The organism is Pseudomonas sp. GW821-FHT11D10 (assembly GCF_058808435.1).
Genome location: NZ_JBXARR010000002.1, coordinates 342,017 through 453,097, shown reverse-complemented (window position 1 = coordinate 453,097; position 111,081 = coordinate 342,017). Strand labels below are relative to the sequence as shown.

The window sequence follows — 111,081 nt, the reverse complement described above, 5'->3', positions numbered from 1 at the left end:
CACCTGGAAGTGGTTGCCGAAGGGGTGGAAACCCGTGAGCAGCTGGATCTGTTGCGCGGGTTCGGCTGTGATCAGGTGCAGGGGTATCTGATCAGCAAGCCGTTGCCGTTGACGGAACTGGTTGATTACCTGGTGGCTGATGCCAGTCAGCCTCCGCTGGGAGTTGTGGTCTGAAGTACCAGTGGGCGGGAGCAGGGTTGCTCCCGCCGACCTGTCATTCCGGTTGAGCGATCTTGAAGCCTTGAGCTTGCGGCTCGAGCCGAATCATCCGCTTCATCTTCCATTCGAACGCCAGCGTCAGGCTCACCGCCGCACAGGCCAGTCCCAGCGCCAGACCCCACCACACGCCGGTCGGCCCCCAGTGCAGATGGAACGCCATCAGCCACGCCGCCGGCGCGCCGATCAGCCAGTAGCAACCGAGCCCGACCAGAAACGTGGTCTTGGCATCCTTGAGCCCGCGAATGCAGCCCATGGCAATCGTCTGCGTGCCGTCGAACAGTTCGAACCACGCCGCCACCGCCAGCAGGCTCACGGCCAGACGAATCACCTCGGCAAACGCCGGGTCGTTATGGTCGAGGAACAAACCGACCAGTTGATTCGGCAGCAGCCAGAACACCATCGCAAACGCCAGCATCACCACTGCACCGAAGACGATGCCGACCCGCCCGGACATCCGCGCATCGCTCAATTGCCCGGCGCCGTAGTGCTGGCCGACACGCATGGTGATCGCATACGACATACCCGCCGGAACCATGAACGCCACCGAGACGATTTGCAGGGCGATCTGGTGTGCCGCCAGTTGCGTGCTGCCCATGGTGCCCATGCACAGTGCCGCGAAGGCGAACAGCCCGACTTCCACCGCGTAGGTCCCGCCAATCGGCAGGCCCAGGCGCCAGAGTTCTTTGAGGTATTGCCGGTTCGGCCGCGACAGGCCTTCGCGCAATGGGTACGCGTCGTAGGCCGGATGCCGGCGAATATGCCAGGCCAGCGCCAATGCCATGCAGTTGGCGACAATCGCCGTGACCAGACCGATACCGGTCAGCCCCAGTTTCGGCAGGCCGAACATGCCGGTGATCAGCGCATAATTGAGCAGGAAGTTGGCCACCGTGCCGGCGAGGCTGATGACCATCACCGGTGTCGCCCGGCCGATGGCGCTGGTAAAACCGCGCAAGGCCATGAAGCTCAGGTAGCCGGGCAGGGCGAACGGCAGGGCGATCAGAAATTGCCCGGCGGCGTTGACGTTGGTCTCGGTCTGGCCGAACAGCAGCAACACCGGTTTCAGATTCCACAACAGCAACCCGGCACCCAACGCCATCAGCCACGCCAGCCACAGCCCGGCCTGAGTCAGGCGGGCGGCGCCGATGATGTCACCGGCACCCTGACGAATCGCCACCAGGGTGCCGACCGCCGCAATCACGCCAATGCAGAAGATCGACACGAACGAATAACTCGCCGCGCCCAGACCGCCACCGGCCAGCGCTTCGGGACTGAGGCGCGCCATCATCAGGGTGTCGGTCAGCACCATAAGCATATGCGCCAACTGCGAGGCGATCAACGGCCCCGCCAGCCGCAGGATGGCCCAGAGTTCGGTACGCACAGGTTGTTGCATGAGATGGGTGCCTGTTTATCGATTTGTAGGAAAAGTCCGTCGATTCTCGGCGCTCGAACCGCTTTGCACAAAGGGATAAAAAGGATGGGTGGCATGATTAAAACTCATCCTGCCGCGATTCTGCTAAGTTGGCGCAATCCCGCCATAGGAGCGCTGTGCATGTCCCGTCGTCTTCCGCCCTTGTATGCCCTGCGCGCATTCGAAGCGGCGGCACGCCACAGTTCGTTCACCCGGGCAGCCGAGGAGTTGTCGATCACTCAAAGTGCGGTGAGCCGACACATCCGTACGCTCGAGGAGCACTTCGCCTGCCGCTTGTTCCACCGCAGCGGGCGCAACCTGCAACTGACCGAGTCGGCGCGCCTGCTGCTGCCGGGCATCCGCGAGGGCTTCGCCGCTCTGGAGCGAGCCTGCAATACCTTGCGCGCCGAAGATGACATCCTGCGCATGAAGGCCCCGTCGACCCTGACCATGCGCTGGTTGCTGGCGCGGCTCAGTCGCTTCCGCCATTTGCAGCCAGGCAACGAGGTGCAACTGACCAGCGCGTGGATGGACGTGGACTCGGTGGACTTCAACAACGAACCCTTCGATTGCGCGGTGTTGCTAAGTGACGGGCATTTCCCGCCGGACTGGGAAGCCAGCCTGCTGTTTCCAGAGGAGCTGATTCCGGTCGGCGCGCCGAACCTGCTAAACGATCAACCGTGGGACGTAGCGCGGCTGGCCAGCGCCGAATTGCTGCACCCGACGCCGGACCGCCGCGACTGGCGCAGCTGGCTGGAACACATGGGGCTGTCGGATCAGGTGTCGCTCAAGGGCGGGCAGGTGTTCGATACCCTGGAACTCGGGATGATTGCGGCGGCTCGGGGCTATGGGGTTTCCATGGGCGATCTGCTGATGGTGGCCGAGGATGTCGCGCAAGGGCGCTTGAGTCTGCCGTGGCCGACGGCGGTCGCCAGCGGACTGAATTATTACCTGGTGTGGCCAAAGACCCGTCCGGGAGGTGAACGTTTGCGCCGCCTCAGCGACTTCCTGCAAGGCGAAGTCCGCGCCATGGCGCTGCCGGCGGTCACGCGCTTGAGCTGAAACGTTCGAGCCTGCACAATGCCGGCCTTTCGCTATACCCCTGCTGATCGCTCAAGTATTCGGTTTTACCGCCGAATACGTGCATGTGGAACCGTCGTGCCGGTCTCCACGATTCACCCCCACTATTAGAAAATTTCCGAGTCGGGATCAAGGAGGATCCCGTGGCTCGGCCAGGAGCTGTCCATGTCTCAACCTCGCGCTCGGATCGCCTCGCAGCTGGGCCTCGCGCTCGCCGTGATACTGGCGATAGTCATCAGCGGCAGTACGGTGTTCGCCCTGCGTTCGCTGGACACCGCCAACCTCGCCACCCGTGAAGAACACCTGGCCAGCGAGGCACGCCTGCTCGCCGATCAGCTGAGCACTTTTCACGGCACGCTGCGTGAAAGCACCCAGCGCCTGAGCGGGTTGTTCGAGAAGCGCTTCAGCGCGGGCCTGAGCATTCACCCGAGTGAGCCGGTCAATGTCGCGGGCACCCAGACCCCGGGCCTGCACCTGGGCAGTGAAGTGTTGAACAACAACTTCAAGGAAGTCGACGAGTTCAAACAGATGACGGCGGGCGTTGCCACGCTGTTCGTGCGCAGCGGCGAAGATTTCATTCGCGTCAGCACCTCCCTGAGCAAACAGGACGGCACCCGTGCCATCGGCACCGTGCTCGACCACGCCCACCCGGCCTATGCGAAGTTGATGGCGGGGCAGGGCTACGTCGGCCGCGCCTTGCTGTTCGATCGTTCCTACATGACTCAGTACACCCCGGTGCGTGACAGCAGCGGCAAGGTGATCGCGGTGTTGTTCGTCGGTTTCGATTACACCGACGCGCAGAACGCCCAGTTCGCCAACCTCAAGCGCTTCCGTATCGGCCAGACCGGCTCGCTGGCGTTGCTGGACGAAAAGAACCAGTGGCTGGTGGCGCCGGCTGGCGTACAGGCACTGGATCAAGCGGTTCCCGTAATCAACGGTCTGGCGAAAGCGCCGGGTAAAGGACAGTTCTGGAGCGACAAGTCCGAAGACTTCTACAGCATCGCCGTGCCGTTCGAAGGCGGCCCGTGGTCGGTGGTGGCGAGCATGCCGAAAGCCGAGATCCGTGCTGTGACCTGGAGCGTCGGCACTCAGTTGGCCATCGGCAGTCTGCTGGCGATGTTGCTGGCGGTCGGTTCCGTGGTCTGGTTGCTGCGCAGCAAGCTGGCGCCTTTGGGTGATCTGGTGCGTCAGGCCGAAGCCCTGGGTGCCGGTGATCTGAGCGTGCGTCTGAGCGTGTCGAGTAATGACGAAATCGGTCAACTGGCCCGCGCCTTCAACCAGATGAGCCAGGCCCTGTCGACCATGGTCGAACACATCCGCCGCGCCTCGGAAGAGGTCAACCGCCGTGCTCAAGCGCTGTCCGGTCTGTCTGGCGGCGCCTATGAAGGCATGGAGCAACAGTCTGGCGAAATCACCAGCATGGCCGGCGCCGTTGAAGAGTTCTCCGCCACGTCGCTGAACATTGCCGACAACATGGGCAACACCCAGCGTCTGGCCCAGGAAAACGCTCAGCAGACCCAGATCGGTCGCACGTCGATGGAAGAAGCGTCTTCCTCGCTGGAGCAGATTGCCGGCGCACTGAACACCACCGCGACCGTGATCAACACGCTCGGTCAGCGCTCGCAGGAAATCGGCGGCATCGTCAGCGTGATCACCTCGATTGCCGAACAGACCAACCTGCTGGCACTCAACGCCGCCATCGAAGCGGCCCGTGCCGGTGAGCAAGGTCGCGGGTTTGCCGTGGTGGCCGATGAAGTGCGCAATCTGGCGTCGCGTACTCGTCAGGCGACGGACGAAATCTCCGGGATGATCCACAGCATTCAGCAGGAAACCGGCAACGCCATCAGCACCATGGAACAAGGCAACGTGCTGATGCAGGAAGGCCTGTCGCGTAACGCCAACGTGGCGTCGGCGCTGGCGCGAATCGATGAGCAGAGCCGTTCGGCAGGCCAGCAGTTTGCGGCGATCACCACTGCGACCCAGGAGCAAAGCAGCACCGCGACGCTGTTGAGCAGCAACCTGCAGAGCATCGCGATGGCCAACAGCGAGCAGCGCGAAGTGGTGTCGAACCTGGCAATCACCGCCAAGGAACTGGAAGGCCTGGCAGCCGACCTGCGCCAGGAAGTCGACCGCTTCCGTTGAGGCGCCGTGCCCGCTTACTGGTAAGCGGAGAGGTCTTCGCTGGAGTCGACCTCTCCCCATTCTCCGCTGTAGGCCACGGCCGAGATCGGAACCCGACCCGCGTCGATGACACGTTGCAGGGTGTTGGTCATGTGCATCTTGTCGCGTTGTTCCGGGGTCAGTTCGGCTCGTAGCCGAACGACCTCTGCCCAGCCCTGCGGGGTGAGGCGCAGCAGCCCCATGTACTGACCCTGAACTTCGTCCACCGATTGCGGCTTGTTGCCGATTTCGGCCAGCGTGCCGGCGTCGGTCAGGCGGAACGTTTCGGCATCCAGCAACGGATCGCCGAAGCGCTGCGTCCACAGTGCCAGCCAATGGGGGTCGTAGGTGACGGCCAGCGATGCTTCGTTGGTCATCAACGACCGAACGGCGTCCGGGCTGTAGAAAATATCGGAATAACTCACGATGCACGGCTGGCCCTGCAGCCAGGATTCGGCGCACGCCAGCGACGACACCATGTTGGTGTCCGCCCAGCGCGGGTTGTGGAATTCGATCAGGCCACGCTCGGCCAGCAGCTCTCTTTTATAGCCGGTCACTACGGCGATTTCGCTGATGCCCGCCGCGCGCAAGGATTCCAGCTGCCATTCGAGCAGGGGTTTGCCTCGCAGCTCGACCAGGCACTTGGGGCGCTCATCCGTGAGGCTTTTCATGCGACTGCCACGTCCGGCAGCCAGAATAATGGCTTTCACAACACGTCTATCCCGTGAGTTATTGAAGGGGGGCGGGTTCGCCGAACAGCAGCCGGATACGTTCAAGGTCGTGGGCGGCAAAATCCGCTTCGCGTTCCGGGTGCCACATCCACCCTTCCCAAGGCAGCTGATGGTGGCGGATGGCTTCGATTTCACCGTCTTCGCTGCGTGCCATGACGTCGAAACCCTGCGGGCAACCGGCAAGAGCGAGGCCGTGATAGCTGTTCACCTCGGCGACGATCCGGCCGGACAGCTGATGCCGGGTTCGCACATGACCGGTCACCGGTTTCAACTCGCCGCCAGCCTCGTGCGCCAGCATCTGCATGCCGCGACAAATGCCCAGTACTGGCAACTGACGTTCGCGAGCGTGATCCAGTAACTCGCTCTCGGTACGGTCGCGGGCCGGGCACTGACCGATGTCATTGCCACCCGACAGCACAATGGCGTGTGGCGCGACGGCCGCCAGCCAGTGATCGAGCGGCAAGCCGTTGGGCACGGGTACCGGGATGAAACCGGCTGCCAGAAGGAACCCGATCAGGCGCTGGTCCAGCGCATCGCGGGTTTCTTCGCGCTCTGGATGGCTGTCCACCCTTTGACTGACCGCGACCACCTTCATGTCATCATCTCCACCCGGCGGCCCGGGCAATCCAGGTGCAGGAAATCCGCGGTCGACCAGCGACGGTAAAGCACTTCACCCGCACCAATGACGGCTGGCAAGCCCAGTTCGCCCGCGCGAATCGCCATGTGCGAATTGGCACCGCCCCAGGCGGTGATCAGGCCGGCAATCGGGTAGGCGAACAGCCAGTCGAAGCCCGGGTCGGCATTGGGAATGCAGACGATGGCCCCGGCGAGTTTGTCCCGGTCGTCGCACAGCACAACCGGCGCGGTCACGCGTTTCTGCGTGATGAAATTGGGCGCCGTTTCCGGCCACTCGAAGCTCCAGACATCTTCCGGCCGGGTGATCACTGGCGGCAGGGATAACTTTAGTGTCTCGGCGTAACGCGCCTTGCCCTGCTCGATGCTGCGCAGCAGCACTTCCTTGGGCTCCGCTGCTGCCACGTGCAGTTCGGTGAAAGCACGGATGTCGCAATAAGCAAGATCTTCACGCCCGATACCATGCTCGGCACCGACTTGCGCAATCAACGCCAGTGCGTCGGACAGGTTGCGGGTGAAGTGAAACTTCGCCAGTTCGCGAAGTTCGATGCCATTTTGCAGGAAGTCCAGCAAACCTACCGGATCAGGCTGCAAACCATGAGCTTCCAGCAGCTTCACGATCTCGCGCATCTGCGGCAGCGTCAGCGAAAACGGTTGAAGCGGTTCCGGAGCGGCGGGGCGCTGGGTCCAGTCGAAATAGAGTTCCGGCGCTTCGTCGTAGCGGGGAGAAAGGATGTCGTAGGTGCCCGGCCGCAGATGGCCGTAACGGGCGAGGAAGGTCGTCTTGTCGAGCGTCGCCCGGTCGCGCGCCAGCTGCCCGCTGACGGTTGAAACCCCTGCCATGAACGCATCGTAGTCGGCCTGCGAGAACACGCCCACGGACACCAGTGACCTGAGCATCTGCACGGCGACGAACCCCGCACGTGCCAGGCCGGCGAACGGCAGGGTGCCGTAGCGTTTTGCATCTTCCAGCAGCCAGTAAATGCGCTCCAGCGGGTCGGCGTCGGAGGCCAGCAGCTCTTCACGACGGGCATTGAGCACATCCAGCTTGTTGGCATCGCTGCGCCACAGACCGTCCTTGGGATGGACGATGCGGTTGGTCAGTTTGCGCAGGCTGGTGCTGATCGCTTCCAGCTCGTGGGGCTGAAAGCCTGCATCGGCGAGGCGTTCCAGCTGCTGCGAGAGGTCCAGGGTGTAGCACGAGAACACGATTTCGAACTCCACCTTGTCGTGGAGTGTCGGTTCGGCCAGCAATCTGTCGATGTAATAGTCGACCAGTCGTCCCGCCAGATCCTCATCGAGGTCCGCCGGAATGAACGAGTTGAACGACAGGCGCACATCGATATAGGGCAAGCCGAAAAAGTGCGGCATCAGCGGAAAGCTGCGCAGGTTGCGGTAGCCGTAGTTGTGCCGCTGGTAAGCCCAGATGGAATCGGTCACCAGATCCCGGTACAGCGAGAGCGCCAACGGTTTGGGCCGGATTCCGATGATCTCGGCCGGGTTCCAGTCAGGCATCACGCCATAGACCGTGCGCTGGCCGATCAGGAACGGATGCGGTCGCATGCCGCGCGCCACTTTGCGCTGAATGCTGTCCAGGCGGGCCGATTGCTCGGCATCGGTCTCCGGACGGGAAGGCAGGATCAGTGGCCTGGCCTGCAACAGCCAGAGCACTTCGCCTTCGATTTCCCGAGTGACGGCAAACTCGCAGTCGACAGGCCTGCCACCGAACAGCACCAGCAACTCTTCGAGCAAACCAACCACGGGTGCGAGGGACGCGGGCGCTGCAACCTTGCTCTGGGCGGCCTGCTGCCAGAGCCGCCCGCCCATGCCACCGGTCACCGAGGCCGTGTCGCTGCCTTCCGACCAGTTCACCACGCGATAGGGTGCGCAGGTGTTGGGGTCATGGGAAAACGCCACGCCGGAACGCAGCACATTCTCCAGCATGGGCTGGATCAGTATTTCGTCCGCCGGATACGCCTCGCCATAACTGGCGATGACCTGTTCCACCGCCGGGCTCAGCCCTGCATCGTCGACATTCGGGATCGACAGGAAGGCGCCCGCGAAGGACGCCTGGGCGCTGTCCTCACGCCCGCAACTGGAGCGTACGATCCACGGGGCGGCCGGCAGCCGCTCACCGATCGCCTGGACACAGGCTTGCCGGTCCCGTCGCCAGTCCGCCACAGTGAATGCCAGCAGCGGAGCAATGCGGGCCGAGGTGAGCCGTCCTTGCAGGCTGGACAGCGTCCCGGCCTTGGTAGAGAAATGCAGGGCCATCAGGCGTTATCTCAGCTGGGCGACCCAAATGTTCGTCGAGTACGGGATCTGGATCGAAGGCGTCTTCAAGCCTTTGAGGTAGTCGTCGATGGCGCTGATCACTTCATGGAAATTCGCACCGGCCTGGCGCTCCAGCGTCGCGTGGGAGCGCCAGGCTTCCAGGCACTCCTCGATGCTCTGCTCGTGAATGACGCGGGCATCCAGGTGCACGACCGGGCCGAACAGTTCGCTGGCGTCGATCACCGCCGTCTGGTCTTCGCGGCGGGTGCCGTAGCCATAACCGGGTACGCGTTCCTTGATGATCGCTTCAATCCGGGCCTGGATCGGGTCTTCGAGATTGCGGTGGTTCCACATGCAGGCGAACCAGCCCCGTGGCTTGAGAATGCGCGCGGTTTCCTTGAGGGCCTGCTGGCGGTCGCAGACGTTGAACGAGCTGCCGAAGGTGACCATGTCGAACGCCTGGGTCGCTTGCCCGGTCGCTTCGCCAGTGCCTTCGTGCCATTTGACATTGGCCAGCTCGGCAGTGCGTTTAATGCCGTTGGCGCGCATCGCGTCGTTGGGCTCCACGGCGGTGACGTCCAGTCCGCGAGCGGCCAGCATCAGCGTCAGGTGTGCAACACCGGCGCCGACGTCACAGAATTTGTCGCCCTGTTCTGCCCCAGCGATCGAGAGCATGGCGTCGATGGCAGCATCGGCATAGTCAGGGCGCTTCAGGTAAGCGTCGGCCAGGGTGGTGTAATCCCATTCGGTTTTCATGCCGGATTCCTTGTGTGAATTTTATTGAGTAGATCGTCTGCCAGGTCGTGCCTGGAGCGCAGCGGGTCGAATTCGACCAGCAAGTCCGCTGCCTGCGGTTCATCCACAGGCAGGTCGAGACCGGCAACGTTGTGCAGTTCACCGGCATGAAACCGACGGTAGATGCCCTTGGGATCCCGGCGACCGAGTTCCTCTACCGGTACTTTGAGGTAAACCTCGAAATAGCCGGGCAGGTGGGCACGGTTCCACGCATGAACTTCACGAAACAGCGAGATTGTCGCGATCACCACGGTGTGGCCTTGCGCGGCTATCATTCTGCAGAGGTGGGCGTATTGCATGGCCAGCGCGAGTCGCCCTTCGCGGCCATGGTTCTGCGAGTTGGCTGCGGTGGCGCCGAACACCTCGCGCAGCTCATCGCCGTCGAGCATCACGACTGATTGGCCGTTGCTGCGCAGGCGCGCCACGACTTCAACGGCCAGCGTTGACTTGCCGGCGCCTGAAAGGCCCGTAATCCAGATCACCTGCGCGCGAGGGTCACATTTCATAGCGTTCTGACCAGTGTTCGGTTTGGAGGCTTGGCGTGATGAACCGGCGGCCGGTTCAATACGCGGTATAAATGTTCAGTCACGCTCTTTGCTATTGCCGAAAGAGTCGATGGTTAGTTGGCAAAACATCGAATCGTGACCGTTTTCAATCAAGTCGTGAAACACATCCTGCGGTAATGGCAAGTTACTGTATTGACTCTCATAGAACTTCTTGTAAATGAAGTAGCAGTCTTCACAGGACATCAGGCTGAAACCGAGTGCCAACTCTTTGAGTTCGTCGCCGTTCTTGGCGATGGGCAACAAGTTGTTCATTTGCTGCAGCCAGACCTCGACAGTCGGATTGGACTCGTCGGTCGTCGGAACGTAATAGATCGGCAGCTTGCACGTGTTGAGCATGAACGAGACACCGCCGGTCGAGGCGTCGGTGATGATGGTGTCGCACTGTTGATAGAAAACCGTGCTGCTGGTGCCTGCCGTGTCGATGGTGATCCATTCATACGCCGAGAGCTGGCTGCACAGGTCCTTGAGGGTTGGATGCTGAAGGTCGGCCATGTACGGACGCAGGATGAACCGGGCGTGAGGGATCTGTGATTTGACCGCGTTGATCACGGTTTGCAGGTTCTCGTACAGGGAGGCGCCGCTTGGGCAGATTCCCAGTTGGGTCGGCAGCAGTCCGACAACGAAATCATTCGACGCTTTGTCCGACCCGGGGGCGGATTCAAAGAATTTCGGAACCTTGATGGGAAGAGTCGCGACCGGACTGGTCTTGCGCAGGTCGGCGCGCAAGGCTATGCCATCGGCAATCAGAGATTTCAACGCTTTTCTGTCCGGCCTGTAGCGCTGCAGACCGGTCCTGATCAGATCGAATCCGGATCGGGACGAAGAAATGACCACATCCCAATAGGACGTCAGTTCGGCGTAGTAATACTTGTCTTTGGTCGGCATTCCCACGTTGCCGTGGGTCATGAAAATACCGAAGTTTGAATCGTCGAGCAGTCGGCCAATCCAGGCATCGTTTGAAATGACGACTTGTGAGGCCAGTTTCGCGATGACTTCGACGTCCACCTGCTCAACCGGATAGTCAAGGATCTCTTCTGCCTCTTGCCTGCTCAGGCCGGTCTTGTCGGTCTGCAGCACGATGCAGTTGTAGGCGTGGCGCAGGGCATTGAGCGCCGGGATCAGGTATTCGAGGTAGGTTTTTCCGCCACGGGTGACATTGCTGATCAAATAAACGTTTTTCATTATTGATTTGTACTTATAAAGTTTGCCGTGGCAAAACAAAGCTGGATCGGCTGGATTGTGCGTAGACAATTAATTGATTGATATTGTCTTCGTGCGTTCGCCATTCAAAATCTGTCATCGGCAGTTGTTTCAGTCTGCCGTTTCAAGACGATTTTAATTGATCAAGTATATTGCGCCCGCTGGGCTGAAGAGATCTTTTCCATGATGTGTTGCCTCCATTTTATATTGCTTTAAAGTTTGAAATTTTTAACTAAAAGCTCTGGTGCCTGATGAAGAGCGCCGTCGTTATATCACATCTTGGCTAATGGCTATCAGTGCGTGCGGACTTTATTTTCAGCCGGCACAGATTGCTTTTAAGCAGCCTGTCCATCCCTTCATTGCGTCGCCGGACGATACTGAAGCGCTTCGGCCAGATGCTCACGGGAGATGGCATCAACCTTCTCTATATCGGCCAGTGTCCGTGCAACCTTGAGCAGCCGATGTGCCGAACGCAGCGACAGGGTCAACCGCTCACAAGCTGACTCCAGCCAGGTTTCATCGGCTTTGGATAACTTGCAGTGCTTCTTCAGCCCCGGCAAATCGAGAAACGCATTGGCACAGCCTTGGCGTTTTTGCTGACGCTCGCGGGCCTCGGCGACCCGCGTGGCCGCGCTGGCGCTATCCTCTCCCGGCTTCACCGCAGGGTTCAACGCTGTCGCCTCTCGTGCCACCGTCAGGTGCAAGTCGATCCGGTCCAGCAGCGGCCCCGAGAGCTTGTTGCGGTAGCGCTGCACCATGTCCGGGGTGCACGAGCAGCGCCCGGTCGGCTCGCCAAGATATCCACAGGGACAGGGGTTCATCGCCGCCACCAACTGGAATCTTGCGGGAAACCTTACCCGCTCCTTGGCCCTTGCGATCACGATGCAGCCGGATTCCAGCGGTTCGCGCAGAACCTCCAGCACCTTGCGATCAAACTCGGGCAGCTCATCGAGAAACAGCACGCCATGGTGGGCGAGGGTGATTTCACCGGGCTGAGGTTTTGAACTGCCACCGACCAGTGCCGGCCCGGAGGCCGAGTGATGTGGTTGGCGGAACGGGCGCTGCGGCCAGTGGGTCAACGGTGCGCCACTGGCAACCGATTGAATTGCTGCCACTTCCAGCGCCTCACTCTCGGCCAGGGGGGGCAACAACCCCGGCAATCGACTGGCCAGCAACGTCTTGCCCGTCCCCGGTGGCCCGCTGAACAGCAGGTTGTGGGCGCCAGCGGCGGCAATCAGCAGCGCCCGTTTGGCGGCCAGTTGGCCCTGTACTTCATTCAGGTCGGGATAGGGTTTGGCGGCATGGATCAGCCCATCCGAGACATAAGGCTCGACCGGTGTATGCCCATTGAAATGCGCCACGGCCTCCAGCAGATGATCCACCGCGATCACCCTCAGCCCCGACGCGAGACAAGCCTCCTCGGCATTCGCCCGCGGCACCACCAGCGTCCGCCCGGCCTTGCGCGCCGCCAGCGCCGCGGGCAACACCCCGCGCACCGCCCGCACGGCGCCGGATAACGCCAACTCACCCAGACATTCCACGTCATCCAGCGTCAACGTCGGCACCTGCACACTCGCCGACAGAATTCCCAGCGCAATCGCCAGATCGAACCGCCCGCCATCCTTGGGCAGATCCGCCGGCGCCAGATTCAGCGTGATCCGCCGCGCCGGAAACTGCAGCCCGGAATTGATGATCGCACTGCGCACCCGGTCCTTGCTCTCTTTCACCGCCGCTTCGGGCAGGCCGACCATGGTCAGCGAGGGCAAGCCGTTGGCCAGATGGACTTCGACGGTGACGGTGGGAGCATCTACGCCAATCTGGGCGCGGCTATGGACGATGGCGAGGGACATGGTCGTTCCTTGAGTTGAATCGAGGGGCCGCTTCCTGCGGGTTTTTTAAGGGTAGTTGAGCCGGGCTTCAGTGTATGAATTGAGGTTTACAAGACGTATCAAGACCTGACGGCAGTGTCACTGCTTCCCTGAATTGGAGCGTTGACTCACGGCCGGCATTGACGGATGATCCCGTTCGAGGACTGCAACTGCGCATTCGTCGGGACTGGGCACCAGCAAAAGCTCCCCCGCATTTTTGGCAGCAGAGAAAGCTGGTTTCTCTGAAGTAGTGACGACGGGATAGCCTGTCGGATTCTGAACCCATGGCTTTAAAACCGGGAGCTAAAGAATCGCTGCGACTACTCCTCAAAAAATATTTAAAAGGCGTCCTTAGGACGCCTTTTTTATTTCTTGTTGGATGATGCTCGTGGTATTTGCCCCACCAACGTGCCATGTGCGCGCTTTTGCGGGTACCAAGTCACCACGAAGTAACCAAATCCTGTGGCGCGCTCGTGTCGCGGTTCAAGAATCAGTGTTCCCATGGATGTTCTCAGTACCGCGACCCTGTTTCCGCATCGCTGTTCTTTGAACTCGCAATAGATTTGCGCTCCTGGGACGATCATTTTCGCGACAATCGCTGCTACCCCATCGACAGTCTGGCAACCATGCTTGAGCAAATCGGCTCTGTGCGCTTCCCATATGTGTACTACGCCAAAACCACTATTCGCTCGGCGGTGAATACCTATTCGCAAATAAATCTTCCCACCTGGCAAGCCGAATTTTGGCATGTCGGGGATCGCACCAAAGATGTAACCGCCATCTGGGTGCTGAACTAGCGTGTTTTCTTTTTGTGTGAGCAAATCAGACAAGAGGGAGTCCAGAACCAGAATGTCTGGCAATCAATGTGATCCTTCTGAAACTCGACGTGTTGGATCGATCAGCGTAGGTGATGGCTACGAGCGTAACTACAAGTAAAAAATCACGTAATCGGGCGCGGGAGCTGATTCTTGTAGGGCCATGCTTTAATGGTTGTAGGACGTCGGCGAAACGTTGCCGGAGGTCTTGAATAGCCGAATTGGATGCTCCAGTTTTGCCGCTCAATACAGCCTCTGGAGGCGAAAAATGAACCGCAATGGTATGCGCCCGATTCATCCCGGCGAAGTTCTGAACAAGGAATTCATGGAGCCGTTGGGCATGACTGTCATGGACTTGGCCATGCCCACAAACTGGCCTGAAACGGAGATCGAGAAGCTTGTGAAATGCCAGCTCAGGATCTGCGCCGATTTGGCAATCAGGCTGGCCATCCATCTCAACACCACACCTGAGTTCTGGATGAATCTTCAGTCGACTTACGATTTACGCAGGGCTCAGCTCCGGCATGCGGGCCTATAGCGATTGCAGCATCCGCGAAGCCCTCTTCCACCAAGTGCCCGGTTCTGGGCGCTTTAGCTTTTCCCGTTCTACCACCATCAACGGCACATCTTGCAACCGAATCCACGGCTGGTTATTCCAGTGCAGCAAACTCAACGACATCTCGGGCCAATTCAGCAGGCTTAGCTGTGGGCGTTCGTTTGTGGTGGGGTGCTGGGCGTCGCGCAGGGTGGGGATGACTTGATGGGTGAGCCATTCGCGTAGCGCTCGGTATTCGGGACAGTAGTGGTAGACGAGGAGGGCGTAGATGCCGGACTCGCTGATCAGGAGGGTGTTTTCGACCTGGTTGTGGATCAGGGTTTTGCGGGTTTGGTATTGGTCAGGGTCGAGTTTTCGCAGCATGCGTTCGTTGAGGTAAATGTGCAGCAGGCGGCTCAGATCGCGGGCAGAGAACCAGGGTTGGTTCTGGATGAGCAGGGCGTGGAGGCGGAGTTTGTGGCGGGTGAAAACGTGAGGAGTGAGGTACGTATCTTCGTTATTCATTGAAAAGCTCCTTTTGCTTTAGGGCTACCCACAATTGTCGCCAAACAATTGGGTGGCAGTCGTACGCGGGTTGGCGAACCGGAGCAAAAGGAACCCGGCAGACCCGAAGGTCTCCCACGCACAACCGCCATGACTCGATGTGGCGGTAAACATAGCCGCCATCATGGTTGTCGTGCGCCTTAAGCTTTCCGGGTCGCCAAACCCAGTGCTGAACATTCAGCATTGGGTGAGCTTAGGAATCAGGGCTTCACGACGCAATCGGACGGCGGGGTTGCAAACTGTAGGATTCTGCCGAGAGTCGATAGCGAATCCTGAATCGCGGGAAGGTCGTTCCGACCTTCATTCGCGGGCAAGCCCGCTCCCACAAAAGGCCGCATTCACAAAGAAACGAGGTTTTACTCAGCCGGCGGCGTCAGCTTCGCTTCCATCTCCGCCACCTTCGCCTCAAGGCTCTCGAGCCGGGCGCGAGTGCGCGCCAGCACTACCATCTGACTGTCAAACTCTTCGCGGCTTACCAGGTCCAGTTTGCTGAAGGCACTTTGCAACAGCATCTTGAACTGGCTTTCGATTTCGGCTTTTGGCAAGGGCGTGTCGCCGCTGAACAGGCGGGAGGCGGTGCCGCTCAGGGCGTCGAGGAAGTCTTTGGGCGCGAGCATGGGATATGTCCTGGAAACTATGGCCGGCAGTGTATCACGCAGTGTCTATAGTCATTGGCGCAGGCACGGATGCACGCTTTTCGCGCAACTGGATGCACGGCCACGCACCGTTGTTGTGCGTATCCCGAGTGCCATTTGGGTGATGGCATCTGCAGCAGCGGCCAAGGGATTGAAATCAGTGGTTTTTGGCGAGATGGCAAGCTTTCTGCTTAGTCACCTTCGACCCATGCACTGATGCAGTCGCTGTGACGAATGCAGTGCGGCAGACGGAGCGGGGAGTTTCGTCTGGAGCGGTTAGCTGGCGTCGACAACGAAGCGTTACAAAGCCAGGCACTGCGCTTAGACTTGAGTCGGGTTTGTTTTCCTGGGGCAAGTCCACCAATTCGGGAGAGAGTTTCATGAAGCTAGTCACTGCCATCATCAAGCCGTTCAAGTTGGACGACGTGCGCGAGTCGCTGTCCGAAATCGGCGTGCAGGGCATTACCGTTACTGAAGTCAAAGGCTTCGGTCGGCAGAAGGGTCACACCGAGCTGTATCGCGGCGCGGAGTATGTGGTCGATTTTCTGCCCAAGGTGAAAATCGACGTTGCCATCGACGACAAGGATCTGGATCGGGTTATCGAGGCGATAACCAAGGCTGCCAACACCGGCAAGATCGGTGACGGCAAGATCTTCGTGGTCAATCTGGAACAGGCGATCCGCATCCGTACCGGCGAAACCGATACCGACGCGATCTAAACGCCGCCACAAACCCAACGCCCCAGGAGAAAACAATATGACTCTGCGTAAATTCGCAGGGCTAGGAGCCCTGTTGTCTATCGTAATGCCCGGCCTGGCCATGGCGGCAGACGAAGTGGCAGCTCCAGTCCTGAACTCCGGCGACACCGCCTGGATGCTCACCTCCACAGCCCTCGTGCTGTTCATGACCATTCCCGGCCTCGCGCTGTTCTACGGCGGCATGGTCCGGTCGAAAAACATTCTTTCCGTGATGATGCAGTGCTTCGCCATTACCGGTCTGATCAGCGTCCTGTGGGTCATTTATGGCTACAGCATCGCGTTCGACACCACCGGCATGGAGCAGGGCGTCGTCAACTTCAACTCGTTCGTGGGCGGTTTCGGCAAGGCGTTCCTGGCCGGTGTCACGCCAGCGAGCTTGACCGGCCCGGCGGCGCTGTTCCCCGAGGCGGTCTTCATCACCTTCCAGATGACCTTCGCGATCATCACCCCGGCGCTGATCGTCGGTGCGTTCGCCGAGCGGATGAAGTTCTCCGCGATGCTGATCTTCATGGGCATCTGGTTCACCCTGGTCTATGCACCGATCGCGCACATGGTCTGGTCCGGCAACGGCGGCCTGATGTGGGACTGGGGCGTACTCGACTTCGCCGGCGGCACCGTGGTGCACATCAACGCCGGTGTGGCCGGTCTGATTGCCTGCCTGGTACTGGGTAAACGCAAAGGCTTCCCGACCACGCCGATGGCGCCACACAATCTGGGTTACACCCTGATGGGCGCGGCGATGCTGTGGGTTGGCTGGTTCGGCTTCAACGCCGGCTCCGCTGCAGCTGCCAACGGCACCGCCGGCATGGCAATGCTGGTGACTCAGATCGCCACCGCCGCTGCGGCACTGGGCTGGATGTTCGCCGAGTGGATCACCCACGGCAAACCAAGCGCACTGGGTATCGCATCCGGCGTCGTTGCAGGTCTGGTCGCGATCACTCCGGCCGCTGGCACCGTGGGCCCGATGGGCGCTCTGGTGATCGGTCTGGCGGCAGGCGTGGTGTGCTTCTTCTGCGCCACCACCCTGAAACGCAAACTCGGTTATGACGACTCCCTGGACGCCTTCGGCGTGCATGGTATCGGCGGTATCCTCGGCGCGATCCTGACCGGTGTGTTCGCCGCACCGTCGCTGGGTGGCTTCGGCACCGTCACCGACATCGCCGCACAAGTCTGGATTCAGTGCAAAGGCGTCGGCTTCACCGTGATTTACACCGCGATCGTCACCTTCATCATCCTCAAGGTGCTGGATGCCGTGATGGGTCTGCGCGTGACCGAGGAAGAAGAATCGGTCGGCCTGGATCTGGCACAACACAACGAGCGCGGCTACAACCTGTAAGCACGCGCCGCAAAAAACTTGCCCGGCTCGCCGGGCATTTTTTTGTCTGGAATTTGTCTTCCCTGATACAGCTGAAAGGATTTTTCGTACTGCTTTGGTCGTGTTTACGACGAGTGTTTTTCTGCGGCCAAAGGCTTACATCATTGAAGGAATATTAGGGCCTTTGTTTTTTTCCAGAGCGCGCTAGAATGCGCCCCGAACGTGCGGAGAACTGTATGTGGCAACAGACTCTGATAACCCTGCGGGCACGGCCCCGGGGCTTTCATCTGGTGACGGACGAGTTGCTCGCCGGCCTGCCCGAACTCAAGGCATGCCGGGTCGGTCTGTTGCATTTGTGGCTGCAGCATACCTCGGCGTCGTTGACCATCAACGAGAACGCCGATCCGGCGGTACGTCGCGACTTCGAACGATTTTTCAATCGTCTGATCCCACAAGGAGCAGACGGCTATGAGCATAACGACGAAGGCCTGGACGACCTCCCGGCGCACTTCAAGGCCAGCGTGCTGGGCTGTCAGATCAGTTTGCCGGTAACGGCGGGCCGACTGGCACTGGGCACCTGGCAAGGCGTTTACCTGGGCGAGCACCGTGATCATGGCGGTGCCCGCAAAGTCCTCGCCACCTTGCACGGTGAAGGGGCATAAACCGTTGGTCACCAATGGTTACCGATTTTTTTCCGGCGACTTTCGACAGTCGCCAAAGCTGGTCTATAACTAATCTGCTTTTCGCAAGTCATGAGGTAGAACATGAGCGACGATGATCTGGAAAACGACGACCTCGAAGTAGGCGACGAAGACGAGGCCGAAGACGGTCTGGAAGCAGCAGCGGAAGACGTTGCTGAAGACGATGGCGGTGACGATACGCCGGCCCCGGCTGCCAAAGGCAAGGCCAAGGCTGCGGTGTCGGTCGACGAGTTGCCGAGCATCGAAGCCAAGAACAAGGAGCGCGATGCCCTGGCCAAGGCCATGGAAGAGTTCCTTGCGCGCGGCGGCAAGGTGCAGGAAGTGGAGGCCAACGTGGTCGCCGATCCGCCCAAGAAGCCGGACAACAAGTACGGCAGCCGCCCTATCTGAGGCGTGTCGCTTGCTTGCTGAAAAAGCCCGCCGTCGCTGCGGGCTTTTTCATGGGTGAAAGAAAATCAGCTGCGGCTGTTCCAGCGGGCGAGCACCGCGGGCAGATCGTTCAGGCTGCGAATCTCGGCATCCGGCAGGCGCTCCGCTTCCCAGACCTTGCCGGCCGGGTTGAACCAGATCGCTCGCAATCCAGCCTGCTGCGCCCCGGCGATGTCATCCCCCGGATGATCGCCGATATGCACTGCCGCTTCGGCGCTCACGCCACCGCGCTGCAACGCTTCATGGAACAGTCGCGCATCCGGCTTGGCGATGCCGATGTCTTCGGCGCACAGCGCAAACTTGAAGTAGTCCGCCAGCCCGAGACGACGGACATCGGCGTTGCCGTTGGTGACCACGCCGAGGGCGTAGTGCTTGGCGAGGGTTTCCAGGATCGGCTCGACCTCCGGGAACACCTCGATCTGATGCCGCGCATGCAGAAACACTTCAAAACTCTTGTCTGCCAGATCCGACGCTTCGCCATGGGCGTACCCGGCTTCCTCCAGCGCATGGAACAGCACTCGCCGGCGCAGTGCGCTGATGCGGTGCTTCAAGCCCGGCTCACTGGCCAGCACCCGTTCGCGGATCGACCACAGATGCTCCACCGGCACCGCGCCCAGATTCGGCGCATGTTCGCTCAGCCATTCGCGCAAAACCGCTTCGGCGCTGACGATAACCGGGGCGGTGTCCCACAGCGTGTCGTCGAGGTCGAAGGTGATCAACTGGATGCTCATGAATCGTCGCCTTTCATGCGTTTGGCCCGTGGATGGGCGCTGTCGTAGACCGCCGCCAGGTGCTGGAAGTCCAGGTGGGTATAGATCTGGGTGGTCTTGATGTCCGAGTGGCCGAGCAGTTCCTGTACCGCGCGCAGGTCCTGAGAGGACTCGAGCAAATGGCTGGCGAAGGAGTGCCGCAGCATGTGCGGGTGCAGGTTCTGCCCCAGTTCGCGCTCGCCGGCCAGTTTGACCCGCACCTGAATTGCGCGCGGGCCAAGGCGTCGGCCCTGCTGGCTGACGAATACCGCATCGTCCGCCGGATTGGTCAGCGCCCGCAGCGGCAGCCATTGCTCCAGTGCTTCCCGGGCCTTTTTGCCGACCGGCAACAGGCGTGTCTTGCTGCCCTTGCCGAGTACCTGAACCATGCCGTCGGCCAGATCGAGCTGGTCGAGATTGAGTCCGGTCAGCTCCGACAGACGCAGCCCGGAGGAATAGAACAACTCCAGAATCGCCTGATCACGCCGCGCGAGGAAATCGTCCTCGACCGCACCTTCAAGCAGTTGCAGGGCGCGGTCGGTGTCGAGGGTTTTCGGCAGGCGGCGTTCGCCTTTGGGCGGTGCCAGGCCGGTGGCCGGATCGTGATCGCAGAGACCTTCACGATTCAGATAATGATAGAGCCCGCGAACCGCCGAGAGCAGGCGGGCCAGACTGCGCGAGGACTGACCTTGCGCATGCAGACGGGCGATCAGGCTGCGCAGGCGCTGGATGTCCAGCGCCTGCCAGCTGCCAATGTTCTGTTTGTTGCACCAGCCGAGAACTTTATCGAGGTCACGTCGGTAGGCCGACAGCGTGTGCGGCGACACCTGCCGCTCACTGCGCAGGTGTTCGCAGTAAGCGTCCAGTTGTCGTTCCATGCTCAGCGTACCGAGCGCAGGGAGCTGTTGACCCGTGGCAGCACGCGACCCATGACTTCGGCGATGTAGCTGAGGAACAGCGTGCCGACCGAGCTCCTGTAGTGCTGCGGATCACGGCTGGCGATGGCCAGGATTCCGTGGATGCCTTGATGGCTGACGGCAACCACGGCGGTGGAGCCGATCTGCTTGCGCTGTTCTTCGCCGAACAGGAAGTCCAGCTCATGTTCACGCAGGCTGCCGCTGACGCTCTTGCCTTCGGTGAGCAGGCCGCCGATGGCGGTTTGCGCGTCGGCGTGGGTCACCCAGCGACCGACCGGGGCCGGGTTGTCGCCGAGCAGGATCAGGCTGACGAAGGGTACCTGGAAATCCTGGCGCAGGCTGTCTTCGACGCTGATCACCACGTCTTCCAGAGTGGCAGCGTCCATCAGGGCGAGGATCAGGCGACGGGTCTTGTCGAACAGGCGATCGTTGTCCCGGGCGACATCCATCAAGTGCGAGAGGCGGTGACGCATCTCGATGTTGCGGTCGCGCAGGATGGCCATCTGGCGCTCGACCAGCGAGACGGTATCGCCGCGCTGATGGGGGATGCGCAGGGACGGCAGCAGTTCTTCATGCTCGACGAAAAAGTCCGGATGAGCCTCTAGGTACGCGGCAACCGCTGCCGCCTCCAGGCTCTCGGACGCTGATTCACCGGACTGTCGGGCGGGTACCTGAGGCTTATCGGTCATGGCTTCTGCTCACTCAAAGACGCACTTGTCCTTCGTATACGCGCACTGCCGGGCCGGTCATCAACACCGGTTGGCCGGGGCCTGCCCACTCAATGGACAGACGCCCGCCCGGCAGGTCGATCAGCAGTGGCGAATCCATCCACCCCTGACTGATCGCAGCTACAGCAGCAGCGCAGGCACCGGTGCCGCAGGCCTGGGTTTCCCCGGCGCCGCGTTCCCAGACGCGCAGTTGCGCGCGATGGCGGTCGATGACCTGGAGAAAACCGACGTTGACCCGCGCCGGGAAGCGCGGATGGTGTTCGATTTTCGGCCCCAGTTCATGCACCGGTGCAGTGTTGATATCGCTGACTCGCAGCACCGCATGGGGGTTGCCCATCGATACCGCTGCCAGATCGACCGGCGTACCGTCGACATCGACCTGATAACTCAGGGCCTGCTCCGGCGCCTGGAACGGAATGTCCGCTGGCACCAGGCGCGGGGCGCCCATGTTCACGCCGATCTGGCCGTCATTACGCACGTCCAGCTCGATGATGCCGCCCTTGGTCTCGACGCGGATCTGACGTTTGGCGGTCAGGCGCTTGTCGAGCACGAAGCGGGCGAAGCAGCGGGCACCGTTGCCGCACTGCTCCACTTCGGAACCGTCGGAGTTGAAGATCCGGTAACGGAAATCCACATCCGGATTGCTCGGCGCTTCAACGATCAGCAACTGGTCGAAACCGATGCCGGTGTGTCGGTCGCCCCACATTTTTGCGTGCTTGGGCTGAATATGCGCGTGCTGGCTGACCAGGTCGAGAACCATGAAGTCGTTGCCCAGGCCGTGCATCTTGGTAAAACGCAGCAGCATGGGGTTACTCCGGCAGCAGGCTTTCGCCGGCAAACAGCTCGGCCACGGTCTCGCGGCGACGCACTTCAAATGCCTGATCACCATCCACCAGCACTTCGGCGGCACGGCCGCGAGTGTTGTAGTTGGAGCTCATCACGAAACCGTAGGCACCGGCCGAATGCACGGCCAGCAGATCGCCTTCTTCCAGCGCCAGTTCGCGTTCCTTGGCGAGGAAATCGCCGGTTTCGCAGATCGGGCCGACCACGTCGTAGGTACGCGCAGCGGTCTCGCGTGGCTTGACCGGGGTCACGTCCATCCAGGCCTGGTACAGCGCCGGGCGGATCAGGTCGTTCATGGCCGCGTCGACGATGGCGAAGTCTTTGTGTTCGGTGTGCTTGAGGTACTCGACCTGAGTCAGCAGCACGCCGGCGTTGGCGACGATGAAGCGGCCCGGTTCGAACACCAGCGACAGATCGCGACCGACCAGACGCTCACGTACAGCCTTGATGTAATCGGCGGCCAACGGCGGCTCTTCATCGCGATAACGCACACCCAGGCCGCCACCGAGATCAATGTGACGCAGGTGGATGCCGCAATCGCCGAGGCGATCTACCAGATCGAGCAGGCGATCGAGGGCATCGAGGAACGGAGGCAGGGTGGTCAGTTGCGAACCGATATGGCAGTCGACGCCGACCACTTCCAGGTTCGGCAGGTGCGCGGCACGCACGTACACGTCTTCGGCGTCGGCGATGGCGATGCCGAACTTGTTCTCTTTGAGACCGGTGGAAATGTACGGGTGGGTGCCGGCATCGACGTCCGGGTTCACGCGCAGCGAGATCGGCGCGCGAACGCCCAGCTCGGCGGCGACCACTTGCAGGCGCTCCAGCTCGTCGGTGGATTCGACATTGAAGCAATGCACGCCGACTTCCAGCGCACGACGCATGTCGTCACGGGTCTTGCCGACGCCGGAGAACACGATCTTGTCCGGGCTGCCGCCGGCGGCCAGAACGCGTTCCAGCTCGCCACGGGAGACGATGTCGAAACCGGCGCCGATGCGGGCCAGGACATTCAGGACGCCGAGGTTGGAGTTGGCCTTGACCGCGAAGCAGACCAGGTGCGGCATGCCGGCCAGCGCATCGGCGTAGGCCAGGTACTGGGCCTCGATGTGCGCGCGGGAGTAGACGTAGGTGGGAGTGCCGAAGCGATCGGCGATGGCGGACAGCGCCACACCTTCCGCGAACAGTTCCCCGCCACGGTAGTTAAAAGCGTCCATGGCGATCCCTTAGTAAACGTCGTGCTTGTGTGCCTTGGAGACAGGCTGCTTTTGCGAAGACTGGGCTTGCTCGGCCGGGTCCTGATCTTCATCGGGCAGGTACAGCGGGCCTTTCTGACCGCAGGCCGAAACGAGACAGGCAACCGCGACGAGCGCAGCAAGGGAAGAGATCAGGCGCTTCATGGCGAAATCCTTGAAAATGCGTTAATTGCGCCGGAGTATACCGGCCACCCGGCAGCTTGCCTATGCGACGGAACTCCCGTCCGGCGGGGCTCGGGCTGCGGCGCGGAAACTTTTCCCGCGTGGCGGGTGGATATTTCGTCGCCGGGCAGGGCGCTTGGTCGTTATCCTTTGCAATCGGCTGGCAGCGTCCGTATCTTGCGGCGCTTGAGCCTGATCAGACATTTTTTGAGGTTGCCGCAATGAGTTTGTCCGAAGCCCGTTTCCACGATCTGGTCGATGAAACCCAGGAAAAACTGGAAGACATCTTCGACGACAGCGACCTGGACATCGACATGGAGAACTCGGCCGGTGTGCTGACCGTCAAGTTCGAGAACGGCACCCAGCTGATCTTCAGTCGTCAGGAACCGTTGCGTCAGCTGTGGCTGGCCGCGGTGTCCGGTGGTTTCCACTTCGACTACGACGAAGAAAGCGAACGCTGGATGTGCGACAAGAGCGAAGAACAGCTGGGCGAAATGCTCGAGCGCATCGTCAAGCAGCAGGCCGGCACCGAATTCGATTTCGAAGGCCTGTGATTTCGTGACTGATACTGCGCCCGTCCGTCCGCCGAAGCCGCTCTACAGCAACGTCAGCCCGGCCGTGCCTTCGCCGTGCACCGGCGTGTGCCGGCTGGATGAGCAGAAGGTCTGCCTCGGCTGCATGCGCCATGTCGAAGACATCCGCGAGTGGCGTTCGGCCGATGACGAGCGCCGCCGGGTGATTTGTGCGCAGGCGGCTCAGCGCCGGCAGCTCGCCGGAGCGTAGCTTGTATATTTTTTGAGCTGTGATAGTGTCCGGAAACGCCTCAACCCATCGAGGCCTGGTGAGAACCCCGTCTTTTTTGGCGGGGTTTTGCTTTTTTTGTGTGCAGAAGAAAGGAGTCTGCCCGGATCATGACCGCACCTTCCATCACCCTTACCCGTCTGGACGTGCAACGTCTGGAGCGCCTGATCGACAGCCTGGATGACACGCTGCCGGGCGTGATCGCGCTGCAAACCGAACTGGACCGCGCCGATACCCTGGTCGGTCACGATGAAGTGCCTGCCGATGTCGTGACGATGAATTCCCGCGTGCACTGCCGCGAAGAAAGCAGTGGCAAGGACTACCACCTGACTCTGGTCTATCCGAAGCACGCCAACGCCGACGAAGGCAAAGTCTCGATCCTCGCTCCGGTCGGCAGTGCGCTGCTGGGCTTGAAAGTCGGTCAGCACATCGACTGGCCGGCTCCGGGTGGCAAGACCCTGAAACTGACCCTGCTCGAAGTCGAATCGCAGCCGGCCAACGGCGGTGATTTCCCGGAATAACCCGCTTCAGACCTGCTCGAGCGCCTCGTTCAGAGAGCGTTCCAGGTCGGCCTTGTAACGCAGATACAGATTGCTCGAACTCTGCCCGTCACCGATCACGCCCGACAGGTCCAGGTCGGTGATGTAGCAGCGGTAGCGCTCGGTTTCCCGACGCTGCCCGACGATCTCCCGGGCGACCACGCTGAACAGCTGGTCGCCATGTTCCAGTTCGCTGAATTCCCGTTGATTGCAATACAGCGTGACCTGCACTTCGCCGGGCGCGGCTTTGCCGACGATCGCCTGCACGTCATAGAACGGTTTGTTGACCGGCGTCTGCGGCGCCGGGCGCATTTCGACCCGTCGCGCGCGTCCCGGCCCTGATGGCAATAACTGGTAATACAAGATTTCAAGGCTGGCGGCATGGCCCGCATCCATCGGCAGCAGCGCTTCGCGGCGGAACTGGATCGATTGCAGGAACCGCTGCAACGGCACCAACAGGCTTTGCTCGTCGTGATAGGGCAAGTGCTGTTGCCACAGCGCATTGAACTCGTCGAGCACGTACAGCTCGGCGGTTTGTTCGGAGATCCGGTAGAACACCTGAATGCATTCGGGCTGACCCATCGGCAGGATCAACGCCAGGTCGTGGTCTTCCAGCGCCATCGGGTCCAGGTGCAGCGGGCTGTAGCGCGGCTGTTCCTCGCCCAGGTAATCGAGCAGCGCCGGCAGGGTGGCGAGGGCGACATGGCTGACCTGACCCGGCACCAGTTCCAACACGTGGTAATGCTGCTGCACCTGAATCAGGTAGCGGTGATTGAGATCGCTGAGCAGCAGGGTCTGCGCGGTATCGACAATTTCTTCCACCCGGCGGGCAATGAATTGCGCACGGTTGTGGCAGAAACAACGCACCCGCAGCGATGGTTGTTGCGGCCCGCGCGGCAGGTTGTTGAGGTAATCGCGCAGGCAGTCCATCAGGGCATGCGGGCCGTCGAAGCGGTTGACCAGCACTTCGTTCCAGCTGTTGAGCGTGACCTGATCCAGGGTCAGCACCAGGTTCTCGCGTACGCCGGCGTAGCTCAGCGAATCGGTGCGCTCGGTGGTCATCAGGATGTTCAGGTCGCGGTGATGCTTGAGCGGGTCGACCCCGACATTCACCAGCATCAGCACTTCGCTCGGCACGGCGGCGCGCAGCAGTGGTTCTTCGGCAACGGTCGACAAGGGCAGGGCGATGCTTTGTTGCAGGCTGCCGAGCAGATTGAACAGCTCGAACTCGCTCATATCGCTGGTGCCGGGGTGCAGGGCCAGTCGGGTGCTGCTGTCGATCACGCCGTTGCGGTGGCACCAGGTCAGCAGCTCCAGCAACTCGCGGCTGCGCTTGATCGGCGCGAAGTGTTCCCACTCCAGCGCCGTCAGGCTGCCGTTGTACAGGCCCCACTGGGTTTGTCCCGGTTCCTTTTTGTTCGGTGATTGCACCAGGGTCAGGGTGTCTTCGGCCAGATCCGGGGCGATGCCGGGATTGATGAACTCGACCTTGTCGGCCTTGCGTTCGAACGCAGCATATAGCCGCCGGCCGAGGACGTTGAGGTCGCGCTTGTTGATCAGGCTGACAGTCTGTTCGGTGCGGGCGAACTGGGTGAGGAAGCGGTAGCTGTAATTCAGTTCGTTGACTAGCGCCCGGCGCTCGGCGCTGACCTGGCGGACTTTCCACTGGCTGCGGCTGTCGAGCAGCGCCAGTTGCCGCTGGTCCCAGTGCCATTCGCTGGCCAGCCTTTCCAGCAATGAGCGTTGCCAGCTCTGGGTGCGGGTGTTGCCGGTGAGCTTGCGGTTGACCTTGAGGTACAGCGCCCGGCGTACCAGCTCCAGGCGCTCCGGTTCGTTGCGCGCAGTAAGGTATTCCTCGATCCGCCGGTAAACCACCATGTACGGATCCAGCTCGTCGAGATCCAGCCGGTTGGCGAATACGGCCTGCTTGAAGCGCAGGCTCAGGCATTGCACTTGGGGGTGTTCACTGGCGTAGACCTCGGTCAGCAGCAGCTTGAGCACCGATTTGTAAGGTGACTCGATGCCCTTGAACAGTTGCCATAGCCCGGCGCCGACGAACTCGCCCGGCGGAATGTGCGCCATCGGCCCCAGGTCGAGGGTTTCATCGTTGCGGATGAAACGCTTGGAAATCAGGGTGTGGGTGTACGCGTCATAGGCGCGTTCTTCGTAGACCGGCACCAGCCACCAGATCGGCGTGCGCCCGGCGAGCCAGATCGCGGTGCGGTAGAACTCGTCCAGCAGCAGGTAGTGCTGGGTGGTGCCGCAATCTTCGGAGCTGAGCTGGGTGTCGCGCTCGCCTTTGACGAAGCGCACCGGGTCGATCAGGAAGAAGTGCGCCTCGGCCCCCTGGCTGGCAGCCCAGGTTTCGAGCAACTGGCATTTCTTGCGCAGCTCGGCCAGCTCACTGTCGCTCAGGTCGGGGGCGTGGCAGACCCACACGTCCATGTCGCTCTGGTCGGCCTGGGCCAGCGTGCCGAGGCTGCCCATCAGGAACAGCCCGTGAATCGGTCGTGGCGGGTTGCTGCCGTGACGCGGCTTGTAGGAGAACGAGCGGGTCAGGCGCTGGGCTTCGGCAAGCGCGTCGGCGTCCGGTTCGAAATTCGACAGCCCGGCCGGCGTGCTGCCCGAGACATAACCGGGCAACAGCGGATGATTGACGTGAAAAAACAGCGGCAGCAGCGTCAGCACACTTTGCTGACGCGTCGACAGGCCTTCCAGTGCCCGGTTCAGGCGGCCTTCATTGAGTTTCAGAAAACGTGCACGTAGCTGGCTGAGTACCTTGCGGTCGATGCCTTCGTCCAGGTCGGGGCGGATTTCATGGGTGCGGGTCATGTCGGCTCAAACCGGCGCGCAGGGCTCGGAGGCAAGGGGTCTCGGGTGTCCGGGAGTTTAGCGCCTGAGCGGCAGGAGTTTTAAGCTGAATTTGTTTTTTGACGTCAGATTTCTATCGCGCGGCGATGGGCGACGTTCATGGCTGGCCCGCGGAAATCCCGTGGCAGGGGTTTCCGTGGGCAAAGTCGGGAGGATCAGGCGGTTTGCTGCTCTTTGAGAATCGTCAGTACGGTTTGCACGTTCTGTGCGGCATCGCGACCGAGGCTGGTCAGGTAACCGCCATCAGGCTGATCTGTCAGTTCTTTTTCGAACAGGCGTTGTGCGGCGGCAATGTGCTTCGGGGCAGCGGTCTGATGAATTTTCAGACCTTCCTGGGAACTGTCCAGGTTGAAGAGTGCGAGGACTTCCAGTTCGGCAACCAACTCAGGGGTAAGCGACATAAGGACTCCAGACTTTCTAGGAATTGGACGACAGCGCCCCTAAGGTGAACCTGCCGGCGCGGCCTGTCCAGTGCGCGTGTCAGGGTTTTTGTCCCGGGGTGGATTCCAGTGTAGTCAGGGGGCGGCAGAAGGCTGCGCAGATGGGTGACAAATTGTGTGGGAGCAGGTCTGCTCCCACAGCGAGGGGCCGTTTACTGCTTTTCCGGTGGCAGTTCCGGCAGTGCGCGCAGCGCGGTTTCGTACCACTCGGTATCGAACGCGCGGTCTTCGTCGAGCATCGCGTCGATTTCACAGGCCAGCACGTGGGCCATCAGATTCAGGATGTCATCACGCTCGTAACCGACCAGCGTCAGCTTGTTGAAGGTTGCCTTGGCCGCTGGCGGGTTGTCGCTTTCGATCTGGTTCTCGATCGCTTCGATCAGCGTCGATTCGGTGAACTCTTCTTCATCATTGTCGATGTCAGTCGGCTCGCTCATGGCAGGCTCCTCAAGGAAAGGCGCCAGTTTACCCGCATTCAGCAGCGTGATGCTGCTGGCAGGATTCCCCGGAGCGATCTATAAACAGGCACTGCCCACCCCGCACGGCCTGGAGGCTATGTGATGTTCAAGCTCTATGGATTCTCCGTCAGCAACTACTACAACATGGTCAAACTGGCGCTGCTGGAAAAAGGCCTGCCGTTCGAAGAGGTCACGTTCTACCCGACCCCAACGCCAGAGTCCCTGGCCATCAGCCCCCGCGGCAAGGTGCCGGTGCTGGGGGCTGAAGGCGGGTACATCAACGAAACGATGGTGATGCTCGAATACCTCGAAAGCAGCCAGAAGGGTGTCCCGCTGTTGCCGACCGAGCCGTTTGCCCGGGCTCAGGTGCTGGCGGTGGCCAAGGAAATCGAGTTGTACATCGAGTTGCCGGCCCGTGCCTGTTACGGCGAAGCGTTTTTCGGTACGGCGCTGCCGGAGGCGATCAAGGAGAAAACCAAGGCTGAATTGCTGCTGGGCTTTGCGGCGCTGGGACGCCATGGCAAGTTCGCCCCGTATGTGGCGGGCGACAGCTTGAGCATTGCGGACTTGTACTTCCTCTACAGCGTGCCGCTGGCAGCTGCGGTGGGGCACAAACTGTTCGGTCTGGATTTGTTGGCGGAGATGCCGAAGGCCAAGGCGCTGCTGGAGCGACTTGGGCAAAATCCGCACGTGCAGAAGATCGCGGCGGACAAGGATGCGGCGATGCCGGCGTTTTTGGCGATGATCGCTGCCAAAAAGTAGAAAATTTGTTTTAGGCAATTCGCGGGCAAGTCGATAGCTCGACTTGCCCGCGATGCTTTTAGCGGCTGGCGATCAGCGCCTGACCGCGAACCACGGCAGCCTTGACCTGCGCCGGCGCAGTGCCGCCGATGTGGTCACGGGCATTCACCGAGCCTTCCAGAGTCAGCACGGCAAACACGTCCTGCTCGATCTGGTCGCTGAACTGACGCAGTTCTTCCAGGCTCATTTCCGCCAGATCCTTGCCGGTGTCGACGCCGTACTTCACGGCATGACCGACGATCTCGTGGCAATCACGGAACGGCAGGCCACGGCGTACCAGGTAGTCGGCCAGGTCAGTGGCGGTCGAGAACCCGCGCAGCGCCGCTTCACGCATGATCGCGTGCTTTGGCTTGATCGCCGGGATCATGTCGGCAAAGGCGCGCAGCGAGTCGCGCAGGGTGTCGGCGGCGTCGAACAGCGGTTCCTTGTCTTCCTGGTTGTCCTTGTTGTAGGCCAGCGGCTGGCCTTTCATCAGGGTCAGCAGGCCCATCAGGGCGCCGAACACGCGGCCGGTCTTGCCACGCACCAGCTCCGGCACGTCCGGGTTTTTCTTTTGCGGCATGATCGAGCTGCCGGTGCAGAAACGGTCCGGCAGATCGATGAACTGGAACTGCGCGCTGGTCCACAGCACCAGCTCTTCGGAGAAGCGCGACAGGTGCATCATCGCGATGCTCGCGGCCGAACAGAATTCGATGGCGAAGTCGCGGTCGGACACATTGTCCAGCGAGTTGCCGCCGACGGCATCGAAGCCCAGCAGTTGCGCGGTGTATTCGCGGTCGATCGGGTAAGTGGTGCCGGCCAGCGCGGCGCTGCCCAGCGGCATGCGGTTGGTGCGCTTGCGGCAGTCGACCAGACGCTCGTAGTCGCGGCTGAGCATTTCGAACCAGGCCAGCATGTGGTGCCCGAAGGTCACCGGCTGAGCGGTCTGCAGGTGGGTGAAGCCCGGCATGATGCTGGCGGCTTCACGCTCGGCCTGCTCCAGCAGGCCTTTTTGCAGGCGGGTGATTTCGCTCAGGATCAGGTCGATCTCGTCACGCAGCCACAGGCGGATGTCGGTGGCGACCTGGTCGTTGCGGCTGCGGCCGGTGTGCAGCTTCTTGCCGGTGACGCCGATGCGGTCGGTCAGACGTGCTTCGATGTTCATGTGCACGTCTTCGAGGTCGACGCGCCAGTCGAACTGGCCGGCCTCGATTTCGCCCTGGATGGTCTTCAGGCCATCGATGATGCTGTCGCGCTCGGCATCCGTCAGCACGCCGACCTTGGCCAGCATGGTGGCGTGGGCGATCGAGCCCATGATGTCGTGGCGATACAGGCGCTGGTCGAAAGTGACGGAGGCGGTGAAGCGGGCGACGAAGGCGTCGACGGGTTCACTGAAGCGGCCGCCCCAGGACTGATTGGTCTTGTCAGTGCTCATGAATTCGCTCGTATCGGCTTGAAGAAAGAAGGCGTGAAACGCTGGCGCGGATAATAACAGGGTTGCCAATCCTGTCGCTGACACTGGTCGATACGTTTTTTTCTCATGACCTGATCCATAGTCGCCGGTGTCGCCGGGGGATTTGCGCAAGGATATTTTCCGATTGAGCAATATCGGCCCGACGAGCGTCTACAGTAGGACATAGGGGTCGACGTGGCGGCGGATCGCGCAAAGGTCCGGCCACCGACTATAAGAAGAGAGAGGGGTGGGTGTATTGGCCATTGGCATACCCTGCGTAAAACGCAGTCGGCGACGGGCGTCAGGCGGTACGTTGCAGGTGTCGGCAAATATTGCCGGCCGACGTACGGCACTTTTTGGCGCTCGCGCTAGTCTTAGCGTGGATCGCGGTGACGGACGTCACTCCACTTGTCTACGCTATCCTTGTGCGAGACTCACGCAGGAATCCAGCGCAATATGAATGTCCTGATCGTTGATGACGAACCACTGGCCCGCGAGCGACTCAGCCGAATGGTGAGCGAGCTCGAGGGCTACACAGTCCTGGAGCCCAGCGCCACCAATGGCGAAGAGGCGTTGGCGCTGATCGACAGCCACAAGCCGGATATCGTGCTGCTCGATATCCGCATGCCGGGCCTCGATGGCCTGCAGGTGGCTGCCCGTCTGTGCGAACGCGAAACCCCGCCAGCCGTGGTGTTTTGCGCAGGTCCCGATGAATTTGCCGTGGAAGCCCTGCAGGCCAGCGCCGTGGGCTATGTGGTGAAACCCGTGCGAACCGAACATCTGCATGACGCCCTGAAACGGGCTGAACGTCCCAACCGGGCCCAGCTCTCGGCCCTGACCCGTCCTGCCGCCGAAAGCGGCAACGGCCCGCGCAGCCACATCAGCGCCCGCACTCGTAAAGGCATCGAACTGATCCCGCTGGATCAGGTGGTGTACTTCATAGCCGACCACAAATACGTGACCTTGCGCCACGAGGGTGGCGAAGTCCTTCTGGATGAGCCGCTCAAGGCGCTGGAAGACGAATTCGGCGAGCGCTTCGTTCGGATCCACCGCAACGCGCTTGTAGCCCGCGACCGCATCGAGCGACTGCAACGTACACCGCTGGGTCATTTCCAGTTGTTCCTCAAGGGGCTCAACGGTGACGCGCTGATCGTCAGCCGCCGGCATGTGGCGGGTGTGCGCAAAATGATGCAGGGGCTTTAGTCCGCAGGCTCCGGGCGGTTCTTCGTTCTTTTCACCAGGCATCGCAGGCCAGGGAGGCCACGCCGTTTCTGATTCAGGTCAAAGTGGATTTGGCTGAGCTGTTATTATCCGCCGTATCTATTCAGTACGGATTGATCCATGTCCTCTCGCGAAATCCGCATCGCCACCCGCAAAAGTGCTCTGGCCCTCTGGCAGGCCGAATACGTCAAAGCCCGTCTGGAAGCAGCCCACCCGGGCCTGCTGGTGACGCTGGTGCCCATGGTCAGTCGCGGCGACAAGCTGCTTGATTCGCCCCTGTCGAAAATCGGCGGCAAGGGCCTGTTCGTCAAGGAACTGGAAACCGCGCTGCTGGAAAACGAAGCCGACATCGCCGTGCATTCGATGAAAGACGTGCCGATGGATTTCCCCGAAGGCCTCGGTCTGTTCTGCATCTGCGAGCGCGAAGATCCGCGTGACGCGTTTGTCTCCAATACGTATTCCAGCCTCGATGCGTTGCCTGCCGGCAGCATCGTCGGCACTTCCAGCCTGCGTCGCCAGGCGCAGTTGCTGACGCGCCGTCCGGATCTCGAAATCCGTTTCCTGCGCGGCAACGTCAACACCCGTCTGGCCAAGCTCGACGCCGGCGAGTACGACGCGATCATCCTCGCGGCAGCCGGACTGATCCGTCTCGGTTTCGAAGACCGCATCACCTCGGCCATCAGCGTCGACGACAGCCTGCCGGCCGGTGGCCAGGGCGCCGTCGGTATCGAATGCCGCAGCGCCGACACCGAAATCCATGCCTTGCTCGCGCCCCTGCATCACGCCGACACCGCTGACCGTGTCACCGCCGAGCGTGCCCTCAACAAACATCTGAATGGCGGCTGCCAGGTGCCGATCGCCTGCTACGCCGTGCTTGAAGGCGATCAGTTGTGGCTGCGCGGTCTGGTGGGCGAACCGAGCGGCGGCAAGCTGCTTAGTGCACAGGCTCGCGCACCGCGTGCCGCAGCGCAGACGCTGGGCGTGCAAGTGGCCGAAGACCTGCTGAGCCAGGGCGCCGACGATATTCTCAAGGCAGTCTATGGCGAGGCAGGTCACGAGTGACCGCCTGGCGCCTTCTGCTGACGCGCCCGGCGGAGGACTGTTCGGCGCTCGCCGCCGTGCTGGCCGAACAAGGGTTTTTCAGCAGCTGTCTGCCGCTTTTGGAAATCGCGCCACTGCCGGTCTCTGACACAATGCGCCGCACAATCACGCAACTGCCGCGTTACAGCGCAGTGATCGTGGTCAGCAAACCGGCGGCGCGGATCGCGGTGGATTTGCTCGACGCTCTGGGCTTGGCGTCTCCGACGATGCCGTGGTTCAGCGTGGGTGCCGCGACCGCCGCTATCCTTCGGGATCGGGGGCTGGATGTGAGCTTCCCGGACGCGGGCGACGACAGCGAAGCCTTGCTGCAATTGCCGCGTCTGCTGGCGGCCGTGGCCGTGCCCGGCTCGCATGTCTTGATCCTGCGCGGGGAGGGCGGACGCGAGCTGCTGGCCGAGCGCCTGCGCGTGCTTGGTGCTAGTGTCGAATACTTGGAATTGTACCGTCGCGACCTGCCGGGCTATCCGCCGCAGGAGCTGCCCCGCAGGATTGCAGCGGAACGCCTGAACGGGCTGGTGGTCAGCAGTGGACAGGGTTTCGAGCACCTGCGCCAACTGGCCGGCGACAGCTGGCCTGCACTTGCGCAGTTGCCGTTGTTTGTTCCAAGCCCAAGGGTTGCCGAGCAGGCCAGTGCCGCCGGGGCCCGAACTGTTGTGGATTGTCGCGGCGCCAGTGCCGCGGCCTTGCTGACGGCGTTACGGGAGCATCCCGTGCCCGTTCTCTAATGCAAAGGATGGATACGTGAGCGAAACAGCCTTGCCTAAAGATGACGTTCAACCTGTGATCGATGCACCGGTTGATGCACCGCCACCGGCCGCGGAACCGCGCCGAGGCAACGGATTGGCCATTCTCGCGCTGCTGCTCGGCGCCGCCGGTGTTGCGGTGGGTGGCTGGGGTGTCTGGCAGGTGCGACACCTGCAGACCAGCACTCAGAATCAATTGAGTCAGGTTCAAGCGTTGAACGATCAGGCCCAGACCCTGAAGCTCAACGAGCAACGACTGACCGAGCGCCTCGGGCAATTGCCCGGTGCCGATGAGCTTGCCGATCGCCAGCGACTGGTGACACAACTTCAGGGCGATCAGCAACGCCTCAATCAACGTCTGGAAACCGTCCTCGGCGCCAGCCGCAAGGACTGGCGTCTGGCCGAGGCCGAGCACTTGCTGCGTCTGGCCAGCCTGCGTCTTTCCGCCTTGCAGGACATCAGCAGCGCCCAGGCGCTGGTGCAGGGTGCCGACGAAATCCTGCGCGAACAGAATGATCCCGGCTCGTTCGCCGCCCGCGAGCAAGTGGCGAAAACCCTGGTAGCGCTGCGCAGTACCGCGCAGCCGGATCGCACCGGGCTGTTCCTGCGACTGGGCGCCTTGCGTGATCAGGTCGTCGGCCTTACCGAACTGGCGCCGGAATACAAGGATCGCGGCGATTCACTGCTGGGCCTGACCTCCGATGGCGACGGCGCCAGTCGCTGGGCGCAGTGGTGGGATCAGATCTCGCGCTACATCCGCATCGATTTCAATGCTGACAAAAACGTGCGGCCGCTGCTTGCTGGCCAGAGCCTGAGCCAGGTGCGTCTGGCCCTGAGCCTTTCACTCGAGCAGGCGCAATGGGCTGCGCTCAACGGTCAGGCGCCGGTGTACACCCAGGCCTTGGCGGAGGCGCGTGACGTACTTACAGGCAACTTCAATCCGGATAACCCGCAGAGCAAAATCATGCTCGAGCAGGTCGCGGAATTGAGCAAGCAACCGGTTACCGTCAACACGCCGGATCTCGCCGGGACGTTGAACGCGGTGCAGGCTTATCTTGAGCGCCGCAACGTCAACGCCGAAGACTCGGTGAAACCCTTCGCCAAACCGGCCGCCAGCACCGCACAGGAGGCGACACCATGAAGCGCCTGTATGTGATCGTGTTTCTGGTGATCGCGGCAACGGCGGCGCTGGGCCTGGCGATTGCCGAGCATTCCGGTTACGTGCTGGTCGCCTACAAGAGCTTTCGTTATGAATCCAGCCTGTGGGCGACCCTGGCGGTGGTGGCGGTGCTGTGGCTGCTGGTGTGGGGCATCAAGGCGTTGGTCGAGCTGGTGCTGACCTCCGGCGGCGTGGTCAATCCCTGGTCGCGACGCAACCGCAGCCGTCGCGTGCAGGTAGCAATCGAGCATGGTCAGCTCGATCTGGCCGAAGGTCGCTGGGCCAGTGCCCAGCGTCATCTTTACCGGGCGGCTGAAGCCGAGCGCCAACCGTTGCTCTATTACCTGGGCGCCGCCCGCGCCGCCAACGAACAAGGCAACTACGAGGAAAGCGATCGCCTGCTGGAGCGCGCCCTCGAGCGTCAGCCGCAGGCCGAACTGGCGATCGCCCTCAGCCATGCGCAGTTGCAGACCGATCGTGGAGACACCGATGGGGCGCTGGTCACCTTGCAGGCCATGCACGAGCGCCATCCGCACAACGTCCAGACATTGCGCCAGTTGCAGCGACTGCATCAGCAGCGCGGTGACTGGTCTTCCGTGATCCGGCTGTTGCCGGAGCTGCGCAAGGACAAAGTCCTGCCACCGGCCGAACTGACCGAGCTCGAGCGTCGTGCCTGGGGGGAGAACCTGTCCCTCGCGGCCCAGCGTGAAGAGGATGGCGCAGTCGGTTTGCAGTCGCTCAACCGCGCCTGGCAGCAACTGACGTCTGCCCAGCGCCAGGAGCCTGCGCTGGTGCTGGCCTACGCCGAGCAACTGCGTCAGCTGGGTGCGCAGGTTGAAGCGGAAGAAGTGCTGCGCACGGCGCTCAAACGCAAGTACGACAGCCATCTGGCGCGCCTTTACGGTCTGGTGCGCGGCAGCGATCCGGCGCGTCAGTTGCAGACGGCCGAAGGCTGGCTCAAGGATCATCCGGGCGATGCCAGCCTGCTGCTGACGCTGGGACGTTTGTGCCTGCAAGCCAGTCTGTGGGGTAAGGCGCGGGACTATCTGGAAAGCAGCCTGCGAGTGCAGCGCAATCCGGAAGCGTGCGCCGAGTTGGCGCGCCTGTTGGCCCGGCTCGGTGACACCGAGCGCAGCAACCTGCTGTTCCAGGAAGGGCTGGGTATGTTGGATGAACGACTGCTGGCTTCGCCATTGCCCGTAGCCGTTCGGGCGTAATCAGAAGGGGGAGCATGCTCCTCCTTTTCTTTCCCGGTGACTGAATAGTTACCGGTCAATCCCCTCCCGAGCAAAGTCCTACATAGGGCTACACCGATTCCTTCGATGCCTGTCGGGATTTCCCTACACTTCTGCTGAAGTGTCGCCAGTGACCTGCCTTGAAAGCCCGAGGCCCTTTCCTCTACCGTAACTGCCTGTCTTTATTGTTACGGATAAGCCATGTCGTTGGCCTGCTCACGCTCCCTGTTCTTTATGGCTTTCACTGCGGGGATTCTGGCCCTGGGAGCTTCTTATTACCTCGAATACGCGGTCGGTCTGGTGCCTTGCAGTCTGTGTCTGGTCCAGCGTCTGTTCATGAGCGTCCTCACCCTTTGTTGTGGTGTGGCTGCGATCCATGGACCGCAACGTGCCGGTCTTTCGCTGTATTGGACGATGGCGTTGTTGACCAGCCTTGGCGGGACGACAGCGGCGTGGCGCCAAGTGCTGCTGCAAAGTGATTCCCTGCAGAGGCTGGCGCATTGCGCGCCCGGGCCGGAAGAAATGTTCAGCAGCCTGCCGTGGTTATGTGCACTGATGCGGATGTTCAATGACACGGCCGATTGCGCGGAATTGTCCTGGACGCTGTTCGACCTGAGCATTCCGGAGTGGAGTCTGCTGTTTTTCGTGGGGGTGTCGATCCTGGCTGTTTACCAGTTGCTGCGACAGGTCTGGATAGCGTTGCAGCAACCGCTCAGCGGCCAACCGTCGCACCCTGTGCTGGTCAGGGATTAAACACTTGTATGAACTTTCTCTCCTGCGTACCTTGAAGCCATAGGCGTGCGGGCATAATCTGGCCCGCACGTGTCATTGGAATTGTGTTGCTCGATGACGCTCTGCCTGGCCGCCTCTCAAAGCAATATTCACAAGAAGGGGCGCGGGTGTAGAGCAGCATGACCCACAAGGGAAGAGAGATCGCCATGCTCGAAAGTTGTCAGAATGCTCAGGAACGTTGGGGTGGAGTTCATCTGCTGATCGACCGCTGGCTGCAGGAGCGTGAGGAATTGATCGCTGCCTATGACAAGCTGGGCGCCAAACCTCAGGCACTGTCCGAGGATCGAAAGCCCTTGCAGGAATTCTGCGGCGTGCTGGTCGATTACGTCTCGGCCGGCCACTTCGAGATCTACGAACAGCTGACGGGCGAGGCCAAGGCCTTCAACGACAAGCGCGGCCTGGAACTGGCCGAGACGATCTATCCGCGGATCGATGTCATCACCGAAAAACTGCTCGCGTTCAACGACCTTTGTGATGAAGGCAAATGCGTTGCGGAGAAATTCAAGGAGCTGGGCGGCCTGCTCCACGAGCGCTTCGAACTGGAAGACTGCCTGATCGAAGTGCTGCATACCGCACACAAGGAAGAGGATTCGGTTCAGGCCTGAATCGGACCTCGCAAGACACAGAAACGGTGCGCCCACAGCGCACCGTTTTTTATTGGGCGATCAACTGGTCGCGCCGCGCAATTCCACTTCGAACACCAGCGGTGTGAATGGCGCGATCAAGTCGCCGGCACCGTCGGCGCCATAAGCCTGATCCGATGGAATCACCAGACGCCACTTCGCGCCGACCGGCATGTTCTGCAACGCGGTGCGCCAGCCGGCGATCACGCTGTCGAGATTGAACCACTGCGGCTGGCTGTTCTGATCGAACACGGTGCCGTCGGGCAGTCGGCCGATGTACAGCACCTGCACTTTTCCATCCGGGCCGGCCTTCGTGCCATTCCCCGGCGCCAGCTCGGTCAGCAGGATGCCGTCGGCCAACTCTTTCACACCTGGTTTGGATTTTTCGGCGGTGAGAAAACGTCGCTCGTTTTCCATCGCCGCTTCAGTCGAAGGCATCGCCGCCTGCTCGGCTGTCTGCGATTCGTGATCGGCGAGGATCTGCTCGATGCGTGCTTCGCTCAATGCCAGCGGCTTTCCTTGATAGGCCTGTTGCAGACCTTCGATCAACGCCTGGATTTGTAGCTGCGGCACTTCCTGACGCAGCCGTTCACCGAGGCTGGCGCCGAGGCTGTAAGCCAGATCATGGGCATCATTCGCGTTGGTTTTTTCGTCGGCCTGAGCCACGGAAAAAATCATGCAGAGGGATAAAAAAAGGTAGCGCGACATGGGCACTCTCCGTCCTGAATTGCGGTGGATTATGCCAGCGCGAACGTCTGCAACGGTGAACTGCTTTTGCCAATGCGCAGAAGTTTTTCGCAAGCCTGCAACCGAGTGCTTTCGATACTGTCAACATGCCCTAGCGGCGGTAGCAGCAGAGGTCTAGTATGAGCCGCACTCACGTCAGCCAGGAGGTAAACCATGTCGGCCACCAAGAAGCCTGTAAACACTCCGTTGCATTTACTCCAACAACTCTCGGGCAGCCTGCTCGAGCATCTGGAAAACGCTTGCTCCCAAGCCTTGGCTGATGCTGAAAAACTGCTCGCCAAACTGGAAAAGCAACGCGGCAAGGCGCAAGAAAAACTGCACAAATCCCGCACCAAATTGCAGGACGCAGCAGCAGCCGGTAAAGCCAAGGCGCAGACCAAGGCCAAGGCTGCCGTGAAGGAACTCGAAGACCTGCTCGATGCGCTGAAGGATCGTCAGTCCGATACCCGCAGCTACATTCTGCAACTCAAGCGCGATGCCCAGGAAAGCCTGAAACTGGCCCAGGGTGTCGGTCGTGTTCAAGAGGCTGTCGGCAAGGCGTTGTCCCTGCGTTCGGCCAAACCTGCAGCGGCGCCTGCGAAAAAAGCGGCCGCCAAACCTGCTGCAAAAGCCCCGGCAAAAGCGCCAGTGAAAGCCGCTGCAAAACCAGCCGCGAAGAAACCTGCAGCAGCCAGCGCTGCCAAACCTGCGGCTAAAACCACAGCGGCCAAACCGGCTGCTGCAAAACCAGCCGCCAAACCTGCGGCGAAAACCGCTGCTGCGAAAGCGGCTCCGGCAAGAACTGCCGCTGCAAAACCTGCTGCCAAGCCAGCCACCAAAGTGGCCGCTAAACCGGCAGCAAAACCAGCCGTTAAAGCCGCCGCTAAACCAGCTGCCAAAACTGCTGCTGCCAAGCCTGCGGCGAAAACCGCTGCCAAGCCGGTTGCTGCCAAACCTGCAGCCAAAGCGGCGGCGAAACCAGCGGCCAAGCCTGCGGTAAAAGCGGCGGCCAAACCTGCTGCAAAACCAGCGGCCAAACCGGCTGCCGCCGCGAAGCCTGCAACGACCGCCGCCAAGCCAGCGGCCGCTGCAAAACCGGCCGCCAAGCCAGCAGCGAAACCTGCTGCAAAACCTGCAGTGAAAAAACCTGCCGCTGCCAAGCCGGCTGCCGCCAAGCCAGCAGCAAAACCAGCTGCAGCAAAACCGGCCACTGCACCTGCTGCCAAACCTGCCGCACCGGCAACCCCGGCTCCGACCGCAGCACCGGCATCCGCCGCCCCTACCTCGACCACCGCAACCACGCCATCCCCGGCGCCGGTGTCGAGCGTCGCCAGCAACCCGTCCAGCGCTTCCTAAGCGCCGGTTGCCGCGACGCGCAGCACTTGCAGCGCGTCGCGGTTCAGGTTGGCCGCAGGGCCGGCCAGCACTTGCAGCCAGTCACTCGATTCCTTCGAATGACGCTTCCAGCCCTGCGCGGCGCCTTCCAGTCGTGACAGCAGCGCACGCTCCGCCTCCAGCTCCAATCCCTTGATCTGTTCGCGCATCCCCTTGAGCACCGGATCGGTGTCGGCCAGGGTTTTCCACTGCATGCGCAATGCGCGTAACGGCTGGACCACTTCCCGGTCCCAGGGCTCTGTCAGTTCCAGAAGCTGCCGCGCACGCGCCTCGTCACAAGTCGCATCGCGTTGTTCCAGCCATAAACCGCACAGCATCAGGCACACGTTGGCCTCCGCCGATTGCAGGCGCAGGCAGGCATCCTCCACGCCGGGACGGGCGTAGACGGCAAGGGCAAAGCTCCACAGGTCAGAGGACATCGTGCTACTCGCGCCAGTTGCGGGGGAAGCTGGTAGACTCCGCCGCCATTATGATCCGACTTCAGAACCTGACTTTACAGCGTGGCCCGCAACGTCTGCTAGAAGACGCCGAGCTGACCCTGCACGCCGGCCACAAAGCCGGCCTCATCGGTGCCAACGGCGCCGGCAAATCCAGCCTGTTCGCCTTGCTCCGCGGTGAGTTGCACCCGGACTCGGGCGACTGCCTGCTGCCGGCCGACTGGCGTATCGCCCACATGCGTCAGGAGGTCGACACGCTCGAACGCCTGGCGGTCGACTATGTGCTGGACGGCGACCTGCGCCTGCGCGAAGTGCAGCGTGAGCTCGCGGCAGCCGAAGAGGCCCACGACGGCACCGCGCTGGCCCGCCTGCATGCCGAACTCGACAGCGCCGACGGCTACACCGCCGATGCGCGGGCGCGCAAGCTGCTGGCCGGCCTCGGTTTCACCAACGAGCAGATGGATCGTCAGGTAGGAGATTTCTCCGGTGGCTGGCGGATGCGTCTGAACCTTGCGCAAGCTTTGATGTGCCCATCAGACCTGCTGCTGCTCGACGAACCGACCAACCACCTGGATCTCGACGCCATCATCTGGCTCGAAGAGTGGCTGAAAAGTTACCCCGGCACTTTGCTGCTGATTTCCCACGACCGGGATTTCCTCGATGAAGTGGTCGATCACGTGGCCCACGTCGATCAGCGCAAGCTGACGCTCTACCGTGGCGGCTACACCGCGTTCGAACGCGCCCGTGCCGAGCGTCTGGCCCAGCAGCAACAGGCCTACGAGAAGCAGCAGGCGCAGCGTGCGCACATGGAAAGCTACATCGCCCGGTTCAAGGCCCAGGCCACCAAGGCCCGTCAGGCCCAGAGCCGGATCAAGGCCCTCGAGCGCATGGAAGAGCTGTCGGCGGCCCACGTCGATTCGCCGTTCGACTTCGTGTTCCGCGAGTCGACCAAGATCTCCAGCCCGCTGATCGATCTGTCTGATGCGCGCCTGGGCTATGGCGAGAAAACCGTGCTGGAGAAGGTCAAGCTGCAACTGACCCCCGGCGCGCGGATCGGCTTGCTCGGCCCGAATGGCGCGGGTAAATCGACCCTGATCAAAAACCTTGCCGGTGAACTCGAACCATTGGCCGGGCGCCTGACTCGCGGCGAGAACACCGTGGTCGGTTACTTCGCTCAACATCAGCTCGACTCGCTGGACTCCAAGGCCAGCCCGTTGCTGCACTTGCAGCGTCTGGCACCGACCGAGCGCGAACAGACCCTGCGCGACTTCCTCGGTGGTTTCGACTTCCGTGGCGCACGGATCGACGAGCCGGTGCTGAATTTCTCCGGTGGCGAAAAGGCCCGTCTGGCCCTGGCGTTGATCGCCTGGGAACGGCCGAACCTGCTGCTGCTCGACGAACCGACCAACCACCTCGACCTGGAAATGCGCCTGGCGCTGACCATGGCGTTGCAGGAATTCAGCGGCGCGGTGCTGGTGGTTTCCCACGATCGGCACCTGCTCAAGAGCACCACCGACAACTTCTTCCTGGTCGCGGACGGCAAGGTCGAGGAGTTCGATGGCGACCTCGAGGACTACGCCCGTTGGCTGGTCGAGTACCGTCAGCGCAACGCCCCGGTCAGCAACACACCGGTCAATCCGGACAAGACTGACAAGAAGGCCCAGCGTCAGGCTGCCGCTGCGTTGCGTCAGCAACTGGCGCCGCACAAGCGCGAGGCTGACAAGCTCGAAGCCGAGCTCGGCAAGCTGCACGAGAAACTGGCGAAGGTTGATGCCAGCCTTGGCGACAGCGACATCTACGAGCCGGCGCGCAAGAACGAATTGCGTGACCTGCTGGCCGAACAGGCCAAGCTGAAAGTCCGCGAAGGCGAACTTGAAGAAGCGTGGATGGAAGCCCTGGAAACGCTGGAAAGCATGCAGGCGGAGCTGGAGGCGTTGTCCTGATGGACGCCTTCAAACTCCCATTGCCGGCGATGTGGGTCGAGCCGATCTGGCTCGGCGTGCAGATTCTGCTGATCTTGTTGGCCGGCTACTTCGCCCAGCGCGTTGTTGCCCGATTCCTGACCCGCCTGGGCGAGAAGTATCCGTTCCCGCCGCAGCTGCTGATGCCGCTGCGCGGCGGTCTGCGCTGGCTGATCATGGGCAGCGCGCTGATCTTCGTGCTGGAACGCCTCGGGGTCTCGGCCACGGTGCTGTGGACCGCGCTGTCGGGTTTCGTTGCGGTGGCGGCGGTGGCGTTCTTCGCGATGTGGAGCGTGCTGTCGAACCTGCTCTGCGCGATTCTGATCTTCACCGTCGGCCCGTTCCGTCTTGGCGATGTGGTCGAACTGGTCGACACCACCGACAAGCCCGGCGTCAAAGGCCGAGTGGTGGCGATCAACCTGCTTTACACCACGTTGATCGAGGCCGAAGAACTCGGCACCGGCAGCGCCATGGTGCAAGTGCCCAATAGCCTGTTCTTCCAGCGCTCGGTGCGCCGCTGGCGCGGCACGGATATCTTTCCTTCCAGCGGTTTCGAAAAGTGATCGGACGCCGGCCACGTTGGTCGGCGGTCGCAACATCCTGCAAAAAATCGGTAGTCATCCAGCCAAATCCGCATTAGCTTTGAGGATTGTCACGAGTCCGAGTCGAGGTGTGCGATGGAGCTTCAAACATGGCTGGCGTTTTTTGCCGCCTGCTGGGTGATCAGTCTTTCTCCGGGTGCCGGCGCCATTGCGTCGATGTCCAGCGGCCTGCAATACGGTTTCTGGCGCGGTTACTGGAATGCCCTGGGCCTGCAGATCGGCCTGGCTGTGCAGATTGCCATCGTCGGCGCTGGTGTCGGCGCGATCCTCACCGCTTCGGCCACGGCGTTCCATACGATCAAATGGTTCGGTGTCGCCTACCTGGTCTATCTCGCGATCAAACAATGGCGCGCACTGCCGATGGACATGAGTGACGACGCGGCGGTTCGGCCGATCGGCAAGCCGCTGGCACTGGTGTTCCGTGGCTTTTTGGTGAACATCAGCAACCCCAAGGCGCTGGTGTTCATGCTGGCGGTGCTGCCGCAGTTCATCAATCCGCATGCGCCGCTGTTGATCCAGTACGTGGTGATCGGCGTGACCATGATCGCGGTCGACCTGATCGTCATGGCCGGCTACACCGGTCTGGCTTCGAAGGTGTTGCGCCTGTTGCGTACACCGACCCAGCAGCGACGCATGAACCGCACGTTTGCCGGGCTGTTCATTGGCGCTGCGGCGTTCATGGCGACGTTGCGCAAAGCTGCCGCGTAAAGCGTACAGGCACAAAAAAGGCGACCTTCTCAGGTCGCCTTTTTCGTTTCCGGCAGTCGGTCAGTGAAGAATCACCGGCGCCGTATCACGCGGCAGATTGTTGCGCTGCTGCGGTTCGCGGGGTTGCTCGTAACCGTTGCCGCCGAGCTGCATGCTCAGTTGTCCGGCCACGTCTTCGCCCAGTGCCTTCGATACGTCACGCACCACCCGCGGGCGGTTGAGCGAGATCTTGATATCGCGGTGGTTCACCAGCTTGGTGTCCTGCGCCTCACCCATCGCTGTAAAGGCCGAAGTGATCTCGAAGGTCTTGGTGTTGATCAGGCTGAAATCCGCCACCAACGTCAGGCCCAGCACGGCGGAGTAGCTGTCGGTGTTCGCCAGCTCGTTCACGTCCTGGGTGAAGTCGATGTCCGACACGGTGCCGAACAGCACGTAGTCGGCACCCTTGAAGTTGCCGGCCTTGATCCGCTTGATCACGTCGTAGACGTCACCCTTGGAGGACGCGGTGTACGGCGTGCCCTGCACCAGCTGGAACATGCCGGTGCGCAGGATTTCACCTTTGATGTCGCCGGTGAATTTACGCAGTTCGGTCTGTTCGATGTAGCTGGTGGTGGCTTCGAGCTCGTTGTAGCTCGAAGAGCCGCTGGAGCTGTAGTAACCCTCGCGGTAATTGTTCTGGGCCGAAACGATGTGGATGTATTGCTCCACACGTTCCTGGTACGCCAGATCCGTTACCGCGACTTTCGGGGCCGCTTGCACGCTGAACGCGCAAGCCAGGGCCATCATGCCAATCCATGTGCGCATCGATTAACGCTCCGTGGTTTTGCGGATCTCTTTCTCGTCCATCCACTCGGCCAGACCGCTTTCAACGTCGATCAGTTGCAGGCTGAATTTGTAGAAGACGTCCTTGTAGTCGCTGCTGCGCTTGACGATCGAGCTGATCGAGCCTTCAAGACGGTATTTGGCGGCGATCATGTTGCCGGTCTTGGCCACGGTGCTCTTCTTGTACAGGCCGCTCTGGTTTTGCAGCTTGAGCTGGTCGACCTGGCTCTGCATCGCGGTGTTGTCGCTGGCGAAACGGGCGGTGCCGGACTTCATCAGCTGGGTCTTGATGCTGGTGGTGATTTCGCGGGTGTCGATGTATTCGCTGGTCTTGTTCTTCACGTCGTAGACCTGCACCACAGGGCGACCCTGCAGAATGCCGGACTGGGCCAGGGAACGGGTCATCGACTCGGCGATCATCTGCAGGTCGGTCGAACCGAACTCGTTGGTCACGGTTTCAACGGCCTTGGTGTCGCCGTAGCTGATGTTCTTGCTGCCCAGGGTCGGCGAAGTGTTGGCGCAACCGCTGGCCAGCAGGGCGAGGACGGCGATGAAGGAAAAGCGTGCAAACATGGGAATGCTCTCTGAATCGGGAATAGGGTGTCGGGCTTAAGGCGTCTTGAGTTCCAGACGGAAATCCACGGCTTTCGGCGTCGGGGCGATGCCCTGGATGAAGCTGGTCTGGGCGCCGTACATCATCTGGCTTTTCCAGACTTCTTCTTCGGCAATCGGGAAACCTTCCGCGCCGAGCCAGGCGAAACGGTAGTAGAACGTCTTGTTGCTGTTGAGGGTGTTGCTCAGCTGCACGTTGACGGTCATGAAGCCGTTTTCGCGGGCCACGCGCATCGCGCCGACCACGATGTGTTTCTGCGGGCCCATGGCCACGACCTTGCTCGCGGCACTGCCCGGCTCCGGTGGTGGCGGGGTGGCGCAACCGCTCGCCAAAAGGGCGAGGGCGGCGACGGCGATGAGTTTGAAGCGCATGCAAAGACTCCGTTCTTAAGGTTGTTTGAGGCTGGCCACGGCGGTGGCGCCAGCGCTCGGGGTCACGTGGGCGGCGAGGCCCGCGGCGAACACCTGATTGCCGACGGCGCGCAGGGTGATCACCTGGTAACGCTGATCGACGGTCACCTTGACCTGAGAGCCACCGACGGCGCTCGGCAGAGTAACCTGGTGCTCACCCTTTTTCAGGCGCAGGCGTACCACTTGAGTGGTGTCCGGCAGGGTGCGCCACGTACGGGTATCGGCACCTTCGAGCACAGCTGAAGAAATACCGACCGCCAGGCCGGCCAGCGGGTTGGTTTCGTTGATCTTCTTCTGCGCCACACCTTTGGTGATCGCGCGCACGGTGGTGCGCAGGATGATCCCCGGCATGTCATCGCGCAGGGCGCGGCGGGACATGGCGGTGGTGCTGTTCAGAGCGGTCAGGTCGATCTGTTGGCCATCGACACCGATCTGCGCGAATGGCGCGGTGGAAGTGTCAGGCTTGATCACCGGGAACGACAGCGGGGTGATCACAACGCTGTTGGAAATCGGCAGCGGCAGCGGGATGCGGATCGAATCGCGGGCCGGCGCCAGACCGCTTTGCACCACGATCAGGATGTCGCTGTCGTCGCTCTTGACCGGCTTGTCGAGATTGACCAGCGCCTGCTCCAGCAGCGGGGTGTTCGGGCGCAGCTCGGCAGCCTTGCGATAGCCCGGCGCAGCGAGGTCTTTTTCGCCCAGGGCTTCATAGACGAAACCGGCCAGGTAATGGCTGAACGCACTCTGGTAGCTGTTTTTCAGGCCGACCACTTCCGGCGCGTCGAGGCTGGCGACCGGGTAGCCCTGCAAGTCCTTGTATTCGGTCTTGATGCCTTCCTTCTCGGCTTCCTCTTCGCTCTTGAGGTATTCCTTGTCGCGCAGGTCGGCGATCACCGCTTCACGCTCGTGCGTCTTCTTGATCGCAGTGCGGGCGCCGTCGAAATCGTTGACCGCCAGCAGGTTCAGGGCCATCTGCGTGGTCAGCATGACTTTTTCGTAGTCGTAGCCTTCGTAGCGGCGCACCTTGTCGTTGACCAGGAAGCTGCCGAACTGGGCCAGGTACTTGTCGGTGTCGAGCTTGACCGAGTCTTCCCACTTGCCCACCACCTGGTCGGCGCTGGTCCAGGCATTCTGGCTGCCGGACAGATCGCCCTTGGCGCGCAGCAGTTCACCCTTCTCGAAGTAATAGAGCAGGTCCTTGTCCGGGCCGGTGTTGTTCTTTTCCAGCAGGGTCAGGGCGGCGTCGACGTTGCCGGTGGCCAGTTGCTGGTTGGTCTGGGCCAGTTCGGAATCGTAGTTGCGAAACGCCGAACAGCCGGACAGCAGGGTGACAGCGCTGAGCGCGATCAGAGTGGGAGCGCGGAATGCCATGGGGTACTTCTTCCATGAGTAGCGACAGCCTCGGGTGCGGGTCGGGCTGCTGGGACCGATCGACAGTGGCGCTGGCCTCCTGCCAATTCCTCATAAAAAGAGGAGCTTTAATGCCGCATCGCGATAGCGCGGGCGCGGCATTATAAGCGGGCGATGCTGGCTATGTAATAGCTTTTTAATTGCACCGGCTGGTCAGGTGCCATTACTTATTTCAGGCCGGATACCACGCGGCTTTCCGGCGATGTGGAGGCCTTGAAAGCACTGCCGTTGGCATAAATTCTATCGCCCAGAGCGCGGAGGCCGATGATCTGACGATCCTGATCGATGCGGATTTTCAGTGGTGCGACACCGGGTGCGGTAGGCAGATTGATCAAGTGTTCGCCTTTCTTCAGCCGCAGGCGCAGTACCTGGGTGAGGTTGGGCAGAGTGCGCCAGGTGCGGGTGTCGGCGTGCTCGAATCCGTCGTAATGGGTCACATAGGACGCCTTGGCCGGGTTGCGCCGATTGTCGGTGCCCTGGACGTCCGCCGCCAGAAACGCTCGATACGTGGTGCGCTGAATGATCCCTGGCATGTCGTCACGCAGAGTGCGCAAGGACATGTCGGTAATGTTGTTGACCGTGATCAGCTTCTTTGGACGACCGTCGAGGCTGATCTGATTGAAGGGTGGGGTGGACGTGTCGGGCACCATCACCGGAAACGACACATTGGCCACGATCACCTGGCCGTCCTCAAGCTTCACCGGATATGGCACGCGCACCGAGCTGCGAGCCGGTGCCAGTCCGCTTTGCACAATGATCAACACATCGCTTTCGCCCGCCTTGAGCCCGGGGCTGTCGAGGTCACGCAATGCTTGTTGGAAGAACGGCATGTCAGGCCGCAGTTCTACGGCCTGACGGTAACCGGGTGCGGCCAGATCCTTTTCACCCAGGGCTTCATAAGTGAAGCCGGCCAGATAGTGGCTGAACGCACTTTGATAGCCGTTCTTCAGAGCGATGACCGCCGGCGAGTCCAGCATCACCACCGGGTAACCTTGCAGATCCTTGTAATGCACGCGCGCGCCCTGGGCCTTGGCGGCATTTTCAATGCGCTCGTATTCCAGCTCCCGTTGCCGGGCGATGAGTGTTTCGCGCTCGTGGGTTTTCTTGATGTCCGCGCGGGCACCGTCAAAGTCATTCACGGCCAACTGGTTCAGGGCCATCTGCGTGGTCAGCATGACCTTTTCATAGTCGTAACCATCGTAGCGACGAATCTTGTCGTTGATGATGCTGCCCCATTGATTGCCAAAGGCGGCCAGCAACTTGTCGCCGGTGGTTTCTATGGTGTCCTGACGCTGGATCACCAACTGTTCGGCGCTGCGCCAGGCGACCTGACTCTGCGGCAACTCCCCGGCAGCGCTGAGTACCGCGCCTTTCTCGAAGTAATACAGCAGGTCTTTTTCTTCATCCGGGTTATGCGCCTCGATCAGGGCCAGCGCACCGTTGGTGTTGCCCGCTTTCAACTGATCGGTGGTCTGTTGCAGTTCCAGGTCGTAATTGCGGTAGGCCCCGCAACCGCTCAGCTGCAAGACGATGCTGAACAACAGGGAAAACAGCAGGCAATGGCGCATGGCGAGGGGTTCTTCCTTGAACAGAAGGGCGGCTGAAGTGGCGCATTATAGTGGGAGCTGATGGCTAATTGCCGGGCGGATTTTTCCACATGATCTGTGCATAAGTTGCACAGATCATGTGCCAATACTGCCGTGGTCAGGCCGTTTGCGGATTCCTAGACTTGGCCCGACTTACCCGCCTCTCTACAGGAACCGCACCATGATTCTCTCGCAAACGTATCGCTGCAGCTCACTGTTTAAAATCCTGTTCGCCAGTCTTGGCCTCGCCGCGGTCAGCAGTGCGATGGCCAGTTCTGCGGTGGATGCTCATCCAACCATTCGTGCAATATCCGGTGTGACGCCGATCGAACGCCTTGATCCGAAAACCACCGCGCTGGTGGTGATCGATTTCCAGAACGAGTACTTCAGCGGGCGTCTGCCGATTCCCGACGGCATCGCGGCCATGAACAAGGCCCGTGAGCTGATCCGCTTTGCCGATCAGGCGAAGATGCCGGTGTTCCAGGTCCAGCATGTCGCGCCCGCCGGTTCGCCGGTGTTTGCGCAGGGCGGCGAGACCGTGAAGTTTCATCCGCTGATGCAGCCGAGAGCGCAGGATCACGTGCTGCAAAAGTCCACGGTCAGCGTGTTCGCCAGCACCGACCTCGATCGGCAGCTCAAGCAGGCCGGCATCAAGACCGTGATTTTCGCCGGGCTGATGACCCACGCCTGCGTCGCCGGCGGCGCCCGGGACGCGGCGCCGTTGGGCTATCAGGTCGTGGTAGCATCCGACGCTTCGGCGACCCGGGCGATCACCCGCGTCAACGGCGACACCGTCGACAAGGACAGCCTGCACCGCGCGGCGCTGGCCGAAATCGAAGACACCTTCGGTGACGTCATGACCACGCAGCAGATCGTTCGCCTGCCACTCGACTGAGGGCTTCGATGAATCAGCTGTTGGCCATGCGCGCGTTCCGTTGCATCGTCGAGTGTCGCGGTTTCACTGCCGCCGCCGAGCGGCTCGACACCACGCATTCGACGATCTCCCGTCAGCTCCAGCAACTGGAGGCGGAGCTCGGCACGCGCCTGATCAACCGCAACACCCGGCGCTTCAGCCTGACCACGGCCGGGCAGCAGTATTACGCCGCGTGCGTGGACATTCTCGATCGCCTCGATCAGGCGACGCTGGCGGTCGGACAGGCCCACGAGACCCCCAGCGGATTGTTGCGCATCAGCGCGCCGGTGGTGATCGGCACGCTGGAACTGGCGAGCTGGCTGCCGGCGTTTCAGCAGCGCTACCCGGAGGTTGAGGTCGATCTGTCCTGCGATGACCGTTTTGTCGACCTGATCGCCGAAGGCTTCGACGTGGCGCTGCGTATCTGCGGGCCGCTGGCGGATTCATCCTTGGTGGCGCGGCTGCTGACAGTATCCGAGCTGGTGTTGGTGGCATCGCCGACCTACGTCGCGCGACACGGTCTGGTGCGCCAGGTCAGTGAGCTGGCCGACCACCAACTGCTCGCGTTCGCCGGCGGTGGCGACTGGTCGCTGACCGATGCGCGCGGGCTGACGACAGCGGTGCGCGCCCAAGGGCGGTTCAAGGCGGACTCGATCAGCTCGCTGCATGCGGCGGCGCTGGCCGGTGTCGGGATTGCCGCTTTCACCCGGGCCACGGTGCAGGACGATCTGTTGCGTGGCCGGCTGGTGCAGATCCTGCCCAACTACAGCCTCGGCCAGCGGCATTACTACGCGCTGTATCCCCATGCCCGGCATGTGGCGCTGAAGGTGCAGGTGTTCGTCGAATTCATGGCCGAACATTACCGCAAGGCGAGTGCACCCTTGCGCTAAAACCCGTCGGGCCGCCAAGAAAGCTTGAGGGAAACGCGCTCGACGTGAACAATATGTAACTTCGCATTTCCATTTGAGACTCATTCATGACTGCCGCGTCCCGATTTCTGGCCTGGCTGGTGTTCCCGTTGTGCGCCCTGAGCAGCTTCAATCTGCTGGCCGACACCGTGGAAGGCGCGCCGCAAGCGCTGCACCTGCTCGATTACATCAGCGCCGATTACCCGCCAACGGTAGAGGCAGGCAAGGTCATCGACGACGGCGAATACCGCGAACAGCTGGAATTCACCCAAGTGCTGCAAGGGCTGATCAGCGGCCTGCCGGCCAAACCGGATAAAGCGGCGCTGGAGCAGGGCGTGACTGCCTTGCACGCCGCGATCACAGCGAAACGGGACGGCGCGGACGTGGCCCGTCAGGCCCGGCAACTGGGGGCGAAACTGGCGGTGGCTTATGAAGTCAGCCAGGCCCCGATCATCACGCCTGACCCGACCCGTGGTGCGCCGCTGTATGCGCAAAACTGCTCGGTGTGTCACGGCGACGCGGGTGCCGGCGACGGCCCGGCAGGTCTCGGCATGACGCCGGCGCCGGCCAATCTGCGCGACGCTGCGCGGATGGATCACCTGAGCCTGTACGCGATCTACAGCACTCTCGGCCAGGGCGTCGAAGGCACTGACATGCCAGCCTTCGCCGATCAGCTGGATGACCGTCAGCGTTGGGATCTGGCGACCTATATCGCGCAGTTCAGCGCCGATTCGGCCACGGCCAAATCCGACAAGACTTACAACATCGCCGACCTGGCTCGCCAGACCCCGGCCGAAGTGCAGGCTGCCGAAGGCCCTGAAGCCGCCGCGATCTTCCGTGTACAACGGGCGCAGCCGCCGCAGGTCAAGCGTGGCCCCGCGCAGTTGCTCGACTACACCGCCGCGACGCTGGACAAGAGCCTGGCGGCGTACCGCGCCGGTGAGCACGATCAGGCCTATGACCTGTCGGTGGCGGCGTATCTGGAAGGCTTCGAGCTGGTCGAAAGCTCGCTGGACAACGTCGACGCCAACGTGCGCAAGGACACCGAAAAATCCCTGATGGCCTATCGGCAATCGCTGCAGGATGGCTTGCCGGTCGAGCAGGCCGAGCAGCGTCTGGACGCGGCCAAGGCCAAACTCAAGGAATCCGCCGGCCTGTTGGGCAGCGATGGTCTGAGCTGGTCGCTGAGCTACATCTCCGGTCTGTTGATTCTGCTGCGCGAAGGTCTGGAAGCGATTCTGGTGCTGGCGGCGATCCTCGCGTTCCTGCGCAACACCGGCCAGCAATCGGCAGTGCGCAGCGTCAACGTCGGTTGGGGTCTGGCGCTGCTGGCCGGCCTCGGCACCTGGGCACTGGCGGCGTATGTGATCGATGTCAGCGGTTCCCAGCGTGAACTGCTGGAGGGCGCCACGGCGCTGTTCGCCAGCGTCATGGTGTTGTGGCTCGGCGTGTGGATGCACGACCGTCGGCACGCGGCGGCCTGGCAGGATTACATCAAGCAAAGTCTGGTCGGTGGTGGCGGTCGATTCGGGTTTGCGATCCTGGCGTTCTTCTCGGTGTACCGCGAGCTGTTCGAAGTGATCCTGTTCTACGAAACCCTGTGGCTGCAGGCCGGCCCCGCCGGGCATAACGCGGTACTCGCCGGCGGTGCGACGGCGCTGGTGCTGCTGTTCGGTCTGGCGTGGGTGATTCTGCGCGGCTCAGCGAAACTGCCGCTGACGCTGTTCTTCAGCATCAACGCAGCGCTGCTGTGCGCGTTGTCGGTGGTGTTCGCCGGTCACGGCGTGAAGGCGTTGCAGGAAGCCGGGATCTTCGGCACCCGGCCGGTGGCGTTCTTCGATTTCGACTGGCTGGGGATTCATGCCGATGCGTACTCGCTGACGGCGCAGGCCGTGGCGATTGCGGCGATTATCGTGCTGTACGGCCGCAGTTGGGTGGCTGAAAAGCGCCGAGTGGCGGCTTGAGATGATGCGCGTATGGATCGATGCCGACGCCTGCCCGAAGATGGCCAAGGAGCTGGTGGTCAAGTTCGCCCTCAAGCGCCGCTTCGAAGTGGTGATGGTGGCGGGGCAGCCGCAGAGCAAACCGGCGCTGGCGATCGTCAAGCTGATCGTGGTGCCGAGCGGCCCGGATGCGGCGGATGATTATCTGGTGGAGCACGCGGTGCCGGGCGAACTGGTGATCTGCAGCGACATCCCGCTGGCCGACCGGCTGGTGAAGAAGGGTGTGGCGGCGCTGGACCCGCGAGGCAAGGAGTTCGACGCGCAGAACATGGGTGAACGGCTGGCGACACGCAACCTGTTCACCGACCTGCGTGAACAGGGCCAGGTCAGCGGCGGCCCGGCACCGTTCGGTGATCGCGAGAAGCAGGCGTTCGCCAATGCGCTGGACCGGATCCTGACACGGCTGGCGCGCCAGTCCTGAGTTGATTGATCGTTCCCACGCAGAGCGTGGGAACGATCACGGTCTCCGGTCAGACGTCGTTTTCGTGGGTCAGCTCTAGCACTCGATCCACCAGTTTGTTGATCCCCGAAGCCGCCTCACTGATCGTCTGCGCCAGCATGTACGCCGGGGTGGTCACCAGTTTGCGCGCCTTGTCTTCGATGATATCGGTCACCGCGCAGTCTTCGTGGGTGGCGCCCATCTTGTTCATGGCGGCGGCCGTGTCGGCGTCGTTGCCGATGGTGCAGGTCACGCCCGGGCCGTAGATCTTCGCGGCCAGCGCCGGCGAGATGCAGATCAGGCCCACCGGTTTGCCCGCTTCGGCAAAGGCTTCGGCCAGCGCCAGCACTTCCGGCTGCACGGTGCAGCCGGCGCCTTCGATGGCGAAGTTCGACAGGTTCTTCGCCGCACCGAAACCGCCGGGCACGATCAGCGCATCGAAGTCCTCGACATCGGCCTCACGCAGATCCTTGACGTTGCCCCGGGCGATGCGTGCCGATTCCACCAGCACGTTGCGCGATTCGGGCATTTCTTCACCGGTCAGGTGGTTGATCACGTGCAATTGCGCGATGTTCGGGGCGAAGCACTGCACCTGAGCGCCGCGCTGGTCGAGGCGCAACAGGGTGATGACGCTCTCGTGGATCTCGGCGCCGTCGTACACGCCGCAACCGGACAGGATCACTGCAACTTTTTTGCTCATGGGTTTCTCTCCAGATTCATGGCGTTAAATGTCCACTAATTTGTCGTTCGTTGCCATAGGGTGAAGCCGCGGCTACACCTAGGATCTGTCCACACGGATCTCGATCAGGGCGCGTCATGAACTTCATTCTGTATGCGGTGCCGTTTTTCTTCGTATTGATGGCGGCGGAGCTCATCGCCGACCGCTGGCGCGGGGTGAGCAACTATCGCCTGGCCGATGCGGTGAACAGCATCAGCACCGGTGTGTTGTCGACCACCACCGGGCTGTTGACCAAAGGCGTGGGCCTGGTGACCTATGCGTTTGCCCTGGAGCATCTGGCGCTGGTCAGGTTGTCTGCGGACAGCGTCTGGGTCTGGGTGTTTGCCTTTGTCTTCTATGACTTCTGCTATTACTGGCTGCATCGCATGGGCCATGAACGCAACATCCTCTGGGCCGCGCATTCGGTGCATCACCAAAGCGAGGACTACAACCTTTCCACAGCCTTGCGCCAGACCAGTACCGGGTTTCTGCTGGGCTGGATTTTCTACCTGCCGATGGCAGTGCTCGGGGTGCCGCTGCTGGTGTTCGTCAGTGTCGCGGCGCTGAATCTGCTCTACCAGTTCTGGGTCCACACCCGGCACATTCCCAAGCTCGGCTGGTTCGAGTGGTGCTTCGTCACGCCGTCCAATCATCGGGCCCACCATGCACAGAACGCTCTCTACATGGATCGCAACTACGGCGGGGTGTTCATTATTTGGGATCGTCTGTTCGGCTCGTTCCAGGAAGAGGACGACAACGAACCGGTAATTTTCGGTGTGACCACACCGCTGACGAGCTGGAATCCGTTGTGGGCCAACCTGCAGTTCTACGTGCAGCTATGGGATGACGCGCGCCGGGCCGAGCGCACGTGGGACAAGATCCGGATCTGGTTCATGCGCACTGGCTGGCGTCCGGCGGACGTCGCGGCGAAGTACCCGATGTGCAAGCCGGACCTGAGTCAGTTCCGCAAATTCGAGGTGCCGCTGGACAGCCGTCAGCAGTGGTACGTGGGGTTGCAGTTTGGCGTGTATGTAGCGTTGGGCAGTTATCTGCTGAATGTGGAACGCAGCCTGCCCACCGGTGCATTGCTGCTCGGCTGGGGCGCGGTGGCGTTTGGTTTGTTCGTGTTGGGCGTGGCCCTGGAGAATCGCCCGTGGGCGGGGAGGCTGGAAGTGCTGCGGCTGGCATCGAACCTGCCGCTGATGTGGCTGGCGCCGCTGGTCGGACTCTGGCCGGCCAGCCCGGGAATGTGGGTCGGCCTGCTCAGTTACAGCCTGCTCAGCGGCATCGGGCTGTATTGCTGCCGCCAGCGACTTACTCGGCTGGCGTCTTAGGGTCGGCGGCCTTGGCCATTTCGGCTTTGTGTCGTTCGGCCTTGGCCAGTTGCTCGGCCTGCTCTTCCTCGTAGACCTTTTTCGCCAGCCGGGCATTCTTGAACCGGCGGCGCAGCCACAGGCCCAGGCCAAGCACCAGCAGCGCGCCCAGCACCCACAACTCATACTTCTTGATGCTGCCGAGCATGCCTTCGAGCACAGCGCCGAAGTGGTAGGCGGCAGCGGCCAGGGCGGTGGCCCAGATCGCGGCGCCGATGCCGTTCAGCAGCAGATAACGTCCCGGCGGATAGCCCGACAGGCCGATCGCCACCGGCATCACCGTGCGCAGGCCGTACACGAAGCGGAAGCTCAGGACCCAGATGTCCGGGTGCTTGCGGATGTGTTCCAGCGCGCGGTCGCCCATCATTTGCCAGCGCGGTTTGCGCGCCAGCAACTTGCGCCCGTGCTTGCGGCCCAGGAAGTACCACAGCTGATCGCCGGCATAGCTGCCGAAGAACGCCACGACCACCACCAGTTTGATGTCCATGTATTCACGGAACGCAAGGAAGCCCGCGAGCACCAGGATGGTTTCGCCTTCGAAAAATGTGCCGAGAAACAGGGCAAAGTAGCCGAAGTCATGCAGAAATTGTTGGAGCATTGTCTGGGTGCTGGCGAAATGAACGCGCAGCCTAACCCTTCGGACACATTCAGGAAAGTGTCGAAATGTGTCTCGACGTGAACATTTCCTACACGGACAATGGAAAGCGACTACCTGTCGCAGGGGTGCACATAACTGTAATACGTTGGTCATAATGGCCATCTATAACTGTCACGCTCGCCCGTTAGCGCGGGCTCAGGAGTCTGCCGTGAGCTTTACCCCAGCCAACCGTCTGTTCCCTGCCACCCGCCTGCGTCGCAATCGCCGTGATGATTTTTCCCGGCGGCTGGTGCGTGAGAATGTGTTGACGGTCGATGACCTGATCCTGCCGGTGTTTGTGCTCGACGGTGAAAACCGCCGCGAAGCCGTGGCCTCGATGCCGGGCGTCGAGCGCCTGACCATCGACCTGCTGCTTGAAGAAGCCGCCAAATGGGTCGAACTGGGGATCCCGGCGCTGGCGCTGTTTCCGGTCACGCCACCTGAACTCAAATCCCTCGATGCCGCCGAAGCCTGGAATCCCGAAGGTATTGCCCAGCGCGCCACCCGCGCCCTGCGTGACCGGTTCCCCGAGCTCGGCGTGATCACCGACGTTGCCCTCGACCCGTTCACCACCCACGGTCAGGACGGCATTCTCGATGAAGAAGGCTATGTGCAGAACGACATCACCGTCGATGCACTGGTCAAACAAGCTTTGTCCCACGCAGCTGCGGGCGCCCAGGTGGTTGCCCCGTCGGACATGATGGACGGCCGCATCCAGGCGATCCGCGAAGCGATGGAGCTGGCCGGTCACGTCAACGTGCGGATCATGGCCTACTCGGCCAAGTACGCGAGCGCTTATTACGGCCCGTTCCGCGATGCCGTGGGTTCGGCCGCGAACCTGGGCAAGGCGAACAAGGCTTCCTATCAGATGGACCCGGCCAACAGCGACGAAGCGCTGCACGAAGTGGGCGCGGACTTGTCTGAAGGCGCGGACATGGTCATGGTCAAACCCGGCATGCCGTACCTGGACATTTTGTTCCGGGTAAAAGATGCCTTCAAAGTGCCGACCTTCGTCTACCAGGTTAGCGGCGAATACGCCATGCACATGGCGGCGATCCAGAATGGCTGGTTGAGCGAAGGCGTGATCCTCGAATCCCTGACCGCCTTTAAACGTGCCGGCGCTGATGGCATCCTGACTTACTTTGCTGTCCGTGCCGCTCAATTGTTACGAGAGCAGAAATAGCCCTCCCAGGAACATTCGATGAATACCGAAGGACTCACTGAAGTTGCCGTAAAAGAAGCTCAACCCGTGGTCGAGCAGATTACCGAAACCCCGCCGGAACTGGAGCCTGCGCCACCCGCGCAGGCGGCAGAGCCCGCTGCGGCGGTTCCGGCGATCGCGATTCCCGGCCTGGATGACAGCAGCCTGTATATCCACCGGGAATTATCGCAACTGCAGTTCAACATCCGCGTGCTGGAACAGGCGCTGGACGAGTCCTACCCGTTGCTGGAGCGGCTGAAGTTCCTGCTGATCTTCTCCAGCAACCTCGACGAATTCTTCGAAATCCGCGTCGCCGGCCTCAAGAAACAGATCACCTTCGCTCGTGAACAGGCCGGTGCTGATGGCCTGCAACCGCATCAGGCCCTGGCCCGCATCAGCGAGCTGGTGCACGGTCATGTAGACCGCCAGTACGCGATCCTCAACGACATCCTGCTGCCGGAGCTGGAAAAGCATCAGGTGCGCTTCATCCGTCGTCGCAACTGGACGACCAAGCTCAAGACCTGGGTGCGCCGTTACTTCCGCGACGAAATCGCGCCGATCATCACCCCGATCGGCCTCGACCCGACGCACCCGTTCCCGTTGCTGGTGAACAAGAGCCTGAACTTCATCGTCGAGCTCGAAGGCATCGACGCCTTCGGTCGCGATTCCGGTCTGGCGATCATTCCGGCGCCGCGTCTGTTGCCGCGGATCATCAAGGTGCCGGAAGAAGTCGGCGGCCCTGGCGACAACTATGTGTTCCTGTCGTCGATGATCCACGCCCACGCCGATGACCTGTTTCAGGGCATGAAGGTGAAGGGCTGCTACCAGTTCCGTCTGACCCGAAACGCCGACCTTGCGCTCGATTCCGAAGACGTCGAAGACCTGGCCCGCGCCCTGCGTGGCGAGTTGTTCTCCCGTCGTTATGGTGACGCCGTGCGCCTGGAAGTCGCCGACACCTGCCCGAAACACCTGTCGGACTACCTGCTCAAGCAGTTCAACCTGAGCGAGACCGAGCTGTACCAGGTCAACGGTCCGGTGAACCTGACGCGTCTGTTTAGCATCACCGGTCTGGACAGCCATCCGGAGCTGCAATACACGCCTTTCACGCCGCAGATCCCGAAACTGCTGCAGAACAGCGAGAACATTTTCAGCGTGATCAGCAAGCAGGACATCCTGCTGCTGCACCCGTTCGAGTCGTTCACCCCGGTGGTCGACCTGCTGCGCCAGGCCGCCAAGGACCCGCACGTTCTGGCCGTGCGCCAGACCCTGTACCGCTCCGGGGCCAACTCGGAGATCGTCGATGCGCTGGTGGACGCCGCGCGTAACGGCAAGGAAGTGACAGCGGTCATCGAGCTGCGTGCGCGCTTCGACGAGGAATCCAACCTGCAATTGGCCAGCCGTCTGCAAGCAGCGGGCGCGGTGGTGATCTACGGCGTGGTCGGCTTCAAGACCCACGCCAAGATGATGCTGATCCTGCGCCGCGAAGCCGGCGAGATCGTGCGTTACGCGCACCTCGGCACCGGTAACTACCACGCCGGCAACGCCCGTCTGTACACCGACTACAGCCTGCTGACCTCCGACGACGCCTTGTGCGAAGACGTCGGCAAACTGTTCAGCCAGTTGATCGGCATGGGCAAAACGCTGCGCATGAAGAAGCTGCTGCATGCGCCGTTCACCCTGAAGAAGGGCATGCTCGACATGATCCTGCGCGAGACGCAATTCGCGCTCGACGGCAAACCGGCGCACATCATCGCCAAGTTCAACTCGCTGACCGATCCGAAGATCATTCGCGCGCTGTACAAGGCCAGCCAGTCCGGCGTGCGCATCGATCTGGTGGTGCGCGGCATGTGCTGCCTGCGTCCGGGCATCGCCGGGGTTTCGCACAACATCCACGTGCGCTCGATCATCGGCCGCTTCCTTGAGCACACCCGGGTGTTCTACTTCCTCAACGGTGGCGAGGAGCAGATGTTCCTGTCCAGCGCCGACTGGATGGAGCGCAACCTCGACAAGCGCGTCGAGACCTGCTTCCCGGTGGAAGGCAAGAAGCTGCTGACCCGGGTCAAGAAAGAGCTGGAGCTGTACCTGACCGACAACACCCACAGCTGGAGCCTGCAATCGGACGGCCGCTACATCCGCAACACGCCGACCGGCAACCAGAACCCGCGCAGTGCGCAGGCGACGTTGCTGGAGCGATTGGGCAGCCCGATTCTGCCGGTCAGCAGCTGACCGCAGGTTTCAAAGCCATAAAAAAGGCGATCCATCCGGATCGCCTTTTTTGTGCCTGCCCGTTACTCAATGCACGGTCAGAACAATCCCCACCCGCGTCAGCCACTCCGCCTCAAGCCCGAAATCCGCCTGAGTCAGCTGGTTTTCATCCAGCCAGTTCTCCGGGAATTCCACGTCGAGGTTGTTGCCGTTGGCATGCAGTGCCACTTGCGGCATCGCCTGGGTGCCACGGATGTGGTGGAACAGGATGGCGAAACGCAGCAGCACGCACAGGCGGATCAGCTTGTCGCCCTCGTCGCCGAACTCGGCGAACTTGTCCTTGGGGATGTTGCGGCGGTGACCGCGCACCAGCAGGGCGAGCATTTGCTGGTCTTCGCGGGAGAAGCCGGCGAGGTCCGAGTGCTCGATCAGGTAAGCGCCGTGCTTGTGGTAGTGGTAGTGAGCGATGTCGAGCCCGACTTCGTGCACTTTCGCCGCCCAGCCCAGCAGTTCGCGCCAGATGCCGTCGTCCAGCTCCCAGTCCACGGCCACTTGATCGAAGGCGTGCAAGGCTTTGCGCTCGACCCGTGCGGCCTGTTCCAGGTCGACGTGGTAGCGCTCCATCAGCGAGGTCAGGGTGCGTTCGCGCACGTCTTCGTGGTGATGGCGGCCGAGCAGGTCATACAACACGCCTTCACGCAGCGCGCCTTCGCAGTGATCCATGCGTTGCAGTTCTAGGGCGTCGAAGATCGCTTCGAGAATCGCCAGACCTGCCGGGAAGATCGCCCGGCGATCCGGTTTGATGCCTTCGAAATCGATCTTGTCGACATCACCGAGTTTGAACAGGCGGCGCTTGAGCCACGCCAGACCTTCTGCGTTCACTTCGCCGGTGCCGTGACCGCCGGCCTTCAGCGCCAGGCCGATAGCGCGGATGGTGCCCGAGGAGCCGATGGCTTCATCCCAGGTCAGGCGGTGCAGGGCGTGTTCGATGCTCATGATTTCCAGCCGCGCCGCTGTGTACGCCTGGGCGTAGCGGGCCGGGGTGATCTTGCCGTCCTTGAAATAGCGCTGGGTGAAACTCACGCAGCCCATTTGCAGGCTTTCTCGCAGCAACGGCTCGAAGCGCTGGCCGATGATGAATTCGGTACTGCCGCCGCCGATGTCGGCGACCAGTCGTTTGCCCGGAGTGTCGGCGAGGGTGTGGGACACGCCGAGGTAGATCAGGCGGGCCTCTTCACGGCCGGAGATGACTTCCACCGGATGGCCGAGGATTTCTTCGGCGCGGCGGATGAATTCGCCACGGTTGCGCGCCTCGCGCAGGGCGTTGGTGCCGACGATCCGCACGGCGCCCAGCGGCATGCCGTTGATCAGTTGGGCAAAGCGCTTGAGGCAGTCGAGCCCGCGCTGCATGGATTCTTCGTTGAGCTGACGCTCATCGTCGATGCCGGCGGCCAGCTGAACCTTTTCACCGAGCCGTTCGAGAATACGGATTTCGCCGTTCTGGGCCTTGGCCACGACCATATGGAAGCTGTTGGAGCCCAGGTCGATCGCGGCGATCAGGGACAGATTCTTGGCTTGGGATTGCGGCATGGTGTGGGGGTCTCGGTCGATAACCCCGACATCGTGCCACGATCAAACGCTGCCGCCAACGCGCATGGTTCAAACCCTTGATCCTGCGCATAAAAGCCAGGGACCGCTGCGCACTCAATGACGCTGATCGTTCCCACGCTCTGCGTGGGAACGCCGCCATGGACGCTCCGCGTCCGCTTTGTGACGCAGAGCGTCACGGGATGCATTCCCACGCAGACGGTTCGACGCCTCGACGTGGGAACGATCGGGTAGCAGGCTGTTTCAGGCTGTCGCTTCGACGGTGCCAATGAAATTCGCCAATTCAGGCGTCTGCGGATCGGCAAACAGCACTTTCGGGTCCCCCACCTCGTGCACCTTGCCCTGATGCATGAACACCAGTTTGTCCCCGACTTCCCGGGCGAAGCGCATTTCGTGGGTGACCATGATCAGCGTCATGCCTTCTTTCGCGAGCTGGCGGACCACGCTGAGCACTTCGTTGACCAGCTCCGGGTCCAGCGCCGAGGTGATCTCGTCGCACAGCAACACCTTCGGCGACATCGCCAGCGCCCGGGCAATCGCCACGCGCTGTTGCTGACCACCCGAGAGGCGTTCCGGGAACGCGTCGAACTTCTCGCCCAGACCGACGCGCTCGAGCATCTGCCGCGCCAGTTCTTGCGCCTTGGCCTTGGGCACTTTCTGCACCACCTGCGGCGCGAGCATCACGTTCTCGCCAACGGTCAGGTGCGGAAACAGATTGAACTGCTGAAACACCATCCCGACTTTCTGCCGCAGGCTGCGCAGATCGGCGCGGGCGGCATCGAGGTATTCGCCGTCGACTTCGATCACGCCGTCGTTGATCGATTCCAGACCGTTGAGGGTGCGCAGCAGAGTGGATTTGCCCGAGCCGCTGCGGCCGATGATCGCCACGACCTGGCCTTCCTCGACGCTGAGGTCGATGCCTTTGAGCACGTGGTGATCGCCGTAGTATTTATGCAGGGCGGAAATTCTAAGCAGAGGCATGCAGTCTCCTTTCCAGGTAGCGCGCACTGAGGGACAGGGGGTAGCAGAGCAGGAAGTAGCCGGCGGCAACGAGGCCGTAGACCATGAACGGTTCGAAGGTGGCGTTGGCGAGCATGCCGCCGGTCTTGGTCAGTTCGGTGAAGCCGATGATCGAGGTCACCGCGGTGCCCTTGACCACTTGCACCGAGAAACCCACGGTCGGCGCCACGGCAATGCGCAGTGCTTGCGGCAGGATCACGTAGCGCAGTTGCTCCAGCGGATTCAGCGCCAGGCTCGACGAAGCCTCCCACTGACCGTTGGGAATCGCCTCGACGCAACCGCGCCAGATCTCCGCCAGATAGGCGCTGGTGAACAGCGTCAGGGCAATCGCCGCCGCCATCCACGGCGAAATCTCCACCCCGGCCAGCGCCACGCCGAAGAACACCAGAAACAGCTGCATCAACAGCGGGGTGCCCTGGAACAGTTCGATCCAGGTGCGGGCGATGCTGCTGGGCAGCGGGTTTTTCGAGATGCGCATGATCAGGATCAGCAGCCCGACGATCCCGCCGCCGATGAACGCCACCAGCGACAGCGCCAGCGTCCATTGCAGGCCGGTCAGCAGGTTGCGCAGGATGTCCCAGAACGTGAAGTCGCTCATTGGCTGCTCCTTGCGCTGCTTTTCGACAGGTAGCGCCGGCCGAGCCAGTTCAGCAACTGACGGATCAGCAGTGCCATGCACAGATAAATGAGGGTGGTCAGGGCATAGGTTTCAAAGGCGCGGAAGTTGCGCGACTGAATGAAGTTGGCGGCAAAGCTCAACTCCTCGGTGGCGATCTGCGAACACACCGCCGAACCGAGCATGACGATGATGATCTGGCTGCTCAGCGCCGGCCAGACCTTGCCAAGCGCCGGCAGCAGCACCACGTGGCGGAACGCTTCGAAGCGGCTCATCGCCAATGCCGCTGCGGCTTCCAGCTGCCCACGCGGAATCGCCTGGATGCCGGCGCGGATGATCTCGGTCGAATACGCACCGAGGTTGATCACCATCGCCAGCACCGCCGCCTGCCACTCGGAAATCTGCACGCCGAGGGACGGCAGGCCGAAGAAGATGAAGAACAGCTGCACCAGAAACGGCGTGTTGCGGATCAACTCCACATAAACGCCGAAGATTGTCGAGAACGGGCGGATCTCCCACGCCCGCACCAACGCCCCGACGATGCCCACGCCAACCCCGAGCAACGCGCCGATGGCCGTCAGCTCAAGGGTGAACAACGCCCCGTGCAGCAGCAGGTCGGTGTTTTCCACCACCGGCAAGAAATCGAACTGATAGGCCATGAAAGTCTCCCGCGACGCCGGTCAGAGGTCGGCCGGCAGCGGCTCTTTGAGCCAGGTCTGCGCGTTCTTTTCCAGTGCGCCGTCAGCCTTGGCGGTGGCCAGGATCTCGTTGACCTTGCCCAGCAGCGCCGGCTCGTTCTTGTTCACGCCGACGTAGACCGGCGAATCCTTGAGCTTCACTTTCAGCGCGGGCACGCGTTTCGGGTTCTTTTCGCTGATTGCGACCATCACCACGTTGCCGCTGGCGATCAGGTCGACCTGGCCTGCGAGGTAGGCGGCGATGGTCGAGTTGTTGTCTTCGAAGCGTTTGATGGTCACGCCTTCAGGGGCGACCTTGGTCAGCTCGATGTCTTCGATGGCGCCGCGAGTGACGCTGATGGTCTTGCCCTTGAGGTCGTCGAGGGTGCTGACCGTTGCGTCCGGCGGGCCGAACACGGCGAGGTAGAACGGCGCGTAGGCACGGGAGAAATCGATGACCTTCTCGCGCTCGGGGTTCTTGCCGAGGCTGGAAATCACCAGGTCGACCTTGCCGGTGGTGAGGAACGGGATGCGGTTGGTGCTGTTGACCGGGGTCAGTTCGAGTTTGACCTTGAGCTGCTCGGCCAGCAGTTTCGCGGTGTCGATATCGAGGCCGCGCGGCTTCATGTCCGGGCCGACCGAACCGAACGGCGGGAAGTCCTGAGGCACCGCGACTTTCAAGGTGCCGCGTTTGACCACGTCATCCAGACCGTCGGCATGGGCGGGGGCCTGGCTCAGCATCAGACCGGCAAACAGGGCGGCGAGGAGGGCGCTGTAACGCTTCGTCATGGACAATCTCCGGATCGGCGGGAAGTGAATTCTGCGATCGGACAGAGCATGGGCCGTGCCAAGACAGCGGTTCGGCCCCGCAAAGCCACGGGTTTAGCGGGTTTGTTCGGTCTTACTGGTCTGAACAGTCAGGTCGGGTTTCGCACTGCGATAGCGCATCGACGCGCACCGTCGAACCCCGCTGGGGCACGACTTGCCTGATGCCTCGAATAGCATTACAACTGGCCGCACCTTGGCCTGGTCCGTCTGGAAAACCATGAACTCGATCTCCCGCGCCGTACCCGAAGTGGCGCTGCAAGCGATCCGCAAACTGATTACCGAGCAGGGCTTCGGCCCCGGCGATGCGCTGCCCTCGCAACGGGATCTGGCGGTTCAGCTGGGCGTCAGTCGCGCGTCATTGCGTGAGGCGTTGTCGTCCTTGAGCGCGCTGGGTGTGGTCAGCATCCAGCCGGGCAAGGGCGTGTTCGTGCAGGCGCCGGTGGAACTGCCGCGCGGTGAGGGCGCACCGGCCTGGCCGTTTGCAGCCCAGGCTTCGCCGCTTGAGATCTTTCAGTTGCGCTACGCGCTGGAAGGGTTCGCGGCCGGATTGGCGGCGGTGACGCTGAGCACGTTTGATCTGGACGAACTGGAAGACAACGTCGCGGCCATGCGCGAGCAACTGCGCGCCGGCGACTTCGAGGCGGCGGCGAAACTGGATTTCGAATTCCACCGGCGGATCCTGCTGGCCAGCGGCAATCAGGCGATGCTGAGCATCCTCACCGCCAGCGCCGACATCTTTCTGGAGAGCCAGAAACTACCGTTCATCCGCGCCGAGCGGGCCATGGAAACCTGGCAGGAACACCGCAAGATCCTCCGCGCCCTGGCCCGCCGGGCTTCCGCTGCCGCGCAGAAAGCCATGCAGGAGCACGTGCGCAACGCGGCCCTGCGCACCGGAATTTCCTTCATCGCCCCCGCCAGCGCGTGACTTGAGCTATACCCAAACTCATCGAGTGCCATAGCAAGACTCAATCATCTGCGGCTTCCTGAACAAGGGAAGGGCGGCTATGATGGGCCACGTTTTTTTGCTTACAACCTGGAGAATTCCATGAGCAGCGATCTGATCAAACACGTTAGCGACGCTAGCTTCGAAGCCGACGTACTCAAGGCCGAAGGCGCTGTCCTGGTCGACTACTGGGCTGAGTGGTGCGGCCCTTGCAAAATGATCGCTCCGGTTCTGGACGAGATTGCAGAGACTTACAAAGGCAAGCTGACCGTTGCCAAACTGAACATCGACGAAAACCAGGAAACCCCTGCCAAGCACGGCGTACGTGGTATTCCGACCCTGATGCTGTTCAAGAACGGCAACGTGGAAGCGACCAAGGTCGGCGCTCTGTCGAAGTCGCAACTGGCTGCTTTCCTCGACGCCAACATCTAAGCGTCGCGGTAAAGATTGTCCTGAAAAAGCCCCGCAAATTGCGGGGCTTTTTGCGTATTCAGGGCTAGACGCTCCGAAACTCAGGTGATACATTCGGCCCCGCACTGGTTTCTCCACTGCCCCCTGCTAGCCGTCGCCGACGCACTCCTTTTCGAATAAGTACGCGATCCTGTCGCCTTCTCTGCGGCGCGGCCTCATTAAGCCAAAAGCTTAATTTCCCCCCTCCATAAATGATTACGTCATTCCTATATGAATCTGACTGAACTCAAGCAAAAGCCGATTACCGAACTGCTCGAATTGGCCGAACAGATGGGCATAGAAAATATGGCCCGTTCGCGCAAGCAGGACGTGATTTTCTCCCTGCTGAAAAAGCACGCTAAAAGCGGTGAGGAAATCTCCGGTGATGGCGTGCTGGAGATTCTCCAGGACGGCTTCGGCTTCCTGCGCTCCGCTGACGCTTCCTACCTCGCCGGTCCTGACGACATCTACGTCTCGCCGAGCCAGATCCGCCGTTTCAACTTGCGCACCGGTGACACCATCGTTGGCAAGATCCGCCCGCCGAAGGAAGGCGAGCGTTATTTCGCCCTGCTCAAGGTCGACACGATCAACTTCGATCGTCCTGAGAACGCGAAGAACAAGATTCTCTTCGAGAACCTGACCCCGCTGTTCCCGAACGTGCGCATGAAGATGGAAGCCGGCAACGGTTCCACCGAAGACCTCACCGGTCGTGTGATCGACCTGTGCGCCCCGATCGGCAAAGGCCAGCGCGGTCTGATCGTTGCACCGCCGAAAGCCGGTAAGACGATCATGCTGCAGAACATCGCAGCGAATATCGCCCGTAACAACCCTGAAGTTCACCTGATCGTGCTGTTGATCGACGAACGTCCGGAAGAAGTGACCGAAATGCAGCGCACCGTGCGCGGCGAAGTGGTTGCCTCGACCTTCGACGAGCCGCCGACCCGTCACGTGCAAGTGGCTGAAATGGTGATCGAGAAGGCCAAGCGCCTGGTCGAACACAAGAAAGACGTGGTGATCCTGCTCGACTCCATCACTCGTCTGGCCCGTGCCTACAACACCGTGATCCCGAGCTCCGGCAAGGTGCTGACCGGTGGTGTCGATGCCCACGCCCTGGAGAAACCGAAGCGTTTCTTCGGCGCCGCGCGCAACATCGAAGAAGGCGGTTCGCTGACCATCATCGCCACCGCGCTGGTTGAAACCGGCTCGAAGATGGACGAAGTGATCTACGAAGAGTTCAAGGGCACCGGCAACATGGAGCTGCCACTGGACCGTCGTATCGCCGAGAAGCGTGTGTTCCCGGCCATCAACATCAACAAGTCCGGTACCCGTCGCGAAGAACTGCTGACCGCCGACGACGAACTGCAGCGTATGTGGATCCTGCGCAAACTGCTGCACCCGATGGACGAAGTGGCTGCCATCGAGTTCCTGGTCGACAAGCTGAAAACGACCAAGACCAACGACGAATTCTTCCTGTCGATGAAGCGCAAGTAACATCGTCGGTTGATTCAGAAAATGGCGTCCCTCAGGGGCGCCATTTTTTTTGCCTGTTTTTTGTCCGGGCAATGGGAGGTTTGCGATCTGGTAAGGTCAGTGAGTTGGCAAAACAAGAAGCAGCGTCCGATGCTGTACAAAAAACAACCATCTGATTGGCATTAAAGATTTATGAGCACACTCGCTTATCGAAGGGATATCGACGGCTTGCGGGCAGTCGCGGTGATTGCCGTGGTGCTGTTCCATTTTGGCGTCCCGGGTTTCACCGGCGGTTTTGTCGGTGTGGACGTATTTTTTGTGATCTCCGGTTACCTCATCACCTCGATCATCTGGAATCAGCGCCAGGCCGGCCGGTTCAGTTTCGTCGAGTTCTGGTCGCGGCGAGCGCGGCGGATCCTGCCGGCGCTGTTTGCGATGATCATCGCAGTGCTGGCGGTGGGCTGGTTCCTGATGGCGCCCAAGGACTACGAAGAACTCGGGCGCTCGGTGCGCTATCAGGTGCTGTTCGTCTCGAACATCCTGTTCATGCGCCAGGACGGCTACTTCGATGTCGCCTCGGACCTCAAACCGCTGCTGCACACCTGGTCGCTGGCAGTGGAGGAACAGTTCTACATCGTCTTCCCGCTGTTGCTGACCCTGATGTCGAGCCGCTTGAAACACTGGCGGCTGGCGCTGTTTGGCGTGCTGCTCGTTTCGTTCGGATTGAGCGTCTGGGCGGTTCAGCACCATCCGGAAAAAGCCTTCTTTCTGTTGCCGATGCGCGCATGGGAGCTGCTGGCCGGGGCGATGCTGGCGATCGCGCCAAAACACGCGTGGCGCCTCAAACCAATGGCGGCGCAACTGTTGAGCCTGTTCGGTATGGGCCTGATTCTGTTGGCGGTGTTCGGATTCGACAAACGCACGCCGTTCCCCGGTGCGGCCGCGTTGCTGCCGGTGCTTGGCGTTGTGCTGCTGATCCTGGCCAACGGTCATCGCCAGACCTGGGTGGGTCAATTGTTGAGCAGTCGGGTCATGGTCGGTCTGGGCCTGATTTCCTATTCCTGGTACTTGTGGCACTGGCCGGTGTTCGTGTTTTCCAGCTACGCCAGCGTCGAGGAACCGGGTGCCTTCGACAGCGCCGGGCTGATCCTGCTGACGCTGGTGCTGGGTTATCTGTCATGGAAATTCGTCGAGACGCCGTTTCGCGAGCGGCGCGTGTTGGCCGGGCGTCGGCAGATTCTTCTGGCCGGTGCCTGCGGCGTACTGGTGCTCGGGCTGGCCGGGCAAAGCCTGCGCTGGACCGATGGCCTGCCGTGGCGGTTGTCCGATCAGGCGCTGCAATATGCGAAGGGCCGTGAATGGCGTCCGGAGCTGATGGCATGCCTGGCCGACGACAAGACTCCTGATGACAAGTTGTTCTGCCATTTCGGTCTGAAAAACCGTGTTTCGCGAGCGCTGGTCTGGGGTGACAGCCATGCCACGGCGCTGATTCCGGTGTTCGACGAGGGGGCGAAAGCCCACGGTGTCAGCGTGATTCTCGCCAGTTCGCCGGGGTGCGTACCGGTCGACGGTCTTGAGCACGACGCCCGCTGCGCGCGATTCAACCAGCGAGTGGTGCAGGCGCTTGAACCGCAAGCGGTCAGCGATGTGGTGCTGGTCGCGCGCTGGAGCCTGTACCTCTATGGCGATGCCAAAGGTGATGTGGCTCACGCATTGAAAGCGCAGAACGGGCACTACGACCGCTCCGTCGCCGAACAGCGCCTGGCTGATGGACTGCGCGCGCGGGTGGCGCAGCTGCGGGCCGGCGGTCATCGGGTCTGGCTGGTGAAAGAGGCGCCATTGCAGGCTTTCAGCCCACCGTACCGCCTGACGCGGCTGGCGATGCTGGATCGTCCGGTGGATGACGTCGGGCTGAATGTCGCCGAACACCACAAGCGCCAGGCGTTCATCAGTCAGCTGTTCGCCGATCTGGCGAAGGATCCGGCGGTACGCGTCGTCGATCCGGCGCCGAAGCTCTGCGATGAAAGCGGTCTGTGCCGTGCCGAGCTCGGTGGGTACTCGCTGTACACCGATGACAATCACCTGTCGGAAGTCGGTGCGCGCTTCGTGGCGCCGATCCTTGAACCGCTGTTTGTCGGCCTGCAGGCCAGGGCAAATCTTGGAAAAGGTCAGGCGAATGCAGCCAAGTAAGCAGTGACGGGCTGCCAGCGACCGGCATAGCAGGTAGGATGTACGCCTATTTTGAGGGTGCCATCGTCAATGAAATTCAAGGATCTTCGGGATTTCGTGCAGCAGCTTGAGCAGCGCGGAGAGTTGAAACGCATCCAGATTCCCGTCTCGCCGGTGCTGGAAATGACCGAGGTGTGCGACCGCACGCTGCGGGCCAAGGGCCCGGCGTTGCTGTTCGAGAAGCCGACCGGTTACGACATCCCGGTGCTCGGCAACCTGTTCGGCACGCCTGAGCGGGTGGCCATGGGCATGGGCGCCGAGTCGGTCAGCGAACTGCGCGAAATCGGCAAGCTGCTGGCGTTCCTCAAGGAACCTGAGCCGCCGAAGGGCTTGAAGGACGCGTGGTCGAAGCTGCCGATTTTCCGCAAGATCATCGCGATGGCGCCGAAAGTCGTCAAAGATGCGCCGTGCCAGGAAGTGGTCATCGAAGGCGACGACGTCGATCTGGCGATGCTGCCGGTGCAGACCTGCTGGCCGGGCGACGTGGCGCCGCTGATCACCTGGGGCCTGACCGTCACCAAAGGTCCGAACAAGGACCGGCAGAACCTCGGCATCTACCGTCAGCAAGTGATCGGCCGCAACAAGGTCATCATGCGTTGGCTCAGCCACCGTGGCGGCGCGCTGGATTTCCGTGAGTGGTGCGAGAAGCATCCGGGCCAGCCGTTTCCGGTGTCCGTGGCCCTTGGCGCGGATCCGGCGACCATTCTCGGCGCGGTCACCCCGGTGCCGGACAGCCTCTCCGAATACGCTTTCGCCGGTCTGCTGCGCGACAGCCGCACGGAGCTGGTGAAGTGCCGCGGCAACGACCTGCAAGTGCCGGCCACTGCCGAAATCATTCTTGAAGGCGTGATCCATCCGGGCGAAATGGCCGATGAAGGCCCGTACGGCGACCACACCGGTTATTACAACGAAGTCGACAGCTTCCCGGTGTTCACCGTCGAGCGCATTACCCACCGGATCAAACCTATCTACCACAGCACCTACACCGGCCGTCCGCCGGATGAGCCGGCGATTCTCGGTGTGGCGCTGAACGAAGTATTCGTGCCGATCCTGCAAAAGCAGTTCCCGGAGATCACCGACTTCTACCTGCCGCCGGAAGGCTGCTCGTACCGCATGGCCGTGGTGACGATGAAGAAGTCGTATCCGGGGCATGCCAAGCGCGTGATGCTGGGTGTCTGGTCGTTTTTGCGACAGTTCATGTACACCAAGTTCGTTATCGTCACCGACGACGACATCAACGCGCGGGACTGGAACGACGTGATCTGGGCCATCACCACGCGCATGGACCCCAAGCGCGACACGGTGATGATCGACAACACGCCGATCGACTACCTCGACTTCGCCTCGCCGGTGTCGGGGCTCGGCTCGAAGATGGGCCTGGACGCCACCCACAAGTGGCCGGGCGAAACCACTCGCGAGTGGGGCCGTGTCATCGTCAAGGATGATGCCGTCACCCAACGGATCGATGCCATCTGGAATCAGTTAGGAATAGATTGATGCGTGTAACCCTGCAGCCCTCCGGAGCGGTGCTCGAGATACAGCCCGGAGAGCGGATTCTCGATGGTGCGCGGCGCCTGGGCTACGAATGCCCGCAAAGCTGCCGCAACGGCAATTGCCACGTGTGTGCGGCGCTGCTGGTGGAAGGCCGGGTCGAACAGGCCGGCAAGGTGCACGACCACGGCGAGTTCTACACTTGCATAGCGGAGCCGCTGGAAGACTGCATCGTGCTGTGGGATGGCGTGCTCGCGCTGGGAGAACTGCCCGTGCGCAGCGTGTCGTGTCAGGTCATCGAATGCCGGGATGTCGGTGGCGATACCTTTCGTGTGCGCCTGCGGGCACCGGCCGGCAAGCCGCCGCGTTATCACGCGGGTCAGTATCTGATGATCGAGCGCGAGAACGGCGAGAAGTCGGCGTTCTCCATGGCCTCGGCGCCCCACGGCGGGCGCGATCTGGAAATCCATGTACTGGCGCGCGAATCCAGTGCGCTGAGCCTGATCGATCAGCTCACGCGCAACCCGATGGTGCGGGTCGAACTGCCGTTCGGCGACACCCATCTGGCGGAACTGCCGGACGGGCCGCTGGTGCTGATCGCCGCCGGCACCGGCATGGGCCAGATCCACAGCCTGATCGAACATTGCCGGGCCAATGGTTTCAAGCATCCGGTGCACTTGTACTGGGGCGTGCGTCGTCCGGAAGATTTCTACGAAATCGAACATTGGGACGAATGGCTGAAGTTGCCCAATCTGTTCCTGCACAAAGTCGTCAGTGATCAGTGCGGCTGGGAAGGGCGCTGTGGAATGTTGCATGAAGCGGTCTGCGAAGATTTCCCCGATCTGAAACCGCTGCACGTCTATGCCAGCGGCTCGCCGGCCATGGTCTACGGCACGCTGGATGCACTGGTCGACGCGGGGATGGATGCCCATCAGATGCGTGCGGATGTGTTCGCTTACGCGCCGCGCTCTTGAGCCTCGCTCCTCATTCTTTATAACTCTCCATATAGCCGATCGGTATTTATGTAATTGCATAAATGCCGGTAGGTTATATATCAATCAGGCAATCAATTAAGAACTGTGCCATGGCAATCAAATTGCCTTAAAACATATGTGCCTTATTGTTACAGCGGTGCGTTCTATTAAGTAATTCTTCACCCGCGGGGAGCTGAACGCTATTCGCCATGAGCGCCATTGAAAACGCTTTTCTGAACCTGGCTTACCCTCCGCGGCTCGATCTTGGGCCGCAGCTGACGCACGAACAACTTCTCGCTTCCATGCAATCGACCATGGCGCGCCACAAGGGCGGGCCGGTGTGGCTGTTCGCCTACGGTTCGCTGATCTGGCGGCCGGAATGCTCCGCCGTCGAGCGGGTGCGCGGGCGCGTGCATGGCTACCACCGTGGCTTGTACCTGTGGTCCCACGAGCATCGCGGCACGCCGGAAATGCCGGGTCTGGTCTTTGGTCTGGATCGCGGCGGTTCCTGCAGCGGCTTCGCCTACCGGTTGCCGGAAGACAATCTGGACAGCGCGCTGTATGCGTTGTGGAAGCGCGAGATGCCGTTCCCGTCCTACCGGCCGCACTGGCTCAACTGCCGACTCGAAGATGGCAGCCAGGTTCAGGCGCTGGGATTCGTATTGGAGCGACACCTGCCCAGCTATGCCGGCAACTTGCCGGATCATGTGCTGAGCCAGGTGTTCGAAAGCGCTTGCGGGCGTTACGGCACCACTCGCGATTATGTCGAGCAGACCGCTCACGCCCTGCGCAGCCACGCCATGCCAGACCGGAATCTGGAGGCGCGGCTCAAGCGCTGTAAGTCGAAGGCCGATCAGGCGACTGCTTCGCGGCTCTGACTGGCGACTTGCTTGTGCCATAGCGTTGGTGCAAAGAAGGCCATCGCCAGCAGGCAGGCACCGATCAACAGGACGAAACCGCCGTCCCAGCCGAAATGGTCCACGGTGTAGCCCATCGCTGCACTGGCCGCGACCGAACCACCCAGGTAGCCGAACAGCCCGGTGAAGCCCGCGGCCGTACCGGCGGCTTTCTTTGGCGCCAGTTCCAGCGCTTGCAGGCCGGTCAGCATGACCGGGCCGTAGATCAGGAAGCCGATGGAGAACAGCGCGATCATGTCGATGGTCGGGTTGCCGGCCGGATTCAGCCAGTACACCAGCGTCGCAACGGTCACCAGTGCCATGAACACCATGCCGGTCAGGCCACGGTTGCCACGGAAGATCTTGTCCGACATCCAGCCGCACAGCAGCGTGCCCGGAATCCCCGCCCACTCGTAGAAGAAATAGGCCCACGAGGTTTTATCCACGGTGAAACCCTTGGCTTCCTTCAGGTAGGTCGGGGCCCAGTCCAGCACGCCGTAGCGCAGCAGGTAAACGAAGACGTTGGCCATGGCGATGTACCAGAGCATTTTGTTGCGCAGCACGTATTTGACGAAGATTTCCTTGGCGCTGAATTCGTCTTCGTGGCTGGCGTCGTAGCCTTCCGGATAGTCGTTCTTGTACTTCTCGATCGGCGGCAGGCCGACCGATTGCGGGGTGTCGCGCATGGTGACGAAAGCGAACACTGCAACCGCCAGGGCGACGGCGGCCGGGACGTAGAACGCTGCGTGCCAGTCGTTGAACAGGCCCATGCCGATCAGGAACAGCGGGCCGATCAGACCGCCGCCGACGTTATGCGCCACGTTCCACACCGACACCACGCCGCCACGTTCCTTCTGCGACCACCAGTGCACCATCGTGCGTCCGCTCGGCGGCCAGCCCATGCCCTGGGCCCAACCGTTGATGAACAGCAGGATGAACATCATGGTCACGCTGGAGGTTGCCCAAGGCGCGAAACCGAAAATGAACATGACCCCGGCCGATACCAGCAGACCGAATGGCAGGAAGTAGCGCGGGTTGGAGCGGTCGGACACCAGGCCCATGAGGAACTTGGACAGACCGTAGGCGATGGCGATGGCCGACATTGCCAGACCCAGATCGCCACGGCTGTAGCCTTCGTCGATCAGGTACGGCATGGCCAGCGAGAAGTTCTTGCGCAGCAGGTAGTAACCCGCATAGCCAAAGAAGATGCCGGCGAAGATCTGCCAACGCAGGCGTCGGTAGGTGCTGTCGATTTTTTCTTCAGGCAATGGAGCCTGATGTGCGGCAGGACGAAAGAAAGCAAACATTCAAGAGCTCCAGATTTCTTGTTTTGACTGCGGATGCGAATGTTACAGTTTCGTTACCGAAAATAGCACCGCTTCCCATCGGCAAAACAGTAGAAAATGTTGGAAGTCGCACGTTCTTTTACGAACCTGTCGCTCAGCTGTAAGAACAGGGCGTTTTCACCACTTGTGAACATGGGGTGGCTTGAACTCGCGATCCGTCGACCGACTGATCAGCAGAGATGAATGATGGCTGCGAAGGTTCGCATGCTAAAGCGCCGATTATTGGCGGCGGTCATTGCCGTTGCGGTGCTGACATTGATTTACGCCGATCACCCTGGCCAGTCCGGTTCGCGCAATGCCACGGTGCTGATCATCAGTCATGCGGAAAAACCGGGAGTTCAGGAACATTTGTTGCTAGGCGATGCCGGGGACGACAGTCAGAGAGAGTGGTCCGTCAGAAAAGTTACCTGCGAACGTTTACGCAGCGTTTTCGATCAATTTCCCGTCGCAGCTTAGGCAATGTCCTGCATCCAAAGCAGAAGTTGCGCCATTCAGTTGAAAGCCATTGCTCCGTAGTCTTTGTGCTGTTGCCGGTTCGGCATTTCAGCTTGAAGGGGTGGCTCATGCGGTGGTTTTTTGCTGTGGTTCTACTGGCGTTGATGGGGATTGCAGGAGCAGCAGAGGTGGTGTTGATCCCCGACAATAATCCGGGCCCGGTTTATCCTCGCGAACTTGCCAAGGCGGGGGTCATGGGTGAGGTTCGTGTGCGTTTCACCGCCAATGCAGATGGCTCGGTGAGTGACATCGCTATTCTGGAAAGTGAGCATCCTGATTTTTCCGCAGCGGTCACTGATGCCCTGCGGCAATGGCGATTCAGGCCATGGACGGTAGAGGCGGGCAAGCCTGCAGAAATGGAAGTGATCGCCCCCATGGTTTTTCGACTGGATATTGATTCACCGATCCACGCAAACCAATGGCTGCGCAGAGTGCGATGTGTTGATATTCACCAATACGCTATTCGCCGTCCGGTTTCTTCCTGGGTTCATTTGCCGGTCTTTCATTACACGCGGGCGTATTTATCCAGCGTGGTTTATACAGCTCAGCTTTCGGACGAGCGTCGACTGGGCTTGATTGCCAAACTCAATGAGCGTGCCCGTTACATTATTGATCGCTGTGGAAAAAGCCCGAATAGTCGGTATGTGAATTTGTTGCCGGAGGATATTCGCGAATTGCTTTAGTAAAAAGCCAGACAGTGTCGCTGTAGGTGTGACACTGTCTGGCTGATGAATTATTCAGCTTTGAACCCAGGCTTGCCGTTTGCTTTGCGCCATTCTTTGATTTCTTCCAATGCACCTTTTGGACTATCTTCTCGGCCATTTATTGGGCGAGTTAGAACCATGCGCTGACGAGGGTGTTCAGTTATCTTCTCAAAGTGGCGCATGCGCTCAGATGAGTAAGCGCTATACGCATCACCTGACAGCCCAGTTGTATTTTTATAAAAACCTTCTAGGAAAGCTAGAAATTCAGCTTCCGTATAATCTTCCAGCTTGTCTTTAAGGATCATTGTTGTATACCACTTTTGTGCAGTTCTATATGTGCTTTTGGGGTCAAGACAGTCAAGTTGTCCACATCATACACCGCGCCTTCATCAGCAATTCTTTGCTTATGGTGTATTTCATATTTTTCTCTGCCACCGACAATGTCATTTAGGTCGGTATAAGGTGCTGCGCCATTTCGCATCTCTTCAAGATCAACATTGCCAAACTGCCCGCTCAGCGAGCTATCAGATGCAATCGCCCTCCAAAATTTTTCCCTGAATCTGTCAAAATTCCTGAAGTCCTGACCACGTAGCTGATCCGCAATCTGTGCAGGGATAGGGGAACCACTTGATTGTGTTGCGCCACCCAGCCAATTTTCGCCGACCTCTTGCCCCTTGCCTGTAGCCGTCCCCGGCTCATACCGAGGGCCACCACGCGTGGCCATCATGTAGATGGATTCGATTCCCGACTCGATGGGAAACGTCAGGATGTAGTCATCAGGGTCGTCTATTTCACAGGCAGGGTGCTCGTCTAGCCGGCCTTCAATCTGGGTAACGCAAATTCTGGTTCCAGAATCGGTTGCGGGCAATTCAGTGGTGGCGGGAATGTTGTCTCCAGGAGGCGTCTTGGGCGTCCAGGTCAACGTGATTGGGAACAAACCCTCGGTCGTGAAGGTGTAGAGATTGTCCGAGCGATTAAACTTTGCTTGCCTGACTCTGACTGTTTGACCTGGATCGGCTGAGCGTAAATAGAGCTGCGTGTGCTCTCCCTTAACCGACGATACCGCGCGGGCAGGGAGCCAGTTGGCCTCGGCCGGTCCAGGAAGTGCTACACGCTCATCGTTTTGGGCGAGTTGTGATAAAGGGATCGTAAGAATCAACGGGTTGCGCAGCAGTTCGCCATTGCCGAGTGTCGGCGTATAAAAAACTGAAGCTAGAAACGTACTGACTGGCCCGGCGGATATTGCCCCGCGTAGGGCGCCGAGAGTGTCGAGCGCCTTGCCTAACGTAAGAGGCGAGCCTTCGAACCCCGCGATTAGTCCGTCAGAGCTGACCACCAAGGGCCGAGCGGAGGTCATTACGCCGTCGAGGGCGGGCAGCTCGGGTTTTGTTATCGTCTTTTTCTGGCGTATTAACGTGCTGATTTCGTTTTGTAGGTTTTTTATCGTGCTCCAGCGTTTGCTCCGCCTTCGAAAATTGTAGAAGTCTTTGAATTCGCGCTCGGCTTTGGATGCTTCGACGTGTGCCAGATACAGTTTTCGATGCTTGTTCTTCATCCACCGAATTCTTTCGTCTATCGATTCCGGTTGGTTTGGTGTTAGCTCGCTTAGCAGCGTGTCAAACCGATTCGCAGCGTCAGACGCGGTTGTGTGCTTTCTCTTATGCTCAGCTTGTTTTTCTACTTCTCGTTGTCTCGCGAGCTCAGCTTCCGCTTCTGCTAGAGCGGCTCTATGTGCTGCGTCCCTGGCTGATTGCTCCGCAGCTGCTTTTGCGTGGGCAGCCCTGGCAATGGCCTCGGCTTGTAATTCGGCAAGCCGCTGGGCTTCGGCCTGTGCATAGGCCTGAGCTATTTGGAAGGACAGTGTATGGAGTCTGTCAGTGAGTTGCCTGATTTCCTCTGTATTTCTGTGTAGTGCATAAGCTGATGTGTATGAGTCTCTCCACCTATGCGGCACCTCTGCTGCAGGTACTCGCAAGTAGGCTTCGACAAGGTCCTGCTGAGTTCTTATTAGCGGGTCACCCCCATAAAAGGCATTGGCCCGCGTTTGATGCATGTTCCGCTCGGCAGACTTTTTATGTATCAAATGATTGATGGCAGCCTGTTGCCGAGTCAGTGCTTGTACAGGTGAAAGACCATGTGTACCGCCCATGCTCGAAGTCGCTGAGGTTATTTCCGATTGAAGTGTGTTAGGAAGTTGACCAATCTTTACTTGGTGGTCATGCGCAATCTCTTGTTTGCTCGCTTCGATATTTTGTACCGTATCTGAAATGAAGAGAGCTTCGTTGATTTCGGCAATATCTTGCCGAGATAATTGAGTGAATAAGTCTGTACCGGTCCGGCTTCTGTTTCTTGTTCTGCCAGTGCGGTCGTATCCACCACCTTCGGAGATTGGTGAGGAGGTAGGTGTCTTGTATGGATTAACTTCGGTTAAGCCTAAAGGTAATGGTTCGCCGGGGCGCCAGTCTTGATTGCTCATACAGTTACTCCTTGTGTCTGTATGGCAGAAAACTATCGTAGTTTTATAGAGTGATTGCGGTACATGTTTACCGCCAAGCTATCCAATAAATGTGTGGCTACTTTCCATTGATATAAAAAAGGCCAGAACCGCTAGTTCCGCGGCTCTAGCCTTGGGAGGGTTCAGGCTCAGCGCACCTGCACCACAACCTTGCCAACAGCCTTGCGCTGCCCGAGATCATTGATCGCCTGCGCCGCCTCGCTCAGCGGATACACCTGCGACACCAGCGGCTTCAGCTTGCCTTCGGCAAACCAGCCGAACAGTTGCTGGAAGTTCGCCGCGTTGTCCTGCGGCTGGCGCTGGGCGAAGGAGCCCCAGAACACGCCGAGCACCGCCGCGCCCTTGAGCAGGGCGAGGTTGACCGGCAGTTCGGGAATGCGGCCGCTGGCGAAACCGACGACCAACAGGCGGCCGTTCCAGGCGATGGCGCGAATGGCCTGGTCGAACAGGTCGCCGCCGACCGGGTCGTAGATCACGTCGGCGCCCTGGCCGTCGGTCAGGCGCTTGATCTCGTCCTTGAGGCTGCTTTCGCTGTAGTTGATCAGTTCGTCGGCACCGGCAGCCTTGGCCACGGCGAGTTTTTCCGCGCTGCTGGCGGCGGCGATCACCCGGGCGCCCATGGCTTTACCGATTTCCACGGCGGCCAGGCCGACGCCGCCGGAAGCGCCGAGTACCAGCAGGGTTTCACCCGGTTGCAGGTTGCCGCGCTGTTTGAGGGCGTGCATCGACGTGCCGTAGGTCATGCTGAACGCGGCGGCGGTGTTGAAATCCATCGACGGCGGGATCGGCAGCACGCTGTAGCCCGGCACCGCGACCTGCTCGGCGAAGCTGCCCCAGCCGGTCAGGGCCATGACCCGATCGCCGACCTTCAGGTGACTGACCTTTTCACCCACCGCGCTGACCACGCCGGAGGCCTCACCACCTGGCGAGAACGGGAAGGGCGGCTTGAACTGGTACTTGCCCTCGATGATCAGCGTGTCCGGAAAGTTGACCCCGGCGGCGTGCACGTCCAGCAGGATTTCGTTCTTCTTGGCGACAGGACTGGCGACGTCTTCCAGCACCAGCGATTCGGCAGGGCCGAAGGCTTTGCACAGCACGGCTTTCATCAGGGCTATTCCTTTGGGAGTGATGGCCGATAAGTGTAGGTGTGGCAGTCAACGGGTCAACGAGCATGCCCGGCCCTGATAGTCCGCCATAAGCTTGTGCTTGCGCGGCGGGTCGTTATGCTAGGCCGCAAACCGGATAAGGAGCGAATTGTGAAAGCGTGGATCATGTTGTTGCTGGCCCTGTCTCTGCCTGTGGCAGCGCTGGCCGAAGAAGCCAAAGAAGGCGAGGCGCCGAAGGTCAACTACATCACCCTGAGCCCGCCGTTTGTGGGCAACTACGGGCTCGATGGCACCCCGAAGCTCAAGGTCTACAAGGCCGACGTGGCACTGCGGGTGACCGGCGAAGAGGCGACCAAACTGGTCAAGGCCAACGAACCGCTGATCCGCAATCAGCTGGTGGCGCTGTTCACTCAGCAGACGACTGATGCGATGGGCAGCATCGAAGGCAAGGAAAAGCTGCGTCAGGAAGCCTTGAAGCAGACTCAGCAAGTGATGAATGACGAGACCGGCAAGCCGGTGGTTGAAGATCTGTTGTTCAACAACCTGATCATTCAGTAAGGCTGGATCCGCAGGAGCCGGTGCTCGGCTCCTGCGACGACGCTCAACGCAACGCCATCACCGCGGCCCACTGCTCGGCCGTCACCGGCATCACCGACAGTCGCGAACCCTTTTGCACCAGCGGCATCTCGGCCAGCGCGGTCTGCTGTTTCAGGTAATCCAGCTTCAAGACCCGGCTGAATGTTTCGACGTGGGCAACATCAATCGCGCTCCAGGCGTTTTTCTCCGGCGTGGCTTTCGGGTCGAAGTAATGGCTGTCCGGTTCCAGTGCGGTGGGATCCGGGTACGCGCCTTCGATGATTTTGCCGATTCCGGCAATCCCCGGCTCCGGGCAGCTGGAATGGTAGAAAAAGAATTCATCCCCCACCGCCATGGCCCGCAGGAAATTGCGCGCCTGATAGTTGCGAACCCCGTCCCAGCGCGCTTTGCCGAGTTTTTCCAGGCCCTTGATCGAGAGCTCGTCGGGCTCGGATTTCATCAGCCAGTAGGCCATGGTTTTTGCTCCTCAAGCGGTCATTGGGCAGGTTGTCGGGCAATTTTATGACAAACCGACGGTCGGTTGACGCCAGCATTTGCGCAGAGGTTCACGTTGTCGCAAAATGCCGGCCTTTAAAGCTTGACGCTGCTGCACGGCCTACGAATGGAAACCGCTGCTGTCATCGTGATGATGTGCCTTGAGGGGGGCAATCGATGAAACGCAAACCGGATTTGCTGTGGACTTTGGTGATTTTGTTCGGTCTGGGCGTCGTGACCACCGGTTATGCGCAAAGTCTGTGGGCCAACAAGGCCGATGCACCGATTGAAGTAGCGCAACAAGTACAACAGTCGACAGCCTTCAAACGCTGAAACTGCCTTTTCGACGCCGCTGATCCGCGCGGCGTCTATCCCGCGAAATACCACGCCTTGTCTGTCACCGTTCCCTGCAACGGTACATCCCAGCTCGCTTGCGCGAGACGTTCGACTTTCTGACATTCATGGGCCAGGCCCAACAGCGTCGGCTTGCGCCAGCTCTGGCGTCGGGCCAGATACGCCAGACTGCGATCGTAGAAACCGCCGCCCATGCCCAAGCGTCCGCCGACATCGTCGAATCCCACCAGTGGCAACAACACCAGATCCAGCGCCCAGACCTTGCGCTGACGGGCCAGATTGGCGCGCGGCTCAAGAATGCGGAAGCGGTTGGGTTTGAGTTTTTCGCCGGGGCGGATCTGCTGAAAGACCATTTTGGTCCGTGGCCAGGCACTGAGCACCGGCAGGTAGGTTTTCTTGCCCCGACGCTGGGCGGCGCGCAGCAGCAGGCGCGGGTCGATTTCACCGTCGGTGGGCAGGTACAGGGAAATGTGTTTGGCCCGGCGAAAGTGCGGGTCTTGTGCCAGTTGCTTGTACAGACCTTCGGCGGCCTGGCGTTGCTGACTCGGCGTCAGCGAGCGGCGGGCCTTGCGCAGCAGGCGGCGCAGTTGGGGGCGGGGCAGCAACGCGGGTTCGGTCATGGTTCGGCTTCGGCAGGATGGGGACGAAAACGTACGCATAAAAAATCCGATGCCGGCATGCACCGGCATCGGATTCGAATCAGGCTCCCCGGATGAGCCGCTGTCGACTTAGCCCTTGAACCCGAGAGTTCAAGGTGGAGGATGCAGTAGGCTTTAAGGCTTTCCGTCTGGCGGACATGCACACCAGCCCAACGTGCAACCCCCAGGGTAGTGCAAATCGGCTCAGGGACATCGTCAACTGGCAAGCACCCCAGGGAGTGCGGCGAGTATAACTCAAGCGGCCTGGCGAATCAGCCCTTGCTGATGTCCGGATCGTCGGCCAGCACCAGATCGACACGATCGAGCAAGTCACGCACCTGTTCACGGGTCGAGCCGCTGGCCTGGATGTCCGGGCGCTCTTCTTTGTGCAAGAGGTCGTGGGTGATATTCAGCGCAGCCATCACGGCGATGCGGTCGGCGCCGATGACTTTGCCGCTGCTGCGGATCTCGCGCATCTTGCCGTCCAGGTAGCGGGCGGCGCTGATCAGATTGCTGCGCTCTTCCTGGGGACAGATGATCGAATACTCTTTGTCGAGGATCTGCACGGTAACGCTATTGCTTGAACTCATGAGTCTTGCTCCAGGGCCTTGAGGCGCGAAATCATCGATTCGACCTTACGCCGGGCGATTTCGTTTTTTTCAATGAGGTGCGCGCGTTCCTCGCGCCAGGTCTTTTCCTGAGCAAGTAAGAGTGCATTTTGACTCTTTAGTTGCTCGACTCGGGTAATCAGCAGTTCGAGTCTGGCCATCAGCGCTTGCAGGTCGGTGTCTTCCATTGTGTCCACTGATTCGGTCTGATGGGTTTGGCTGGCGGACAGCCTTTAATGGTCTTGGCGAGTCTGTCGATGTAGGATACAAGGCCTTCATTCTAGACATAGCGCCGTCTGGCGCCTAGCTGCCCATGCCCATTCAGAATTCCCCGTACCAAGGCTTTGCCACCCTGCTGAACTCCAGCGGTCACTCCGTTTCGCCTGCCGAACTGCACGGCCTGTTGCTGGGCCGCAGTTGCGCCGGCGCCGGCTTCAATGCCGAAGAATGGCTGATCGATGCCGCCGAGCTGCTCGAAGGCGAGCCGCAGGACAACGTCCGCAACGCGCTGATCGGCCTGCAGGAAATGGTCAAGAGCGAACTCACTGGCGACGACGTCACCGTGGTTCTGCTGCTGCCGAACGATGACGCGCCACTGGCCGAGCGCGCCGCCGCGCTGGGCGAATGGTGTCAGGGCTTCCTCACCGGTTTCGGCCTGAACTGCCGCGACAGCAGCATGCTGAGCACCGAAGCCACTGAAGTGTTGCAGGATTTGGCAGCGATCTCCCAGGTGCAAGACGCACTGGAAGAATCCGAAGACGGCGAAAGCGACTATATGGAAGTCATGGAGTACCTGCGTGTCGCTCCGCTGCTGCTGTTCTCCGAAACCAAAAAGGCCGACGTGCCGCCAGCGGCCAAGCCGTCGCTGCACTGATCGCGTGCCAGGGAAAGCCATCTGCCCATGATCCATATCCCGAAAGCGGAATACGCCCGGCGCCGCAAGGCGCTGATGGCGCAGATGGAACCCAACAGCATCGCGATCCTGCCTGCCGCCGCGGTCGCCATTCGCAACCGCGACGTCGAGCATGTCTATCGTCAGGACAGCGACTTCCAGTACCTCAGCGGTTTTCCCGAGCCTCAGGCGGTCATCGTTCTGATGCCCGGTCGCGAACACGGCGAATACGTGCTGTTCTGCCGTGAACGCAACGCCGAACGCGAACTCTGGGACGGCCTGCGCGCCGGCCAGGAAGGCGCGATCCGCGATTTCGGAGCCGACGACGCGTTCCCCATCACTGACATCGACGACATCCTGCCGGGCCTGATCGAAGGCCGCGACCGAGTGTATTCGGCCATGGGCAGCAACCCGGAATTCGACCGCCACCTGATGGACTGGATCAACGTGATCCGTTCCAAGGCGCACCTCGGTGCCCAGCCGCCGAACGAATTCGTTGCCCTGGATCACCTGCTGCACGACATGCGCCTGTATAAATCGGCGGCAGAAGTGAAGGTGATGCGCGAAGCGGCGCGGATTTCCGCCCAGGCCCACATCCGGGCGATGCAGGCCAGCCGTGCCGGGCTGTACGAGTACAGCCTTGAAGCCGAGCTCGATTACGAGTTCCGCAAGGGCGGGGCGAAGATGCCGGCCTACGGCTCGATCGTCGCCGCCGGGCGCAACAGCTGCATCCTGCATTACCAGCAGAATGACGCGTTGCTCAAGGACGGTGACCTGGTGCTGATCGACGCCGGTTGCGAGATCGACTGCTACGCCAGCGACATCACCCGCACCTGGCCGGTCAACGGCAAGTTTTCCACTGAGCAGAAAGCGATCTACGAATTGGTGTTGGCCTCGCAGGAAGCCGCGTTTGCCGAAATCGCCCCGAACAAGCACTGGAACCAGGCGCACGAGGCCACGGTTCGGGTGATCACCACCGGGCTGGTGAAGCTGGGGCTGTTGCAGGGCGAAGTGGACGAGTTGATCGCTTCCGAGGCCTACAAGGCGTTTTACATGCACCGCGCCGGCCACTGGCTGGGGATGGATGTGCATGACGTCGGCGAATACAAGGTCGGCGGTGAATGGCGAGTGCTGGAAGTCGGCATGGCGCTGACCGTGGAGCCGGGCATCTACATCGCCCCGGACAATCAGAACGTAGCGAAGAAATGGCGCGGCATTGGCGTGCGCATCGAGGATGACGTGGTAGTGACCAAGAGCGGTTGTGAAATCCTGACCGGCGGCGTGCCGAAAACCGTCGCCGAGATCGAAGCCCTGATGGCGCAAGCACGGACCTGCGCGGAATGAGTCGGGTCAATCTGGCAATCATCGGTGGCGGTCTGGTCGGCGCCAGTCTGGCGTTGGCCTTGCAGGCGGGAGCCAAGGCCCGTGGCTGGAAGATCGTACTGATCGAACCGTTCGCCCCCGGTGACACCTGGCAGCCAAGCTACGACGCGCGTTCCTCGGCGCTGTCCTTCGGCTCGCGGCAGATTTATCAGCGGCTGGGCGTGTGGCAGGAAATCTCCCGCCGCGCCGAGCCGATCAAGCAAATTCACGTGTCAGACCGTGGTCGTTTCTCCACCGCCCGCCTGTCGGCGATGGAAGAGGGTGTCCCTGCGCTCGGCTATGTCGTTGAAAACGCCTGGCTCGGCCAGTGCCTGTGGCAGCACCTCGACAAGGACGTGATCAGCTGGCGCTGCCCGGCAGAAGTCACCCGCATGGAACCGCTGCCGGACGGCTATCGCCTGACGCTCAACGACGAAACCACAGTCGAGTGCGATCTGGCGGTACTCGCCGATGGCGGTCGTTCCGGTCTGCGCGAACAACTGGGCATCAACGTGCGCAAGCGCCCGTACAACCAGAGCGCGCTGATCGCCAACATTACCCCGAGCGAAGCGCACAACGGCATGGCCTTCGAGCGCTTCACCGACGAAGGTCCGATGGCGCTGCTGCCGCTGCCGGAGAACCGCTGCGCGCTGGTCTGGACCCGTCTGGGCATGGACGCGCAACGGCTGGCCGACCTGAGCGAGCGTGATTTCCTCAGCGAGCTGCAAGGCGTGTTCGGCTACCGTCTCGGCACCCTGAAACAGGTTGGCGCGCGACATCTGTATCCGCTGTCGCTGGTGGAAGCCGAAGAGCAGGTGCGCTCGCATCTGGCCGTGCTCGGCAACGCCGCCCACAGTCTGCACCCGATTGCCGGGCAGGGTTTCAACCTGTCCCTGCGCGATGCCGATGCGTTGGCCGCCGCGTTGCTGGCCAGCGACAAACCGCTGGGGGATTTCGCCACGCTGCAGGCCTATCGCGAGCGTCAGCGCCTCGATCAGGATCTCACCGTGGGTTTCTCCGATCAGGTCACGCGCCTGTTCGGCAGCACCCAGCCGCTGGTGTCGCTGGGGCGCAACATCGGCCTGCTCGGCCTCGATCTGCTGCCGCCGGCCAAACGCTGGTTCGCCCGTCAGGCCATGGGGCTGGGGACGCGGCCGGATGCGTGAGTGGCTGATCAGACAGTTTGGCAAGGCGCGGCTGATGCGCTGGATCATGACGTTCTACCCGCCGTACTTCGGCGCCGGTGTCCGGGTGAAGCACATCAGCGATGACTTTCGTGACATCCAGGTCTCGATGGGCCTGGGCTGGTACAACCGCAATTACGTCGGCACCCAGTTCGGCGGCAGTCTGTATTCGATGGTCGATCCGTTCTTCATGTTGATGCTCATGGAGAACCTCGGCTCGAAGTACATCGTCTGGGACAAGGCCGCCGACATCGATTTCATATCGCCGGGCAAAGGCCCGGTGTTCGCCCGGTTCAACATCGACGACACCCTGCTCGACGAGATCCGTCGGCAGACCGCCAGTGGCGAGAAGTACCTGCCGCAGTTGCAGGTCGACATTCATGACGGCGCCGGCAACCTGGTGGCGCGGGTCGGTAAAACCCTTTACGTGCGGCTCAAGCCGCCAGCGAGACAGGCTTAAAGCATGGAAATGCGCGCGGATGTGCTGATTGTCGGAGCCGGAATGGTCGGCAGTGCCCTGGCGCTGGCGTTGCAGGGCAGCGGGCTGGAAGTCCTGCTGCTCGACGGCAGCCCGTTGAGCGTCAAACCCTTCAATGGCGACGCACCGTTCGAGCCACGGGTGAGCGCACTGTCGGCGGCCAGCCAGCGGATCCTCGATCGCCTCGGCGTGTGGGACGGCATTGTCAATCGACGCAGCAGCCCTTACACCGACATGCACGTCTGGGACGGCAGCGGCACCGGCCAGATCCACTTCTCGGCCAGCAGCGTGCACGCCGATGTGCTCGGCCATATCGTCGAAAACCGCGTGGTCCAGGATGCCTTGCTCGACCGTCTGCACGATTGCGATATGGGCCTGCTGGCCAACGCGCGACTGGAGCAGATGCGCCGTTCCTGTGACGACTGGCTGCTGACCCTGGCCGATGGCCGCACCTTGCGCGCGCCGCTGGTGATCGCGGCGGACGGCGCCAATTCTGCGGTGCGCCGTCTGACCGGTGTTGCCACTCGCGAATGGGATTACCTGCATCACGCCATCGTCACCAGCGTGCGCAGCAGCAAGCCGCACCGCATGACCGCGTGGCAGCGTTTTACCGATCACGGGCCGCTGGCGTTTCTGCCGCTGGAGCGTGACGGCCAGCAGGACTGGTGCTCGATCGTCTGGTCGACCACGCCAAGCGAAGCCGAACGGCTGATGGCGCTGGATGAAGCGGACTTCTGCCGTGAGCTGGAGCGCGCTTTTGAAGGTTGCCTCGGCGACGTCATCAGCGCCGATCCGCGTCTGTGCGTGCCGCTGCGTCAACGTCACGCCAAACGCTATGTTGCCGAAGGCCTGGCGCTGATCGGCGATGCCGCACACACCATTCACCCGCTGGCGGGGCAGGGCGTGAACCTCGGCTTCCTCGATGCCGCTGTGCTGGCTGAGGTGCTGTTGCAAGCCAACGAACGCGGCGAACGCCTGGCGGACGTGAAAGTCTTGAGCCGCTACGAACGCCGGCGCATGCCGCACAATCTGGCGCTGATGGCGGCGATGGAAGGCTTCGAGCGGTTGTTCCAGGCCGATCCGTTGCCGCTGCGCTGGTTGCGTAATACCGGGCTGAAAATCGTCGAGCAGATGCCCGAGGCCAAGGCGTTGTTCGTGCGCGAAGCATTGGGTCTGACCGGGGACTTGCCGGCACTGGCCAAGGCCTGACGAATGTCGTGCAACATCTGGTAACTCCTTGGGAAAGTGTTCGATTGAGCTCGTAAATGTGAGTCCTTATCATTTGGGCCACTTTTCCCGACCGAGAGACCGCTCCCATGTTGGCATCCAAGCGTGTTCTGACCGCACTGGCCCTGACCCTGATCGGCAGCACTGCCGCCCAGGCCGCCGACGAGGTGGTGGTCTACTCCTCGCGTATCGATGAGCTGATCAAGCCGGTGTTCGATGCCTACACCGCCAAGACCGGGGTGAAGATCAAGTTCATCACCGACAAGGAAGCGCCGCTGATGCAGCGGATCAAGGCCGAGGGCGAGAACGCTACCGCCGACCTGCTGCTGACCGTCGATGCCGGTAACCTCTGGCAGGCCGAGCAGATGGGCATTCTTCAGCCGTTCACCTCGAAAACCATCGACGCCAACATTCCTCTGCAATATCGCTCGTCCAGCCACGCCTGGACCGGCCTGAGCCTGCGCGCACGGACCATCGCCTACTCCACCGAACGAGTGAAGCCGGGCGAACTGACCACCTACGAAGCACTGGCCGACAAGAACTGGGAAGGCCGCCTGTGCCTGCGCACGGCGAAGAAGGTCTACAACCAGTCGCTGACCGCCACCATGATCGAAGTCCACGGTGCCGAGAAGACCGAGAAGATCCTCAAGGGCTGGGTCAACAACCTGTCCACCGACGTGTTCTCCGATGACGTCGCGGTGCTGGAAGCGATCAACGCCGGCCAGTGCGACGTCGGCATCGTCAACACCTACTACTACGGTCGCCTGCACAAGCAGAAGCCTGAACTGCCGGTGAAACTGTTCTGGCCGAACCAGGCGGATCGTGGTGTGCACGTCAACTTGTCGGGCATCGGCCTGACCAAACATGCACCGCACCCGGAAGCGGCCAAGGCGCTGGTCGAGTGGATGACCACGCCTGAGGCGCAGAAGATCTTTGCCGATGTGAACCAGGAGTTCCCGGCCAATCCGGCGGTGAAGCCTTCGGAAGAAGTGGCGGCTTGGGGACAGTTCGTGGCTGATACGCTGCCGGTTGAAGTGGCGGGCAAGCGTCAGGCTGAAGCGATCCGGATGATGGATCGGGCGGGTTGGAACTGAGTCATCCCTGACAGCACTGTTTGATCGTTCCCACGTCGAACCGTCTGCGTGGGAATGCAGCCCTCGACGCTCTGCGTCGCATCATCGACAGCGTGACGCAGAGCGTCACAGAATGTGTGCCCACGCAGAGCGTGGGCACAATCATTTGAACGAGACTGTTTCCTTGGCCCACCCCGCCCAACGCCGCTGGTACCCCGTCGTCTTCGCCATCGCCGCGTTGGTGCTGCTCCCCCTCAGCGTGCTCCTGCTCTCATGGCAAACCATCGACCACCAGATCTGGTCGCACCTCTGGGAAACCCAGATGCCACGCCTGCTGGGCAACACCCTGACACTGGTCTTCGGCGTAGGCATCGGCGTGACCCTGCTGGGCGTAAGCCTCGCCTGGCTCACCAGCCTCTGCGAATTCCCCGGCCGCCGTTGGCTCGACTGGGCGCTGATGCTGCCGTTCGCCATCCCGGCCTACGTGCTGGCGTTCGTCTTCGTCGGCCTTCTGGACTTCGCAGGCCCCGTGCAAACCCTGCTGCGCGAATGGTTCGGCACCGGCCTGCGCCTGCCACGGGTGCGCTCCACCGGTGGCGTGATTCTGGTGTTGGTGCTGGTGTTTTATCCCTACGTCTACCTGCTGGCGCGCACCGCGTTCCTGGCGCAGGGCAAGGGATTGATGGAAGCCGCGCGAGTGCTCGGCCAGTCGCCGTGGCAAGCATTCTGGCGTGTGGCATTGCCGATGGCGCGGCCGGCCATCGGTGCCGGCGTGGCGCTGGCGTTGATGGAAACCCTGGCGGATTTCGGCGCGGTGTCGGTGTTCAACTTCGACACCTTCACCACCGCGATCTACAAGACCTGGTACGGCTTCTTCAGCCTGCCCAGCGCCGCACAACTCGCCAGCCTGTTGCTGCTGGTGGTGATGCTGGTGCTGTACGGCGAACGTCGCGCGCGCGGCGCCAATCGGGCGAGCAACGAGCGGCCACGGGTCAAGGCGCTGTATCACCTGCGCGGGCCGAAGGCCTGGGCGGCGACCGGCTGGTGCGGTCTGGTGTTCGCCTGTGCGTTTGTCATCCCGGTGCTGCAACTGGTGGTGTGGTTCTGGCAACGCGGGCGATTCGATCTGGATGAACGCTACGCCGGGCTGATTCTCCACACGTTATATCTGGGCGGCATGGCGGCGCTGATCACGGTCAGCGTGGCGATGTTGCTGGCGTTCGCCCGGCGTCTGGCGCCCACCCGGACGATCAATTCCGCAGTCGGTCTGGCCAATCTCGGTTATGCCTTGCCGGGTTCGGTGCTGGCGGTGTCGATCATGCTCGCGTTCAGTTATCTGGATCGGGAGCTGGTGATTCCGCTGTCCGGCTGGCTTGGCGGTGCGGGCAAACCGTTGCTGCTGGGCAGTCTGGCGGCGTTGCTGCTGGCGTATCTGGTGCGGTTCGTGGCGGTGGCCTATGGGCCGCTGGAAAGCAGTCTGGCGCGTATACGGCCCTCTTTGCCTGAAGCGGCACGTAGCCTGGGTGTCAGTGGGCCGCGACTGTTTTTCAAAGTGTATCTGCCGCTGTTGCTGCCCGGCACGCTCAGCGCCGCGTTGCTGGTGTTCGTCGATGTGCTCAAGGAAATGCCCGCGACCCTGCTGATGCGCCCGTTTGGCTGGGATACGCTGGCGGTGCGGATCTTCGAAATGACCAGCGAAGGCGAATGGGCGAGGGCGTCGCTGCCGGCATTGACCCTGGTGCTGGTCGGCCTGTTGCCGGTCATCGGACTTATTCGCCGTTCGGCGCATCGAAACACTTAGTCGTCAGTCCTGAATCATGCGGCTACAATGCGCGGCATTCGGTGCGGTCCGTCTGACAGACCCTGTCGCTGAAATCGGCTGAAAGCCCCTTTTTACAGGGCTTTTTGATCCGTGCAGCAGCGCTCCGCACCTTCGCCACGCCCGGAAGGAGAAACCCATGGGACAGCGTACGCCTCTGTATGACCTGCATCTCGCCCTCGGCGCGAAGATGGTCGATTTTGGCGGTTGGGACATGCCCCTGCATTACGGCTCGCAGGTCGAGGAACACCATCAGGTGCGCCGCGATTGCGGGGTGTTCGATGTTTCCCACATGACCGTGATCGATGTCACCGGCCCCCAGGCCAAGGCCTGGCTCCAGCATTTGCTGGCCAATGACGTCGAACGCCTGCACAGCCCCGGCCGTGCGTTGTACAGCACCATGCTCAACGAGCGCGGCGGCATCGTCGACGACATGATCGTCTACCGCCTCGAAGACGGTTATCGTCTGGTGGTCAACGCCTCCACCCGCGATCAGGACCTGGCCTGGATGCAGGCACAGCTGGGCAGTTTCGATGTGCAAATGCACGAACGCTCCGAGCTGGCGATGCTCGCCATTCAAGGCCCCCATGCCCGGCACAAGATTGCCGAGCTGGTGACCCAGTCCCGCGCCAACCTGATCCAGATGCTCAAGCCTTTCGAAGGCCACGTCGACGGCGACTGGTTCATTGCGCGCACCGGCTACACCGGTGAGGACGGTCTGGAAATCGCCCTGCCGGCCGATCAGGCCCCCGGATTTTTCAACGATCTGGTGGGCGCCGGCATTTCCCCCATCGGCCTCGGTGCCCGCGACACGCTGCGGGTCGAAGCCGGCATGAACCTTTACGGTCAGGACATCCACCAGGACGTTTCGCCACTGGCCTCGAACATGGCCTGGAGCATCGCCTGGGAGCCGGCCACGCGCCGGTTCATCGGTCGCGACGCGCTGGAAGCGGAAAAAACCGCCGGCGTGCAGCACAAACTGGTCGGCCTGGTGCTTGAGGAACGCGGGGTTTTGCGGGCCCATCAGGTGGTTCGTATCGCTGATGTTGGCGAAGGGGAGATAACCAGTGGTAGTTTCTCTCCTACGCTTAGCAAGTCGATTGCCCTGGCGCGTGTACCGATGGCGACTGCCGACCGCGCCGAAGTGGAAATCCGTGGCAAGTGGTATCCGGTACGAGTGGTCAAACCGACCTTTGTCCGTCACGGCAAAACCTTGATCTAAACCTTTTCCGGCGGGCACGACCGCTGACAATTTCTTGAGGACACCGAGCATGAGCAACATCCCAGCTGAACTGCGTTTTGCCGAAAGTCATGAATGGGCGCGTCTGGAAGCCGACGGCACCGTCACCGTGGGCATCAGCGATCACGCCCAGGAAGCGTTGGGTGATGTGGTGTTTGTCGAGCTGGCAGAAGTGGGCAAGGTATTCGCCGCCGGTGATGCGGCTGGTGTCGTCGAGTCGGTCAAGGCCGCTTCCGACATCTACTCTCCGGTCAGCGGTGAAGTGTTCGCGGTCAACGAAGAACTGGCGGATTCGCCTGAACTGCTGAACGAAGACCCGTACACCGCGTGGATCTTCAAGCTCAAGCCAAGCGACAAGGCCGAGCTGGACAAGCTGCTCGACGCTGCCGCCTACAAGGCTGCCATCGGCGAATAAGCTGCAGGCGAGACCCCAAAGCCCCGACCCGTCGGGGCTTTTTTCTGCCCGGGACTTTTGCCGTCGGGGTGGCTGCTATGCTGGTTTGACCGTGTTGCATTGACGCCGAGCCGCCAGCCAAGAGAGAGCCCGTCATGTCCCAGTTGCCATCCTTGAGCCAGTTACGCGATCCCCATGCCTTTCTGCGCCGCCACCTCGGCCCCGATGCCGCCGAGCAACAGGCGATGCTCGACAGCCTCGGCCTCGGCAGCCGGGTCGAACTGATCGAACAGACCGTGCCGCCGGGCATCCGCCTCAACCGCGAGCTGGACCTGCCGCCGGCGCTGGACGAACAGGCGGCTCTGGCAAAGCTGCGCGGTTATGCCGAGCAGAACCAGGTCTGGACCAGCCTGATCGGCATGGGCTACCACGGCACCCTGACGCCGACCGTCATCCTGCGCAACGTGCTGGAAAATCCCGGCTGGTACACCGCCTACACGCCTTACCAACCGGAAATCGCCCAAGGCCGGCTCGAAGCGTTGCTCAACTTTCAGCAACTGACCATCGACCTCACCGGCCTTGAACTGGCCAACGCTTCGCTGCTCGATGAGGCCACCGCCGCGGCGGAAGCCATGGCCTTGGCCAAACGTGTGGCGAAGTCGAAAAGCAATCTGTTCTTCGTCGACGAAAACTGTCATCCCCAGACCATTTCTGTGGTGCAGACCCGCGCCGAAGGTTTCGGCTTCGAGCTGATCGTCGACGCTGTGGATAACTTGAAGCAGCACCAGGTGTTCGGCGCGCTGCTGCAATACCCCGACACCCACGGCGAAGTCCGCGACCTGCGGCCGCTGATCGATCACCTGCACGCGCAGCAGGCGTTGGCCTGCGTGGCTACCGATCTGCTCAGTCTGTTGTTGCTGACCCCACCGGGCGAACTGGGTGCCGATGTGGTGTTCGGCTCCTCCCAGCGCTTCGGCGTGCCGATGGGTTACGGCGGCCCGCACGCGGCGTTTTTCGCCAGTCGCGAGGAATACAAACGGGCGATTCCCGGCCGGATCATCGGTGTGTCGAAAGATGCCCGCGGCAATGTCGCGCTGCGTATGGCCCTGCAAACTCGCGAACAGCACATTCGCCGGGAGAAGGCCAATTCGAACATCTGCACCGCCCAGGTGTTGCTGGCCAACATCGCCAGTTTCTATGCGGTCTATCACGGCCCGGAAGGGCTGAAACGAATCGCCCAGCGGGTGCACCGGCTGACCTGCATTCTCGCCGCCGGGCTCGAACGCCATGGCATCCAGCGCCTCAACCAGCACTTCTTCGACACCCTCACGCTGGACGTGGGCGGGGCGCAAACCGCGATCATCGAAAGCGCCCAGGCTGCGCAGATCAACCTGCGCATCCTCGGTCGTGGCCAACTCGGTCTGAGCCTCGACGAGGCCTGTGATGAAAACACCGTGGCCAGACTGTTCGATGTGCTGTTGGGCGCCGATCACGGGTTGAGCGTCGATGATCTCGACGCTGAAACGCTGATCTCCGGCATTCCCGAAGCGCTGCAACGCAGCACGCCGTACCTGCGCCACCCGGTGTTCAACGCCCACCACAGCGAAACCGAGATGTTGCGCTACCTCAAGCAGCTGGAGAACAAGGATCTGGCGCTCAACCAGTCGATGATCCCGCTGGGTTCCTGCACCATGAAGCTCAACGCCACCAGCGAAATGATCCCGATCACCTGGCCGCAATTCGCCAACCTGCACCCGTTCGTGCCCCGGGAGCAGGCGGTCGGTTACACGCTGATGATCGAGGAGCTGGAGCGCTGGCTGTGCGCGATCACCGGGTTCGATGCGATCTGCATGCAGCCAAACTCCGGCGCCCAGGGCGAGTACGCCGGGTTGCTGGCGATCCGCAAATACCACGAGAGCCGCCAGCAGGGCGGGCGCGACATCTGCCTGATTCCTTCTTCGGCCCACGGCACTAACCCGGCCTCGGCGCAGATGGCCGGGATGCGCGTGGTGATTGTCGAGTGCGACGACGCCGGCAACGTTGATCTGGAGGACTTGAAAGCCAAGGCGTCCGAGGCCGGGGACAAACTGTCGTGCCTGATGGCGACCTACCCGTCGACCCATGGCGTGTACGAGGAAGGCATCAGCGAAATCTGCGAAGTTATCCACAAGCACGGCGGCCAGGTGTACATGGACGGCGCCAACCTCAACGCTCAGGTCGGGCTGGCGCGGCCGGCGGACATCGGCGCCGACGTGTCGCACATGAACCTGCACAAGACCTTCTGCATTCCCCACGGCGGAGGCGGGCCGGGCATGGGGCCGATTGGCGTGCGTGCGCATCTGGCGCCATTCGTTGCCAACCATCCGGTGATTCCGATCGACGGGCCGCAACCGCAAAACGGTGCGGTCAGCGCCGCGCCATGGGGCAGCGCGAGCATTCTGCCGATCAGCTGGATGTACATCGCGATGATGGGGCCACAACTGGCGGATGCCAGCGAGGTGGCGATCCTCGCGGCGAATTACCTGGCGCAGCATCTGTCCGGTGCCTTTCCGGTGCTCTACACCGGACGCAACGAGCGGGTGGCCCATGAGTGCATTCTGGATCTGCGGCCGCTGAAAGCGCAGACCGGCATCAGCGAAGAAGACGTCGCCAAGCGCCTCATGGATTACGGCTTCCACGCGCCGACCATGTCGTTCCCGGTGCCGGGCACCTTGATGGTCGAGCCGACCGAGAGCGAGTCCAAGGCCGAACTGGATCGTTTCATCGGCGCGATGCTGAGCATCCGCGCAGAAATCACCGAGGTGCAAAACGGCAATTGGCCGGCCGAGGACAACCCGCTCAAACGGGCGCCGCATACCCTGGCCGATATCACCGGCGTGTGGGAGCGGCCGTACAGCCTCGAGCAGGGCATCACGCCGGATGCGCACACCAAAGCGCACAAATATTGGCCGGCGGTGAACCGGGTCGATAACGTCTATGGCGACCGCAACCTGTTCTGCGCCTGCGTGCCGGTGGACGATTACCGCTGAACAGCGGGCAAAAAAATGCCGCTCGTGTGAGCGGCATTTTTGTCTGTCCGGAAGGTTATTCCGACGCCACGGCGTTCTTCGCCAGGATCGCGTTCGCCAGTTCCATGTCCGTTGCCTGCAGGCCCGGGTTGTCGGCGCGGACTTTCTGCATCGCCGCTTCCAGGTACGGGCCACGGATACCGCCGTCGCTGGCGACGAAGCTGCCGGCATCGTCCTGGGCGGCAACGATCAGTTTGTGATCCTTGAAGGTCAGGTAGGTCGAGCCGGTGGTGGCACCGGACGAAATGACGTTACGCCAAAAGCTGTCGGCCATTGCCGAACCGACGGGCAGAGACAGCAGGGCAAGGGTGGCGACAGCAAGTTTGAGACGCATGTTGGGTGACTCCACTGGTGTTGAATAACCGGTTGGATCGCCGTTTCCCCGATCCGGTTCCGTGAGCGGCTATTTCTGCTCGCTCTGTGGTGTCACCCGCAACACTTCCTCAAGCGTCGTCAGCCCGGCCGCGACTTTCTGCGCGCCGGACAATCGCAGGCTGCGCATGCCTTCCTTGAACGCCTGCCGGCGGATCGCAGTGAGATCGGTATCCGGATTGATCAACGCCTTGAGACCGTCGCTCAATTGCATGATTTCGTAGACCCCGGCGCGCCCGTGATAACCGGTGTCGCGGCACTCCAGGCAACCGATGGCCCGTTGCGCGTTGCCCGGCAGCGGCGCCTGCCACGGCCGGGTCAGGGTTTGCCAGTCTTCTTCATCAAGAGTCAGCGGCGCCTTGCAGTGCGGGCACAGCGTTCGCACCAGTCGTTGCGCCATGACGCCAAGCACGGTGGCCTTGATCAGGTAATGCGGCACGCCGAGTTCCAGCAGACGGCTGATGGCGCTCGGCGCGTCGTTGGTGTGCAGGGTCGAGAGCACCAGGTGTCCGGTCAGCGCCGCCTGAATCGCCATTTCAGCGGTTTCCAGGTCGCGGATCTCGCCGATCATGATGATGTCCGGGTCTTGCCGCATCAGCGCGCGCACACCGGCGGCGAACGTCAGGTCGATGTTGTGCTGGACCTGCATCTGGTTGAAGGCCGGCTCGACCATCTCGATCGGATCCTCGATGGTGCAGAGATTGACCTCGGGCGTCGCCAGTTTTTTCAGCGTGGTGTACAGCGTGGTGGTCTTGCCGGAACCGGTCGGCCCGGTGACCAGGATGATGCCGTTGGGCTGGCGGGTCATGTCCTGCCAGCGCCGCAGGTCGTCGGCGGAAAACCCCAGCTGATCGAAATCCTTGAGCAGCACTTCCGGGTCGAAGATCCGCATCACCATTTTTTCGCCGAACGCAGTGGGCAGAGTCGACAACCGCAACTCGACCTCGCCGCCGTCCGGGGTCTTGGTCTTGACCCGGCCGTCCTGAGGTTTGCGCTTTTCGGCGACGTTCATCCGGCCAAGGCTTTTCAGGCGACTGACGATGGCCATCGTCACCTGGGGCGGGAATTGATAGACGTTGTGCAGCACGCCGTCGATGCGAAAACGCACGGTGCCTTGCTCGCGCCGGGGTTCGATGTGGATGTCGCTGGCCCGCTGCTGGAAGGCGTACTGAAACAGCCAGTCGACGATGTTGACGATGTGCGCATCGTTGGCGTCCGGCTCCTGATCGCTGGCGCCGAGGTTGAGCAGTTGTTCGAAGTTGCCGAGGTTGCCGCTCTGCGCATCGGCATTGCTGGCGCCGCTGACCGATTTGGCGAGACGAAAGAATTCAACGCTGAAACGCTGAATGTCTGCGGGGTTGGCCACCACCCGCTTGATTGGCAGTTTCAGGACGTGAGTCAGATCTGCCTCCCAACCGCTGACATAAGGCTGGGCGCTGGCCACGGTCACCGCATCGCGGTCGACCGACACCGCGAGGATCTTGTGGCGCTGGGCGAAGGCATAGGACATCAGTGGCGTGATGGCCGCGACGTTGATCTTCAGCGGATCGATCCGCAGGTACGGCTGGCCAGCCTGCTGCGCCAGCCACAGGGTCAGGCTTTCCAGGTCAAGGTGTTTGCCCGGACGGCTGAGATCGTCCAGTTGCTGGCTGGCGATGAATTCCAGCGGGTGCTTCTGGCCGTGGGCGGCATGCCGACGCCGGGCATTCAGCGCCTGCTCGGCCGAGTCCTGGCAGATGAACCCCTGGGCGACCAGTTCACGCAGTACCTCATTGAGATCCAGCCAGCGGTCCTGAGTGGCGAGTTGAACGGACATGCGGGCTCCTTTTGAACGACAGTGCGCAAAGGATAGTCGTGGCCCCGCCGACCGTTGGGCCACTACCCGACGAAGACGTTTCGGTTCTTGTCAGCCGGCCGCCTGCGCCGGCGCATCCCACGCCGCGTCGGGGTTTTGCAGGTTCACCGAGCAGACGCTGATCAGGTTACGAAGTTTTTCCGCGATCACCTGGGCGCGGTGCCAGCTCAGGCCGCTCATGACGATGTCGATCGACAGCAGATCGTCCAGCCGCTGGACATTGACCTGTTCCGGGGTGAGGAACTGCAAGGCGAACAGGTTCAACACCCGTACCAGCAAATCCGGCTCGGCCTCGGCCAGGATCTGGTACTGCGCGAGGCAATGGGCGTTGCTGGCGTTCCACACATCGGCACGGGGCGCAGGGGTGTTGACGGCTTCGAGGTGTGGCATGGCAGGTCTCCGTAATCAGTGGAGGAATTTTTACATCCGATGCCGGGCATTTCTTGTCTAAGATGAGCTGATCAGGCGGTTGGTTGGGTGAATCAATTCGCTATAGGATTCTTTTGAGGATTAGTTATGCACAGTGAGCTGGACAGCTACGACCGGCGCATTCTCGCCCTGCTGCAAGAGGACGCTTCCTTGTCCAGCGCACAGATCGCCGAGCAGGTCGGCCTGTCGCAGTCGCCGTGCTGGCGACGGATTCAGCGGATGAAGGAGGAGGGGATCATTCGTGGTCAGGTGACCTTGCTCGATCGCAAGAAGATCGGTCTGAACACGCAGATCTTCGCCGAGATCAAACTCAACGCCCACGGCCGTTCGAACTTCACCGAATTCACCGAGGCGATTCGCGGCTTTCCCGAAGTGCTGGAGTGTTACGTGCTGATGGGGGCGGTGGACTTTCTGTTGCGGATTGTTGCGGCGGACATCGAGGCGTATGAGCGGTTCTTCTTCGAGAAGCTGTCGCTGGTGCCGGGGATTCAGGAGGTGAACTCGATTGTGGCGCTGTCGGAGATCAAGTCGACGACGAGTTTGCCGGTACTGCGCTGATTTGATGATCGTTCCCACGCTCTGCGTGGGAACGATCTTTCGCCGGGATTACATGCGCAGCAGCATTTTCCAGGCACGATTCTGGTACACCGCAATCGCCTGATGCTTGCGCGCATCGAGCAATTCGTCGGTGATGGTCGGCTCGTTGGCCAGTTGCGCCAGTTTGTTCAGCTCGCCGTACAGGCGATCCATTTCCGGGATCTCCAGCACGTTGCGCGCGTGGTGCAGCCAGACCTGGATGCGTTCGATGCGCGGCAGTTGCTCGGCCAGATCTTCCGGCTGTTGCTGATAGCGCTGCAGTTGCAGCGAAGTGGCTTCTTCGCCCAGCAGGCGCGGCAGCCAGCTTTGCAACTGCGCGGCACCCTGGCGATTGCCACGGGTGTTGCGGTCAGCCGTCCAGGTGCGGGCCAGCAACCAGCGCGAAGCGTTCAGCGAGAACAGGCCCCAGCGCGGGTCTTCCAGCTCTTCGAGGAACTGCTCCGGCGCGGCTTTGCGCACGTCTTCGTCTTCGATGCCGACCTGCACCAGCGGACGCCAGTCTTCCAGCAGCGCATCCAGCGCCACGCGCAAGTCGTGGGTCGATGGACGCGGTGCGGCCTGGCCGAGGCTGCTCAGCAGGGCGCGCATTTCCGCGAGGTTCTCGACCCAGTCCTGCAACAGGCGCCAGTGGCCGTTGAAGCGATACTGTTCGGCCAGACGCTGGCTGCTGCCGAGCAAGTGCCAGGCCAGGGCGGCAAAGGCGTCGTCCAGCGGAGTTTCGGCGGTGATGGCCGGCGCTGGCAGGCTCAACGAGTAGCTGTTGGCGTCATACAGGCGATAGCCGCGCTCGGCCTTGCTGATGTCGCACGGCATCAGGGCCAGGGTTTCGGCCAGTTCGGCGGCCAGTTCCAGCAGCGCGGCAGGCTCGCCTTCGCGCAGTTCCAGTTCCAGCTCGCAGATTTCTTCTTTCTGTTTGCCGACCACCACGTGGCCCAGGTCCAGCGCGGCTTCGATGACCACTTTGGTCTTGCCACGGCCCCAGGCGATTTCGGCGCGCTCGCGGACGAAGTCGGTGGTGAAGATCGGCTTCAGGGTTTTCTTGTCCAGCTCGGCGAGGGACTCGGGCCAGCATTCGCCGTCGAGTTTCTTCACGTCGAGCTTGGCTTTGGGCAGGTTCCAGTCGTACTCGTTACGCTCGGACAGGCCGGCGACGCTCTGGCCACGGGTCTTGAGGGTCTGAATCACGTCTTCGCCGTCCTTGCGCAGGCGCAGGGCAACCTTGGCACGGGCCAGATCACGCTCAGGCGTGTCGAAGTACTGATTCATCAACTCACGGCGTTCCCAGCCACTTTTGTTGCGTTTTTTCAGGAGAGGGTGTTCGCGCAGGGCGGCGAGGGTTTCGCGGCTGACGCGGAGTTTGATTTCGGTTTCTTTCTGCATGGCCGGAAAATCCAGGATCGGGAGCGCAGCCGGGGGAATGTGTGGCTGCCAAGGCCGTGCAGTGTACAGGACTGAACCTTCCTACGCTTTGCGGCGGTTTATTCTCGGCGCCGGATGGTTCTATGATGAACCTCAATCCGGGAGTTGGAGTCAGCGATGCCTTTGCCGTCCATGCAAGACCAGTTCGCTGCACTGATCGCCGCGCCGTCGGTCAGTTGCACCCAGCCGCGGCTCGATCAGTCCAACCGGGCGGTGATCGATCTGCTTGCGGGCTGGCTCGGCGACCTCGGTTTCAGTTGCGACATCCAGCAGGTCAGCCCCGGCAAATTCAACCTGCTCGCCAGTTTCGGCAGCGGCCCCGGCGGGCTGGTGCTGGCCGGGCACAGCGACACGGTGCCTTACGACGATGCGTTGTGGAAAACCGATCCGCTGAAACTCACCGAAGTCGACGGCCGCTGGGTCGGGCTCGGCAGTTGCGACATGAAGGGCTTTTTCGCCCTGATCATCGAAGCCGTGCAACCGCTGCTCGACCAGCCGTTCAAGCAGCCGCTGCTGATCCTTGCCACCTGCGATGAAGAAAGCTCGATGTCCGGTGCCCGTGCGCTGGCCGAAGCGGGGCGACCGCTTGGCCGGGCGGCGGTGATCGGCGAGCCGACCGGGCTCAAGCCGATCCGCATGCACAAGGGCATCATGATGGAACGCATCGATATCCTCGGGCAGAGCGGCCATTCGTCGGATCCGCGCCTGGGGCACAGCGCCCTCGAAGCGATGCACGACGCCATTGGCGAGCTGCGCGGCCTGCGCCTGCTGTGGCAGCGTGAATTCAACAATCCGCAATTCAGTGTGCCGCAGCCGACCATGAACTTCGGCTGTATCCACGGTGGTGACAACCCCAACCGCATTTGCGGCCAGTGTTCGCTGGAATTCGACCTGCGGCCGCTGCCGGGGATGGACCCCAAGGTCTTGCGCAGCGAGATTCTGCGCAGGCTCAACCCGGTCGCCGAACGCCATCAGGTGAAGATCGATTACGCGCCGCTGTTTCCCGAAGTGCCGCCGTTCGAGCAGGCCGAAGACGCGGAGCTGGTGCGAATTGCCGAAAAACTCACCGGCCACGCGGCCGAAGCGGTAGCGTTCGGCACCGAAGCGCCTTATCTTCAGCGCCTTGGCTGCGAAACCATCGTGCTCGGCCCTGGCGACATCGCCTGTGCGCACCAGCCGGACGAGTACCTCGAAATGTCACGTTTGCAGCCTACCGTGCATCTACTGCGGCAGTTGATCGAACATTACTGTCTCAAAACTGTATAAATTGCCCACACACCCACCCGTATTCATGAGGAGAGCGCGCGTGTCGCCAAGCCTGTTCCGACGATAACCATCAGCCCGCTGTGCGTTTTCCGTTTCGCCCCTTTTCCGGCTGCTATTTATTACAGGCCCAGGTTCATGCCCGAATACGTCAATTGGCTTCGCCACGCGTCTCCTTATATCAATGCTCACCGCGATTGCACCTTCGTCGTCATGCTTCCGGGCGATGGCGTGGAGCATCCGAATTTCGGCAACATCGTCCATGACATCGTGCTGCTGCACAGCCTCGGCGTGCGGCTGGTGCTGGTTCATGGTTCCCGTCCGCAGATCGAAACCCGTCTTGCCGCTCGCGGTCTGACCCCGCATTACCACCACGGCATGCGCATCACCGATGCCGCGACGCTGGAGTGTGTGATCGATGCGGTCGGCCAGCTGCGCATCGCCATCGAAGCGCGGCTGTCGATGGACATGGCCTCGTCGCCGATGCAGGGCTCGCGCCTGCGGGTGGCCAGCGGCAACCTCGTTACCGCACGGCCGATCGGCGTGCTGGAAGGCGTCGACTATCACCACACCGGCGAAGTGCGCCGGGTCGACCGCAAAGGCATCAACCGCCTGCTCGACGAGCGCTCCATCGTGCTGCTGTCGCCGCTGGGTTATTCGCCGACCGGTGAAATCTTCAACCTGGCCTGCGAGGACGTCGCCACCCGTGCCGCCATCGATCTGGGCGCCGACAAGCTGCTGCTGTTCGGTGCCGACCTCGGTCTGATCGACGAAAACGGCAAACTGGTACGCGAGCTGCGCCCGCAACAGGTACCGGCACATTTGCAGCGTCTGGGCAGCAACTATCAGGCGGAGCTGCTGGATGCCGCCGCCGAAGCCTGTCGTGGCGGCGTGGCGCGCAGCCATATCGTCAGTTATGCCGAGGACGGCGCGCTGCTGACCGAACTGTTCACCCGTGACGGTGGCGGTACGCTGGTGGCCCAGGAGCAATTCGAACTGGTGCGCGAGGCGGCGATTGAAGACGTCGGCGGTTTGCTCGACCTGATCAGCCCGCTGGAAGAGCAGGGGATTCTGGTGCGCCGCTCGCGCGAAGTGCTGGAGCGCGAGATTGAGCAGTTCAGCGTGGTTGAGCGTGAAGGGATGATCATCGCCTGTGCGGCGCTGTATCAGATTGCCGATTCGGATGCCGGCGAGCTGGCGTGTCTGGCGGTGAATCCAGAGTATCGCCATGGCGGTCGCGGCGACGAATTGCTCGAGCGCATCGAGACCCGTGCCCGGGCGCAGGGCCTGAAAACCCTGTTTGTCCTCACCACCCGCACCGCCCACTGGTTCCGCGAGCGCGGTTTCGAGCCGAGCAGCGTCGAACGTCTGCCGGCGGCGCGGGCTTCCCTCTATAACTATCAGCGCAATTCGAAGATCTTCGAAAAGTCTCTGTGAGATGCGATTGCCCCCACCGGATGCGTGGGGGCAATTTGTTTACTCCGCTACAAACTTCGCACTGACGTAAGGCGAGTAGTCAGGCAGAACACTTTCGACCTTGCCCTGTTCCTTCAAGAATTTCGCCGTCTCACCAATCGCCTTCGCCGTGCCGCCATCCAGCAGCGCCGTGGTCTGTTGCGCCTTGGCGTCCGGGAAGGCCGAACCGGCGAGCAATTCCGGGACATCGGCAGCATTGGCACCGGTCAGTTTGGCGATTTTCTGTACAGGTACGGAATCGGCCGTCCAGCTGTCTTTATGGGCGGCGTAATCAGCGAACGAGTCCAGAGTTACCTTGGCAAACTTGGCCACGACTTCAGGATGCTTCTCGGCAAAGTCCTTGCGTGCTACCCAGACTTCGAAGGTCGGCGCGCCCCACTGGCCGACCTGCGCGGCATCGGTCAGGGTCTTGCCGGTCTTGCGGATTTCACCCAGTGCCGGCGACCAGACAAAGGCCCCGTCGATGTCGCCACGTTTCCAGGCCGCCGCGATTTCTGCGGGTTGCAGGTTCACCACTTTGACTTTCGAGGTGTCCAGACCCCAGTGCTTGAGCGCGCCGAGCAGGCTGTAGTGGGAGGTGGAGACGAACGGGGTGGCGATGGTCTTGCCGATCAGGTCCTCGGGCTTGTTGATACCGCTGCCGTTACGCACCACCAGTGCTTCGGCGGCGTTGATCTGCGCCGAGACGATGAAGGCAACGATTGGCAGATTGCGCGAGGCGGCGGCTGCCAACGGGCTGGAGCCGAGGTTGCCGATCTGCACATCGCCGGAGGCAATGGCTGTCACAACTTCCGGGCCACTGTTGAAACGACGCCAGTCGATCTTCTCGCCGATGGTCTTCTCGTAGACGCCGTCGGCCTGGGGGACTTTGCTCGGGTCGATACCGGTCTGGTAGCCCACGGTGAGGTTGGCGGCGTGGGCTGAAAAAGAAATCAGCGCCGACACACAAACTGTAACAAATTGACTAGATAGTGCGCGTTTGGCCATCATGGCGTCGCCTTTTTGATAGGGATTGACGAATCGGGGTTGCGTCAAAGCTAATCGATCTAAAAAAAGGCTAACAAATACCATTTAGTAATGAGCTTAGTCGCCGATACGCTGTATCCCGGTGCAGATGGCCATTACAGGGCCATATAGCTTAATGGTATGAAAAAGAATGAATAAATTCTTTTTGGGTTTATCAGGAAGTCTTTACCCTGCAGGGACCAAATAACTGCGATTAGACCTTGGTCGTAGACACACAAGGTTACGATTGACTTGTCAGTCACGGTCTGGCGCTAATCGCGCATCTTAGGATCCAGGGGCATCAGACCCCGGACCAGGAACACAAGAATTAGAAACGAGAGGAGCGAAACATGAACAAGTCCACCTTGGCCCTGGCCGTGGCCGTGGCCGTAGGGGTTTTGGCGCAGCAGGCAGGCGCCGCCGGTTTCATCGAAGACAGCAAGGCCACCCTGGGGCTGCGTAACTTCTATATCAACACCGACAACCGCGATGGCACTGGCCCGAACAAGAACGAAGAGTGGGGCCAAGGCTTCGATCTGCGTTTCATCTCCGGCTACACCCAAGGCACCGTAGGCTTCGGTATCGACGCCATCGGCCTGCTGGGCGTGCGTCTGGATTCGGGCGGCGGCACCAACGGCAACAGCGGCACCGCTTACGGCGGCACTGTGTTCCCGAGCGAGTCCAACGGTAAAGCCGTAGACAACTTCTCCAGCCTGGGTCTGACTGCCAAAGCCAAGATCTCCCAGACTGAACTGAAGCTGGGTACCCTGCAGCCGAAGAACCCGGTCATCGTGACCAACGACGGTCGTCTGCTGCCACAAACCTGGCAGGGCGGTCAGATCACTTCCGGCGAAATCAAGGACCTGACTCTGGTCGGTGGTCAGATCGAAGCCGTGAAAGGCCGTAACTCCAGCAACAACGAAAACCTGTCCATCAGCGGCGCCAACAGCCGTGGTACTGGCTTCCGTGACAGCAACAAGTTCATCTACGCCGGTGGTGACTACAAGATCACCAAAGACCTGACTGCCCAGTACTACTACGGCAACCTGGAAGACTTCTACAAGCAGCACTTCCTGGGTCTGGTACACAACTGGGCCATCGGCCCGGGCGTATTGAAGTCTGACTTCCGTTACTTCAACAGCTCCGACGACGGCAAGAACGGCACTGATCCTGCGTACTTCAGCACCGGTAACTACACCGGCGTGCGCAACGGTCGTGGCGAAGTCGACAACAACCTGTACAGCGGCCTGTTCCTGTACACCGTTGAAGGTCACACCTTCGGTGGCGGTTACCAGGTTTCCAACGGCAGCTCCGACTTCCCTTGGCTGAACCAGGGCGACGGTTCGTCGAACTACACCATCACCGACATGCAGATCCAGAAGTTCGGCCGTGCCGGCGAGAAAACCTGGCAAGCTCGCTACTCCTATGACTTCGCCAAAGTCGGTATCCCTGGCCTGACTGCCGGTGTGGTTTACCTGAAAGGCGACAGCATCGACACCGTTGGCACCAACGGCCGCGAAAACGCTTCGGATCGTTCCGAGTGGGAACGCGACCTGACCATCGGTTACGTCGTACCTGAAGGTCCGTTCAAGAACGTCGGCCTGATGTGGAAAAACGCTGTATGGCGCACCGACCTGCCGAACACCCGTTCGCAGGACGAAAACCGCCTGATCGTCAGCTACTCGATCCCGCTGCTGTAATAGCGCGCTCCTGCACTGATGTAAAAAGCCTGATGTAAAAAAGCCCCGTCCGGCATCGCGCCGGACGGGGCTTTTGCGTTGCCGGGTCCGGCTCACCCCCGTAAGCCTTTCCCGATGTTCCCCTCTTTACAGCAACTCAAGGCCTTCTCGAACCTTGAGGGCGATGTTCGTCGCGATGCTGCGGGGCGTCCAGTGAACAGATGTTTAATATTCAATAAGGATATAAATATCTAGTTATTTATTCTTTTTCAGAAGATCGAATCCCGAGCTACAGTTGAGGTCTCCAACCACTCATCAGGAGCCGCACCATGAGCCTCAGACTTGGCGATATCGCCCCCGATTTCGAACAGGATTCCAGCGCCGGCAAGATTCGTTTCCACGAATGGCTGGGCGATAGCTGGGGCGTGCTGTTTTCCCACCCGGCGGACTTCACACCGGTCTGCACCACCGAGCTGGGCTTCACTGCCAAACTCAAGGACGAGTTCACCCAGCGTGGCGTGAAAGCCATTGCACTGTCGGTCGACCCGGTGGACTCGCACCACAAGTGGATCGAGGACATCAACGAAACCCAGAACACCATCGTCAACTTCCCGATCCTGGCCGATGCCGATCGCAAGGTGTCCGATCTGTACGATCTGATCCACCCGAACGCCAACGACACCCTGACCGTGCGTTCGCTGTTCGTGATCGATCCGAACAAGAAGATCCGCCTGACCATCACCTACCCGGCGAGCACCGGGCGCAACTTCCACGAGATCCTGCGGGTGATCGATTCGCTGCAGCTCACCGACAACTACAAGGTGGCCACCCCGGCCAACTGGCAGGACGGTGAAGAAGTGGTGATCGTGCCGTCGCTCAAGGACGAAGACGAAATCAAACAACGCTTTCCGAAGGGCTACCGCGCGGTGAAACCGTACCTGCGCCTGACACCACAGCCGAACAAATAACCTACCTCGGTTCGTTCCCAGGCTCTGCGTGGGGGCGATCAGCAAAAACCACGATGCAGGGTTTCAGGCCGTTTTCACGGCCTGTTTTTTTGCCCGCAGGAAAGTGAAATGCATATCTCCATAAAGAATAACCAAATGAATAAATATGATTTATGGATATATTAATCAGCTGGTAAGGTCACTGACATCGAAGCGAGATCGCAACCCGCGAATCGCCTGTAACGCGCAAGGAATCGTCTGAATGCTGGTCGTCTCACTCGGTGGCAGTCCCAGTCAACGTTCCCGCTCCGGGGTGTTGCTGGAGCGCTCGCAACGCTGGTTGCAGCAGCAAGGGGTGGAAGTGGTGAGTTATCAGGTGCGGGACTTCCCGGCCGAAGACCTGCTCCACGCCCGCTTCGACAGCCCGAAGGTGCTCGACCTGCTGCAACAGATTGAAAACGCCGATGGCCTGCTGATCGCCACGCCGGTGTACAAGGCGTCGTTTTCCGGCGCCCTGAAGACCGTGCTGGATCTGCTGCCCGAGCGTGCGCTGAACCACAAGATTGTTCTGCCGATGGCTACCGGCGGCAGCATCGCCCACATGCTGGTGGTCGATTACGCCCTCAAGCCTGTGCTTTCGGCGTTGAAGGCCCAGGAAATGCTGCAAGGGATTTTTGCCGAGGACAGCCAGATCGCCTACGGCGAAGGCAGTGCCCAGGCGCAGTTGGCGCCGGCCCTGGAGCAGCGGTTGCATGAAGCGCTGGACCAGTTTGTCAGCGCCATGGCCCGCCGGCCGAAGCCGCTGGAGCCGGGGCTGTTGAACGAACGTTTGTTGAGTGCTCGCTGGAGCATTTGAGCCTGCTTTCCAGTCACATCGAAACTTGAAGTACTCACCTTACTCAGCCGCCAACGGCCAAGCAGGTGCAGCCAAAACCCAACAGCAAAAAGGAGAGCGCTATGCGCACTGTATTTTTGCGTCGTGGTCTGGTCGCTCTGTTTGCTGCGGCTGTGTCCTTCGGCGCCATCACCCAAGCTCAAGCGCTTTCTACCCATGAAGGCGTGCTGCGAATCGGTTATCAGAAATACGGCACGCTGGTGCTGCTCAAAGCCAAAGGCACCCTGGAAAAGCGTCTCGCTGCTCAAGGCGTCGACGTGCAATGGACTGAATTCCCCGGTGGCCCGCAGCTGCTGGAAGGCCTGAACGTCGGTTCGATCGACTTCGGTGTCACCGGCGAAACTCCGCCGGTCTTCGCCCAGGCTGCCGGTGCCGATCTGCTCTACGTGGCTTACGAGCCACCAGCGCCGAACAGCGAAGCGATCCTCGTGCCGAAAGATTCGCCGATCAAATCGGTGGCGGATCTCAAGGGCAAGAAAGTTGCCCTGAACAAAGGCTCCAACGTCCACTACCTGCTGGTGCGTGCGCTGGAAGACGCCGGCCTCAAGTACAGCGACATTCAAACCGTATTCCTGCCGCCGGCCGATGCCCGCGCCGCGTTCGAACGTGGCAGCGTCGACGCCTGGGTCATCTGGGATCCGTACCAGGCCGCCGCCGAGAAGCAATTGCAAGCGCACACCCTGCGTGACGGCAAAGGCATCGTCGACAACCACCAGTTCTACCTGGCGACCAAACCCTACGCACAGAAAAATCCCGAGGTGATCAAGACCCTCGTGGAAGAAGTGCGCGCCGTCGGCGAGTGGTCCAAGGCCAACCCGGAAGACGTGACCCAACAGGTGTCGCCGCTGCTCGGCCTGCCGGCAGACATCACTCTGACCTCGGTGAAACGCCAGGGCTACGGCGCGCTGTTCCTGACCCCGGAAGTGGTCGCCGCACAACAGAAAATCGCCGACACCTTCTACCAGCTCAAGCTGATTCCCAAGCCGTTGAGCATCAAGGACGTGATCTGGACCCCACCGGCCGCTGTGGCAAAAGCGCAGTAATTCGAATCCCCAAGGAGACCACTCCATGAGCCTCAACATCTTCTGGTTCCTGCCTACCCACGGCGACGGCCATTACCTTGGCACCGCCGAAGGCGCCCGCGCCGTCGACCACGGCTATCTGCAACAGGTCGCGCAAGCGGCGGATCGACTGGGTTTCGGCGGCGTGCTGATTCCCACCGGCCGTTCCTGCGAGGACTCGTGGCTGGTGGCGGCCTCGCTGATCCCAGTGACCCAGCGTCTGAAATTCCTTGTCGCGCTGCGCCCCGGGATCATTTCCCCGACGGTGGCAGCGCGTCAGGCGGCAACGCTGGATCGCCTGTCCGGTGGTCGTGCGCTGTTCAACCTGGTGACCGGTGGCGATCCGGAAGAGTTGGCCGGCGACGGCCTGTTCCTCGATCACGAAGCGCGCTATCAGGCCTCGGTGGAATTCACCCGGATCTGGCGCCGCGTGCTGGAAGGCGAAACCGTGGATTACGACGGCGAGCACATCAGCGTGAAGGGCGCCAAATTGCTCTATCCGCCGATCCAGCAGCCGCGTCCGCCGCTGTACTTCGGTGGTTCGTCGGAAGCGGCGCAGGATCTGGCCGCCGAACAAGTGGAAATGGTTCTGACCTGGGGCGAGCCGCCCGCAGCCGTTGCCGAGAAGATCGAACAGGTGCGTGCCAAAGCCGCCAAGCTCGGCCGTACCGTGCGCTTCGGCATTCGTCTGCATGTGATCGTGCGGGAAACCAACGCTGAAGCCTGGCAAGCGGCGGATCGCCTGATCTCGCATCTGGACGACGACACCATCAAACGCGCCCAGGCTTCGCTGGCGCGGTTCGATTCGGTCGGCCAGCAACGCATGGCCGCGTTGCACGGTGGCAGTCGCGACAACCTCGAAGTCAGCCCTAACCTGTGGGCCGGCGTCGGTCTGGTGCGCGGCGGTGCCGGTACGGCGCTGGTCGGCGACGGCCCGACCGTGGCGGCGCGCGTGAAGGAATACGCGGATCTGGGCATCGATACCTTCATCTTCTCCGGTTATCCACACCTCGAAGAATCGTATCGGGTGGCTGAACTGCTGTTCCCGCACCTCGACGTCGAGCGCCCGGAACTGCCGAAAAGCGCCGGTTACGTCAGCCCGTTCGGCGAGATGGTGGCCAACGACATTCTTCCCAAAGCCGCGTCCCAGAGCTGAGGCGCCGCCATGAAGAAATTTATCCACAGCCTCGCGCCCTGGGCGTTGCCGGTGTTGCTGCTGGCGGTGTGGCAGTTGTCGGTGTCGGCGGGCTGGTTGTCGACACGGATTCTGCCGGCGCCGGTGGCGGTGATCGAAGCCGGTGTTAGCCTGGTGCGCAGCGGTGAAATCTGGACGCACCTGGCAATCAGCGGCTGGCGCGCCGCGCTGGGCTTCACCATCGGTGGCAGCATCGGCCTGGTGCTGGGCTTCATCACCGGCCTGTCGAAGTGGGGCGAGCGCCTGCTCGACAGCTCGGTGCAGATGATCCGCAACGTGCCGCACCTGGCGCTGATTCCGCTGGTGATCCTGTGGTTCGGCATCGATGAGTCGGCGAAGATTTTCCTGGTGGCGTTGGGCACGTTGTTCCCGATCTACCTCAACACCTATCACGGCATCCGCAACGTCGATCCGGCGCTGGTGGAAATGGCGCGCAGTTATGGCCTGTCCAGTTTCAGCCTGTTCTGGCAGGTGATTCTGCCGGGTGCGCTGCCTTCGATTCTGGTCGGCGTGCGCTTCGCCCTGGGCTTCATGTGGCTGACGCTGATCGTGGCGGAAACCATCTCTGCCAGCTCGGGCATCGGTTATCTGGCGATGAATGCCCGCGAGTTCTTGCAGACCGACGTGGTGGTGCTGGCAATTCTGCTCTACGCAGTGCTCGGCAAGCTGGCCGACCTCGCGGCCCGTGGCCTTGAGCGTGTGTGGCTGCGCTGGCATCCGGCGTATCAAGTGGCGAAAGGAGGTGCGGCATGACCGCTCAACAACCTCCACGCCTGCTGCGCGGGATCCCGCTGGCGGTGCGCAACCTGCAAAAGACCTTCGGCTCGCGGCAAGTGCTGCGCGGTATCGATCTGCACATTCCCGCCGGGCAATTCGTCGCTGTGGTCGGGCGCAGCGGATGCGGCAAAAGTACTTTGCTGCGCCTGCTCGCCGGACTCGATCAACCTACCGGAGGCGATTTGCTCGCCGGTGCCGCACCGCTCAGCGATGCGCGGGATGACACGCGGTTGATGTTCCAGGAAGCACGGCTGCTGCCGTGGAAAAAGATCATCGACAACGTCGGTCTCGGCCTCAAGGGCGACTGGCGCCCGCAAGCCTTGCAGGCGCTGGATGCAGTCGGTCTGGCCGATCGCGCCAATGAATGGCCGGCGGCGCTGTCCGGCGGGCAGAAGCAGCGTGTGGCGCTGGCCCGGGCGCTGATCCATCAACCGCGTCTGTTGCTGCTCGACGAGCCGCTGGGCGCGCTGGATGCGCTGACCCGGATCGAGATGCAGCAACTGATTGAACGTCTCTGGCAACAGCATGGTTTCACCGTGTTGCTGGTGACCCACGACGTCAGCGAAGCGGTGGCGATTGCCGACCGGGTGATTCTGATCGAGGACGGCGAAGTCGGCCTCGACCTGCAAGTGGAACTGCCGCGCCCTCGGGTCCGCGGCTCCCATCGCCTGGCCGCGCTGGAAACCGAAGTGCTCAACCGTGTGTTGTCCCTGCCCGGCGAGCCGCCGGCGCCGGAACCCGTTTCACCCTTGCCTACGCAACTGCGTTGGGCTCAATAACTCAAGCAAACGACAGGAATCAATGCCATGACTATCAAAGCCATCAACGTACGCAACCAGTTCAAAGGCGCGATCAAGGAGATCGTTCTCGGCGACGTGCTGTCGGAAATCGACGTGCAGACCGCTTCCGGCATCGTCACGTCGGTGATCACCACCCGTTCGGTCAAGGAGCTGGAGCTGGAGGTCGGCAGCGAAGTGATCGCCTTCGTGAAATCCACCGAGGTGTCCATCGCCAAGTTGTAAGAGCGTGGAACAAAAACAACCCCGAAGGGTGTGAGCCCTTCGGGGTTTTTTGTGCCTGTCGCAAGGATTGCGTCAGAGGTTGCGTTTGGGCAGATACGGCGGCAGATACAGCCCGATGTAGGCATCAAACACGCGCATCCCTTCCTCGGCCATGCGCGGGGTGATCTGCCCGTGCTGCTGCACCGAGCGGGCGTAGACGCGGTCGCCCAGTTCCATGGCCAGCGCAAACACGTCCACATCGTCCGGCAGTCGCGGCAGTTCGAAGTGATGGTCGAACAGTTTGTGCATCAGGTCGCCCAGCTCAAGATCGTGCTGGCGGTCGGCCTGGGTGACTTCGGTGAGGCCGTGCTGCGCGAGGATCAACTGGCGGGCGGCGGCATCCTCGCCGTAGATTTCCAGCATCCGCTCTTCGACCAGCCGCGACAGGTCGCGCCAGTCGCGCAGGGCATCGTGATCAATCGGCGCTTGCAGGCAGGCGCGGAAGGCTGCGTGTACATCGGCCGTCAGCGCTTCGAGCAGCGCCGGGACGCTGGCGAAGAAGTGGTAGACCGAGGAGGGCGGAATCTGCGCGCGCTCGGCCACGCTGTAGATCGACAGGCTCGCCACGCCCTCGGCGGCCAGCAGCGTGCGCGCGGCGTCGAGTATCGAATCGATCCGCGCCTGACTGCGGGCACGGGGTTTGCGGACGGGGGCGGGACGCGTCATGAAAGTCTCCTGCGGGGCAGCGGGCATTGTACGCAGAGCTTGAATCTCTGCCACAGAGGCCAATAAAAAAACGCCGCGGGCTGAGAAGCCAACGGCGTTTTCCTTTGCTGCAGTCCGCTTAAACGGTGTGCAGGTACCAGTTGTACTCGAGGTCGGAGATGGAGTGCTCGAACTCCTCCAGCTCGCTCTCTTTACAGGCGACGAAGATATCGATGTATTTCGGATCGATGTACTTGGCCATCACCTCGCTGTCGTCCAGCTCGCGCAGGGCATCGCGCAAGTTGTTCGGCAGGCTCTGCTCGTTCTGCTCGTAGCTGTTGCCTTCGGTCGGAGCCGGTGGCTCGATCTTGTTGGTCAGACCGTGGTGCACGCCCGCCAGCACCGAAGCCATCAGCAGGTACGGGTTGGCGTCGGCGCCGGCAACGCGGTGTTCCAGACGGACCGCGTCGGCGGAGCCGGTCGGTACGCGCAGGGCCACGGTGCGGTTGTCCAGGCCCCAGCTCGGCGAGTTCGGCACGTAGAACTGTGCGCCGAAACGACGGTAGGAGTTGACGTTCGGGCAGAGGAAAGCCATCTGCGCGGGCAGGGTCTCGAGCACACCGCCGATCGCGTGACGCAGCGCGGCGTTCTGCTCGGGATCCTCGCTGGCAAAAATGTTTTTGCCTTCTTTGTCGAGAACCGAAATGTGGACGTGCAGACCGTTGCCTGCCTGGCCCGGGTACGGCTTGGCCATGAAAGTGGTGTCCATTTCATGGTCGTAGGCGATGTTCTTGATCAGACGCTTGAGCAGGACCGCGTAATCGCACGCCTTGATCGGGTCGGCGACGTGGTGCAGGTTCACTTCGAACTGCGCCGGGGCACTTTCCTTGACGATGGCGTCGGCCGGGATGCCTTGCTCTTTGGCGCCTTCCAGAATGTCCTGGAGGCAGTCGACGTATTCGTCGAGGTCGTCGATCAGGTAAACCTGGGTCGAATGCGGGCGTTTGC

General features: G+C 61.3%; 112 protein-coding genes and 1 other RNA gene (2 of these 113 only partly in view). 62 read left to right on the top strand and 51 right to left on the bottom strand.

What is annotated here, in order from left to right; genetic code table 11:
• Positions 1-174: the end of a putative bifunctional diguanylate cyclase/phosphodiesterase gene (locus AC1RT4_RS08510; RefSeq protein WP_493084960.1), read on the top strand. It extends 1,497 nt beyond the left edge of the window; only the last 174 of its 1,671 coding nucleotides appear in the window; the start codon falls outside the window, past its left edge; it ends in the stop codon at positions 172-174.
• A gap of 40 nt (positions 175-214) precedes the next feature.
• Here the strand turns inward: AC1RT4_RS08510 and AC1RT4_RS08505 are convergent, their stop codons facing one another.
• Entirely contained in the window at positions 215-1,609 is a 1,395-nt protein-coding gene (locus tag AC1RT4_RS08505; RefSeq protein ID WP_493084958.1) for a NorM family multidrug efflux MATE transporter, read from the bottom strand.
• Between the two features lie 159 nt (positions 1,610-1,768).
• Between AC1RT4_RS08505 and AC1RT4_RS08500 the strand changes: the two genes are divergently transcribed.
• Complete coding sequence (locus AC1RT4_RS08500) at positions 1,769-2,689, top strand: LysR substrate-binding domain-containing protein (protein ID WP_236182282.1); 921 nt, start codon at positions 1,769-1,771, stop codon at positions 2,687-2,689.
• Positions 2,690-2,872: 183 nt separating this feature from the next.
• Positions 2,873-4,849, top strand: coding sequence for a methyl-accepting chemotaxis protein (locus tag AC1RT4_RS08495; RefSeq protein ID WP_474732660.1), 1,977 nt, complete (start codon positions 2,873-2,875; stop codon positions 4,847-4,849).
• A gap of 14 nt (positions 4,850-4,863) precedes the next feature.
• On the opposite strand, the gene AC1RT4_RS08490 is transcribed toward AC1RT4_RS08495, so the two are convergent.
• The 8 genes from AC1RT4_RS08490 to AC1RT4_RS08455 form a co-directional block, all read right to left on the bottom strand.
• Positions 4,864-5,577 carry a phosphocholine cytidylyltransferase family protein gene (locus AC1RT4_RS08490; RefSeq protein WP_493084955.1) on the bottom strand — a complete coding sequence of 238 codons (714 nt, stop codon included), beginning with the start codon at positions 5,575-5,577 and terminating at the stop codon, positions 4,864-4,866.
• 19 nt (positions 5,578-5,596) lie between these two features.
• Positions 5,597-6,193: a gamma-glutamyl-gamma-aminobutyrate hydrolase family protein gene (locus AC1RT4_RS08485; RefSeq protein ID WP_493084953.1), complete on the bottom strand. Its 597-nt coding sequence runs from the start codon at positions 6,191-6,193 to the stop codon at positions 5,597-5,599.
• Positions 6,190-8,505: a PEP-utilizing enzyme gene (locus AC1RT4_RS08480; protein WP_493084951.1), complete on the bottom strand. Its 2,316-nt coding sequence runs from the start codon at positions 8,503-8,505 to the stop codon at positions 6,190-6,192. The genes AC1RT4_RS08485 and AC1RT4_RS08480 overlap by 4 nt, the downstream gene beginning before the upstream one ends.
• Positions 8,506-8,511: 6 nt before the next feature.
• Positions 8,512-9,261 (bottom strand): class I SAM-dependent methyltransferase, encoded by a 750-nt coding sequence (locus AC1RT4_RS08475; protein WP_273896071.1) that lies wholly within the window; start codon positions 9,259-9,261, stop codon positions 8,512-8,514.
• On the bottom strand, positions 9,258-9,806 hold the full coding sequence (locus AC1RT4_RS08470; protein ID WP_493084949.1) for an adenylyl-sulfate kinase: 549 nt from the start codon (positions 9,804-9,806) through the stop codon (positions 9,258-9,260). The genes AC1RT4_RS08475 and AC1RT4_RS08470 overlap by 4 nt, the downstream gene beginning before the upstream one ends.
• A 75-nt stretch (positions 9,807-9,881) precedes the next feature.
• A complete protein-coding gene (locus AC1RT4_RS08465; RefSeq protein WP_493084947.1) occupies positions 9,882-11,048 on the bottom strand; it encodes a hypothetical protein in 1,167 nt (388 codons plus the stop codon).
• Between the two features lie 374 nt (positions 11,049-11,422).
• Positions 11,423-12,916: a YifB family Mg chelatase-like AAA ATPase gene (locus tag AC1RT4_RS08460; RefSeq protein WP_493084945.1), complete on the bottom strand. Its 1,494-nt coding sequence runs from the start codon at positions 12,914-12,916 to the stop codon at positions 11,423-11,425.
• Between the two features lie 383 nt (positions 12,917-13,299).
• Positions 13,300-13,794, bottom strand: coding sequence for a hypothetical protein (locus AC1RT4_RS08455; protein ID WP_493084943.1), 495 nt, complete (start codon positions 13,792-13,794; stop codon positions 13,300-13,302).
• 223 nt (positions 13,795-14,017) lie between these two features.
• Between AC1RT4_RS08455 and AC1RT4_RS08450 the strand changes: the two genes are divergently transcribed.
• Entirely contained in the window at positions 14,018-14,287 is a 270-nt protein-coding gene (locus AC1RT4_RS08450) for a HigA family addiction module antitoxin (RefSeq protein ID WP_182402989.1), read from the top strand.
• Here the strand turns inward: AC1RT4_RS08450 and AC1RT4_RS08445 are convergent.
• Both AC1RT4_RS08445 and AC1RT4_RS08440 read right to left on the bottom strand, forming a co-directional pair.
• Positions 14,282-14,809 carry a BRO-N domain-containing protein gene (locus AC1RT4_RS08445; protein ID WP_493084940.1) on the bottom strand — a complete coding sequence of 176 codons (528 nt, stop codon included), beginning with the start codon at positions 14,807-14,809 and terminating at the stop codon, positions 14,282-14,284. The genes AC1RT4_RS08450 and AC1RT4_RS08445 overlap by 6 nt on opposite strands.
• A gap of 395 nt (positions 14,810-15,204) precedes the next feature.
• Positions 15,205-15,465: an accessory factor UbiK family protein gene (locus AC1RT4_RS08440; protein WP_007920416.1), complete on the bottom strand. Its 261-nt coding sequence runs from the start codon at positions 15,463-15,465 to the stop codon at positions 15,205-15,207.
• Positions 15,466-15,863: 398 nt separating this feature from the next.
• Between AC1RT4_RS08440 and glnK the strand changes: the two genes are divergently transcribed.
• The 4 genes from glnK to sutA all read left to right on the top strand — a co-directional run bounded on the left by glnK (position 15,864) and on the right by sutA (position 18,647).
• A complete protein-coding gene (glnK, locus tag AC1RT4_RS08435; protein ID WP_002555808.1) occupies positions 15,864-16,202 on the top strand; it encodes a P-II family nitrogen regulator in 339 nt (112 codons plus the stop codon).
• 37 nt (positions 16,203-16,239) lie between these two features.
• Positions 16,240-17,577 (top strand): ammonium transporter, encoded by a 1,338-nt coding sequence (locus AC1RT4_RS08430; RefSeq protein WP_007951904.1) that lies wholly within the window; start codon positions 16,240-16,242, stop codon positions 17,575-17,577.
• Between the two features lie 215 nt (positions 17,578-17,792).
• Positions 17,793-18,218 carry a secondary thiamine-phosphate synthase enzyme YjbQ gene (locus AC1RT4_RS08425; protein ID WP_011336526.1) on the top strand — a complete coding sequence of 142 codons (426 nt, stop codon included), beginning with the start codon at positions 17,793-17,795 and terminating at the stop codon, positions 18,216-18,218.
• Positions 18,219-18,320: 102 nt separating this feature from the next.
• Positions 18,321-18,647: a dormancy-specific transcriptional regulator SutA gene (sutA, locus tag AC1RT4_RS08420; protein ID WP_007951900.1), complete on the top strand. Its 327-nt coding sequence runs from the start codon at positions 18,321-18,323 to the stop codon at positions 18,645-18,647.
• A gap of 65 nt (positions 18,648-18,712) precedes the next feature.
• Here sutA and AC1RT4_RS08415 read toward each other — a convergent pair whose 3' ends face one another.
• Genes AC1RT4_RS08415 through lptM form a run of 6 tightly spaced genes read right to left on the bottom strand, consistent with a single transcriptional unit; the run spans position 18,713 to position 23,320 of the window.
• The gene (locus AC1RT4_RS08415; RefSeq protein WP_493084937.1) at positions 18,713-19,417 is read right to left on the bottom strand and encodes an HAD family hydrolase; all 705 of its coding nucleotides are present in this window, start codon (positions 19,415-19,417) and stop codon (positions 18,713-18,715) included.
• Positions 19,414-20,313 carry a tyrosine recombinase XerC gene (gene xerC / locus AC1RT4_RS08410; RefSeq protein WP_007951897.1) on the bottom strand — a complete coding sequence of 300 codons (900 nt, stop codon included), beginning with the start codon at positions 20,311-20,313 and terminating at the stop codon, positions 19,414-19,416. The genes AC1RT4_RS08415 and xerC overlap by 4 nt, the downstream gene beginning before the upstream one ends.
• Positions 20,314-20,315: 2 nt before the next feature.
• Positions 20,316-21,041 (bottom strand): DUF484 family protein, encoded by a 726-nt coding sequence (locus tag AC1RT4_RS08405; RefSeq protein WP_493084935.1) that lies wholly within the window; start codon positions 21,039-21,041, stop codon positions 20,316-20,318.
• A gap of 13 nt (positions 21,042-21,054) precedes the next feature.
• Complete coding sequence (dapF, locus tag AC1RT4_RS08400) at positions 21,055-21,885, bottom strand: diaminopimelate epimerase (RefSeq protein ID WP_011336523.1); 831 nt, start codon at positions 21,883-21,885, stop codon at positions 21,055-21,057.
• Positions 21,886-21,889: 4 nt separating this feature from the next.
• Positions 21,890-23,137 carry a diaminopimelate decarboxylase gene (gene lysA / locus AC1RT4_RS08395; protein ID WP_493084933.1) on the bottom strand — a complete coding sequence of 416 codons (1,248 nt, stop codon included), beginning with the start codon at positions 23,135-23,137 and terminating at the stop codon, positions 21,890-21,892.
• A 9-nt stretch (positions 23,138-23,146) separates the two neighbouring features.
• Positions 23,147-23,320, bottom strand: coding sequence for an LPS translocon maturation chaperone LptM (gene lptM, locus AC1RT4_RS08390; protein ID WP_007951888.1), 174 nt, complete (start codon positions 23,318-23,320; stop codon positions 23,147-23,149).
• A gap of 239 nt (positions 23,321-23,559) precedes the next feature.
• Here lptM and cyaY point away from each other — a divergent pair, with 239 nt between their 5' ends.
• The 3 genes from cyaY to rnk all read left to right on the top strand — a co-directional run bounded on the left by cyaY (position 23,560) and on the right by rnk (position 24,660).
• On the top strand, positions 23,560-23,892 hold the full coding sequence (gene cyaY, locus AC1RT4_RS08385; RefSeq protein WP_007951887.1) for an iron donor protein CyaY: 333 nt from the start codon (positions 23,560-23,562) through the stop codon (positions 23,890-23,892).
• A gap of 4 nt (positions 23,893-23,896) precedes the next feature.
• Positions 23,897-24,121, top strand: a complete 225-nt coding sequence (locus AC1RT4_RS08380; RefSeq protein ID WP_045121669.1) for a DUF1289 domain-containing protein — start codon at positions 23,897-23,899, stop codon at positions 24,119-24,121.
• Between the two features lie 128 nt (positions 24,122-24,249).
• Positions 24,250-24,660 carry a nucleoside diphosphate kinase regulator gene (gene rnk / locus AC1RT4_RS08375; protein ID WP_007951886.1) on the top strand — a complete coding sequence of 137 codons (411 nt, stop codon included), beginning with the start codon at positions 24,250-24,252 and terminating at the stop codon, positions 24,658-24,660.
• Between the two features lie 6 nt (positions 24,661-24,666).
• Here the strand turns inward: rnk and AC1RT4_RS08370 are convergent, their stop codons facing one another.
• The 3 genes from AC1RT4_RS08370 to AC1RT4_RS08360 all read right to left on the bottom strand — a co-directional run bounded on the left by AC1RT4_RS08370 (position 24,667) and on the right by AC1RT4_RS08360 (position 28,426).
• Complete coding sequence (locus AC1RT4_RS08370; RefSeq protein ID WP_493084929.1) at positions 24,667-27,510, bottom strand: class I adenylate cyclase; 2,844 nt, start codon at positions 27,508-27,510, stop codon at positions 24,667-24,669.
• Positions 27,511-27,704: 194 nt separating this feature from the next.
• Positions 27,705-27,950, bottom strand: a complete 246-nt coding sequence (locus AC1RT4_RS08365; RefSeq protein ID WP_007951883.1) for a TIGR02647 family protein — start codon at positions 27,948-27,950, stop codon at positions 27,705-27,707.
• 191 nt (positions 27,951-28,141) lie between these two features.
• A complete protein-coding gene (locus tag AC1RT4_RS08360) occupies positions 28,142-28,426 on the bottom strand; it encodes a hypothetical protein (RefSeq protein WP_007951881.1) in 285 nt (94 codons plus the stop codon).
• Positions 28,427-28,549: 123 nt separating this feature from the next.
• Between AC1RT4_RS08360 and AC1RT4_RS08355 the strand changes: the two genes are divergently transcribed.
• On the top strand, positions 28,550-29,209 hold the full coding sequence (locus AC1RT4_RS08355) for a glutathione S-transferase family protein (RefSeq protein ID WP_493084926.1): 660 nt from the start codon (positions 28,550-28,552) through the stop codon (positions 29,207-29,209).
• A 58-nt stretch (positions 29,210-29,267) separates the two neighbouring features.
• Here the strand turns inward: AC1RT4_RS08355 and argH are convergent, their stop codons facing one another.
• Complete coding sequence (gene argH / locus AC1RT4_RS08350) at positions 29,268-30,662, bottom strand: argininosuccinate lyase (protein ID WP_011336517.1); 1,395 nt, start codon at positions 30,660-30,662, stop codon at positions 29,268-29,270.
• A 474-nt stretch (positions 30,663-31,136) separates the two neighbouring features.
• Between argH and AC1RT4_RS08345 the strand changes: the two genes are divergently transcribed.
• The 7 genes from AC1RT4_RS08345 to AC1RT4_RS08315 all read left to right on the top strand — a co-directional run bounded on the left by AC1RT4_RS08345 (position 31,137) and on the right by AC1RT4_RS08315 (position 37,536).
• Positions 31,137-31,883, top strand: coding sequence for a LytR/AlgR family response regulator transcription factor (locus tag AC1RT4_RS08345; protein WP_007951875.1), 747 nt, complete (start codon positions 31,137-31,139; stop codon positions 31,881-31,883).
• A gap of 138 nt (positions 31,884-32,021) precedes the next feature.
• Entirely contained in the window at positions 32,022-32,963 is a 942-nt protein-coding gene (hemC, locus tag AC1RT4_RS08340) for a hydroxymethylbilane synthase (RefSeq protein ID WP_179693303.1), read from the top strand.
• The gene (locus AC1RT4_RS08335; protein WP_493084922.1) at positions 32,960-33,727 is read left to right on the top strand and encodes a uroporphyrinogen-III synthase; all 768 of its coding nucleotides are present in this window, start codon (positions 32,960-32,962) and stop codon (positions 33,725-33,727) included. Before hemC ends, AC1RT4_RS08335 begins: the two co-directional genes overlap by 4 nt.
• A gap of 16 nt (positions 33,728-33,743) precedes the next feature.
• Positions 33,744-34,886, top strand: a complete 1,143-nt coding sequence (locus AC1RT4_RS08330; protein ID WP_493084920.1) for a uroporphyrinogen-III C-methyltransferase — start codon at positions 33,744-33,746, stop codon at positions 34,884-34,886.
• A complete protein-coding gene (locus tag AC1RT4_RS08325) occupies positions 34,883-36,121 on the top strand; it encodes a heme biosynthesis protein HemY (RefSeq protein WP_493084918.1) in 1,239 nt (412 codons plus the stop codon). The genes AC1RT4_RS08330 and AC1RT4_RS08325 overlap by 4 nt, the downstream gene beginning before the upstream one ends.
• A 219-nt stretch (positions 36,122-36,340) precedes the next feature.
• Positions 36,341-36,892, top strand: coding sequence for a disulfide bond formation protein B (locus AC1RT4_RS08320; RefSeq protein ID WP_493084916.1), 552 nt, complete (start codon positions 36,341-36,343; stop codon positions 36,890-36,892).
• 185 nt (positions 36,893-37,077) lie between these two features.
• Positions 37,078-37,536, top strand: a complete 459-nt coding sequence (locus tag AC1RT4_RS08315) for an Rsd/AlgQ family anti-sigma factor (protein ID WP_007951863.1) — start codon at positions 37,078-37,080, stop codon at positions 37,534-37,536.
• A 60-nt stretch (positions 37,537-37,596) separates the two neighbouring features.
• Here AC1RT4_RS08315 and AC1RT4_RS08310 read toward each other — a convergent pair whose 3' ends face one another.
• A complete protein-coding gene (locus AC1RT4_RS08310) occupies positions 37,597-38,262 on the bottom strand; it encodes an FKBP-type peptidyl-prolyl cis-trans isomerase (RefSeq protein WP_493084914.1) in 666 nt (221 codons plus the stop codon).
• A gap of 192 nt (positions 38,263-38,454) precedes the next feature.
• Between AC1RT4_RS08310 and AC1RT4_RS08305 the strand changes: the two genes are divergently transcribed.
• A complete protein-coding gene (locus AC1RT4_RS08305) occupies positions 38,455-39,636 on the top strand; it encodes an AlgP family protein (RefSeq protein WP_493084912.1) in 1,182 nt (393 codons plus the stop codon).
• On the opposite strand, the gene AC1RT4_RS08300 is transcribed toward AC1RT4_RS08305, so the two are convergent.
• Positions 39,633-40,094 (bottom strand): TIGR02444 family protein, encoded by a 462-nt coding sequence (locus AC1RT4_RS08300; protein WP_493084910.1) that lies wholly within the window; start codon positions 40,092-40,094, stop codon positions 39,633-39,635. The two genes, AC1RT4_RS08305 and AC1RT4_RS08300, sit on opposite strands and share 4 nt — an antisense overlap.
• A 50-nt stretch (positions 40,095-40,144) precedes the next feature.
• Here AC1RT4_RS08300 and AC1RT4_RS08295 point away from each other — a divergent pair, with 50 nt between their 5' ends.
• The 3 genes from AC1RT4_RS08295 (at position 40,145) to AC1RT4_RS08285 (ending at position 43,383) form a co-directional block, all read left to right on the top strand.
• Positions 40,145-42,055, top strand: a complete 1,911-nt coding sequence (locus AC1RT4_RS08295) for an ATP-binding cassette domain-containing protein (RefSeq protein ID WP_007951855.1) — start codon at positions 40,145-40,147, stop codon at positions 42,053-42,055.
• Positions 42,055-42,636 carry a mechanosensitive ion channel family protein gene (locus tag AC1RT4_RS08290; RefSeq protein ID WP_007951853.1) on the top strand — a complete coding sequence of 194 codons (582 nt, stop codon included), beginning with the start codon at positions 42,055-42,057 and terminating at the stop codon, positions 42,634-42,636. The genes AC1RT4_RS08295 and AC1RT4_RS08290 overlap by 1 nt, the downstream gene beginning before the upstream one ends.
• Positions 42,637-42,750: 114 nt before the next feature.
• Positions 42,751-43,383, top strand: a complete 633-nt coding sequence (locus AC1RT4_RS08285; RefSeq protein ID WP_493084907.1) for a LysE family transporter — start codon at positions 42,751-42,753, stop codon at positions 43,381-43,383.
• 60 nt (positions 43,384-43,443) lie between these two features.
• Here the strand turns inward: AC1RT4_RS08285 and AC1RT4_RS08280 are convergent, their stop codons facing one another.
• The 5 genes from AC1RT4_RS08280 to AC1RT4_RS08260 all read right to left on the bottom strand — a co-directional run bounded on the left by AC1RT4_RS08280 (position 43,444) and on the right by AC1RT4_RS08260 (position 48,206).
• The gene (locus tag AC1RT4_RS08280; protein ID WP_493084905.1) at positions 43,444-44,187 is read right to left on the bottom strand and encodes a penicillin-binding protein activator LpoB; all 744 of its coding nucleotides are present in this window, start codon (positions 44,185-44,187) and stop codon (positions 43,444-43,446) included.
• Between the two features lie 3 nt (positions 44,188-44,190).
• Positions 44,191-44,778: a penicillin-binding protein activator LpoB gene (gene lpoB, locus AC1RT4_RS08275; RefSeq protein ID WP_007951848.1), complete on the bottom strand. Its 588-nt coding sequence runs from the start codon at positions 44,776-44,778 to the stop codon at positions 44,191-44,193.
• A 36-nt stretch (positions 44,779-44,814) separates the two neighbouring features.
• Positions 44,815-45,189 carry a YcfL family putative periplasmic lipoprotein gene (locus tag AC1RT4_RS08270; protein WP_064379914.1) on the bottom strand — a complete coding sequence of 125 codons (375 nt, stop codon included), beginning with the start codon at positions 45,187-45,189 and terminating at the stop codon, positions 44,815-44,817.
• Between the two features lie 15 nt (positions 45,190-45,204).
• The gene (locus AC1RT4_RS08265; protein WP_493084902.1) at positions 45,205-46,599 is read right to left on the bottom strand and encodes a COG3014 family protein; all 1,395 of its coding nucleotides are present in this window, start codon (positions 46,597-46,599) and stop codon (positions 45,205-45,207) included.
• Positions 46,600-46,805: 206 nt separating this feature from the next.
• On the bottom strand, positions 46,806-48,206 hold the full coding sequence (locus AC1RT4_RS08260) for a COG3014 family protein (protein WP_493084900.1): 1,401 nt from the start codon (positions 48,204-48,206) through the stop codon (positions 46,806-46,808).
• A 199-nt stretch (positions 48,207-48,405) separates the two neighbouring features.
• Between AC1RT4_RS08260 and AC1RT4_RS08255 the strand changes: the two genes are divergently transcribed.
• From AC1RT4_RS08255 to AC1RT4_RS08240, 4 genes are all read left to right on the top strand, one after another.
• On the top strand, positions 48,406-49,119 hold the full coding sequence (locus AC1RT4_RS08255) for a cysteine hydrolase family protein (RefSeq protein WP_493084898.1): 714 nt from the start codon (positions 48,406-48,408) through the stop codon (positions 49,117-49,119).
• Between the two features lie 8 nt (positions 49,120-49,127).
• Positions 49,128-50,027, top strand: coding sequence for a LysR family transcriptional regulator (locus AC1RT4_RS08250; RefSeq protein WP_493084896.1), 900 nt, complete (start codon positions 49,128-49,130; stop codon positions 50,025-50,027).
• Between the two features lie 86 nt (positions 50,028-50,113).
• Positions 50,114-52,009 carry an FTR1 family protein gene (locus AC1RT4_RS08245; RefSeq protein WP_493084894.1) on the top strand — a complete coding sequence of 632 codons (1,896 nt, stop codon included), beginning with the start codon at positions 50,114-50,116 and terminating at the stop codon, positions 52,007-52,009.
• Positions 52,010-52,013: 4 nt separating this feature from the next.
• Entirely contained in the window at positions 52,014-52,469 is a 456-nt protein-coding gene (locus tag AC1RT4_RS08240) for a YaiI/YqxD family protein (RefSeq protein WP_192562798.1), read from the top strand.
• A gap of 49 nt (positions 52,470-52,518) precedes the next feature.
• On the opposite strand, the gene elbB is transcribed toward AC1RT4_RS08240, so the two are convergent.
• Positions 52,519-53,187, bottom strand: coding sequence for an isoprenoid biosynthesis glyoxalase ElbB (gene elbB / locus AC1RT4_RS08235; RefSeq protein ID WP_493084892.1), 669 nt, complete (start codon positions 53,185-53,187; stop codon positions 52,519-52,521).
• A gap of 116 nt (positions 53,188-53,303) precedes the next feature.
• Here elbB and AC1RT4_RS08230 point away from each other — a divergent pair, with 116 nt between their 5' ends.
• The gene (locus AC1RT4_RS08230; protein ID WP_493084890.1) at positions 53,304-54,539 is read left to right on the top strand and encodes a sterol desaturase family protein; all 1,236 of its coding nucleotides are present in this window, start codon (positions 53,304-53,306) and stop codon (positions 54,537-54,539) included.
• Here the strand turns inward: AC1RT4_RS08230 and AC1RT4_RS08225 are convergent.
• Positions 54,520-55,176 (bottom strand): DedA family protein, encoded by a 657-nt coding sequence (locus AC1RT4_RS08225; RefSeq protein WP_085606041.1) that lies wholly within the window; start codon positions 55,174-55,176, stop codon positions 54,520-54,522. The two genes, AC1RT4_RS08230 and AC1RT4_RS08225, sit on opposite strands and share 20 nt — an antisense overlap.
• A gap of 208 nt (positions 55,177-55,384) precedes the next feature.
• Between AC1RT4_RS08225 and hemB the strand changes: the two genes are divergently transcribed.
• Both hemB and ppk1 read left to right on the top strand, forming a co-directional pair.
• Entirely contained in the window at positions 55,385-56,398 is a 1,014-nt protein-coding gene (gene hemB / locus AC1RT4_RS08220) for a porphobilinogen synthase (protein ID WP_493084887.1), read from the top strand.
• 18 nt (positions 56,399-56,416) lie between these two features.
• Entirely contained in the window at positions 56,417-58,642 is a 2,226-nt protein-coding gene (ppk1, locus tag AC1RT4_RS08215; protein WP_262158896.1) for a polyphosphate kinase 1, read from the top strand.
• A 66-nt stretch (positions 58,643-58,708) separates the two neighbouring features.
• Here the strand turns inward: ppk1 and ppx are convergent, their stop codons facing one another.
• The 5 genes from ppx to AC1RT4_RS08190 form a co-directional block, all read right to left on the bottom strand.
• The gene (ppx, locus tag AC1RT4_RS08210; RefSeq protein ID WP_493084885.1) at positions 58,709-60,211 is read right to left on the bottom strand and encodes an exopolyphosphatase; all 1,503 of its coding nucleotides are present in this window, start codon (positions 60,209-60,211) and stop codon (positions 58,709-58,711) included.
• Positions 60,212-60,472: 261 nt separating this feature from the next.
• Positions 60,473-61,210, bottom strand: coding sequence for an amino acid ABC transporter ATP-binding protein (locus AC1RT4_RS08205; RefSeq protein ID WP_064600296.1), 738 nt, complete (start codon positions 61,208-61,210; stop codon positions 60,473-60,475).
• Complete coding sequence (locus AC1RT4_RS08200; RefSeq protein WP_085606037.1) at positions 61,197-61,847, bottom strand: amino acid ABC transporter permease; 651 nt, start codon at positions 61,845-61,847, stop codon at positions 61,197-61,199. The genes AC1RT4_RS08205 and AC1RT4_RS08200 overlap by 14 nt, the downstream gene beginning before the upstream one ends.
• On the bottom strand, positions 61,844-62,524 hold the full coding sequence (locus AC1RT4_RS08195; RefSeq protein WP_493084882.1) for an amino acid ABC transporter permease: 681 nt from the start codon (positions 62,522-62,524) through the stop codon (positions 61,844-61,846). Before AC1RT4_RS08195 ends, AC1RT4_RS08200 begins: the two co-directional genes overlap by 4 nt.
• A gap of 21 nt (positions 62,525-62,545) precedes the next feature.
• The gene (locus tag AC1RT4_RS08190) at positions 62,546-63,331 is read right to left on the bottom strand and encodes a transporter substrate-binding domain-containing protein (protein WP_493084880.1); all 786 of its coding nucleotides are present in this window, start codon (positions 63,329-63,331) and stop codon (positions 62,546-62,548) included.
• Positions 63,332-63,587: 256 nt separating this feature from the next.
• On the opposite strand from AC1RT4_RS08190, the gene AC1RT4_RS08185 reads away from it, so the two are divergent.
• From AC1RT4_RS08185 to AC1RT4_RS08155, 7 genes are all read left to right on the top strand, one after another.
• Positions 63,588-64,295: a FadR/GntR family transcriptional regulator gene (locus AC1RT4_RS08185; RefSeq protein ID WP_007951828.1), complete on the top strand. Its 708-nt coding sequence runs from the start codon at positions 63,588-63,590 to the stop codon at positions 64,293-64,295.
• Between the two features lie 120 nt (positions 64,296-64,415).
• On the top strand, positions 64,416-64,745 hold the full coding sequence (gene trxA / locus AC1RT4_RS08180; protein WP_003206727.1) for a thioredoxin TrxA: 330 nt from the start codon (positions 64,416-64,418) through the stop codon (positions 64,743-64,745).
• A 249-nt stretch (positions 64,746-64,994) separates the two neighbouring features.
• Entirely contained in the window at positions 64,995-66,254 is a 1,260-nt protein-coding gene (gene rho, locus AC1RT4_RS08175; protein ID WP_007951825.1) for a transcription termination factor Rho, read from the top strand.
• Positions 66,255-66,425: 171 nt separating this feature from the next.
• Positions 66,426-68,423 carry an acyltransferase family protein gene (locus AC1RT4_RS08170; RefSeq protein ID WP_493084877.1) on the top strand — a complete coding sequence of 666 codons (1,998 nt, stop codon included), beginning with the start codon at positions 66,426-66,428 and terminating at the stop codon, positions 68,421-68,423.
• 69 nt (positions 68,424-68,492) lie between these two features.
• Entirely contained in the window at positions 68,493-69,959 is a 1,467-nt protein-coding gene (gene ubiD / locus AC1RT4_RS08165) for a 4-hydroxy-3-polyprenylbenzoate decarboxylase (RefSeq protein WP_007951823.1), read from the top strand.
• Entirely contained in the window at positions 69,959-70,927 is a 969-nt protein-coding gene (locus AC1RT4_RS08160) for a CDP-6-deoxy-delta-3,4-glucoseen reductase (RefSeq protein ID WP_493084875.1), read from the top strand. Before ubiD ends, AC1RT4_RS08160 begins: the two co-directional genes overlap by 1 nt.
• Before the next feature lie 209 nt (positions 70,928-71,136).
• A complete protein-coding gene (locus AC1RT4_RS08155; RefSeq protein WP_007951821.1) occupies positions 71,137-71,805 on the top strand; it encodes a gamma-glutamylcyclotransferase in 669 nt (222 codons plus the stop codon).
• Here AC1RT4_RS08155 and glpT read toward each other — a convergent pair.
• The gene (gene glpT, locus AC1RT4_RS08150) at positions 71,781-73,130 is read right to left on the bottom strand and encodes a glycerol-3-phosphate transporter (protein WP_493084873.1); all 1,350 of its coding nucleotides are present in this window, start codon (positions 73,128-73,130) and stop codon (positions 71,781-71,783) included. The genes AC1RT4_RS08155 and glpT overlap by 25 nt on opposite strands.
• A gap of 225 nt (positions 73,131-73,355) precedes the next feature.
• Here glpT and AC1RT4_RS08145 point away from each other — a divergent pair, with 225 nt between their 5' ends.
• Positions 73,356-73,625, top strand: coding sequence for a hypothetical protein (locus AC1RT4_RS08145; RefSeq protein ID WP_493084871.1), 270 nt, complete (start codon positions 73,356-73,358; stop codon positions 73,623-73,625).
• Positions 73,626-73,732: 107 nt separating this feature from the next.
• Positions 73,733-74,347, top strand: coding sequence for an energy transducer TonB (locus AC1RT4_RS08140; RefSeq protein WP_493084869.1), 615 nt, complete (start codon positions 73,733-73,735; stop codon positions 74,345-74,347).
• 50 nt (positions 74,348-74,397) lie between these two features.
• Here AC1RT4_RS08140 and AC1RT4_RS08135 read toward each other — a convergent pair whose 3' ends face one another.
• The 3 genes from AC1RT4_RS08135 to AC1RT4_RS08125 all read right to left on the bottom strand — a co-directional run bounded on the left by AC1RT4_RS08135 (position 74,398) and on the right by AC1RT4_RS08125 (position 77,989).
• Positions 74,398-74,673, bottom strand: a complete 276-nt coding sequence (locus tag AC1RT4_RS08135; protein ID WP_493084867.1) for a bacteriocin immunity protein — start codon at positions 74,671-74,673, stop codon at positions 74,398-74,400.
• The gene (locus AC1RT4_RS08130) at positions 74,670-76,844 is read right to left on the bottom strand and encodes an S-type pyocin domain-containing protein (RefSeq protein ID WP_493084865.1); all 2,175 of its coding nucleotides are present in this window, start codon (positions 76,842-76,844) and stop codon (positions 74,670-74,672) included. Before AC1RT4_RS08130 ends, AC1RT4_RS08135 begins: the two co-directional genes overlap by 4 nt.
• Before the next feature lie 167 nt (positions 76,845-77,011).
• Positions 77,012-77,989: an NADPH:quinone oxidoreductase family protein gene (locus AC1RT4_RS08125; RefSeq protein WP_493084863.1), complete on the bottom strand. Its 978-nt coding sequence runs from the start codon at positions 77,987-77,989 to the stop codon at positions 77,012-77,014.
• A 150-nt stretch (positions 77,990-78,139) separates the two neighbouring features.
• Here AC1RT4_RS08125 and AC1RT4_RS08120 point away from each other — a divergent pair, with 150 nt between their 5' ends.
• Positions 78,140-78,547: a flagellar basal body-associated protein FliL gene (locus tag AC1RT4_RS08120; RefSeq protein WP_007951814.1), complete on the top strand. Its 408-nt coding sequence runs from the start codon at positions 78,140-78,142 to the stop codon at positions 78,545-78,547.
• A gap of 43 nt (positions 78,548-78,590) precedes the next feature.
• Here AC1RT4_RS08120 and AC1RT4_RS08115 read toward each other — a convergent pair whose 3' ends face one another.
• A complete protein-coding gene (locus AC1RT4_RS08115; RefSeq protein ID WP_493084859.1) occupies positions 78,591-79,040 on the bottom strand; it encodes an EVE domain-containing protein in 450 nt (149 codons plus the stop codon).
• A 197-nt stretch (positions 79,041-79,237) separates the two neighbouring features.
• Here AC1RT4_RS08115 and AC1RT4_RS08110 point away from each other — a divergent pair, with 197 nt between their 5' ends.
• Positions 79,238-79,393: a hypothetical protein gene (locus AC1RT4_RS08110; protein ID WP_007911192.1), complete on the top strand. Its 156-nt coding sequence runs from the start codon at positions 79,238-79,240 to the stop codon at positions 79,391-79,393.
• 35 nt (positions 79,394-79,428) lie between these two features.
• Here the strand turns inward: AC1RT4_RS08110 and AC1RT4_RS08105 are convergent, their stop codons facing one another.
• The 4 genes from AC1RT4_RS08105 to AC1RT4_RS08090 form a co-directional block, all read right to left on the bottom strand.
• Positions 79,429-80,034 carry a 5-formyltetrahydrofolate cyclo-ligase gene (locus AC1RT4_RS08105; protein WP_493084857.1) on the bottom strand — a complete coding sequence of 202 codons (606 nt, stop codon included), beginning with the start codon at positions 80,032-80,034 and terminating at the stop codon, positions 79,429-79,431.
• Positions 80,035-80,115: 81 nt separating this feature from the next.
• A non-coding RNA gene (ssrS, locus tag AC1RT4_RS08100) (6S RNA) lies at positions 80,116-80,294 on the bottom strand.
• A 30-nt stretch (positions 80,295-80,324) separates the two neighbouring features.
• On the bottom strand, positions 80,325-80,642 hold the full coding sequence (locus AC1RT4_RS08095) for a cell division protein ZapA (protein ID WP_007951811.1): 318 nt from the start codon (positions 80,640-80,642) through the stop codon (positions 80,325-80,327).
• On the bottom strand, positions 80,639-80,848 hold the full coding sequence (locus tag AC1RT4_RS08090) for a TIGR02449 family protein (protein ID WP_007940359.1): 210 nt from the start codon (positions 80,846-80,848) through the stop codon (positions 80,639-80,641). Before AC1RT4_RS08090 ends, AC1RT4_RS08095 begins: the two co-directional genes overlap by 4 nt.
• Positions 80,849-80,973: 125 nt before the next feature.
• On the opposite strand from AC1RT4_RS08090, the gene AC1RT4_RS08085 reads away from it, so the two are divergent.
• The 10 genes from AC1RT4_RS08085 (at position 80,974) to gcvP (ending at position 93,358) form a co-directional block, all read left to right on the top strand.
• Complete coding sequence (locus AC1RT4_RS08085; protein ID WP_207984282.1) at positions 80,974-81,534, top strand: YecA/YgfB family protein; 561 nt, start codon at positions 80,974-80,976, stop codon at positions 81,532-81,534.
• Between the two features lie 27 nt (positions 81,535-81,561).
• Positions 81,562-82,896, top strand: a complete 1,335-nt coding sequence (gene pepP, locus AC1RT4_RS08080; RefSeq protein WP_493084854.1) for a Xaa-Pro aminopeptidase — start codon at positions 81,562-81,564, stop codon at positions 82,894-82,896.
• Positions 82,893-84,080: a 2-octaprenyl-6-methoxyphenyl hydroxylase gene (gene ubiH, locus AC1RT4_RS08075; RefSeq protein WP_085606016.1), complete on the top strand. Its 1,188-nt coding sequence runs from the start codon at positions 82,893-82,895 to the stop codon at positions 84,078-84,080. Before pepP ends, ubiH begins: the two co-directional genes overlap by 4 nt.
• A complete protein-coding gene (locus tag AC1RT4_RS08070) occupies positions 84,073-84,558 on the top strand; it encodes a DUF4442 domain-containing protein (protein ID WP_493084852.1) in 486 nt (161 codons plus the stop codon). Before ubiH ends, AC1RT4_RS08070 begins: the two co-directional genes overlap by 8 nt.
• Before the next feature lie 9 nt (positions 84,559-84,567).
• Positions 84,568-85,785 (top strand): 2-octaprenyl-3-methyl-6-methoxy-1,4-benzoquinol hydroxylase, encoded by a 1,218-nt coding sequence (locus AC1RT4_RS08065; RefSeq protein ID WP_493085288.1) that lies wholly within the window; start codon positions 84,568-84,570, stop codon positions 85,783-85,785.
• 107 nt (positions 85,786-85,892) lie between these two features.
• Entirely contained in the window at positions 85,893-86,897 is a 1,005-nt protein-coding gene (locus tag AC1RT4_RS08060) for an extracellular solute-binding protein (protein ID WP_085746745.1), read from the top strand.
• 163 nt (positions 86,898-87,060) lie between these two features.
• Positions 87,061-88,677 carry an ABC transporter permease gene (locus tag AC1RT4_RS08055; RefSeq protein ID WP_493084850.1) on the top strand — a complete coding sequence of 539 codons (1,617 nt, stop codon included), beginning with the start codon at positions 87,061-87,063 and terminating at the stop codon, positions 88,675-88,677.
• 157 nt (positions 88,678-88,834) lie between these two features.
• A complete protein-coding gene (gene gcvT, locus AC1RT4_RS08050) occupies positions 88,835-89,917 on the top strand; it encodes a glycine cleavage system aminomethyltransferase GcvT (protein WP_007951799.1) in 1,083 nt (360 codons plus the stop codon).
• A 49-nt stretch (positions 89,918-89,966) separates the two neighbouring features.
• Positions 89,967-90,350, top strand: a complete 384-nt coding sequence (gcvH, locus tag AC1RT4_RS08045; RefSeq protein WP_262193227.1) for a glycine cleavage system protein GcvH — start codon at positions 89,967-89,969, stop codon at positions 90,348-90,350.
• Positions 90,351-90,484: 134 nt separating this feature from the next.
• Complete coding sequence (gene gcvP / locus AC1RT4_RS08040) at positions 90,485-93,358, top strand: aminomethyl-transferring glycine dehydrogenase (protein ID WP_493084847.1); 2,874 nt, start codon at positions 90,485-90,487, stop codon at positions 93,356-93,358.
• A 55-nt stretch (positions 93,359-93,413) separates the two neighbouring features.
• On the opposite strand, the gene AC1RT4_RS08035 is transcribed toward gcvP, so the two are convergent.
• The 3 genes from AC1RT4_RS08035 to AC1RT4_RS08025 all read right to left on the bottom strand — a co-directional run bounded on the left by AC1RT4_RS08035 (position 93,414) and on the right by AC1RT4_RS08025 (position 96,014).
• A complete protein-coding gene (locus AC1RT4_RS08035; protein WP_007951791.1) occupies positions 93,414-93,731 on the bottom strand; it encodes a DUF2388 domain-containing protein in 318 nt (105 codons plus the stop codon).
• Between the two features lie 69 nt (positions 93,732-93,800).
• Positions 93,801-95,585: a type IV pilus assembly ATPase TfpB gene (gene tfpB, locus AC1RT4_RS08030; protein ID WP_273896115.1), complete on the bottom strand. Its 1,785-nt coding sequence runs from the start codon at positions 95,583-95,585 to the stop codon at positions 93,801-93,803.
• 90 nt (positions 95,586-95,675) lie between these two features.
• Complete coding sequence (locus AC1RT4_RS08025; protein WP_375744385.1) at positions 95,676-96,014, bottom strand: ACT-like domain-containing protein; 339 nt, start codon at positions 96,012-96,014, stop codon at positions 95,676-95,678.
• Positions 96,015-96,140: 126 nt separating this feature from the next.
• Here AC1RT4_RS08025 and AC1RT4_RS08020 point away from each other — a divergent pair, with 126 nt between their 5' ends.
• Positions 96,141-96,611: an Lrp/AsnC family transcriptional regulator gene (locus tag AC1RT4_RS08020; RefSeq protein ID WP_007951785.1), complete on the top strand. Its 471-nt coding sequence runs from the start codon at positions 96,141-96,143 to the stop codon at positions 96,609-96,611.
• A 48-nt stretch (positions 96,612-96,659) separates the two neighbouring features.
• Here AC1RT4_RS08020 and AC1RT4_RS08015 read toward each other — a convergent pair whose 3' ends face one another.
• The gene (locus AC1RT4_RS08015; RefSeq protein WP_236187539.1) at positions 96,660-98,030 is read right to left on the bottom strand and encodes a CYTH domain-containing protein; all 1,371 of its coding nucleotides are present in this window, start codon (positions 98,028-98,030) and stop codon (positions 96,660-96,662) included.
• 156 nt (positions 98,031-98,186) lie between these two features.
• On the opposite strand from AC1RT4_RS08015, the gene argE reads away from it, so the two are divergent.
• Positions 98,187-99,335 carry an acetylornithine deacetylase gene (gene argE / locus AC1RT4_RS08010; protein ID WP_493084845.1) on the top strand — a complete coding sequence of 383 codons (1,149 nt, stop codon included), beginning with the start codon at positions 98,187-98,189 and terminating at the stop codon, positions 99,333-99,335.
• A 135-nt stretch (positions 99,336-99,470) separates the two neighbouring features.
• Positions 99,471-100,769 (top strand): amino-acid N-acetyltransferase, encoded by a 1,299-nt coding sequence (gene argA, locus AC1RT4_RS08005; protein WP_007951778.1) that lies wholly within the window; start codon positions 99,471-99,473, stop codon positions 100,767-100,769.
• Positions 100,770-100,808: 39 nt separating this feature from the next.
• Here argA and tauA read toward each other — a convergent pair whose 3' ends face one another.
• Positions 100,809-101,798, bottom strand: coding sequence for a taurine ABC transporter substrate-binding protein (tauA, locus tag AC1RT4_RS08000; protein ID WP_431768086.1), 990 nt, complete (start codon positions 101,796-101,798; stop codon positions 100,809-100,811).
• 365 nt (positions 101,799-102,163) lie between these two features.
• Between tauA and AC1RT4_RS07995 the strand changes: the two genes are divergently transcribed.
• The 8 genes from AC1RT4_RS07995 (at position 102,164) to AC1RT4_RS07960 (ending at position 109,389) form a co-directional block, all read left to right on the top strand.
• Positions 102,164-103,513 carry an OprD family porin gene (locus AC1RT4_RS07995; protein WP_493084842.1) on the top strand — a complete coding sequence of 450 codons (1,350 nt, stop codon included), beginning with the start codon at positions 102,164-102,166 and terminating at the stop codon, positions 103,511-103,513.
• A gap of 308 nt (positions 103,514-103,821) precedes the next feature.
• The gene (locus AC1RT4_RS07990; RefSeq protein WP_007951774.1) at positions 103,822-104,460 is read left to right on the top strand and encodes a peroxiredoxin; all 639 of its coding nucleotides are present in this window, start codon (positions 103,822-103,824) and stop codon (positions 104,458-104,460) included.
• Positions 104,461-104,701: 241 nt separating this feature from the next.
• Positions 104,702-105,295, top strand: a complete 594-nt coding sequence (ssuE, locus tag AC1RT4_RS07985; RefSeq protein WP_011336454.1) for an NADPH-dependent FMN reductase — start codon at positions 104,702-104,704, stop codon at positions 105,293-105,295.
• A 101-nt stretch (positions 105,296-105,396) separates the two neighbouring features.
• Entirely contained in the window at positions 105,397-106,377 is a 981-nt protein-coding gene (locus AC1RT4_RS07980) for a sulfonate ABC transporter substrate-binding protein (RefSeq protein ID WP_493084839.1), read from the top strand.
• A gap of 25 nt (positions 106,378-106,402) precedes the next feature.
• Complete coding sequence (gene ssuD, locus AC1RT4_RS07975) at positions 106,403-107,551, top strand: FMNH2-dependent alkanesulfonate monooxygenase (RefSeq protein ID WP_011336452.1); 1,149 nt, start codon at positions 106,403-106,405, stop codon at positions 107,549-107,551.
• A 9-nt stretch (positions 107,552-107,560) separates the two neighbouring features.
• The gene (gene ssuC, locus AC1RT4_RS07970) at positions 107,561-108,343 is read left to right on the top strand and encodes an aliphatic sulfonate ABC transporter permease SsuC (RefSeq protein ID WP_493084837.1); all 783 of its coding nucleotides are present in this window, start codon (positions 107,561-107,563) and stop codon (positions 108,341-108,343) included.
• Entirely contained in the window at positions 108,340-109,146 is an 807-nt protein-coding gene (gene ssuB, locus AC1RT4_RS07965) for an aliphatic sulfonates ABC transporter ATP-binding protein (RefSeq protein WP_262158913.1), read from the top strand. Before ssuC ends, ssuB begins: the two co-directional genes overlap by 4 nt.
• A gap of 27 nt (positions 109,147-109,173) precedes the next feature.
• Positions 109,174-109,389, top strand: coding sequence for a TOBE domain-containing protein (locus tag AC1RT4_RS07960; RefSeq protein ID WP_007953520.1), 216 nt, complete (start codon positions 109,174-109,176; stop codon positions 109,387-109,389).
• Positions 109,390-109,461: 72 nt separating this feature from the next.
• Here the strand turns inward: AC1RT4_RS07960 and AC1RT4_RS07955 are convergent, their stop codons facing one another.
• Both AC1RT4_RS07955 and AC1RT4_RS07950 read right to left on the bottom strand, forming a co-directional pair.
• Positions 109,462-110,094, bottom strand: a complete 633-nt coding sequence (locus AC1RT4_RS07955; protein WP_230734106.1) for a TetR/AcrR family transcriptional regulator — start codon at positions 110,092-110,094, stop codon at positions 109,462-109,464.
• 118 nt (positions 110,095-110,212) lie between these two features.
• Positions 110,213-111,081: the 3' portion of a glutamine synthetase family protein gene (locus tag AC1RT4_RS07950; RefSeq protein ID WP_011336449.1), read on the bottom strand. Its footprint extends 508 nt past the window's final position; 869 of the gene's 1,377 nt are visible here — the last part of the coding sequence; the start codon falls outside the window, past its right edge; the stop codon is at positions 110,213-110,215.

Coding starts and splice junctions, on each gene's coding strand:
- AC1RT4_RS08505 (WP_493084958.1), bottom strand. CDS start 1,609: ATGCAACAACCTGTGCGTACCGAACTCTGGGCCATCCTGCGGCTGGCG.
- AC1RT4_RS08500 (WP_236182282.1), top strand. CDS start 1,769: ATGTCCCGTCGTCTTCCGCCCTTGTATGCCCTGCGCGCATTCGAAGCG.
- AC1RT4_RS08495 (WP_474732660.1), top strand. CDS start 2,873: ATGTCTCAACCTCGCGCTCGGATCGCCTCGCAGCTGGGCCTCGCGCTC.
- AC1RT4_RS08485 (WP_493084953.1), bottom strand. CDS start 6,193: ATGAAGGTGGTCGCGGTCAGTCAAAGGGTGGACAGCCATCCAGAGCGC.
- AC1RT4_RS08480 (WP_493084951.1), bottom strand. CDS start 8,505: ATGGCCCTGCATTTCTCTACCAAGGCCGGGACGCTGTCCAGCCTGCAA.
- AC1RT4_RS08475 (WP_273896071.1), bottom strand. CDS start 9,261: ATGAAAACCGAATGGGATTACACCACCCTGGCCGACGCTTACCTGAAG.
- AC1RT4_RS08470 (WP_493084949.1), bottom strand. CDS start 9,806: ATGAAATGTGACCCTCGCGCGCAGGTGATCTGGATTACGGGCCTTTCA.
- AC1RT4_RS08465 (WP_493084947.1), bottom strand. CDS start 11,048: ATGAAAAACGTTTATTTGATCAGCAATGTCACCCGTGGCGGAAAAACC.
- AC1RT4_RS08460 (WP_493084945.1), bottom strand. CDS start 12,916: ATGTCCCTCGCCATCGTCCATAGCCGCGCCCAGATTGGCGTAGATGCT.
- AC1RT4_RS08450 (WP_182402989.1), top strand. CDS start 14,018: ATGAACCGCAATGGTATGCGCCCGATTCATCCCGGCGAAGTTCTGAAC.
- AC1RT4_RS08445 (WP_493084940.1), bottom strand. CDS start 14,809: ATGAATAACGAAGATACGTACCTCACTCCTCACGTTTTCACCCGCCAC.
- AC1RT4_RS08440 (WP_007920416.1), bottom strand. CDS start 15,465: ATGCTCGCGCCCAAAGACTTCCTCGACGCCCTGAGCGGCACCGCCTCC.
- glnK (WP_002555808.1), top strand. CDS start 15,864: ATGAAGCTAGTCACTGCCATCATCAAGCCGTTCAAGTTGGACGACGTG.
- AC1RT4_RS08430 (WP_007951904.1), top strand. CDS start 16,240: ATGACTCTGCGTAAATTCGCAGGGCTAGGAGCCCTGTTGTCTATCGTA.
- AC1RT4_RS08425 (WP_011336526.1), top strand. CDS start 17,793: ATGTGGCAACAGACTCTGATAACCCTGCGGGCACGGCCCCGGGGCTTT.
- sutA (WP_007951900.1), top strand. CDS start 18,321: ATGAGCGACGATGATCTGGAAAACGACGACCTCGAAGTAGGCGACGAA.
- AC1RT4_RS08415 (WP_493084937.1), bottom strand. CDS start 19,417: ATGAGCATCCAGTTGATCACCTTCGACCTCGACGACACGCTGTGGGAC.
- xerC (WP_007951897.1), bottom strand. CDS start 20,313: ATGGAACGACAACTGGACGCTTACTGCGAACACCTGCGCAGTGAGCGG.
- AC1RT4_RS08405 (WP_493084935.1), bottom strand. CDS start 21,041: ATGACCGATAAGCCTCAGGTACCCGCCCGACAGTCCGGTGAATCAGCG.
- dapF (WP_011336523.1), bottom strand. CDS start 21,885: ATGCTGCTGCGTTTTACCAAGATGCACGGCCTGGGCAACGACTTCATG.
- lysA (WP_493084933.1), bottom strand. CDS start 23,137: ATGGACGCTTTTAACTACCGTGGCGGGGAACTGTTCGCGGAAGGTGTG.
- lptM (WP_007951888.1), bottom strand. CDS start 23,320: ATGAAGCGCCTGATCTCTTCCCTTGCTGCGCTCGTCGCGGTTGCCTGT.
- cyaY (WP_007951887.1), top strand. CDS start 23,560: ATGAGTTTGTCCGAAGCCCGTTTCCACGATCTGGTCGATGAAACCCAG.
- rnk (WP_007951886.1), top strand. CDS start 24,250: ATGACCGCACCTTCCATCACCCTTACCCGTCTGGACGTGCAACGTCTG.
- AC1RT4_RS08370 (WP_493084929.1), bottom strand. CDS start 27,510: ATGACCCGCACCCATGAAATCCGCCCCGACCTGGACGAAGGCATCGAC.
- AC1RT4_RS08365 (WP_007951883.1), bottom strand. CDS start 27,950: ATGTCGCTTACCCCTGAGTTGGTTGCCGAACTGGAAGTCCTCGCACTC.
- AC1RT4_RS08360 (WP_007951881.1), bottom strand. CDS start 28,426: ATGAGCGAGCCGACTGACATCGACAATGATGAAGAAGAGTTCACCGAA.
- AC1RT4_RS08355 (WP_493084926.1), top strand. CDS start 28,550: ATGTTCAAGCTCTATGGATTCTCCGTCAGCAACTACTACAACATGGTC.
- argH (WP_011336517.1), bottom strand. CDS start 30,662: ATGAGCACTGACAAGACCAATCAGTCCTGGGGCGGCCGCTTCAGTGAA.
- AC1RT4_RS08345 (WP_007951875.1), top strand. CDS start 31,137: ATGAATGTCCTGATCGTTGATGACGAACCACTGGCCCGCGAGCGACTC.
- hemC (WP_179693303.1), top strand. CDS start 32,022: ATGTCCTCTCGCGAAATCCGCATCGCCACCCGCAAAAGTGCTCTGGCC.
- AC1RT4_RS08325 (WP_493084918.1), top strand. CDS start 34,883: ATGAAGCGCCTGTATGTGATCGTGTTTCTGGTGATCGCGGCAACGGCG.
- AC1RT4_RS08320 (WP_493084916.1), top strand. CDS start 36,341: ATGTCGTTGGCCTGCTCACGCTCCCTGTTCTTTATGGCTTTCACTGCG.
- AC1RT4_RS08315 (WP_007951863.1), top strand. CDS start 37,078: ATGCTCGAAAGTTGTCAGAATGCTCAGGAACGTTGGGGTGGAGTTCAT.
- AC1RT4_RS08310 (WP_493084914.1), bottom strand. CDS start 38,262: ATGTCGCGCTACCTTTTTTTATCCCTCTGCATGATTTTTTCCGTGGCT.
- AC1RT4_RS08305 (WP_493084912.1), top strand. CDS start 38,455: ATGTCGGCCACCAAGAAGCCTGTAAACACTCCGTTGCATTTACTCCAA.
- AC1RT4_RS08300 (WP_493084910.1), bottom strand. CDS start 40,094: ATGTCCTCTGACCTGTGGAGCTTTGCCCTTGCCGTCTACGCCCGTCCC.
- AC1RT4_RS08295 (WP_007951855.1), top strand. CDS start 40,145: ATGATCCGACTTCAGAACCTGACTTTACAGCGTGGCCCGCAACGTCTG.
- AC1RT4_RS08290 (WP_007951853.1), top strand. CDS start 42,055: ATGGACGCCTTCAAACTCCCATTGCCGGCGATGTGGGTCGAGCCGATC.
- AC1RT4_RS08285 (WP_493084907.1), top strand. CDS start 42,751: ATGGAGCTTCAAACATGGCTGGCGTTTTTTGCCGCCTGCTGGGTGATC.
- AC1RT4_RS08280 (WP_493084905.1), bottom strand. CDS start 44,187: ATGCGCACATGGATTGGCATGATGGCCCTGGCTTGCGCGTTCAGCGTG.
- lpoB (WP_007951848.1), bottom strand. CDS start 44,778: ATGTTTGCACGCTTTTCCTTCATCGCCGTCCTCGCCCTGCTGGCCAGC.
- AC1RT4_RS08270 (WP_064379914.1), bottom strand. CDS start 45,189: ATGCGCTTCAAACTCATCGCCGTCGCCGCCCTCGCCCTTTTGGCGAGC.
- AC1RT4_RS08265 (WP_493084902.1), bottom strand. CDS start 46,599: ATGGCATTCCGCGCTCCCACTCTGATCGCGCTCAGCGCTGTCACCCTG.
- AC1RT4_RS08260 (WP_493084900.1), bottom strand. CDS start 48,206: ATGCGCCATTGCCTGCTGTTTTCCCTGTTGTTCAGCATCGTCTTGCAG.
- AC1RT4_RS08255 (WP_493084898.1), top strand. CDS start 48,406: ATGATTCTCTCGCAAACGTATCGCTGCAGCTCACTGTTTAAAATCCTG.
- AC1RT4_RS08250 (WP_493084896.1), top strand. CDS start 49,128: ATGAATCAGCTGTTGGCCATGCGCGCGTTCCGTTGCATCGTCGAGTGT.
- AC1RT4_RS08245 (WP_493084894.1), top strand. CDS start 50,114: ATGACTGCCGCGTCCCGATTTCTGGCCTGGCTGGTGTTCCCGTTGTGC.
- AC1RT4_RS08240 (WP_192562798.1), top strand. CDS start 52,014: ATGCGCGTATGGATCGATGCCGACGCCTGCCCGAAGATGGCCAAGGAG.
- elbB (WP_493084892.1), bottom strand. CDS start 53,187: ATGAGCAAAAAAGTTGCAGTGATCCTGTCCGGTTGCGGCGTGTACGAC.
- AC1RT4_RS08230 (WP_493084890.1), top strand. CDS start 53,304: ATGAACTTCATTCTGTATGCGGTGCCGTTTTTCTTCGTATTGATGGCG.
- AC1RT4_RS08225 (WP_085606041.1), bottom strand. CDS start 55,176: ATGCTCCAACAATTTCTGCATGACTTCGGCTACTTTGCCCTGTTTCTC.
- ppk1 (WP_262158896.1), top strand. CDS start 56,417: ATGAATACCGAAGGACTCACTGAAGTTGCCGTAAAAGAAGCTCAACCC.
- ppx (WP_493084885.1), bottom strand. CDS start 60,211: ATGCCGCAATCCCAAGCCAAGAATCTGTCCCTGATCGCCGCGATCGAC.
- AC1RT4_RS08205 (WP_064600296.1), bottom strand. CDS start 61,210: ATGCCTCTGCTTAGAATTTCCGCCCTGCATAAATACTACGGCGATCAC.
- AC1RT4_RS08200 (WP_085606037.1), bottom strand. CDS start 61,847: ATGAGCGACTTCACGTTCTGGGACATCCTGCGCAACCTGCTGACCGGC.
- AC1RT4_RS08195 (WP_493084882.1), bottom strand. CDS start 62,524: ATGGCCTATCAGTTCGATTTCTTGCCGGTGGTGGAAAACACCGACCTG.
- AC1RT4_RS08190 (WP_493084880.1), bottom strand. CDS start 63,331: ATGACGAAGCGTTACAGCGCCCTCCTCGCCGCCCTGTTTGCCGGTCTG.
- AC1RT4_RS08185 (WP_007951828.1), top strand. CDS start 63,588: ATGAACTCGATCTCCCGCGCCGTACCCGAAGTGGCGCTGCAAGCGATC.
- trxA (WP_003206727.1), top strand. CDS start 64,416: ATGAGCAGCGATCTGATCAAACACGTTAGCGACGCTAGCTTCGAAGCC.
- rho (WP_007951825.1), top strand. CDS start 64,995: ATGAATCTGACTGAACTCAAGCAAAAGCCGATTACCGAACTGCTCGAA.
- AC1RT4_RS08170 (WP_493084877.1), top strand. CDS start 66,426: ATGAGCACACTCGCTTATCGAAGGGATATCGACGGCTTGCGGGCAGTC.
- ubiD (WP_007951823.1), top strand. CDS start 68,493: ATGAAATTCAAGGATCTTCGGGATTTCGTGCAGCAGCTTGAGCAGCGC.
- AC1RT4_RS08160 (WP_493084875.1), top strand. CDS start 69,959: ATGCGTGTAACCCTGCAGCCCTCCGGAGCGGTGCTCGAGATACAGCCC.
- AC1RT4_RS08155 (WP_007951821.1), top strand. CDS start 71,137: ATGAGCGCCATTGAAAACGCTTTTCTGAACCTGGCTTACCCTCCGCGG.
- glpT (WP_493084873.1), bottom strand. CDS start 73,130: ATGTTTGCTTTCTTTCGTCCTGCCGCACATCAGGCTCCATTGCCTGAA.
- AC1RT4_RS08145 (WP_493084871.1), top strand. CDS start 73,356: ATGGCTGCGAAGGTTCGCATGCTAAAGCGCCGATTATTGGCGGCGGTC.
- AC1RT4_RS08140 (WP_493084869.1), top strand. CDS start 73,733: ATGCGGTGGTTTTTTGCTGTGGTTCTACTGGCGTTGATGGGGATTGCA.
- AC1RT4_RS08135 (WP_493084867.1), bottom strand. CDS start 74,673: ATGATCCTTAAAGACAAGCTGGAAGATTATACGGAAGCTGAATTTCTA.
- AC1RT4_RS08130 (WP_493084865.1), bottom strand. CDS start 76,844: ATGAGCAATCAAGACTGGCGCCCCGGCGAACCATTACCTTTAGGCTTA.
- AC1RT4_RS08125 (WP_493084863.1), bottom strand. CDS start 77,989: ATGAAAGCCGTGCTGTGCAAAGCCTTCGGCCCTGCCGAATCGCTGGTG.
- AC1RT4_RS08115 (WP_493084859.1), bottom strand. CDS start 79,040: ATGGCCTACTGGCTGATGAAATCCGAGCCCGACGAGCTCTCGATCAAG.
- AC1RT4_RS08110 (WP_007911192.1), top strand. CDS start 79,238: ATGAAACGCAAACCGGATTTGCTGTGGACTTTGGTGATTTTGTTCGGT.
- AC1RT4_RS08105 (WP_493084857.1), bottom strand. CDS start 80,034: ATGACCGAACCCGCGTTGCTGCCCCGCCCCCAACTGCGCCGCCTGCTG.
- AC1RT4_RS08095 (WP_007951811.1), bottom strand. CDS start 80,642: ATGAGTTCAAGCAATAGCGTTACCGTGCAGATCCTCGACAAAGAGTAT.
- AC1RT4_RS08090 (WP_007940359.1), bottom strand. CDS start 80,848: ATGGAAGACACCGACCTGCAAGCGCTGATGGCCAGACTCGAACTGCTG.
- AC1RT4_RS08085 (WP_207984282.1), top strand. CDS start 80,974: ATGCCCATTCAGAATTCCCCGTACCAAGGCTTTGCCACCCTGCTGAAC.
- pepP (WP_493084854.1), top strand. CDS start 81,562: ATGATCCATATCCCGAAAGCGGAATACGCCCGGCGCCGCAAGGCGCTG.
- ubiH (WP_085606016.1), top strand. CDS start 82,893: ATGAGTCGGGTCAATCTGGCAATCATCGGTGGCGGTCTGGTCGGCGCC.
- AC1RT4_RS08070 (WP_493084852.1), top strand. CDS start 84,073: ATGCGTGAGTGGCTGATCAGACAGTTTGGCAAGGCGCGGCTGATGCGC.
- AC1RT4_RS08065 (WP_493085288.1), top strand. CDS start 84,568: ATGCGCGCGGATGTGCTGATTGTCGGAGCCGGAATGGTCGGCAGTGCC.
- AC1RT4_RS08060 (WP_085746745.1), top strand. CDS start 85,893: ATGTTGGCATCCAAGCGTGTTCTGACCGCACTGGCCCTGACCCTGATC.
- gcvT (WP_007951799.1), top strand. CDS start 88,835: ATGGGACAGCGTACGCCTCTGTATGACCTGCATCTCGCCCTCGGCGCG.
- gcvH (WP_262193227.1), top strand. CDS start 89,967: ATGAGCAACATCCCAGCTGAACTGCGTTTTGCCGAAAGTCATGAATGG.
- gcvP (WP_493084847.1), top strand. CDS start 90,485: ATGTCCCAGTTGCCATCCTTGAGCCAGTTACGCGATCCCCATGCCTTT.
- AC1RT4_RS08035 (WP_007951791.1), bottom strand. CDS start 93,731: ATGCGTCTCAAACTTGCTGTCGCCACCCTTGCCCTGCTGTCTCTGCCC.
- tfpB (WP_273896115.1), bottom strand. CDS start 95,585: ATGTCCGTTCAACTCGCCACTCAGGACCGCTGGCTGGATCTCAATGAG.
- AC1RT4_RS08025 (WP_375744385.1), bottom strand. CDS start 96,014: ATGCCACACCTCGAAGCCGTCAACACCCCTGCGCCCCGTGCCGATGTG.
- AC1RT4_RS08020 (WP_007951785.1), top strand. CDS start 96,141: ATGCACAGTGAGCTGGACAGCTACGACCGGCGCATTCTCGCCCTGCTG.
- AC1RT4_RS08015 (WP_236187539.1), bottom strand. CDS start 98,030: ATGCAGAAAGAAACCGAAATCAAACTCCGCGTCAGCCGCGAAACCCTC.
- argE (WP_493084845.1), top strand. CDS start 98,187: ATGCCTTTGCCGTCCATGCAAGACCAGTTCGCTGCACTGATCGCCGCG.
- argA (WP_007951778.1), top strand. CDS start 99,471: ATGCCCGAATACGTCAATTGGCTTCGCCACGCGTCTCCTTATATCAAT.
- tauA (WP_431768086.1), bottom strand. CDS start 101,798: ATGATGGCCAAACGCGCACTATCTAGTCAATTTGTTACAGTTTGTGTG.
- AC1RT4_RS07995 (WP_493084842.1), top strand. CDS start 102,164: ATGAACAAGTCCACCTTGGCCCTGGCCGTGGCCGTGGCCGTAGGGGTT.
- AC1RT4_RS07990 (WP_007951774.1), top strand. CDS start 103,822: ATGAGCCTCAGACTTGGCGATATCGCCCCCGATTTCGAACAGGATTCC.
- ssuE (WP_011336454.1), top strand. CDS start 104,702: ATGCTGGTCGTCTCACTCGGTGGCAGTCCCAGTCAACGTTCCCGCTCC.
- AC1RT4_RS07980 (WP_493084839.1), top strand. CDS start 105,397: ATGCGCACTGTATTTTTGCGTCGTGGTCTGGTCGCTCTGTTTGCTGCG.
- ssuD (WP_011336452.1), top strand. CDS start 106,403: ATGAGCCTCAACATCTTCTGGTTCCTGCCTACCCACGGCGACGGCCAT.
- ssuC (WP_493084837.1), top strand. CDS start 107,561: ATGAAGAAATTTATCCACAGCCTCGCGCCCTGGGCGTTGCCGGTGTTG.
- ssuB (WP_262158913.1), top strand. CDS start 108,340: ATGACCGCTCAACAACCTCCACGCCTGCTGCGCGGGATCCCGCTGGCG.
- AC1RT4_RS07960 (WP_007953520.1), top strand. CDS start 109,174: ATGACTATCAAAGCCATCAACGTACGCAACCAGTTCAAAGGCGCGATC.
- AC1RT4_RS07955 (WP_230734106.1), bottom strand. CDS start 110,094: ATGACGCGTCCCGCCCCCGTCCGCAAACCCCGTGCCCGCAGTCAGGCG.